Below are 113,438 nucleotides of genomic sequence, written 5' to 3'. Positions count from 1 at the left end.
CGTGTCGACGACGACGACATGGGCGCTCATGCGGTCATGGATGTTGCAGCCCAGCGCGGCCACGCCCGGCTTGTCGAAGACGATGGGCTCGGCCGGCGTGCCGGAGTAGAGCTTGATGTCGATGACCTTGATGGGCGAGAAGGAGTAGACGTGGTGGCGCACCGTGTCGAAGTTCGGGAAGGCGACCGCCGTGCCCGTCTGCACGATGAGCACCTGGGGCGTGAACTGGCGGTTGCGCTGGCCCATCTCGGCCTTGGCCGTGCTGGTGCGGCCCGTGCGCCCCTTGACCTCGACGGCGACCGCCGCGCCCGCCAGCGGCTGGTCGCCGGGGCCGCGCAGTTGGACGGTCACGGGAACGGCTGCGGCCGCGAACGGTGCAAGCAGCAGGGCAGTCAGTGGGCGTGGCGGCATGGCGGAGAGGCTCCCGCCCGGACGATAGCCCAATCGCGTTCAGCGGACCGTGAGAACTGCCCCGGTTTTCCCGCTGGCGGCTTCGGCCAGCATCAATGCGAAGCGGCGCAGCGCGGCCCAGGGGTCGGCCGGCCAGTCCGGATGGCGCAGGCCCTTGACCAGGCCGTCGCAGACCTGGGCCGCCTGCACGAGGCGGCCCGCCTGGGCCGATTCGAGGCGCGGGGCGATGCGTTCCACCAGCCTCTCCTTGGCGCCCCAGACGCGCGCTTCCCGCATCGCCATCGGCAGGGGCTTGCCGGCATCCAGCGCGTTGCGCACCCGGGCCAGCGCGCGGGCGTCCTCCGCCAGCGTCCAGTGCACGAGCACGGCCGCCTCGCCCTCGGCCTCCAGGCCATCGAGCATGCGCAGCAGGCGCGGCACGGCGCCCGACAGCACGGCTTCGCTGAGCTTGAAGACGTCGAAGCGCGCCACGTCCAGCACGGCCGCCTCGATGTCGGCCAGGGTCAGCTCGCCCGGGGGGTGCAGCAGGGCGAGCTTCTGCAGCTCCTGATGGGCGGCGAGCAGGTTGCCCTCGACGCGGTCGGCGAAGAAAGCCAGCGCCTTCTGACCGTCCTCGCCCTCAGGCACCGACTGCCCCTGGGCCTTGAGCCGCTGGGCCAGCCAGGCCGGCAGCGCGCGGCGCTCGACGGGCTCGACGCGCACCGACACGCCGCCCGCATCCAGGGCCGTGAACCAGGCGCTGGACAGCTGGGTCTTGTCCAGGCGCGGCAGCGTCACGAGGGTCAGCACGTCGTCCGGTGCCGCCTCGGCATAACGCTGCAGGGCCTCGGAGCCATCCTTGCCCGGCTTGCCGCTCGGGATGCGGATCTCGATGAACTGGCGCTCGGCGAAGAGGCTCATGGCCTGGGCGGCCGCGAGCACGGGCGCCCAGTCGAAGTAGGCGCCGCTGACCGTGAAGATCTGGCGCTCGCCGAAGCCCTGGGCCTTGGCTGCGGCGCGGATCTGGTCGGCCGCCTCCTGGGCGAGCAGCGGCTCGTCACCATGGACGGTGTAGATGCGGGCCAGGCCCTTGGCGAGGTGAGCCGCGAGTGCTTCGGGGCGGAGCTGCATGTCAACTCCTGCAAAGAACACAGCCACAGAGGCACAGAGACACAGAGAAGGCGGCTTGGTGCTCCCTCTGTGTCTCTGTGCCTCTGTGGCTTTGTTTTGGATTCATTTCAGGCGGGCAACTTCACGGCGGCCAGGCGACGCATCACCTGCGCGATGGCGTCGGACTGCATCGCGCCGTAGAGGTTGGCTGCCTCCTGCTCCTTGGCCAGGGCGGCGGTCTCGGTGTAGTTCATGTCGCGGGCCAGGCGGAGCTCGACCTTGGGCACCAGCAACTCGCCGGCCGGCGTGCGGATGAGGTAGTCGAACTGCAGGCGCAGCTGCCATTCGCGCACCTGGCCGACGCTGGTGGAGGCGACGACGGTGCGGTCGCGGAACTCGCGCAGCACCTCCAGCACGACCTCGGCCCGGTTGGGGTCGTCGACGAGCTGCACCGGCGTGCGCTTGAGCTGGCGCTTCAGGCCCAGGGCCAGCGGCGAGTCCGGCGGGAAGCCGGTCAGCGCCAGGGTCTTGAAGCGCAGCTCGGGCTCGTGGCGCAGCTCGAAGCCGCAGCCGGCGAGGGCCGCAAGGCCGAGCAGTGCGAAGCGGCGGTCCATCGCGTTCAGACCACGATGTTGACGAGGCGGCCCGGCACGATGACGACCTTCTTGGGCGGCTTGCCTTCGCCGAACTTGGCGAACTCCTCGGTCGCCAGGGCCGCAGCCTCGATGGCGGCCTTGTCCGCCGAGGCGGGCACCTTGACGGCACCGCGCAGCTTGCCGTTGACCTGGAGCATCAGCTCGATCTCGTCCTGCACGAGGGCGGCCTCGTCGACCGTGGGCCAGGGCGCGTCGAGCAGGTCGCCGAGTTCAGCCGCGAAGCCGAGGTCCTGCCAGAGCTGGTGGGCGATGTGGGGCGTGGCCGGGTAGAGCACGCGCAGCAGCACCGAGAAGCCGTCGCGCACCGCCGCGGCCTGGCCTTCCGCCTTGAAGCCTTCGAGTGCATTCAGCAGCTTCATCGCGCCGGAGACGACGGTGTTGTACTGCATGCGCTCGTAGTCGTAGCTGACCTGCTTGAGCACGTTGTGCACCTCGCGGCGCAGGGCCTTGCCGTCGCCGTTCAGCGCGGCGAAGTCGCTGCCGCCGGCCTTGATGGCCTCGGCGTGGCGCACGCCGAAGTTCCATACGCGCTTCAGGAAGCGGTGTGCGCCTTCGACGGCGGCGTCGTTCCACTCCAGCGTCTGCTCGGGCGGCGACGCGAACATCACGAACAGGCGGGCGGTGTCGGCGCCGTACTGGTCGATCAGGGCCTGCGGGTCCACGCCGTTGTTCTTGGACTTGGACATGGTCGTCATCTCGTAGGTCAACGGCGTGCCGTCGGCCTTCAAGGTGCCGCCGATGATCGCGTCGTGCTCGTTGCGGATGACGTCGACCTCGTGCTCCCAGTAGTAGTTCTTGCCGGCGTCTTCAGGCTTGTGGAAGAAGGCGCCCTTGAGCACCATGCCCTGGGTCAGCAGCTTCTGGAACGGCTCGGACACGTCGACCAGCTTCAGGTCGCGCATCACCTTGGTCCAGAAGCGCGCGTACAGCAGGTGCAGGATGGCGTGCTCGATGCCGCCGATGTACTGGTTCATCGGCATCCAGTACTTGGTGCCGGCGCCGACCATGGCCTGGTCGTTGGTCGGGTCGCAGTAGCGCATGAAGTACCAGGACGAATCCACGAAGGTGTCCATGGTGTCCGTCTCGCGTCGCGCGGGCCGGCCGCAGCTCGGGCAGTCGACATTCAGGAAGCCGGCGTGCTTGTTCAGCGGGTTGCCGCTGCCGTCCGGGATCAGGTCCTCGGGCAGCACGACGGGCAGGTCCTTCTCGGGCACGGGCACGACGCCGCAGTCATCGCAATGGATGATCGGAATCGGCGTGCCCCAGTAGCGTTGGCGGCTGATGCCCCAGTCGCGCAGGCGCCAGGTGGTCTTCTTCTCGCCCAGGCCCTCGGCCGCCAGCAGCTCGGCCACCTTGTCGACCGCGTCGGCGTGGGAGAGGCCGTCCAGCACGCCGGAGTTGACGCACACGCCGCGGGTCTTGTCGCCGTACCACTCGGCCCAGGCGTCGGTGGTGAAGGTCTCGCCCTCCACGGCGACGACCTGCTTGATCTCGATGCCGTACTTCTTCGCGAACGCGAAGTCGCGCTCATCATGCGCCGGCACGCCCATCACGGCGCCGTCGCCATAGTTCATCAGCACGTAGTTGCCGACCCAGACCTCGACCTGGGCGCCGGTGAGGGGGTGGATGACGAACAGGCCCGTGGGCACGCCCTTCTTGTCCTGCGTGGCGAGCTCGGCCTCGGTCGTGCCGCCGGCCTTGCATTCCTCGATGAAGGCGGCGACCTCGGGCCTGCTCTTCGCCGCGAAGGCCGCGAGCGGATGCTCGGGAGCGACGGCGCAGAAGGTCACGCCCATGATGGTGTCGGCGCGGGTCGTGAACACCCACAGCCGCCCGCCGCCGTCGATGGTGTGCGGGAAGGCGAAGCGCACGCCCTGGCTCTTGCCGATCCAGTTCTCCTGCATCAGCCGCACGCGCTCGGGCCAGCCGCTGAGGTAGTTGGGGTCCTCCGGGTTGGCCACGGCCGAGAGCAGCTCCTCGGCGTACTGCGTGATCTTGAGGTAGTAGCCGGGGATCTCGCGCTTCTCGACAAGGGCGCCGGAGCGCCAGCCGCGGCCGTCGATGACCTGCTCGTTGGCGAGCACGGTCTGGTCCACCGGGTCCCAGTTGACGACCTGGGTGCGGCGCTCGGCGATGCCGGCCTCCAGCATCTTCAGGAACAGCCACTGGTTCCACTTGTAGTAGCGGGGGTCGCAGGTGGCGACCTCGCGGCTCCAGTCGATGGCCAGGCCCATGGCCTGCATCTGGCCCTTCATGTAGGCGATGTTGGAGTAGGTCCACTGCGCCGGCGGCACCTTGCCCTTCATCGCGGCGTTCTCGGCCGGCAGGCCGAAGGCGTCCCAGCCCATGGGCATCAGGACGTTGTAGCCCTTCATGCGCAGCTGGCGGGCCAGCATGTCGTTGATCGTGTAGTTGCGCACGTGGCCCATGTGCAGCTTGCCGCTCGGATAGGGCAGCATGGAGCAGGCATAGAAGTGCGGCTTGCTGGCGTCTTCGGTGACGCGGTAGGCGTCGCGCTCGGCCCAGTAGGCTCGGGCGGCGGCTTCGATCTCGGTCGGGTTGTAGCTGGGCGCTTCGGTCTTGGCGTTCATGTCAGGGGTGCCCGGCCGCCCGAAACCCCTGACGCACCCCCTTCGGGGGCAGCGAGCAACGGCGAGCGTGGGGGCTGTCTAGTTTGGCCAAATTGTAGGTGGGGCCTCCTGCCCGACCTTTCGCTCAGGGCGCGGATGCCGGTGCCTGCGCGACGAAGGCGATGCGGTTCAGGCCGGCGGCCTGGACCCAGCCGATCAGCTCGGCCACCTGGCCGTAGGGCACGGCGCGGTCGGCGCGCAGCTGCACTTCCATCTGCGCATTGGCGCGGCCCAGCTCAGCGATGCGCTGCTGGAAGGTCTTGGCGTCGAGTTCGTCGTCGCCGAGGTGCAGCTTGCCGTCGGGCGTGATGGCCACGCCGATGAAACTTGGCGCGTCGCTCGGCGTCGCCGCCTCGCTCTTGGGCAGGTCCAGGCGCAGCGAGGCCGTCATCAGCGGTGCCGTGATCATGAAGATGACCAGCAGCACCAGCATCACGTCGATGAGCGGCGTCATGTTGATGTCGCTCATGGGACGAGCGGCATCAGGTCGTTCGAGCCGACCGAAGGCCATCAGTCGTGGTCCAGAAGTTCGCGCAGGTCGTGCGCGAAGCCTTCGAGGTCGGCCTCGCAGGCGGCCACCAGCTTGCCGAAGACGTTGTAGGCCAGCACGGCCGGGATGGCCACGGCCAGGCCCGCGGCCGTCATGATCAGCGCCTCGCCGACCGGGCCCGAGATCTTGTCGATGGTGATGTTGCCGCTGGCCGAGATGCTGACCAGGGCGTGATAGATGCCCCAGACCGTGCCGAAGAGGCCGACAAAGGGGGCCGTCGCGCCGATGGAGGCCAGCAGCACCTGGCCGAACTGCAGCCGGGCCAGCACGGCGTGCAGGGCGTCGCGCAGACGGCGGGTCAGGCGGGACTCGCGCCGGCCGGCGGCGTCCAGCGTGGCGCCGTGGGTCTCGGCGGTGGCGGCGTCCAGCAGCGGCAGCAGCAGGCCCTCGGTGTCGAAGTTCTGCAGCGCGTTGCGGCCCTCGGGCACGTCGGCCGCGGCCCAGAAGGCCGGCACGGCCCGCACCAGCCCGCGGCGGGCGCGGCGCAGCAGCCAGGTCTTCCAGAGGATCAGCGCCCAGGCGCTGACGGACATGGCCAGCAGCAGCAGGGCGACGGCGCGGCCGACGAGGTCGCTCTGGGCCCAGAAGTCCGCAAAACCACCCATATGTCAGCCCCTCGGCCGACGAGTACGTCGGCCGATCCCCCGCGGGGATGCGGGCCGGCTTGGGGCGGCCCGGCGCTCGGCCCGCGTGCGCCCGCTCATGCGGCGAAGCCCAGCACGTCGCTCATGCCGAACAGGCCCTTCGACCTGCTCGCGAGAAAGCGCGCGGCCCGCAGACTGCCCTGGGCGTAGATGGTGCGGTTGCTGGCCTTGTGGCTGATCTCGATGCGCTCGCCGGTGCCGGCGAAGAGCACGGTGTGGTCGCCGATGATGTCGCCGCCGCGCACGGTGGCGAAGCCGATGGTGGAGGGGGCGCGCACGCCGGTGACGCCTTCGCGGCCGTAGACGGCGCAGGCCTTGAGGTCGCGGCCGAGGGCGTCGGCGACGACCTGGCCCATCTGCAGCGCGGTGCCGCTGGGCGCGTCGACCTTGTTGCGGTGGTGGGCCTCGACGATCTCGATGTCGAAGCCCTCGTTCATGGCGCGGGCGGCCATGTCCAGCAGCTTGAGCACCACGTTGACGCCCACGCTCATGTTGGGCGCGAAGACGATGGCGGTGCGCTCGGCGAGCCGGGCGATCTCGGCCTTCTGGGCCGGGTCGAAGCCGGTGGTGCCGACGACGGCCTTGACGCCCAGCTCGGCGCAGACGGCCAGGTGGGCGAGCGTGGCCTCGGGGCGGGTGAAGTCGATGAGCACGTCGGCACCGGCCAGGCTGGCCCGCAGGTCCGACTCGCGGTTCATGGCGGTGTGCAGGGTGCAGTCGTCGGCGGCGTCGACGGCCTCGACCAGCATCTTGCCCATGCGCCCGCCGGCGCCCGCGATGGCGACGCGGATCACGAGCCGGCTCCCGCCTTCGCGTCGAGAGGCGGGTAGACGCGGCCCGGCGCGGGGCCTTCGGCCGCGGCGGTCGGCGCCGCTTCGGCGCTGCGCTTGGGCGGCGGCAGGGCTTCGCGTTCGGCCTCGGTCAGCTGCAGCTTGGGCTCCTTGCTGCTGGGCCGGAAGGTGTTCACCGAGGCGACGAAGTCGACCTCGGAGGGCAGGTCGTCGGGGACCTCCAGCGACTTCAGGCGGTCGCCGTCGAAGAGGGCGACGACCAGGCGCTGCTGGTAGGGCGCGCCCTGGCGGCGGATGGTGAAGGGGTAGTCCCAGCGCGACTCGTGGAAGACGTCGGTCAGCAGGGGCGAGCCGAGCAGGTCCCGCACCTGGGCCTTGGGCATGCCGGGCTTGACGCGCGCCACCATCTCCTTGGTGAGCACATTGCCCTGCACGACCTCGACGCGGTAGGGCGTCATCAACCCCAGCACCTTTTCGCCGGTGATGGAGGGCAGGGAGTCCCAGCGGGGCATGATGGAGCAGCCGCCAAGCAGCGCGAGCAGCGGAAGAGAGGCAAGCAGGGGTCGCATGGGGCGGCTGGAGAAGGGACGGAAGGCGCCTGCCGGCGAACCGGCTGGCTATGATCGGGCGGATTCTAGCGGGGGCTCCTTCAGGCCTGCCGCGCCTCCCGCCATGCCCAGCTCCCCTCCCAAGAACCAGACCAGCGACATCAAGAACAGCGGCCTCAAGGCGACGCTGCCGCGCATCAAGATCCTGGAGATCTTCCAGCGCTCGGTCCAGCGCCACATGACCGCCGAGGATGTCTACAAGGCCCTGCTCGGCGAGGGGGCCGACATCGGTCTGGCCACGGTCTACCGGGTGCTGCAGCAGTTCGAGCAGGCGGGGCTGCTCAGCCGCAACCATTTCGAGACCGGCAAGGCCGTCTACGAGCTCAACGAGGGCCATCACCACGACCACCTCGTCTGCCTGAACTGCGGCAAGGTCGAGGAGTTCTACGACGCCGGCATCGAGGAGCGCCAGCACGCCATTGCGCGTGAGCGCGGCTTCCAGCTGCAGGAACATTCGCTGGCCCTGTACGCCAGCTGCCTCAAGCCCGATTGTCCGAACAAGCTGGGCTGAGGGTCAGCCCAGCGCCGCCCGGGCGCGGATGGCGGCGAAGCTGTCGTCGACGAGCAGCTGGCCGTTCTCGTAGACCGTGCGCATGACCTCGACAGCGCCCTCGGCGCGCGCCTCCTGGTAGCCCGGCACGTCCAGCCTCACGGTGGCGAAGGCCTCGCCGCGACGCAGCAGCGTGAGGCGCCCGGCCTTGCTGCGCTTGGCCGGGTCGGTCACGGGCGCCTTGAAGACGTCTCGCCACTGGCCGTCCACCTGGGCGGCAGAAGCCTTCATCGCAAAGCCCAGCGTGTCGCGGTTGACCTGCTGCAGCAGGGCCCCGCCCTGGCCGAAGGCGACGTTGTCCGCCGAATAGCCGGCCGACTCCAGCGCCCCGAGGATGCTGGCGATGGACGCGCGGGTGATGCCGTCGCCCTGGATGACGCGCACATGCCTGAGCACCTTGAAGCCCTTGGCGTTGACGTCGCTGCCGAAGCTGGCGTCCAGCGCCCGCACGGTGCGCAGCACGACGCTGGTGGGATCGCCGCTGTCCGGCCGGATGACGACGGTGGCGCCGCTGGCGATGACTTCGTCGCGCAGGGCGCCGCCCCAGAGCTGCGTCACCGCGGCGTCCAGGTCATAGGAATCGGACACCACCGCCAGCAGGGCGCCCGGCTGGCCGAACTGACGCAGCATGTTGCGATAGGCCGCCAGCTCGCCATCGCGGCCCCAGGCCGTGATGGTGCTGTGCTCGGCCGCCGGGATGGAGAAGCCGGCCATGGGTTCGCCGTAGTACAGCCGTGCGCCGAGCAGGGCGGTCATGGTGTCGGTGCCCTGGAAGTTCACCAGGTGGGCCATGCCGCCCAGCATGGCCGATTCCAGCGAGGACACGCCGCGGGCGCCGAAGTCGTGCAGCTTGAAGGGCAGGCCGTCGAGGGAGCCGGTGCGCCCGAGCGAGTCGGCGATCAGCCGGCGCGTGGCATGGCTGTGGGTGGCCACGGTCGTCGGGTACCAGACGCGCAGCAGGGCCGTCTCGACATAACTGGTCAGCCACCAGCACGCGGGATCGGTGTTCTCGACCGTCAGCAGCGCATGGTTGACCGGTACGACGCTGCCCTCGGGCACGGCGCGGATGCGCAGCGGCAGCCGGCCGCCGTGGGCCCGCACGATGTGCAGCCAGCCCTCCCGGTTGAACGGCACGCCATGGCCGGCGCAGACCTCGGCCGCCAGGGCCACGTCCTCGGCGGCCACCGGCCGGGTGAAGTACTCCTTCAGCAGGGCCTGCAGGCCGAAGAAGACGGTGTAGGGCAAGCTGCCCCCGCGGGCCTCGATGTAGCTGAAGACGGTCTGCGTGCCCGGGGGGTATTGCAGCCAATGGCTGGTCTTGTAGCTGTCCGTGTTGAGGACGAGCAGGCCGGCGATATCGCTGAAGCGGTGCAACGGCATCAGTCGATGGAGCCGTTGTCGATGGCGCGCTGGTGGCGTTCGACGAATTCCTTGTAGGTGTCGATGCCGCGCAACTGAAGGATGGTGTTGCGCACGGCGGCCTCGACCAGCACGGCCAGGTTGCGGCCGGCGTCCACGGCAATGACGACCTTGCGCACCGGCATGCCCAGCACGTCTTCGTAGAGCGGCTCGTAGGGCAGGCGCTCGAAGTCGCGTTCCATCGTCTCCTTGCGCACCAGGTGGACGATGAGCTTCAGGCGCATCTTGCGGCGGACCGCGGTCTCGCCAAAGATGGCCTTGATGTCGAGCAGGCCGATGCCGCGCACTTCGAGCAGGTTGAGCAGCAGCTCGGGGCAGCGGCCTTCGATGGCGGTCTGGGCGATGCGGAAGAAGTCCACCGCGTCATCGGCCACCAGGCCGTGGCCGCGCGAGATCAGCTCCAGGCCCAGTTCGCTCTTGCCCAGGCCTGATTCGCCCGTCAGCAGCACCCCGAGGCCGAGGATGTCCATGAAGACGCCGTGGCGGGTCGTGCGGTTCGCGAAGAGCTGGGACAGGTAGCCGCGCACCAGGTCGATGACGTGGCCGGCGGATTCGTTGGTGCGGAACAGCGGGATCTCGGCACGGTCGCACATGGCCACCAGCCGCGGCGGCGGCACGCTTTCGTCGGCCACGATGATGACGGGCGGCTCCAGCGTGACGATGCGGGAGATGCGGCGGTCCTGGACCTCGCCGCTCTCCTGGCTGAGGTAGGCCACCTCCCGCCGGCCCACGATCTGCACCCGGTAGGGATGGATGTAGTTGAGATAACCGACCAGGTCGGCGGCGCTCTGCGCGTCGCGCACGGCGGCCTCGTCGAAGCGGCGTTCGGGGTGGGCGTGGCCGGCAATCCACTCCCAGCGCAGGGCCTCGCGGTGCTCTTCGAAGAGGCGCTCGGCGCTGATCGAGGTCGGTTTCAAATTCGACTAGGGTTTACGCGAAGCGCGAAACTGGGGCGTCAGGCGACGGACTTGAGCGGTTCCCAGGCGGCGATCAGCTTGTGCAGCGTGGCGGCCTCGGGTTCGGTCTTGAGTTGCTCGCGCAGTTCGCGGTCGGACAGCATCTCGGCGATCTCGGACAGGATCTCCAGGTGGCGCTGCGTGGCTGCTTCGGGCACCAGCAGGAAGATCAGCAGGCCGACGGGCTCGTCGTCCGGCGCGTCGAAGGCGATGGGCTGCTGCAGGCGCAGCACCGCGGCCAGCGGGTTCTTCAAGCCCTTGACCCGCCCGTGGGGAATGGCCACGCCATGGCCGAGGCCGGTCGACCCCAGGCGCTCACGCGCGAACAGGTTGTCGGTGACCAGGGCGCGCGCCATCTGGTGATGGTTCTCGAACAGCAGGCCGGCATGTTCGAAGGCGCGCTTCTTGCTGGACGCATCCACGTTCACCAACACGTTGTCGGCGGGCAGGATGGCGGCGAGACGGTTCATGGGCAAGGGCCGAGCGTCGGGGGCGCTTGTGGAGCGCGGCCGCAGCCAGGCGGTGGGTCATTCGAGATCACGGATTATGGAACCGTGGGCTGTTTTGGGGTGGTCGCGGGGACCCGCAGGCGTGCAAAACGCCCCTGGCGCCCCTTGAATGCGGGTTTTTGCGGCACTGCAGCAACAACCGATTGCGCATCGCAAAACAAAGGCGGCCCTGGGGCCGCCTCGCAGGAATGGGCGAAATGAGCCGCCGGTCAGCGCGCCGGCACTTCCAGGCGCTTGGCAGATGCGTGGTGGTGGTCCTGCACCTTGTCCTTGTGGCGGCAGACCTGGCGGTCCAGTTTGTCCATCAGTTGATCAATGGCGGCGTACAGGTCCTCGTGGGACTGCTCGACAAAGATGTCGCGGCCTTTCACGTGTAGCGTGACTTCGGCGCGCTGGCGAAGTTCCTTCTCCTTTTGCTTCTCCACGGTCAGCAGGACGTTGATGTCAACGACTTGGTCGAAGTGGCGGGTCACGCGGTCCAGCTTGGTGAGCACGTACTCGCGCAGAGCCGGCGTGACTTCGAGGTGATGGCCACTGATCGTCAGATTCATAAAGCCTCCTTTCAGAGGAATGGTCGGGAAAAAACTAAACCGGAAAACTGAGGAAAGGGAGGAGGAGAGAGAGAGGGGTCTTGTCAGGTAGCGGAGTGGTGGAAGTGGGGAAGTCGACGAGCCCAGTTTGCGCCCGAAGCCCCGGCATGACAAGGGGATGACGGTGAGCTTTTGTCGCCCGTCAGGACTCGTTCTTGCGCCTTCTTTCACGGCTTGCGCCAGTGCAATAATCCTCGGCTATTCCCCTTGACGGAGCGCTTCTTGGACAGCGATCACCCTCGGTGACCGTCCACTCCCGCCGCCCGGCCTGATCCCAGGCCAGCCCGCCCGGAGTGAGACGGTTGACCTGAATCCCGCCACCCGGACGGCGCTCGCCGTCGTCCCCCTCGCCAGCGCTGCTGGAGACGATGCATGCTGAATGTGTTCACGCTGGACAACGGGCGCCTCAAGGGTGGAACCTTGGGCGGCCTGCTGCAGGAAGAAATCGCCACGGCCGAAGACCTGGCCCAGTCGCGCCCGGTCTGGGTCGACCTTGAAAAGCCCAGCGCCGAGGAAAAAGGCTGGATCCGCGACCGCTTCGGCCTGTCCATTCCCGAAGACATCGTCGATGACGACCTGGAGGAGTCGGCGCGCTTCTACGAGGAGGACAACGGCGAACTGCACATCCGCTCGGACTTCCTCATCGTCGGCGACGACGGCCCGGCGGCCAAGCCCGCGCGCAACGTGCGCGTGGCCTTCATCCTCTTCAACAACGTGCTGTTCTCGATCCACGACGAGGACCTGCCGGTCTTCCGGCTGCTGCGCCTGCGCGCGCGCCGCATCCCGGCGCTGATCGAGGATGCCAAGGACGTGCTGCTCAAGCTCTACGACGCCGACGCCGAATACTCCGCCGACGTGCTCGAAGGCATCTACGACAAGCTCGAGGCCGTCAGCATCCGCGTCCTCAAGAGCGACGTGACCGACGCCGAGGCCGGCGAAGTGCTGTCGGCCATCGCCCGCGAGGAGGACTTGAACGGCCGTATCCGCCGCAACGTCATGGACACGCGCCGCGCGGTGAGCTTCATGATGCGCAGCCGCATGCTCAACGCCGAGCAGTTCGAGGAGTCGCGCCAGATCCTGCGCGACATCGACTCCCTCGACTCGCACACGGCCTTCCTCTTCGACAAGATCAACTTCCTGATGGACGCCACGGTCGGCTTCATCAACATCAACCAGAACAAGATCATCAAGATCTTCTCGGTGGCCAGCGTCGCTCTGCTGCCACCCACGCTGATCGCCTCCATCTACGGCATGAACTTCAAGAACATGCCGGAGCTGGAGCACCCGCTGGGCTACCCGTTCGCCCTGGCGCTGATGATCGCCTCCGTCGCGGCGCCCTTCATCTACTTCCGCCGCAAGGGCTGGTTGAAGTAGCTTGCTTCTCGCCGCTGCGGCCAAAGCAAAAAAGGCCCGTGTCGTCTCGACACGGGCCTTGCGCTGTAAAAGCGGCCGCTGAACGCCTCGGAGCCAACGAGGGAGGGAGGGAGGAGGAGGAGAACGGCTCCGAGATTGCTGCTCTGGTCTCAGAGAGGTTGAGCGGCCGAATTCGGTGGGGGAAGGGGCTCCTCTGTCTTCTTGCTCGGGTTTTTACTGTGGATGTAGCCGCTGTGCGGCTTGCCGGAACCCCGCACAGGGGACATGTCCCGCATTCGGGGGACGATTGTTGCCACCCGGGCGGCACGGCCCGCCTGGACGAGCCCGCCAGCGACGCATGACGAACAGTTGCACTAACGTTATATCAAATCGGAGTCCGGCGCAGCCGAGGGCCTTGCGGACCGCTGCCGCGTGAGATGCGGCACCGTCCGACACCGCCCTTTCCTGCGTCCGAAGCCCCGACGCGGCACGAACTTTTAGAATCGCGCGTCTAAACAAGGAACGCCATGCTTTACCCCGAACTGTTCAAGCAACTCGAAGCCGTGCGCTGGAACATGGACCGCGACATTCCGTGGGACAAGTTCGACGCCAGCCTGCTGAGCGACGAACAGGCCCAGACCATCAAGATGAACGCCATCACCGAGTGGTCGGCGCTGCCGGCCACCGAGATGTTCCTGCGCGACAACCGCGAGGACAGTGACTTCTCGGCCTTCATGTCCGTCTGGTTCTTCGAGGAGCAGAAGCACAGCCTCGTGCTGATGGAGTACCTCAGGCGCTTCAGGCCCGACCTCGTACCCACCGAGGCCGAATTGCACGAGGTGCGCTTCGACTTCGACCCCGCGCCCGCGCTGGAGACGCTGATGCTGCATTTCTGCGGCGAGATCCGTCTCAACCACTGGTACCGCCGCGCGGCCGAATGGCACACCGAGCCGGTCATCAAGGCCATCTACGAGACCCTGTCGCGCGATGAGGCCCGCCACGGCGGCGCCTACCTGCGCTACATGAAGCGGGCCATGTCCAAGTTCGGCGACGAGGCCCGCGCCGCCTTCGCCAAGGTCGGCGTGCTGATGGCCAGTGCCCGGCGCACGGCCCAGGCCCTGCACCCCACCAACCTGCACGTCAACGCCAAGCTCTTCCCGCGCGACACCATCCAGAGCCGCCTGCCCGACCCCGAGTGGCTGGAGCGCTGGCTGGACACCCAGATCCAGTTCGACTCCGTCTGGGAGAGCAAGGTCGTGGAGCGCATCCTGCACAACATGAGCCTGCTGATGGAACGCAGCTTCGCCACGGTGCAGGAGCTCAACCGCTTCCGCAAGGAAATGGCGGCACGCCTGGTGCCGCCGTCGGGCGAGGGCCTGGCCGGCAAGCCGGCCTGAGCGGCCCCGGCCTCAACCGCCGCGGCCCCGCTTCACCACCACCAGGGCGAAGCCCGCGGCGGCCACCAGCGCCCAGCCCACGAATTGCACCGACGCCAGTTCGGCGAGCGTGCGGCCGAGGTCCTGCAGCGCCCACGTCCACAGGTTGACGTCCGAGTGCAGAGCCTTCATCAGGCTGTCCGGGTCGTTCACCAGGGTGTGGTTGATGCGCTGGCTCAGGCCGGCCAGGGCCTGCAGCGGCCAGTCGATCTGGTAGGCCTTGTGCAGCACCGTCACCGCGACGCCGCCGCCGATGAGCACCAGCGGCGTGCCCAGGCGCTTCAGCCAGGCTGACGCCGCCATCAGCGTGAAGACCAGCGGCGCGAGCCACAGCACCAGCGGCACCGTGCCGGCGAAGGCGCGGGCCAGCAGCGGCAGCGCGGCCGAGACCACCTCGCCCCAGTGGACCGCCCAGGCCGTGCCCAGGCCCGCCTCGCTGGCCACCACGGAGATCGCGATCGGCAGCCCGAACAGGGCCCCGATGACGGCGCCACCGAGCGGAGCCAGCCAGGCATGGGCGAGCACGGTCGCCGCCACGCTCTCGCTCGGCCGCCCGGGCAGCGACAGCCAGAACTCGATGGAACGGTCCTGCGCGTCGCGCCGAGCCAGGCCCGGCAGCTGGAACAGCGCCACGAGCAGGCTGACGGCGTAGACGGTACCGGCGCTGACGAGCAGCATGCCGACGGACACCAGCTCCCTCTGCTCGGACGGCAGGCCCTGCACCTGGCCGAAGGGCAGCATGGCCAGGAAGAGCAGGGGCGGAGCGAAGGCGGCGATCAGCCAGCCGCGCTTGTGCTGCATCCACTCGCGCAGCAGCAGGGTGGGGATGTGGGAATTCATGGCGTTCTCCTTATCGACAGGCTCAGGCCTGCTTGCCGTTCAGCGCCGGGTTGCGGGTCAGCGCCATGAAGAGGTCGACGAGGCTGGGCCGCACGCGCTGGCCCAGGCTGGCCACGTGCTCCGGCGGCGCGCCGTCGAAGAGCGACGTCGTGCGGCCCTGCTCGCGGTAGCGCAGCAGCGGATGGGCCGCCGCCATGGCCTCGGCCGCGGCCGGGTCGTGGTTCAGGGCGAAGAAGCGGCGGTCGATGTCCTCCAGGCTGATCGCCAGCGCCACGCGGCCCTCGTCCAGCATGATCACGTCCGACAGCAGCGCCTCCACCTCCTCGACCTGGTGGGTGGAGATGAGCACGCTGCGCTCGCCGTCGCACCACTCGTCGATCAGCATCTCGTAGAAGCTCTTGCGCGACACCACGTCCAGCCCGAGCGTCGGCTCGTCCAGGATCATCAGCTTCGCGTCGATGGCGGCGGTCAGCGCCAGGTGGGTCTGCGCCACCATGCCCTTGGACAGGCTCTTGATCTTGTCGCCCTCGTTCACGCTCGTCCGCCTGAGCAGGGTGCGAGCGCGTTCGGCCGAGAACTTGGGCTGCAGGCGGCCCATCAGCGTGATCAGCTCGCCCACGCGCGCCCAGCGCGGCAGCACCGCCACGTCGGGGATGTAGCTCAGCTCGGTCAACAGCCGTTCGCGGTTCTTCGTGGGCTCCAGGCCCAGCACGGCCAGCTCGCCTTGCACCGGCAGCAGGCCCACCAACGCCTTCATCAGCGACGTCTTGCCGGCCCCGTTGTGGCCGAGCAGGCCCACGACGCGGCCCGCCGGCACGCTGATCGAGACGTCGTTCAGGGCCGTCTTCCTGCCATAGCGCAGCGACAGGTTCCTGGCTTCGATGAGGGGGGTGTTGTTGTTCATGTCGACTCCCAGTTCAGGTCCTTGGCGGTCAGCCCCAGGCGCTTGAGCTTGGCCCGCAGGGCCGGCCAGTCCTTCTGAAGGAACTGCTCGCGTTCGTGCTGCAACAGCCGCTCGCGGGCGCCTGCCATGACGAACATGCCCAGGCCGCGGCGCGTCTCGATCAGGCCGTGCTCGGCCAGCGCCTGCAGCGCCCGCGTGACGGTCAGAGGATTGATGACGTACTGGCTGGCCAACTGCCGCACCGAGGGCAGGGCCTGGCCTTCCGGGGGACTGCCGTCCAGCAGCTGCACGGCCAGTCGGTCGGCCAGCTGCTGGTAGATCGGCGCCTGGTCTGTCCAGGTGGGAGTCATGGGCGCTCCGGGTGTGTTGCTGATGTAGCACACCATATCTCCCGGTCGGGTGGCGACCTAGCGGGGCGCGACGGACTGCAGATTCGGGGGGATGAGCTGTATCGAATGTCCTCACACCCAAGCGCCCAACGGTAAGGCTTTCGCGCAGCCGGTTAATGGCGCGAGCCTTGCTCACAACTCGGTACGTTTGCCTCCGCGGGATGCCTAGAGTCGCAGGCTCTTGCTTCCTGAAGGAGTTCATTGATGTCGAGAATCGCTCCCCTGTTCGTCGCGAGCAGCGTCCTGTTGCTGAGCGCCTGCGCCACCCAGGATTTCGTCAAGGAGACCGTCGCTCCGGTGCAGACCAGCGTGGACAGCCTCGGCACCCGGGTGCAGGCGCATGACGACAGCCTCAAGGCCCTGGATGGCCGGCTGCAGGGCAGCGAGGCGCGCATCGCGGCCCTGCAGCAGGAGGCTGCGGAGCGCGCCCAGGCTGCCAAGAACCTGCCCGCGCCGCCCGGCCTGCTGATGAGCACCTTGCTGACCGACGACAAGATCAAGTTCAGCTCGGGCCATGCCGAGCTCACCGAGCAGGGCGGCCGGGAGCTTGATCAGCTCGTCGCCAAGCTCAAGGCCGACAACCAGCCGGTGTTCATCGAAATCCAGGGCCACACCGACGCCACCGGCAGCGACGCGGTCAACCAGCAGCTCGGCCTCAAGCGGGCCGAAGCCGTGCGCATGTACCTGGCCCGCGCCGGTCTGCCGCTGGCACGCATGTCGACGATCAGTTATGGCGAATCCGCGCCCCTGGCCGACAACAAGACCCGCGAAGGCCGCAGCATGAACCGGCGGGTTCAGCTGGTCGTGATGCGCTGAGCCGGCGCGCCGCCACTTGGCGCTCGTCCGGGCTCGGCCGCTGGCCGCGCGGCGCGAAGACCGCGCCTGGCCCGGCCGGAGCCGGACTGGTCGCCTCGGGCGGATCGTGGCGCATCGGCGTCGACGTCAGCGGCCAGCGAGTCGGCGCGGCGGGCAGCGTTCGGTAACGAACATACCGCCCGGGCGTCTCCCGCTAACGTCCGGGTGACTGGCGGTGAAACCGCCCGGGTCGGGTGCGCGGCGCCTGACCGGACCATCGAGCGGGCCGACGGGTCCGGAGACCTACACTCGGCATCACTCTCACCTCAAGCCTCCCCATGGACAGCCAAGAGAGCAGCCGCTTCACGGCTTCTCTTACCCAACGCCTGGCGGAGGACGCGGACGCGCGGCAGGTCGCCGAGGCCGTCGGCGCCATGTGGGCCGATATCGAAGCGTCGCTGCAGCCGGTGCTGGGTCACCGCGGCGTTGCAGCCTTGTTCCGGCGGACCGTGCATGTCGCCGCGGTGCAATACCCCTGGCTCGCGCCTCTCAAGCCGGGCAGTGGCGACGCCACGGCCGACCTGACGGCCTTGATGGCCCTTTTCGCCGCACAGCAGCCCGCCGCCGCGGTCGAGGCGGGCAACCGCCTGTTCACCATCTTTCGCGAACTTCTCACGGCCCTGATCGGCGCTCCGCTGACCGAACGGCTGCTGCAAGCCGCCTGGTCGACTTCCTCACGCGCCGCCTCGGCGCAGGACCCCAAGCCATGACATCCAAAGTGACGATCAACAGCCTGCCAACGGGTGTGCCGGGGCTGGACGACCTGCTGGGTGGAGGGCTGCCGGAGTTCTCGTTCAATCTCATCGCCGGCCAGCCCGGCTGCGGCAAGACGACGCTGGCGCACCAGATCATGTTCGCGCTGGCCACCGAGGAGCGGCCCGCCGTGTATTTCACGGTGCTGGGGGAGCCACCGCTGAAGATGCTCAGGTATCAGCAGCAGTTCGCCTTCTTCGACACGGCGGCCATCAACCGCCGCATCCGCTTCATCAACCTGTGCGAGGAGGCCATGGCGGGCGACCTCGACCACGTGCTGGCGCGCATCACCGAGGAGGTGGCAGCGCACGAGCCGTCGCTGGTGTTCGTCGATTCGTTCCGCTCCGTGGTGCTGGCCACGGACGCCAACGGCCACGCGCACAACCACCTGCAGCGCTTCATGCAGCAGCTCGGCATGCTGATGACCAGTTGGCAGGCCACGACCTTCCTGATCGGCGAGTACTTCTCCGACACCGACGCGAATCCCGTCTTCACCGTGGCCGACGGGCTGATCTGGATGCGCCAGAGCGTGCAGCGCAATGCCATGGTGCGCAAGATGGAGATCATGAAGATGCGCGGCCAACCGTCGCTGCCGGGCCTGCATGCGTTTCGCATCGGCAGCGAGGGCCTGCGCATCTTCGTTCCTACGTCCGCCGCGGCCCCGCGCCTGGGCAACGGCCTCGACGGGGCGCGCGCTTCGATGGGCGTGCCGGGCCTGGACGAGATGATGGACGGCGGCCTGCCGCGCGGCTACTCGCTGTTGCTGGCCGGCCCCTCGGGGTCGGGCAAGAGCATCCTCGCCGCGGCCTTCCTGGAGGCCGGCGTGCGCAACGGCGAGACCGGTGTCATCGCCGCCTTCGAGCGCCAGCCGAGCCGCGTGCACAACAAGGTGCTGGCGCAGGCCATCGAGGACGGCCGCATCGGCGTGGTGGAGACCCACGCGACCGACACCTCCATCGAAGAGGTGATGCAGATGCTGGCCTCGGAGATCCGCCGGCTCAAGGCCCGCCGCGTCGTCATCGACTCGCTCTCCGGCTTCGAGCTCAAGCTCGGGCCGTCGTTCAAGGAGGATTTCCGTGAATCGCTGCTGCGGCTCGTGGCCTCCCTGACGGGCCTGGGCGTGACGGTGCTGATGACGTCGGAACTGGAGGACCGCTACACCGACCTGCGCTTCAGCCCCTACGGCACGGCGTTCATGACGGACGCCATCATCGTCCAGCGTTATGTCGAGATCGACAGCCGGCTTCGCCGGGTGCTGGCGGTGGTCAAGGTGCGGGACAGCGCCCATTCCGACCAACTGCGCGAGTACAGCATCGACGACGACGGCATCCGCATCGGCACGATGCTTGCCGAGCAGGAGGGCATGCTGGGTGGCCACCCGGCAACCCGGCGCCTGGCCGCCGGCAGCCGGCAAGGGTGATCAACGCATTGGCGCCGCGCCCGCGGGCGCCGAGGAGAAGACATGGAGCCTGTGTCTGACCCGCCAGATCCGGCCGTGCTCAAGGCGGAACTCGCGGCACTGCAGGCGCAAACCCGTGCGGCGCGCAAGCATCTCGCCAGCGTGTTGGCGGACCTGAGCGAAGCGCAGGAGCGGCTCGGCAGCCATGCGATGCAGCAATTGCTCGAGGCCAACGAACAACTGGTCCTGGACGCCGTGCGCTCCCGGGAGGTGGCCGACTCCACCGCCGTGCTGCTGGCGGAGCTGACGCGGTCCAGCGAGCTCGATGCGCTGACCAGCCTGCCCAACCGCCTGCTGTTGATCGACCGTTTCTCGCAGGGGCTGACGAATGCCCGGCGGCACGACGGCCGGCTCGCACTGCTGTTCCTCGACCTGGATGGCTTCAAGCAGATCAACGACACGCTGGGGCATCCGGTGGGGGACGAGGTGCTGCGTGCGGTCAGCGCCTGCCTGGTGGGCTGCGTGAGGCAGATCGACACGGTCTGCCGCCTCGGCGGCGACGAGTTCGTCGTGTTGTTGCCCGAGGTGTCCGATGCGGCCGACCCGGGCGTCGTGGCGCAAAAGCTCATGGATGCGCTGGCCATGTTGACCCACGTCGGGAAGGTGCCGGTGAGCGTGCGCGCCAGCATCGGCATCAGCGTCTATCCCGACGATGCCGACAACGTCGAGCAGCTGGTGGACTGCGCCGACCGGGCCATGTACCGGAGCAAGCGCTCGGGCGGCGGCCGCTACAGCTTCTTCTCCTCGGCCTGTGGCGCGCGCCCGGACCCCTAGCGGGCCGGTGCCGTGGCGTCGTCGGCGTAGCGCCGCGGCAGCAGGATGCGGAACGTCGTCCCCACGCCCACCGCGGACTCCAGCTCGGTGGTGGCGTTGAGCAGGTCGCACAGGCGCTTGACGATGGACAGCCCTATCCCTTCGCCGGCCTGCTGCTTCACCGGGCGCAGGTCGTCGGCACGGGGATGCGTTTCGGCCAGGTCCACGTTGACATGCGTGACCTCCCCCGAGGCATGGTCGCTTGCGACCTGGCGCGCCTGGTCGGTCGCCTCCTCGAGGGCGCCGGCAAGTTGCGAGCCCGGGCCGGCATGGAAGCCCGGGCCGGTGTCGCGGACCTCGAACATCCAGCGGTCGAGGTCGCTGCGCGAACCCTCGGCGCAGCTGACCGTGACGCCGCCCGTCTGGGTGTACTTGATCGCGTTGATGACCAGGTTCTGGGCGATGCGCCGGGTCTTGACCGCATCGCCTTCGACGGGCAGGGCCGCGGGGCCGTGGAATCGCAGGTACAGGCCGCGGTCCAGCGCATGGGGCTGCAGGTCTTCGCACAGCGCCCTGAGCAGTTCGGCGGCGTCGATGGGGCAGGCGTTGCGGTGCTCCAGCCCGCCCTGCAGCCGGGCCAGGCTGGTCACGTCATTCAGCAGATGGTTCAAGGCGGCGACGTTGCGGTCGAGCAGCCGCAGGAAGCGCTCGCGCCCCACCTCGGAGGCCCGCGGCGATGCGAGGCCCGCCGTGGCCGCGGCCACGACGCCCAGGTTGCCGCGCAGGTCGTGGGCGGCCTGCTGCCAGAGGTGGGCGCGTTCCTGCTCCAGCTCGCGTAGGGACTGCAGGGCGTGCTCGAGGTCGCGGATGTGGCTGCTGGCTTCGATCTGCTGCAGCTGGAAATACTGCGACACGCTGCCGGTGATGGCGTCGCCGCATTGCCTGGCCCAGATCCGGCGCGCCTGCGCCATGGCCACGGCGCTGAACTCGGGATGCAGGGCTTCATAGGCCTCGAGCTCCACGACGACGCATTCATTGAGGCGTGCGAGTTCGCGGGTCACCTCGGTCAGGTTGAAGCCCTGTTGCCACCGATGCAGCCCATGGGCCGCGGCGTCGCCCTGGCGCGGCTCGCGGTCATCGCCGCCGGGCTCTGCGGCCAGGCGGGCCAGCTCGCGCTCGAAGTCCACCAGCAATGCCGGGATGTGGTCGTGCAGTTGGGCCCGGGGCAGGGCCGCGCCGGTCGTCAGCGCCGGGTCGGACGTCACCGCGTTGCGCCACGCCTGCAGGATGACGCCGCGTCGCCGCTTCAGGTGATCGCTCAAGGCCAAGTGCTCGACGGCTGGCATCGGAGCCCCCTTGTGTCAACGGCAGAGCGCTCGATTTTGGGCTCAAAGGGCCTGCAGCGTGGGACAGCGCCGCGATATCCCGGCCATGTGGGCAACCGCACCGACCGCCCGGGCAAGGCCTCGTCACCCTGCCGGCTCAACAAGGAGTTCCACATGCTCAACAGCATCGGCGATGTCACCCGGGCCCGCGTCAGGGCGGTGGACGGCGACATCGGCCCTGTCGAGGACGTGCTGTTCGACGACCACCGCTGGGTCATCCGCTATCTGGTCGTCGATGCCGGCACGTGGCTGGCCGAACGCGAGGTGCTGATCTCGCCCTATTCCCTCAAGCAGCCGGTGGGCCGGGGTGGGTTGATCGAGGTCGCACTGACGCGCCGCCTCATCCGCACCAGCCCGGCGCTGGACGCCAGCCAGCCGGTCTCGCGCGAGTACGAGCAGGAATTCCAGCGCCACTACCACTATCCCTCCTACCGGGAGGGCGGCGGCCTTTGGGCCCTCGGTGCGATGCCCTATCCCAGCGTGGCGCCGCTGCCGCGCGACGCCGCCGAGGGGGCCGGCACCACCCACCCGGCGGCCACGCAGCTGCGCAGCGCGGAGCAGATGCACGGCTACGAGGTCGTGACCCCCGAAGGCTGCATCGGCCAGGTGCACGACCTGGTCTTCGATGACCAGACTTGGCAGATCCGCTACTTCGTCGTCGACACGGACAAGCCCGCCGGGGGACGCAAGCTGCGGGTCGGCCCGCCCTGGGCCCTGCGCATCGACTGGGCCGCACAGCGTGTTCACTTGGCGCTCACGCCGGAGCAGGGCGAGGGCGGTGCCGCCTACGCCGGCGCCGAGCGCCAGGACTGCTGCGCATGAGCCGGGCGGTGCGATGACTCCCCGCGAGACCTATGTCGAGAACGTGAAGCTCGCGCTCGACGAGTTGAACGACGAGCTCCGGGCCTTCGAGACCCGGGTGACGCACACCCGGCAGGATGAGCGCGAGCGCTACGCCCTGGAACTGGCCAAGCTGCGCGCGCATGCGCGGGTGGCGACGGCGAAGTGGCAGGCGCTGGCGGCCTCCAGTGAAAGGACGTGGCATCAACTGGTGCCCGACGTGGAGCACGCCCGCAACGCCTTCAGCGACGCCTTCCACGAATTCCGGACCCACCTCGGGCGTTGACGGACGCAGGCGCCGGCCGGCCCCGCGGGCGCCTGCTCACGCGCGGCCGGCGGCGGCGTCCGGCGCGAAGCCCATGCCCAGCCGGTAGTTGGCGCGGTCCTGGGCGTAGCAGTTGCAGGCCGCGGCCTCGAGGCCGGCGCGGTCACTGACCGCGACCCAGCCGCGGTGATAACGGATCAGTCCGGCGAGTTGCAGGGCGCTTGCCGCGACGGTGATGCCCACGCGCCGCACGCCCAGCAGCCGGGCCAGGCCCTCCTGGGTCACGGCAAAGCCGTCACCGGCGGCGCGGTCCTGTCCCATCAGCAGCCAGCGCGCCAGCCTGGACTGGACGGTGTGGCAGTGCAGGCAGCCCGCCGCCGTGGCGGACAGCCGCAGCTGCACCTGCAGGTAGCGCAGCAGCAGCCGCCGCAACGCCGGGCTGCCCGGCAGCTGGCGGCGCAGCGACGCGGCCGACAAGCCCCAGGCCCGCCCCGATTCCAGCACCAGCACGCTCACCGGGCTGCGCGCCACCCCCAGCAGGAGCTGGGCATTGAGAACGCCCTCGCGGCCCACCATGCCCACCTGCAGCCGGGCATGGTTGTCCGTGGGTGCGCCCAGGGACACGAAGCCCTGCATGGGGAACAGCAGCGCGCGCACCGGGGCGTCCTGGGCCGCCAGCGGCTCGCCGCCGTGCAGGGGCACCTGCACGCCCTCGGCCAGCAGGCGCCGCAGCTCCGTGGCCGGGAGGTGGTCGAGCAGCCGGTTCTCGGTCATGCCCAAGCCTGGGCGAGGGCGCCGGGTGTGGCTGTGCGCCAGCGCACCTACGGATCAGCGCCCACCCGGCAGCGGCTGGTTCAGCAGCCGGTCGTACTCCTGCTTCACGACCGCATAGCACTCGCAGCTGCGCTTCTCCAGGCCCTCGCGGTCGATGACGGAGATATGCCCGCGGGCATAGTCGATCAGGCCCAGCTTCTGCAGCTTGAGGGCCGCCTCGGTGACGCCTTCCCGGCGCACGCCGAGCATGTTGGCGATCAGTTCCTGCGTCATGACGAGCTGGTCGCCCGTGATGCGGTCCAGGCTGAGCAGCAGCCATCGGCACAGTTGCTGCTCCAGCAGGTGGTGGCGGTTGCACACGGCCGTCTGGGCCATCTGCGTCAGCAGGGCCTGGGTGTAGCGCAGCAGGACGCGCATGCCGACGCCGTAGCGGTGGAACTCGGTCTTGATGTCCGCGGCGCGCAGCCGGAAGCCGCTTCCGGCACTTTGCACCACCGCGCGGCTCGGCGTCGTCTCCCCGCCCATGAACAGCGACACGCCGACGACCCCTTCGTAGCCGACGACCGCGATCTCGGCCGACGCGCCGTCCTCCAGCACGTAGAGCAGCGAGACGATGGCCGTCGTGGGGAAGTAGACGTGGCTCTGCGGCTGACCCGACTCGTACAGCACCTGTCCGAGCTGCAGCGGCACCCATTCGAGCTTGCCGGACCAGCGCTCCCATTCCTCCTCGGGCAGCGCGGCCAACAAGTGGTTGCTGCGGGGCGCCATGGGGTCGAGCGGTGTCGGCGGTTGAGGCATCGGGCGGGCGCGGTCCAAACATTGAATGTAGCCAGCACTGCCGGTCAGCGTGTGTGCGGTAGCGTACACAATTCATAACGCCCGGGTCGCCTGCCTTGACCGGCCATGCCGCCCGCAGCGGCGCCATCCTGGGCGGCCCCCTCGACAGGGGTCTGTGCGCTGGCGCACACGCCGGGGCCGCGACGGCACTGACGGCAGCACTAATGGCCGCACTAATGCCGCACTAACGGCAGCGCAGCATCGGGCCCCTGCCGCGGTGTATGCAGAGATCCGGCCAGTGCGGCTCCTTCACCCCCAGCAGGCGGGCCTCGAGGGCGTTGCTCTCGGTGGCCGCCACCCGTTGGGCGTCGACGGCGTCCGGCCAGCCGGTGGCGCTGCGGTCCAGGGCCATCACCAGCGCCGCCGCCTCGATGGCGCGCGTGGCCGCGCTGCCGTAGTTTTCGGCGTCGATGGCAAAGCGCGCGGCGCGGGTGGCGTCGTCGCAGGCCAGCGGCTCGGTCGGCCACGACTTCGACAGGTCCACCCACGCCGCGGTCTTGGGGTCGGGGGTGACGATGCGGTAGTGCCCGAAGTACGGGCCGGTGCCGGTGGCGAGGCGGACGAACTCGCGTCCTTCGTATCGGGCGGTCAAGGTGTCCATGGGGTTGTCCTGAACGGGATGCCGTCCATCGTCGGGCCCCCGGCCGGCTTCGTCGGTGCGCCTGCGCACGCAAGGCGAATCCGCCCCCCTGGCCGACAACAAGACCCGCGAAGGCCGCAGCATGAACCGGCGGGTTCAGCTGGTCGTGATGCGCTGATTCCGCGCCGGCTCGTTTCCCGTCCTCGGCCCAGGCCGGCCGTCGGCCTTGCGGCCGGTCAGTGCCCCAGCCCCGCCAGCGCCGCGGCCATCTCCCGGCGCAGCGCGGCTGCGGCGGGCGTCTCAGGCAGGGCCTGCAGGCCATCACGCAGCAGCGTGGCGGCCTTGTCGGGGTACTGGAGGTGGGCCAGCGCCCGCGCGTTCACGAGCGTGGCGCGCCGGTCTGGCGTATTTCGGCGGCGGCGCGAATCTGCGGGCCGCGCACCAGCCGGCCGTCATCGAGCGCCAGGGCATGCGCATCGCCCTGCTGGGCTATGAGACATGTTCCCGCGCCAGTTCGAGGCCGGCCCGGACAGCCCCGGCGTCGCCTGGGCCGACGAGGAACAGATCGTGGCCGACATCCGCGCCGCGCGCGCCCGGGCCGACGTGGTGATCCCCTACATGCACTGGGGCCAGGAGCACAGCGAGACCGCGCATGCCCGCCAGCGCGCGCTGGCCCGGCTGATGATCCGCGCCGGCGCCGATGCGGTCGTCGGCACGCACCCTCATGTGCGCCAGGACACCGAAGTGGGGCGCCGACGTCATCTACAACGCCCACGACACGCCGCCGGAATCCACCTTCGCGACGGCCTACGCGGCGGCCGACCCGGTGTTCTCCATCGACGACCCCGCCTACGCCGGCTTCACCATCGTCGGCCTGCCGACCGGCTACTCGGCGCCACCGCCGGCTGCGGCCGTGCCCGAGCCGGCGACGTGGGCGTTGCTGGGCGGCGGCCTCGCGCTGCTGGTGGCCATCGGCCGTCGTCGACGGCCGGCCTAGGGGAAAGGGCATGCACAGCCGATCCTGGAGCGTGCTGTTGCTGCGGCTTGCAGCGGCGCTGCTGCGCTCGGCCTGCCGGCGGGCCGCCAAGGTCCTGTCCGTCGGGGACTGCAACGTCCATTGATCTGGCCGGGCCGCTAGCCCGTCGCGTCCGCGTTGGCCGCGCGCAGCGGCTCGGACACCTCCAGCCAGTCCACGTCGTTTTCCAGCGTGTGGAAGGCGTCGTCGCCGATCTCGCCCGAGCCGCGCAGGGCCAGCAGCGCCTGGCGGGCGGCCTGCAGGGCGGCGCAGTAGTGGGCGTCGTAGTCGGCGCTGAAGGCGGTGAAGGGGTTCTGGCCGTCGTGGAGCTGGCGGCCGAGGTGCATCTTCAGGTTCTTGCGCACCAGGTCGATCACGGCCGAGCCCTGCGCAGGCAGCGTGGCGAAGGCCGCCTCCAGCATGCGCTGGCGCCCGGCCGCCTCTTCGCGGGCGACGGGGTCGCCGTCCCGCAGGTTCATGGCCCGCAGCAGGGGCTTGAGCGTGAAGCCCTGGATCACCAGGGTGCCGAGCACGACCAGGAAGGCGGTCAGCACGATGAGGTCGCGCGACGGGAAGCCCTCGGGCAGGGCGAGGGCGGCGGCCAGCGTCACGATGCCGCGCATGCCGGCCCACGAGATGACCAGGCCACTGCCGACCGTGGGCCTGAGCATGGGGCGGGGCGGGTGGAAGCCGTGGCGGCGGTCGCGCCAGCGCACGGCCGCGTTGAACGCCATGTGCCAGGCGACGCGCACGGCGATCACGGTCGCCAGCACTGCCGTGGCGACGGCCAGGTAGCGCTGCGCCGCGTGCGCCTCCATGCCCGCCAGGATGGGGCGCATCTGCAGGCCGATGAAGATGAAGGCGAAGATGTTCAGCGCGAACACCACGGTCGCCCAGACGGCGTTGGTGGGAATGCGGATGCGCGCCGGGATGCTGGCCGGCGCCATTCGGGCCATCGTCATCGCGAACCCCACCGTCGTGAGCACGCCGGACAGGCCCGCGTGCTCGGCCAGTTGCCAGACCGAGACCGTCCCGACGAACTGCAGCACGATGGCCGTGGGGATGTGCTGCACCCGCACGAAGACGCGCTGCGCCAGCCAGCCCAGTGCCGGTCCGGCCACCAGGCTGCCCAGCACGCCCAGCAGGAAGGTCGGCGCGACGGCCTGGACGGCAAAGCCGCCGGCCGAGACGGCGCCGACGGCCAGGCGGTAGATCAGCAGGGCGCTGGCGTCGTTCAGCAGGCTTTCGCCCTCCAGGATGGCCAGGATGCGGTGGGGCGGATGCAGCGGGCGCAGCACGGCCGTCGCGGCCACGGCGTCGGGCGGCGCCACGATGGCCCCCAGCGCCACGGCCGCCGCCCAGGGCAGGCCGGGCACCAGCGCATGGGCGACGGCGGCCACCGCCGCGGTCGTGAGCACCACGGCCACGACGACGAGGCTGACGAGCGGGGCCCAGTTGTCGCGCAGGTCGCGCAACGAGGCGTCGTAGCCGGCGTCGACGAGGATGGGCGCCACGAACAGGGCCAGCACGAGGTCGGGTGGCAGGCTCAGGCTCGGCGCGCCGGGCACGAAGGCCAGCAGGGCGCCGCCGATGGCCAGGAAGACGGGGTAGGGCGCGCCCACGCGCCGCGCCGCCGCGGCCAGCACGACGGCCGCGATGAAGAGGACGAGGATCTGCTCGATGGCGTGCATCGGCGCAGTATGGCGCGCCGGGCGGCTGCGAGGTTAGGGAACGGTGCGGCCCCGCGCGCCGGCCGGCATTGCGCGTGGCATGCTCGGCCATTTCCCAGCCCGGAGCTGCCCATGCCCATTCGCCACGCCGCCTGCAGCTGCGGCCAGCTCACCGCCCAGGTCGTGGGCGAGCCGGTCCGCGTGTCCATCTGCCACTGCCTGGCCTGCCAGCGCCGCTCGGGCAGCGTGTTCGCCGAGCAGGCGCGCTTCCGCCGCGAAGACGTGACGCCCTCCGGCCGATCGACGGTCTATGAGCGGGCCGGCGACGAGGGCCCGGGTGCGCGCTTTCACTTCTGCCCGGTCTGCGGCGCGACGGTCTACTACGAGCTGGTGGGCATGCCGGAGTTCGTTGCGGTGCCGGTCGGGGCCTTTGCCGAGCCGGGCTTCCCGACGCCCACCGTGTCGGTGTACGAGGAGCGCATGCACGGCTGGGTCGTGCCGCCGCCCGGCGCCGAGCACTACCGCTGAATCCAGCCCGCCACAAGACGAAGGCCGTGGCCCCCGCTCACGCGGTGGCCACGGCCTCGGGTGCCGCCGGGCGGTGCCGGCGGACGGGGCGGGCGTGGGTCAGCCCGCCACGACGCGGACCATCTCCAGCACCTTGTTGGAGTAGCCCCACTCGTTGTCGTACCAGGACACCAGCTTGATGAAGGTGCCATCCAGGGCGATGCCGGCGTCGGCGTCGAAGATGGAGGTGCGGGCGTCGCCGCGGAAGTCGGTGGCGACGACCTTGTCCTCGGTGTAGCCCAGCACGCCCTTGAGCGCGCCCTGGCTCTGGGCCTTCATCTCGGCGCAGATCTCTTCGTAGCTGGCGTCCTTGAGCAGCTCGACGGTCAGGTCGACCACCGAGACGTCGCTCGTCGGCACGCGGAAGCTCATGCCGGTCAACTTCTTGTTCAGCTCGGGGATGACCTTGCCGACGGCCTTGGCGGCGCCGGTGCTGCTCGGGATGATGTTCTCGAGGATGCCGCGGCCGCCGCGCCAGTCCTTGTTGCTCGGGCCGTCCACGGTCTTCTGCGTGGCGGTGGCGGCGTGCACGGTGGTCATCAGGCCGCGCTTGATGCCCCACTTGTCGTTGAGCACCTTGGCCAGCGGGGCCAGGCAGTTGGTGGTGCAGGAGGCGTTGGAGATGATGGCCTCGCCGGCGTACTTGGTGTGGTTGACGCCGAAGACGAACATGGGCGTGTCGTCCTTGGACGGGGCGCTCATGATGACCTTCTTGGCGCCCGCGGTCAGGTGCTTCTCGCCGCCGGCCTTGTCCAGGAACAGGCCCGTGGACTCGACCACGATGTCGGCGCCGACCTCGCCCCACTTCAGCTCGGCGGGGTCCTTCACGGCGGTCAGGCGGATCTTCTTGCCGTTGACCACCAGGGTGTTGCCCTCGACGGCCACGTCGCCCTCGAACTTGCCGTGCACGCTGTCGTACTTGAGCATGTAGGCGAGGTAGTCAGGCTCGAGCAGGTCGTTGATGCCGACAACCTCGATGTCCTTGAAGTTCGCGATGGCGGCACGGAACACCATGCGCCCGATGCGGCCGAAGCCGTTGATGCCGATCTTGATGGTCATGGGAGAGTCTCCAGGGGATGAAAAATTCTGTGCGGGAAGGATTCTCGGCGATCCGGGCTCGGCGCTGGTTTCCGGCCGATTTCAGGTGCTCGGCGCGGTGGCGTCGCCGCCCAGGTTCAGGGTGCCGCAGGGCACGTCGATGATGACGGTCTGGCCAAGCAGTTCCTCGAAGGACCGCTCCTTCAGGTCCATCTGCAGTCCGGCCAGCCAGATGAGGAATTCGGTACGGTTCAGGTCGGGCGTGCCGATCTGGCCAACGCGGTTGTCGAGCGCCGGCTTGCCCAGCGTCCACGCGACCTGGAAAGGACAACCCATGGTGCGCAAGTCGAACCTGGCCTGCATGCCGCGGATGCCCTTGATGCTGGCGAGGAATGTCTTGAGCGGTACGGCGTCCTTGAACACCCTCGCGCCCACCCCATAGGGCCTGAACTGAAAGTGCTGCTGCACCGAGTAGGGCTTGCCGCCCGGGGCCATGCAGGGCAGGCGGTATTGCTGCACGTACTCTGTCACGGCGTCGATCTGGGTCTCGCTGGCGTTGGCGCCGGCATAAGCGACCTTGACGGCGGGAGGCGAATCCGGTGCCGTGAAGGTCAGCTCGACGAACACGTTGGCGATCTCGCGTTGCCAAGAGGTCCCGGCGAACTCGGGCGGCGTCTTGGGCGTGCGCAGGCAGGTCAGCGCCTTGGGGCTGTCTTGCGCCGCGCGGGCCTCCTGCTCGACGACGGCCCGGGGCGCCGTCCAGGTGATGGGGTCGGTCACCCGGGGCTTGAACTCGAACTCCTGAACCGCCAGCACCGTCGCGCCATCCGCCGGCAGGCAGGGCAGGCGATAGCCGCGCACGAACCACCGCACCTGGTCCAGCATGGCTTCGCTGGCCGCGCGGAACAGCACGGTCACCTCCGGCGCCCGGTCCGGCGCCGTGAACTTCAGGCTCAGCCGCAGGTGGCCCGGCGCCCGTATGGCCTCGTCCTGTGCGGGGTAGCGGATCGCCGGCCCGGTCTTCTGCAGGCAGGACAGGGCCTGGGAATCGGGGCGATCGAGTTCAACGATCTGCGCCTGGGCGGCGCGCGAGAAACCGATGGCTACCCACGCGATGAACGTCACGACGACGGCGATGCGCATCCCTACCTCCCTGGTCTTGTTCGATGCAGGCCGGTTTTTAGCGCAGGCGGCGGGTTGCAAGGCAGCAAGGCCGCCGCAGCGGCGCCACCCATCACTTCTTCTTCAGCACCGCCTTCACCGTCGCCGCCACGTTCTCCGGCGTGAAGCCGAAGTGCTTGAACAGCACGCCCGCCGGGGCCGACTCGCCGAAGCTGTCGATGCCGACGACGGCGTCGCAGCCGTACTTCCACCAGAAGTCGCTCACGCCCATCTCGACGGCGACGCGCGGCAGGCCCTTGGGCAGGACGTGCTTCTTGTAGTCCTTGTCCTGGCGGTCGAAGACGGAGGTGGAGGGCATGGACACCACGCGCACCTTGACGCCCTCGTCGGCCAGCAGGGCCTTGGCCTGCATGGCCAGCTGGACCTCCGAGCCGGTGGCGATCAGGACGGCCTCGGCCTTGCTCTTGCCCTTGGCGTTGACGGGGTCGAACAGCACGTAGGCGCCCTTGGCGATCTCGTCGACGTTGGTCTTGGGCGAGTAGGCCAGGTTCTGGCGCGACAGGGCCAGCAGGCTGGGGCGCTGGGCGTTGCCGAGGGCCATGGTCCAGGCCACCACCGTCTCGGTCGTGTCGCCCGGGCGCCAGACGTCCAGGCCGGGGATGAGGCGCAGGCTGGCCACGTGCTCGATGGACTGGTGGGTCGGGCCGTCCTCGCCCAGGCCGATGGAGTCGTGCGTCATCACGTGGATGACGCGGGTCTTCATCAGCGCGGCCATGCGGATGGCGTTGCGGCTGTAGTCGCTGAAGGTCAGGAAGGTGCCGCCGTAGGGGATGAAGCCGCCGTGCAGGGCGATGCCGTTCATGATGGCCGCCATGCCGAACTCGCGAACGCCGTAGTTGATGTGGCGGCCGGCGTTGGGCTTGCCGTCGGCCTCGAAGCGCAGGGCCGGTGTGCTGGAGGTGTTGGTGAGGTTGGAGCCGGTCAGGTCGGCGCTGCCACCGAGCAGCTCGGGCAGGGCCAGGGTGAAGGCCTCCAGCGCGAGCTGGCTGGCCTTGCGGCTGGCGACGGTCTGGGCCTCGGCATGGGCCTTGACGACGGCGTCCACGGCGATCTGCGCGAAGTTCTCGGGCAGCACGCCGGCCATGCGGCGCTGGAACTCGGCGGCCAGCTCGGGGTGGGCCTCGGCATAGGCGTCGAAGCGCTCGTCCCAGGCGGCTTCGGCGGCATCGCCGGCGGCCTTGGCGTCCCAGGCGGCATAGACCTCGGCCGGCACCACGAAGGGCTCGTGCGTCCAGCCCAGGGCCTCGCGGGTCACCTTGATCTCTTCGGCGCCGAGCGGCTCGCCGTGGGCCTTGCTGGTGTTGGCGCGGTTGGGCGAGCCCTTGCCGATGGCGGTGCGGGAGATGATGAGGCTGGGCTTGTCGGCGCTCTTCTTCGCCTGGGCGATGGCGCGGTCGACGGCGTCGACGTCATGGCCGTCCACCGGGCCGATGACGTTCCAGCCATAGGCCTTGAAGCGCTGGGCGGTGTCGTCGCCGAACCAGGGCGCGACCTGGCCGTCGATGGAGATGCCGTTGTCGTCGTACAGGGCAATCAGCTTGTTGAGCTTCCAGGCTGCGGCGAGGGATGCGGCCTCGTGGCTGATGCCCTCCATCAGGCAGCCGTCGCCCAGGAAGACGTAGGTGTGGTGGTCGACGATGGTGTGGCCGTCGCGGTTGAAGTCGCGTGCCAGCAGCTTCTCGGCCAGGGCCAGGCCGACGGCGTTGGTGACGCCCTGTCCGAGCGGGCCGGTCGTCGTCTCGATGCCGGGCGTGATGCCGACTTCGGGGTGGCCGGGCGTCTTGCTGTGCAGCTGGCGGAAGTTGCGCAGCTCCTCGATGGGCAGCTCATAACCCGTCAGGTGCAGCAAGGCGTAGATCAGCATCGAGCCGTGGCCGTTGGACAGCACGAAGCGGTCGCGGTCGGCCCAGTGCGGGTTGGCCGGGTTGTGCCTGAGATGACGCGCCCACAGCGCCACGGCCATGTCGGCCATGCCCATGGGGGCGCCCGGGTGGCCGGAGTTGGCCGCCTGCACCGCGTCCATCGCGAGTGCGCGGATCGCGTTGGCCATGAGGGTGGGGGAGGCGGTCGATGCAGTCATGGCCGGGGCTTTCCTTGGGCTGAGGGGAAAAACCAGGGATTTTACGGGGGGCGCGTGACCGAAGATCCGGTGGAGTTGATCCAGAGCAAGGACCGGCCTGCGATGCCGCGCGACGCTTGCATCATGTCTGTCTCGCCCATGCCACTGGCCGTGCGCGTCATCCGCGCCGAGCACGACGCCCTGGCCGCCATGTTGCGGACCTTGCCGTTGCTGCTGGACGCCCATCGCCGCGCCAGCGCCCTGCCGGACTTCGGCGCGCTGAGGGCCATGCTGTTCTACGTCGACGAGTTCCCGGAGCGGCTGCACCACCGCAAGGAGAGCGAGCTGCTCTTTCCCAAGCTGCGCGCGCGGGCGCCGGCCCTGCGCGATACGCTGGACGACCTGGAGGGCGACCACGCCCAGGGCGAGCGCTCCATCCGCGAGCTGCAGCACAGCCTGCTCGCCTGGGAGCAGATGGGCGAGCCGCGACGCGAGAAGTTCGAGCACCAGCTGCAGCTCTACTCGGCGCGCTACCTGCGCCACATGAGGCGCGAGGAGACCGAGGTGCTGCCGCGCGCGGCGGCCGTGTTCGACGCCGACGACTGGGCCGAGCTGGACGAGGCCTTCGGCAGCCACCAGGACCCGCTCGCCCCGCGACCCGGCCAGGCGGTGGACGAAGCCTACGCACCGCTGCGCCAGCGCATCCTGGCGGCCCTGCCGGCCCCGCTGGGATGGGGGCCGGCGCTGCCGACGATCTGAGGTTCGGGCCGCGCGGCCGCCAGCGCGGCCGTCAGCGCGGCTCGCGCAGCAGCTCGGCCCTGGCCTCGGCCTCCGACTCGAAGATGTGGGGCGCCACGGCGCGGCGGGCCAGCGCGTCGCCGAGCTTGGCGCGCATGAAGGCGCTGGTCGTGAAGCGGGTCACGCCGAGGTAGTAGCGCTCCACCACGTCCCTGACCATGTCGGCATAGGCCTCCTCGACCTCGCGGTCCAGCACGAAGCCCTCGTAGTTGACGATGGCATGGACCTTGTGGCCCAGCGGCTCGCACAGCGCCCGCACGTGCTCGCGCACGGCCTCCACCTGCGCGGCCGACTTCAGCTCCAGCCGCTCGAAGTTCAGGAAGAGCACGTTCAGCCCGGCGTCGTAGAGGAAGCGGGCCTCCAGCGGCAGGCGCAGCACGTCCTCGCGCAGGCCCATGGGGTCGGGTCTGAAGATGCGCTCGTCCATGAGGCGGGGTTGGCGGACGATGGGCGCGAAGTCCATGCGGTCGAGGATGTCGCGCTGGATGTCGATGCCCGGCGCCACCTCGACCAGCTCGACGCCCTCTTGCGTCAGCCGGAAGACGCAGCGCTCGGTCACGTAGAGCACGGGCTTGCCTTCGGCGGCGGCGTGCGGGCCGGAGAAGGTGCGGTGCTCGACCTGGTCGACGAACTTGCGGGCCTGCCCCTCCATCGCGATGGCGAGCCGGCCGTCGGCCACGTCCAGCCTGAGGCCACCGGTGGTGAAGGTGCCGACGAAGACCACCTGCTTGGCGTTCTGGCTGATGTTGATGAAGCCGCCGGCGCCGGCCAGGCGCGGGCCGAACCGGGAGACGTTCAGGTTGCCGTCGCGGTCGGCCTGCGCCAGGCCGAGGAAGGCGATGTCCAGGCCGCCGCCGTCATAGAAGTCGAACTGGTAGGGCTGGTCGATCACCGCCGCGGCGTTGGTGGCGGCGCCGAAGTTCAGGCCGCCCGCCGGCACGCCGCCGATGACGCCGGGTTCGGCCGTCAGCGTCAGCAGGTCGAGGATGCCCTCCTCGTGGGCGACGCTGGCCACGCCCTCGGGCATGCCGATGCCCAGGTTGACGACGGCGTTGGGGCGCAGCTCCATCGCGGCGCGCCGGGCGATGATCTTGCGCTCGCTCATGCGCATGGCCTCGATGGCGCCGGCCGGCACGCGCAGCTCCGAGGCGAAGGCGGCGCTGTAGCCCGTCGCGAAGGTCTGCGGGTGGTGGTGGGGCTGGGCGACGACCACGCAGTCGACCAGGATGCCGGGGATCTTGACCTGGCGCGGGTGCAGGCTGCCGCGCTCGGCGATGCGCTCGACCTGGGCGATGACCAGGCCGCCGGAGTTGCGGGCCGCCATCGCGATGGAGAGCACCTCCAGGGTCAGCGCCTCGCGTTCCATGGTGATGTTGCCGTCGGGGTCGGCCGTGGTGCCGCGCACGATGCCCACGTCGATGGGGAAGGCCCTGTAGAAGAGGTAGTCGCGGCCGTCCAGCGTCATCAGCTCGACGAGGTCCTGCGTGGTGCGCTCGTTGAGCTTGCCGCCGCCGTGGCGCGGGTCGACGAAGGTGCCCAGGCCGACGCGCGACAGGTGGCCGGGCTTGCCGGCGGCGATGTCGCGGAAGAGGTGGGTGATGACGCCCTGCGGCAGGTTGTAGGCCTCGATCTGGTTGCCCACGGCGAGCTGCTGCAGGCCGGGCACCAGGCCCCAGTGGCCGCCGATCACGCGCCGCACCAGCCCGGCATGGGCCAGGTGGTTGAGGCCGCGCGTCTTGCCGTCGCCCTGGCCGGCCGCGTAGACCAGGGTCAGGTTGCGCGGCTTGCCGATGCCCGGCAGCGGCTCGTCCGCGGCGGTGTAGAGCTCCTCGAGGGCGACGGCGATCTCCTCGGCGAAGCCGATGCCGACGAAGCCGCCGGTGGCCACCGTGTCGCCGTCGCGAATGAGGCGCACGGCCTCCGCCGCCGAGACGACCTTGCCCGCCTGGCGGGCCTGGGCGCTGCCCAGCATGTGCCGGTTCTTCATGGACGCTCCCCGGGCGCGCGATGCGCTCAGTTGAAGGGTTCTTCGACGATGCGGCGCTTCTCGTCCTCGACCGGGTCGACCCGGGCCTGCTCGTGGCGGCGCCGGATGGCCGCCATCGTGCCGTCGGCCTGCATGGCGGCGAAGGCGGCCTGCCAGCGGCGCGCCTCGGCCTCCGGCAGGCCGCGCGAGGCCGCCAGGTAGAGGTCGGACACGCGCACGACCTGGCCGAACTGCAGCACGTCCAGGTTGCCGCGCACCTCCCGCACCGCGTGCACGACCATGGCGCGCGGCGCCAGCCAGGCGTCGATGCGCCTGTCCTTCAGGCGCCGCGCGTTCATCCATTCCTCCCGCTGCGGCGACACCTTGGTGAAGCCCAGGCCGCGCACCAGGGCCTCGGCCCCGGAGCTGAGCAGCACGCCCACCGGACGGTCTTTCACCCGCGACAGGTCGGCGACGTCCACGCCCGCCGCGCCGACGAGCACCAGGTCGTCGCTCAGCACCTTGACCATCCAGAGGTAGTGGTCCTCGCGCTCGGGCGAGCGCGTCAGCGCCAGGATGCCGACGTTGGGCTCGGTCCGGGCGATCTCCTGGGCGCGGAACCAGGGCATGTACTCGATGCGGCCTGAATGGCCCACGCGCCGCGCCATCTCGACGACGGCATCGTGCACGATGCCGCGCCCCGGGCCGGGCTGCTCGGAGACCGAGCCCGAAGGCACCTGGTAGGTGTAGGGCGGCAGCTCGGCCGCGAGCAGGCGCAGCTCGCGCTGGGCGCGGGCCGGCAGGGCGGCCAGCAGCGTGGCGGCCAGGAGGAGCAAGGGCAGGCGGCGCATGGCGGGTCCTTTCGGCGCGGGGCGGAGTCAGAACACGCCGACCGTCAGGTACAGGCCCAGCACCAGCAGGCTGGCCGAGAAGGCCGTCAGGCTGCCGACCATGAAGAGGTCGAAGTAGGACTGCCGATGGGTCAGCTTGCAGATGGCCAGCAGGGTGATGACGGCGCCGTTGTGCGGCAGGATGTCCATGGCCGCCGAGCCCATGGCGGCGATGCGGTGCATGATCTCCGGGTTGATGTGGGCCGCCTCGGCCGCCTTGGCGTAGTACTCGCCCATGGCGCCCAGGGCCAGGCTCATGCCGCCCGAGGCGGAGCCGGTCATGGCGGCCAGCACGGTCACCACCAGCCACAGCGAGATGACGGGGTCGGACGCCAGCGACTTGAGCCCCTCGCGCACGATGGCGAAGGCCGCCAGCGCCGCGATGACGGCGCCGTAGCCCACCTCCGAGGCCGTGTTGGCCATGGGCAGCAGGGAGCCCAGCGTGCCGGCGTTGATGGCGCCCGCCAGGTCGGCGATGCGGCGCCGGTTCATCAGCACGATGGCGACGATGGCCGTCGCCATGGCCCCGACGATGGCCCAGATCGCCAGCACCTTCTTGAGGTCGACGTTCTTGAACTTGGCCGTGGCGAGGTAGCTGTGGTCGAAGGCCGGGATGACGAACTTGGACAGCAGGAAGTTCAGCGCGATGACGAGCAGGATGGGGGTCAGCGCGACGGCGAAGCCAGGCAGGTTGCGGGTGTCGACGGCGGGGTGGTCCTCGGCATGATCGCCATAGCCTTCGCCCTGGCGGGCCGCGGCCTGGGCTCGGCGGTTGAGCCAGAACATGCCGCTGGCGAACATGAAGACCGCCGCCACCAGGCCCATGCCGGGCGCGGCGTAGATGCTGGTCTTGAAGAAGGGGATGGGGATGGCGTTCTGGATGGCCGGCGTGCCCGGCAGCGCCACCATGGTGAAGGTGAAGCTGCCCAGGCCGATGGCCGCGGGGATGAGGCGCTTGGGGATGCCGGCCTCGCGGAACAGCGAGGCCGCGATCGGGTAGACCGAGAAGGCGACGACGAAGAGCGACACGCCGCCGTAGGTCAGCAGGGCGCAGGCCAGCACCACGGCGAGAATGGCTCGCTTCGGGCCCACCCAGGCGACGATGCGGTGGGCGATGGCGCGGGCCGAGCCGGATTCGTCCATCAGCTTGCCGAACACCGCACCGAGCAGGAAGAGCGGGAAGTAGGTCGCGAAGTAGGAGCCCAGCGCGGGCATGTAGATCTGGGTGTAGCTGCCGAGCACCGGCAGGTCGCCCCAGTTGAAGAGGATGGCCACCGTGGCGCAGATCGGCGCCACGAAGATGACGTTCCAGCCGCGTTCTGCCAGGTAAATCAGCAGCGCCAGCGAGGCGAAGATGCCGAGGATGCCGACCATGGTTGTCTCCTGTGTCGATGTCGTTTGCGGCCAGGAGCGCAAGGGGCGTGCCAGCGCCGGGGCGCGGGCGGCCACGGGTGCCGGCCGGGCCGGCTTTTCCCGGGAGCGCGGGGTGCGGCGAGGGGCCGACCGTAGAATTTGCCGATGGGCACACGGGACGTCACGTGTCCATGGAACAAGACAGCCGTCCCGCAGCCCGGACACCCATGCCGGGCGCAGGAGGCGGCGTCATGGAGACAGACATGCACCCCAGGCCGGTGAAGCCAGCGCCCTCGGCTGCGGATGCCGAGGGTTCGGCGGCTGCGGTGCGGGCCCTCGCGATGAAGTCCCTCTTCGAGCGCCTCGAGGCCCTCTGCGAGGGCGCGATCGCCGTGGACCGCGACGCCAACATCAGCTGGATGAACGACAAGTACGCCCGGCGCTTCGGCCTGGCGAGCGCGACCGAGGCCGTCGGCCGTCCCATCGAGGACGTCATCCCCGGCAGCCGCATGCCGGAGGTGGTGCGCACCGGTGCCCCCATCGTGCTGGACATCATGGTGCTGGCCGGCCAGCACTGCGTCGTCACCCGCATGCCGCTGGTGGACGAGGCGGGCGTGCTCGTGGGCGCCGTCGGCTTCGTGCTCTACGACCGCGTCGAGGGCCTCAAGCCCCTGCTGGACAAGGTGGCCCAGCTGCAGGTGCGGCTCACGGCCGCCGAGCGCGAGCTGTCGGAAAGCCGGCGCGCCCGCTACAGCCTCGCGGCCTTTCTCGGCGTGTCCGCGGCGGCGGCCGAGGTCAAGCGGCTGGCGCGGCGCGCCGCCTCGCAGGACGCCACCGTGCTGCTGACCGGCGAGACCGGCACCGGCAAGGAACTGCTGGCCCACGCCATCCACAACCTCTCGCCGCGGGCCGAGCGGCCCTTCGTCGGCGTCAACGCCGCGGCCATCCCCGAGGCCCTGCTCGAGGCCGAACTCTTCGGCGCCGCTGCCGGCGCCTACACCGGGGCCGACCGGCGCGGGCGCGACGGCAAGTTCAAGCTGGCCGACGGCGGCACCCTCTTCCTCGACGAAGTCGGCGACATGCCCCTGCCCCTGCAGGCCAAGCTGCTGCGTGTGCTGCAGGAGCGCGAGATCGAGCCGCTGGGCGCCAACCGGCTGCTGCGCATCGACGTGCGCGTCATCGCCGCCACCAGCGTCGACCTGGCGGCCCGCGTGGCCGACGGGCGCTTCCGCGCCGACCTCTACTACCGGCTCAACGTGCTGGAACTGGCCGTGCCGCCGCTGCGCAGCCGGCTCGAAGACCTGCCCGTGCTGGCCGAGCACATCCTCGACGACATCGGCGCGCGCACCGGCCAGCCGCTGGAGCTCGACGACGACGCCCTGCTGCCCCTGCTGCGCCACCGCTGGCCGGGCAATGTGCGCGAACTGCGCAACGTGCTGGAGCGGGCCGTGATGGTGGGCGAGGGCAGCCGCCTGTCGGCCCAGCAGGTGATGCGGGCCCTGCCGGCCGGGCCCGCGCCGGGCCGCGAGGCCGAAGCCCCCTCATCCGGCGAGGTGGCCAGCCTGCGCCGCGTGATCGCCGATGCCGAGCGCGGCGCCATCCAGGCTGCCCTGGCCGCCACCGGCGGCAACAAGCTGGCCGCCGCCCAGGCCCTGGGCATCTCGCGCGCGGCCTTCTATCAAAAGCTCGCCCAGCTCGGCCTGGGCTGAAGCCCGGCGCCCGCCTCAGCCCGCCTTCGCTTGCGCCGCCTGCGAGCTGGCCAGGGTCAGCCGGCCGGTCGCCACCCATTCGTCGAGGCGGCGGCGGGCATCCTGGCGCAGGGCCTCGTCGCTGTCGGCCTCGGCCTCGAGCAGCCCGATCCAGGCATTGCGGCCGACCTCCTTGGCCTCGTACAGCGCCGCATCGGCGAGGTCGATGGCGGCGTGCCAGTCCAGCGCCGCCGGGCGCGCGGGGCAGAGCGGGAAGGCCGAGAAGCCCACGGAGCAGGTCAGCGCCAGGCGGTAGCCGCCCTCCAGGTCGAAGGGCTGGGCCGCCACGGCGTGCCGGGCCCGCTCGGCCAGCTCGGCGGCGCGGCGGCGCGGCGTGCCGCGGGCGACGATGAGGAACTCCTCGCCGCCCCAGCGCACGAGGTAGTCGGTGGCGCGGAAGACCAGGTCCAGCCGGCCGCGCATCTGCTCCAGCACCGCGTCGCCGGCCATGTGGCCGTGGGCGTCGTTGATGCGCTTGAAGTGGTCGATGTCGATCAGGAAGAAGAGCAGGTCCTGCTCGTGGTCCGCATGGCCGGCGGGCGTCTCGTAGTGGCGCAGCGTCAGTGCCACGTCGGCCGGCATCTGGCGGTCCAGGAAGCGGCGGTTGCGCAGGCCCGTCAGCGGGTCGGTCAGGCTGGCCTCCTCCAGCTCCACGGACTTGCGGTGCAGCTCGTCGGTCGCCGCCTCCAGCGCCTCGGTGCGCTCGCGCACGCGGGCCTCCAGCACGCGGCGGTGGCGCAGCAGCAGCCGGGTGCGCATGTTGACGATGCCCATCACGGCCAGGCCGCAGGCGACGACGGCCAGGGCCATGGCCCAGGGCGACTGCCACCAGGCGGCGCGCACGTCCACCTCCAGCAGCAGCTCGTGGGGGCTCCAGGCGCCGTCGCGGTTGCTGCCCTGCACGTGCAGCCTGTAGTGGCCCGGCGAGAGGTTGGTGTAGGTGGCCGTGCGGCTCAGGGCGCCGGCGTTGATCCAGCCGGGGTCCAGGCCTTCGAGCCGGTAGCGGTAGCGGTTGCGGCCCGGCTGGCTGTAGTCCAGCGAGGCGAAGGCGAGGCTGAAGGCCCGCTCGCCGGGCGCGAGCACGAGGGTGTTGGCGCCCGCGGGCAGGGCGCGCTCCTCGCCGTCCACGCGCAGCTCCGAGACGACCAGCGGCGGCTTGAAGCCCCAGGGGGAGAAGCGCTCGGGGTCGATGACGAGCAGGCCGCGGGCGCCGCCGAAGAGCATGCGGCCGTCGTCGAGCCTGGCGTAGGCGCGGAACCAGCCGGTGCCGAGGTCGGCGCCGTCGGCCGCGCCCAGCTCGCGGCGCTCGCCGCTGCCGGGGTCGTACATGTTGCGCTGCGACCAGATGCGGCCCTGCTTGTCGAAAAGCAGGTTGGCGCCGAAGGCCCCGCCCACGTCCGAGGCGGCGACGGCCTCGAAGCGGGCGCGCTTGCCGTCGCTGTCGAGCATGCGGTGCAGGCCGGTGCCGGTGTCCACCCACAGCCGCCCGGCCAGGTCGACGGCCATGCCCAGCACCGTCTGGCCGGTCAGGCCCTGGGACTCCACCCACTGCGCCACCGGCTCGGCCGCCTCGGGGTGGGCGACGCGCAGCAGGCCGGCCGCACCACCGGCCCACAGGCTGCCGTCCGGCAGCAGGGCGAAGGCATTCACCTCGCCGGTGCCGCCGGCGAGGCCGGCCGTCGGGACGGGTCGCATCTGCGGGCGCTCTGGCGTCCAGCGCATGACGCCGTCCAGCGTGGCGATCCAGAGCGCGCCGTCGGCCGTGGCCTGGAAGCGGCGCGGCACGGCATTGCCGCTGCGCAGCGTCTCCTTCCAGCGGCCCTGGGCGTCGAAGCGCAGCAGCTGAGTGTCCACGGCGACCCAGACGGAGCCGTCCCGGGTCTGGCCGAGGGCGTTGACGCGCCCCGGCGGCAGGCCGCCGTTGCCTGGCACGATCTGGCCCAGCGGCTGCAGCTGGCGGTCGCGGCGCTCGATGCCGCCCGAGAGCAGGCCCAGCCACACCTCGCCATTGCTCAGCTGCAGGATGCTGCGCACGTCCAGTACCGCGGGCGCCGCCCCCATGGCCTCGCGCACCATGGACAGGCCGGGCAGCGAGGGCACGTGCCGCATCAGGCCGCCGCCATAACTGCCGGCCCAGATGGTGCCGGACGGATCGCGCATCAGCGCCCGCACGTCGCTGCGCGGGGCGGTGCCGGCACCGGCGCCGTTGGCCGGCAGGCGTTCGATGAGGCTGCCGTCGCTGGCGCGGCGGCGTGACAGGCCCGAGGCGTCGCCGAACCAGAGTTCGTCGGCATCGGGCTGGGCCATGGCCATCACGGGCCACACCCCGGAGGTGGCGCCGGGCAGGGCGCCCGGGCTGAAGGGCAGGACCTGGCCGCTAGGCGAGAGGGCTCGCAACTGGCCCTGGGCCGTGCCGGCGATGATGCGGCCGTCCAGCGTCTCGGCCAGCAACGTGACGAGCTGGTCGGACAGGCCGACGTCCAGCGTCTCGATGGCGCCCTCGGGCGTCTTGCGCGCCAGGCCCCGCCAGGTGCCTATCCACAGCGTGCCCTCGCGGTCGACGAGCAGGGTCTGCACGCGCGGATCGGGCAGGCCATCGTCGCGGCCGCGGTGGTGGGTGAAGCGCTCGCGGGCGACGTCGAAGCGGTCCAGGCCGCCGCTGCCGCCGATCCAGAGCGTGCCGTCCTTCTCCAGCGCCAGGGCGCGCACGGTGTTGGCGGCAGGAGCGGTCTCGTCGGCCGAGCGGCCATCGCGCGCCCAGCGCGACCAGCGGCCGGTGGCGGTGTCCATGCGCACGAGGCCGCTGTTGCCGGCGGCCACCCAGATCCAGCCGCGCGGGTCGGGCAGCATGGCGCGCACGAACTGCTCGGGCAGTAGCTGGCCGTCGGGGCTGCTGAGGGGATAGCGGCGGAAGGCGTAGCCGTCGAAGCGCAGCACGCCCTCGGGCGAGCCGGCCCAGAGCAGGCCACGGGAGTCCTGGGCCAGGGCCGAGACGACGTTGTCGCGCACGGCTCCCGGCTCGCCGATGGACTCGAAGCGCGGCACCACGGCCTGCGCTCCCGTGGCCAGCCCCGCGGCGATCAGCAGGGTTGCGTACCCTTTTGTTATGAGGACCCTCATGCCGGCATTCTCGGGCAGACGCGGTCACCGGCCTGCCGGGTCTTGCCCTCAGGGGATGTGAATCATTCCCTCCCCTGCGCCGCGGCGCCTCACTGGGCCAGCGGCTTGGTGGCGGCGTCGATGCGCTCCAGCACCTCGGGCGTGAGCTTGGGCGTGACGGCCAGGGCGCCGAGGTTGTCCTGCAGCTGCTCCAGCCGGCTGGCGCCCAGGATGACGGTGGAAACGCGCGGGTTGCGGTTGATCCAGGCGATGGCCAGCTGGGCGGTGCTGCATCCCAGTTCGCGCGCAATCCCGGCCAGCTGCTCGACGGCGTCGTTGCGCGCCTTGTCCTGCAGCTGTTCGCGCATCCAGCCCATGTTCTCCAGCGCGCCGCGGCTGCCGGGCGGGATGCCGTGGCGGTACTTGCCCGTCAGCAGGCCCGAGGCCAGCGGGCTCCAGGTGGTCAGGCCCAGGCCGATGTCCTCGTAGAGCCGCGCGTACTCCTGCTCCACCCGGCGGCGGTGGAAGAGGTGGTATTGCGGCTGCTCGACGACGGGCTTGTGCAGGTGGTGGCGTTCGGCGATCTCCCAGGCGGCGCGGATGTCGCCGGCGCTCCATTCGCTGGTGCCCCAGTAGAGGGCCTTGCCCTGGCGGATGATGTCGCTCATCGCCCAGACGGTCTCCTCGATGGGGGTGTTGGGGTCGGCGCGGTGGCAGTAGATCAGGTCCAGGTGCTCGAGCTGCAGGCGCTTGAGCGAGCCGTCCACCGCCTGCATCAGGTATTTGCGGTTGAGGGTGTCCTTGCGGTTGACGGTCGTAACGCCATCCCGAGAACCTTTGCCTTGAAGGCCCCAGAAGAACTTGCTGGAGACGATGTAGTCCAGGCGGTTCCAGCCCAGGGTCTTGAAGGCCTGGCCCATGACGACCTCGCTCTCGCCCTGGGCGTAGACCTCGGCGTTGTCGAAGAAGTTGATGCCGGCGTCGAAGGCCGCGGCCAGCATCTCGGTGGCGGCCTTGGTGTCGACCTGGTTGTGGTAGGTGACCCAGGAGCCGAGCGAGAGTTCGGAGACCTGGAGGCCGGCACGGCCGAGGCGGCGGTATTGCATGGAGCGGTCCTGTGATGAAGCTGGGGAGGCGGAGGCCGGCAGCTTAAGCGCGCCGCGCCGCCCCGGGTATCGTTGGGGTCTGTCCACCGTCTCGTCCCATGAATCTCGCCGTCATCGGCGCCGGCCCCGCGGGGCTGGCCCTCGCCCTCCTGGCCGCCGAGCGCCTGCCTGGCGTCGGCATCCATCTGTTCGACACCCGGCCGCTCGACCGCGACGTCAGCGGCGACGCCCGCACGCTGGCCCTCAACCTCGGCAGCATCCGGTTGCTGCAGCGCCTGGGCGCCTGGCGGCCCGAGGCGGCCCAGGCCATCCAGACGGTGCACGTCAGCCAGGCGCCGCCTTCGCCGGTGGCCGGCGAGGTGTGGCTGCGCGCCACCGAACTGGGCGTGCCGCAGCTGGGTGCCGTGCTGCCCTACGGCGCCCTGGTGGCGCCGCTGCAGCAGCGCTGGCTCGAAGCCGCCACGCGCGAGCCCCAGCGCCTGGCCACGCGCTTCGGCACGGCGGTGCACGCCATCCGCCCGGCGGCCGGCGGGGTCGAACTCGACTGCGGCGAAGGCCCGGTGGTCGAGGGCTTCGACCTGGCGGTGGTGGCCGAGGGCGGCGTCTTCGCCGAGCAGGACCGCAAGGCCCTCACCAGCGACTACCGCCAGAACGCCTGGGTCGGCACGGTGCGCCTCGCGCCGCCGGGCCTGCGTGGCCTGGCCATCGAGCGCTTCACCCGCAATGGCCCGCTCGCGCTGCTGCCCCTGCCCGACGACGCCGACGGCCCGCGCGCGGCCCTGGTGTGGTGCCTGCCGCAGGCGGAGGACGACATCGCCGCGCTCAGCGACGCCCAGCGCCTGGCCGTCATCCAGCAGCAACTGCCCGCCGTGGCCGGCAGGCTGGCCGGCATCTCGCCGCTGAAGTGCTTCGCCCTCGGCCTGAACGCCGAGACGCGGCTGCTGCAGGGCCGGGCGCTGCGCATCGGCAATGCCGCCCAGACGCTGCACCCGGTGGCCGGCCAGGGCCTGAACCTCGGCCTGCGCGACGCCCAGGCCCTGGTGGACGCGCTGCGCGACGCCGCCGAGACCGCCGCGGGCCTGGACGCGGCCCTGGCCCGCATCGACTGGCAGCGCGCGCCCGACCGCTGGCCCATGATCGCCGCCACCGACTTCCTCGCTCGCAGCTTCGCCTGGCGGCTGCCCGGCCTGCCGGCCCTGCGCGGCCTCGCCCTGGCCGGCCTGGAACTGGCCACGCCGGTCAAGCAGGCGCTGGCCCGGCGCATGATGTTCGGTGGTTGAGCTCACTGGACTGCCCGAGAGAAAGAACCCGACGATGCATTCCCTTTGCCGCTCCCTGGCCATGCTGGCGCTGTGCCTCGGCGTGGCCCGGCCCGTGGCCGCGCAGACCGTGCCGCTGATCCCTCCCGGCAAACCCGTCGCCGGCGTGTCGCAGGAGGAGTGGTCCAAGCGCTGGTGGCGCTGGGCCCTGTCCTTCGACGACGAGGACAGCCCCGTGGCCGATCCCGACGGGCGGCTGTGCGCCCATGGCCAGACGGGACCGGTCTGGTTCCTGGCCGGCACCTACGGCACGGCCCGCACGGTGCGCAGTTGCCGCGTGCCGGCCGGCAAGACGCTGTTCTTCCCCCTCGTCAACACCATCACGATGGAGCCGGAGGACGAGGACGAGTCCTGCGCCTCGCTCAAGCAGCGCGCCGCGCAGCTGACACCGGGCACGGCGGCGCTGGTGCTGGAAGTCAACGGCAGGCGCTTCGGCGGCCTGGCCGCACATCGCCAGGCCACGCGTCGCTGCTTCCGCGCCTTCGAGGACGACGAGACCCTGGCCGCGGCCAACGGCTTCTACGTGGCGCTCGGCCCCTTGAAGAAGGGCCGCTACACGCTGAATTTCGGCGGCATCCTGCCCGAGCTGTCCCAGGCCGTGACCTACACGCTGGACGTCGAGTGACGCGAGGCTAGTCTTCCCTCATCTGCGCCGCCTTGGCGATGGGCGCGAGCCGCGCCTTCTCGGCCGCAAGGAACTGGCGGAAGTCCGCGCGGCTGCCGCCCGTGGGGTCGATGGCCAGCGGAATGAGCTTGGCCCGCAGCTCGCTGGACTTGAGCGCCGTGTTCACGGCGGCGTTGAGCTTGTCGAGGATGGCCTCGGGCGTGCCCTTGGGCGCGAACACGCCCGACCAGTGGCCGATGAAGATGTCGGGGAAGCCTTGCTCCTGGGCCGTGGGCACGTCGGGCAGGGCGGCGATGCGGCGGTTCCACGTCGAGGCGATGGCGCGCAGCCGGCCGGCCTTGACCATGGACAGCACGACCGGGCTGGCCTCGGAGGTCGCGTCGACCTGCTTGCCGACCACGGCGGCCATGCCCTCCGAGCCGCTCTTGAAGGGCACGATCTGCAGCTTGGCGCCGGCCCGCAGCTTGAGCATCTCGGCCACGAAATGCGGCGTGCTGCCGGTGCCGGCGGTGGCGAAGTTCAGGCCGTCACCCTTGCGCGAGGCGGCGATCAGGCCCTTGAGGTCCTTGATGGGCGAGTCGGCCGGCACGACGATGACCGAGGGGCTGACGGCCATCATCACGACGGGCACCAGGTCGCCTTCCTCGTAGGGCATGCGCGACTTGATCAGCGCGTTGGTGATGACGCCGGCGGCCGGCGTGAGGAAGGTGTAGCCGTCGGGCGCGGCCTTGGCCACGTAGGCCGAGCCGATGGTGGAGCCGGCGCCCGGCTTGTTCTCGATGACGATGGCCTGGCCGAGCTGGCGCGAGGTGGCCTCGGCGACGGCGCGCGAGACGATGTCGTTGGCGCCGCCGGGCCCGAACGGCACGACGAAGTGGACCGGCTTGTTCGGCCAGGCGTCCTGGGCGAGAGCGGGCCAGGGGGCCAGCGCGCCCAGCCCGGCGCCGAGCAGTTCGCGGCGGCTGAGGGATTCGGGTCCGGTGAAGCCGGCTTGTGCGTTCCGCGAAGACGGGGTCATCTAGACGCTCCCGGCCCGGGATGGCGGGCCTGTGCGGCCGATTGTGGGCGATGGCCCGGGCCGCGCGGTGCCCGCCGCCCTCGGTGAAAATCCGCGCATGTCTCTCACCGCCTACATGGACGACCTCGGCCGCGCCGCCCGCGCCGCCGCCACGCAGATGGCCGCCGCCTCGACGGCGGCCAAGAACGCCGCCCTGCTGGCCCTGGCCCGCCGGCTGCGCGAGGCCGGCCCGTCGCTGGCCGACGCCAATACCCGCGACCTCGCGGGCGCCGCCGAGCTCAGCGGCCCGCTGCGCGACCGCCTCAAGCTCGACGCCAGGACCCTCGCGACCGTGGCCGAAGGCTGCGAGCAGATCGCCGCCATGCCCGACCCGATCGGGGAGATCACCGGCGTGAAGCGTCGCCCGAGCGGCATCAGCGTGGGCCAGATGCGCGTGCCGCTGGGCGTGTTCGGCATGATCTACGAGAGCCGTCCCAACGTGACCATCGAGGCGGCGTCGCTGGCCATCAAGAGCGGCAATGCCTGCATCCTGCGCGGCGGCTCGGAGGCCCTGCACTCCAACCTCGCGCTGGCCGAACTGGTGGCCGCGTCGCTGCAGGAGGCCGGCCTGCCGCGCGCGGCCGTGCAGCTCGTCAACACCACCGACCGCGCCGCCGTGGGCCTGCTCATCAGCTCGCCGCAGTGGGTGGACGTCATCATCCCGCGCGGCGGCAAGGGGCTGATCGAGCGCATCAGCGCCGAGGCGCGAGTGCCCGTCATCAAGCACCTGGACGGCAATTGCCACAGCTATGTGGACGAGTTCGTCGACCTCGAACAGGCGGTCAAGGTGGTGGACAACGCCAAGACGCAGAAGTACAGCCCCTGCAACGCGACCGAGTCCCTGCTCGTGCATGCCGCCCAGGCTGCGGCCTTCCTGCCGCTGATGGCGGAGGTCTTCACGGCCAAGGGGGTCGAGATGCGGGGCTGCGAACGCACCCGTGCCCTGCTGCCGGCGGCGGTGCCCGCCAGCGAGGAGGATTGGTCCACCGAATACCTGGCGCCCGTCATCAGCATCAAGGTGGTGGACTCGCTGGACGAGGCCATTCGCCACATCAACCGCTACGGCTCCCACCACACGGACGCCATCCTGACGACCAACCACCCGAACGCCATGCGCTTCCTGCGCGAGGTGGATTCGGCGAGCGTGATGGTCAACGCGAGCACGAGGTTCGCAGACGGCTTCGAGTACGGGCTGGGCGCCGAGATCGGCATCTCCACCGACAAGTTCCACGCCCGCGGGCCGGTGGGGCTGGAAGGGCTCACGTCGATGAAGTGGGTCGTGTTGGGGCAGGGGGAAGTGCGGAGCTGAAGCGGTCCACCGTTGGGTTGGCTTGCTTTTGCCGAGAGCCTTTGCGACTCGGTGCACCGAGCCGGGAGTCCGCCCCGGCGGGCGCGCCGAATCAACGCCCCTGCCGATACGGCTCATCCTCCGGCACGAAGTCCTGCTCCCGCATCGCGTCCGCCACCCAGTCCTCCACCGCCGGATGGGCCAGCAGCGCGTCGCGATACGCTGCCGCCGCTTCCGAAAGCGGCAGGCCGAAGCGGCTCAGCCGCACCGCCACCGGGGCGAAGAAGGCATCCACCGCGCCAAAGGCGCCGAACAGGAAAGGCCCGCCGCTGGCCGCGACCGCCTCGCTCCAGGCCTGGTCCAGCCGCGCCACGTCGGCCCGCAGGGCCTCGTCCTCGGCCCAGAGCTTGCGGCCGATGTCGGGAAAGAAAACCTCGATGTTCATCGGGCAGACGGTGCGCAGCCGCCCGAAGCCGCCATGCATCTCGGCGCACAGGCTGCGTGCCAACGAGCGTGCGCGCGCATCGCGCGGCCAGATGGCGTGTTCGGGATGGCGCTCGGCCACGTACTCGGCGATCGCCACCGTTTCCCACACGGTGAAGCCGTCGTCCTCCACCAGCACCGGCACACGCCGGGTCGGGCTGATGCCGGCGATGACGCGGTGCCATTCCGAGCCCGGGATGAAGTCGAAGCGCAGCTTGACCTCCTCGAAGGGGATGCCGAAGGCGGTCAGCAGCACACCGCTGCGCATGGACCAGGACGAGTAGTTCTTGTTGCCGATGTAGAGCTTCATGGGGCCTCTCAGGTCAGGGCCCCGCAGCTTAGGCGGCGACGAGGGCGGCAGGGATGAGCAATCCGCAACGGATTAATGCCTGGCTCGCCATGCGTCCAGGCGGGCCACGCCGGTTGCCGCGGCGAGATAGGCCGGCAGCACGGCCTCGAGCGACGCGGCCTTGATGCCGAGCTCGGCCAGGCCGGGAAGCCGGCCGCTGGCGGCGTTGGGCACGCTCAGCGAGGCCAGGTTGTCGCGCGACATCAGCGGCTCGCCGGGCAGGCATTCCAGGGCCAGGGCCTGCAGCCAGGCCAGGCCGGGCGGCAGGGGCAGCACACGGCGCTCGCAGCCGGCCAGGCGCCCGGCACGGCGTACCAGCTCGGCCAACGTCATCACCTCGGGGCCGGCGATCTCGTAGACCTGGCCCACGGCCTGCGGCCGCAAGGCCACCTCGACCAGCGCCCGGGCGAGGTCTTCCACCCACACCGGCTGCAGCCGCGCCTGCGCCCCGCCCAGCGGCATCACCGGGAAAAGCCGTTGCAGCCGCGCGAACAGGTTGACGCTGCGGTCGCCCTCGCCGAAGACCAGGGAGGGCCGCACCAGCGTCAGGTCCAGCCCGCCCGTCTGGGCGGCGACCTGCAGCACGGCCTCGCCGGCCGCCTTGCTGCGCAGGTAGCGCGATGGCGCGTGCTCGGCCACGCCCAGGGCGCTGACGTGCACGACGCGGCGCGCGCCCGAGGCGGCGATGCGCCGCGGCAGCTCCACGTGCACGTGCTCGAAGGCGGCGGCACTGCCCTGCAGGATGGCGATGAGGTTGACCACGATGTCCTGCCCGGCGACGAGGGCCGGCAGGTCGCGGAAGACGTCGGCCTGCAGCACCGTCACGCCCGGCAGGGCCTGCACGCTCTGCCCGTGCGGCAGGCGGCGCGTCGGTACGGTGATGCGCGCAGCGCCGCCGAAGCGGCGGGTCAGCTGTTCGCAGAAGGCGCGGCCGACGAAGCCGCTGCCGCCGAGGACGAGGACGGACGGCGTCATGGCGCGGTGTCCGCCGCGGGAGGCGGAATGTCCGCAGGCTCGGCCGCGCGCGCGCCGGCGGGGCCGATGGTGGCGCCCAGGCGCTCGCGCAGCGAGGTGGTGGGCAGGCCGAGCACCTGGGCGTACACGGTGCCGCCCAGCAGCACCTTGCGGACGTAGTCGCGCGTCTCGTTGAAGGGGATGTTCTCGGCCCAGACGGCGGCGTCGACGACCGGGCCGTCGCGCCAGCGGGCCGGGCGGTTGGGGCCGGCGTTGTAGGCGGCCGCAGCCAGGGCCTGGGCGCCGTCGAAGCGGTCCAGCACCAGCTTGAGGTAGCTGGTGCCGATGCGCAGGTTGAAGTCGCGGTCGTGCATCAGGTCGGGGCTGTAGCTCATGCCCACCTTCCTGGCCGTCCACTTGGCGGTGGCCGGCATCACCTGCATCAGGCCGGCGGCGCCGACGTGGGAGCGCGCGTCCAGCACGAAGCGCGACTCCTGGCGGATCAGTCCGTAGACGTAGGCGGCATCCAGCCCCGCCGCCCTGGCCTCGCGCAGCAGTTCGGTGCGGTGGGGCGTGGGGTAGCGCTGGGTGATGTCGATCTCGGTCTTCGTGCGTTCGCTGGTGTTGATGCAGCGGTCCCAGACTTCGCGGTCGCAGGCCTCCTGGGCGGCGGCGAGCAGGGCGCGGTCGCCCATGCCGCGCAGCGTGAAATTCCATTCCCGCACGCCCTCGCCGCGCAGGCCGAGGTCGATGAGCTGCAGGGCGCGCTGCAGGCCGGGCAGGCTGCGCGCGGCGCGGCGCTCCTCGGCCGTGAGCGGCGCGGGCGCGGGCGGCAGCGGCGTGGGCAGGCCGAGGTCTTCGGCGGCCAGGCGGCCGAAGTAGTTGAGCGGCGTGGCGGCCAGGGCGGCCAGCTGGGCGCGCGCAGCCGGAGCGTCACCCTGCAGACGCGTGGCGCGCGCCTTCCAGTAGGCCCAGGCGGGGTCGCGCTGCTCGGTGGCGCTCATGCGCTCGATGGCCTTGAGGGCCGTCGCCGGCCGGCCGGCACGCAGGGCGGCACGGGCCTGCCAGGCCAGGGCGTCGTCGGTCCAGGCGAAGTCGGGCGCCAGCTTGGCGGCACGGTCGAAGGCGGGGAGGGCGTCGTCCTGCAGTTTCATGGCCGACTGGCGGCCGATCTGCACCCACAGCCAGGCCTGCAGGTCGGGCGGCAGGCGGCTCCACTTGTCCTGCAACACGTCGCCGGCCTGGTCGGGGTCGTTGGCGGCGACGCGGGCCAGGGCCAGCGCGGTCAGCTCGGCCTCGGCGCGCGGGCTGCTGCGCGCCTTGCGGGTCAGGTAGCGGCCGGCGTTGTCCTGCAGTTCGGCGAGCTTCTGCTCCAGCGGCTTGGCGTTGAGGAGCATGACGGCCTGGCGCGCGGCGCGCGGCCGGCCCTGCTCGGTGGCCAGTCGGGCCTTGGCCCACAGGGTGTCGGCCTTGAAGAGGCCGGCGTCGACGAAGGCATAGGCGAGCTGGAAGCAGCCGTCGTCGCCGTCCTTCTGCGCCATCCAGGCGGCGCGGGCGGCGTCGACCGTGACCTTGGTGCCGGCGAGGTGGTCGGCCAGCAGGGCGTAGCAGGCCACCTCGCGGTCGTCGCGCATCTGGTAGGCGGCATGGTCGCGGCGGAAGTTGGCCCAGTCGCGGCGGCGCCCCAGCTCCAGCAGCCAGTCGTTGCGCAGCCGGTCCTCGACGTAGCTGCCGGGGTAGCGGGCGTAGAAGGCGTCGAGGTCGGCCTGGCGCAGCTCGGCCAGGCGGGCGTTGAGGTCGAAGTACTCGACCCAGCCGGCCAGCGGGTGGGCCTGGCCGAGGGCGGCGTCGACGAGCGCGGCCAGGCGCTTGCGGTCGCGCTTGACCCAGGCTTCACGGGCCTGCACGGCGAGGTCCGCGTCGGCGGAGGACGTGGGGGCAGGCGCTGCCTGTGCGCCCGGCGCCCACGCCAGGGCGAGGGCCAGCGTCGTCCGGCCCATCCACTGCAAGACCTGCCCGGCCCACTGATTCGACATGACTGGCACGCAGGGAATTTACCCCAGGGACCCGTCGTCCGCTCGAACAGGGGCGTGTGGCCGGCGGGCTGGCGGAGCGATGCGGGGGCGCAACGGGGCGCGAAAGCCTCGAGTGCTAGCATTTCCTGGTTCCCAGTCCTGCACCAGGGGTCCCATGTCCATCATCAAGCCTTCCAGCCGCGGTCGAGCCGCCGTGCCCGGCGCCGTGAACCTGCCTGAAGGGGTGCTTGCGTACAAGGTTCCCAACGTCGTCGTGGGCGTCGCCAAGCACAAGGCGGTCGCCTACGGGCCCTTGGTCGTGGTGGATGCCGGGCAGCAGGGCCTCACGATGACCGACGTCGCCGAGGCGCGGGTGGCCCGCGAGCTGTCGCCGCTGATCAGCGCCTCGATCGACCGCTCCATCCAGGCCCTGGACGAGGCGGACGCCTTCGTGCAGAACAGCAACCGGACGGTGGACAGCCTGCTCGCCCGCCTGCGTGCCAGCGTTGCCTGACCGATGGGCATCACGGATCTCCTCGGCGCATTCAAGAAAATCGTCGAGCTTGAAGCCTCGATCAAGAAAAGCGCCGAGACCATCAAGACGCAGCAGACCAAGCTGCAGGAGCTGGCCGAGATCAACATCCGGCTCGATGAGCAGCTGAAGGGCGCCCTGCGCCAGGTCGATGAGTTGCACAAGGCCCAGGCCGACATGGAAAGGCGCCTGCGCGAGGTCGAGAACCACGGCGCGCGCGTGGACGGCGCGATGCAGGTCCTGAGCCAGGGCGTGGTGAAGGGCGTCTGGACGCCGCCGCCCGCGCCCGGGCTGGGCCGCGGCTCGGCGCCGCCGATGATCGACGGCGCCTGAGGGCGATCGCTTGCGCCAGAGGCCGGAGGCCTCGAGGCCCGGCCTTGAGTCAAGCTGGGTTCCAATGGGGCATGCCCGTCACCGCACCGCCCCACTTCGTGCCGCCGGCCGAGCGCCCCGAGCTCCGCCGCCGCCTGCTCGCCGCCCGGCGCGCCTTTGCCGCCACCCCGGATTTCCAGGCCGCCGAGCTTGCGGTGCGCCAGGCCCTGTCGCCGCTGCTGGCCCAGCTCGAGCCCGAATTGCTGGGCGTCTACTGGCCGTTGGCCGGTGAGTTCGATCCCGGCCCCCAGCCCTGGCCCCGCGCCCTGCCCAGCGCCCGCCGCACGCCGGCCGAGATGGTGTTCCGCCGCTGGGACGGCGCAACGCCGACGGCGCAGGACGAGTGCGGCATCGCCACCGCCTGCGGCGCCGTGGCTGTGCCGGACGTGGTGCTGGTGCCCTGCGTCGGGTTCACGCGCGAGGGCTACCGCCTGGGCTATGGCGGCGGCTATTTCGACCGCTGGCTGGCGGCGCATCCCGGCGTGACGACCATCGGCCTGGCCTGGTCGGGTGCCGAGGCCCGCTTCGCCGCCGAACCGCACGACCACCCGCTGACCCTCGTCCTCACCGAGCGAGAACTCATCGCGCCCGAATGACATGCACGACGGCATGACGCTGATCTCGACGCTGGCCGCCGCCTTCGGCCTGGCGCTGGTGCTGGGCCTGCTGGCGCAGTGGGCGCGCTTGCCGGCCCTGGTGGGCTATCTGGTGGCAGGGGTGCTGATCGGGCCGCACACGCCGGGCTTCGTGGGCGACGTGCACCTGGCGCAGCAGCTGTCGGAGGTGGGGGTCATGCTGCTGATGTTCGGCGTCGGGCTGCATTTCTCGGTGCACGACCTGGTGTCGGTCAAGGGCATCGCCCTGCCGGGCGCCCTGGTGCAGATGGCCGCGGCCACCGGCATGGGGGCGGCGCTGGCCCATCTCTGGTGGGGGTGGGACCTCGCCGCCGCGCTGGTCTTCGGCCTGGCGCTGTCGGTGGCCAGCACCGTGGTGCTGCTGAGGGCGCTGGAGTCGCGCGAGCTGCTGCACACCGGCAATGGCCGCATCGCCATCGGCTGGCTGGTGGTGGAAGACCTGGCCATGGTGCTGGCCCTGGTGCTGATGCCGGTGCTTTCCGGCAAGGGCGAGGCCGCGGGCGGCGGCCTGGCGCTCACCATCGCCAAGACGCTGCTCGCCGTGGCCGCCTTCGTCGCCCTCATGCTGGTGGCCGGCCGGCGCCTGCTGCCCTGGCTGCTGTGGCAGGTCAACCGCACCGGCTCGCGCGAGCTGTTCACGCTGGCCACGGTGGCGGCGGCCGTCGGCCTGGCGGTGGCCGCGGCGGCCCTCTTCGGCGTGAGCGTGGCGCTCGGGGCTTTCTTCGCCGGGCTGGTGCTGCGCGAGTCGGCCTTCAGCGAGCGGGCCGCCCACGAAAGCCTGCCGCTGCGCGACGCTTTCGCGGTGCTTTTCTTCGTTGCCGTCGGCATGCTGTTCGACCCGGGCGTGCTGGTCGAGCAGCCCCTGGCCGTGCTGGCGACGGTGGCCGTCATCCTGCTGGGCAAGACGCTGGCGGCGGGCGCCCTGGTGCTGTTGCTGCGCTACCCCTTGAGCACGGCGCTGACGGTGGCGGTGAGCCTGGCGCAGATCGGCGAGTTCAGCTTCATCCTGCTCGGCCTGGGCCAGAGCCTCGGCCTCGTGCCGCCCGAGGCGACCAGCCTGGTGGTGGCTGGCGCCATCGTCTCCATCGCGCTCAATCCGCTGCTGTTCTCGGGCGTGGAGCCGCTGCGCCGCTGGGTGCTGCCGCGCTCGGCCTGGGCGCGCCGCCTGGAGGCCCGCGACGACCCCCTGGCGGAGCTGCCGGCCGACACGCCGGCCACGTCGCTGGCCGGCCAGATCGTGCTGGTGGGCCACGGCCCGCTGGGCGCAGCCCTGCGCGAGCGGCTCGCCGGCCGGCCGGTCGTCGTCATCGACCGCGACCGCGAGGTCGTCGAGGCCCTGCGCGCCGGCGGCCAGCCGGCCGTGCTGGGCGAGGCCGCCGAGGCCATGACGCTGGTGCAGGCCCACATCGCGCAGGCAGCCTGGCTGGTCGTCGCCCTGGCCGACGTGCGCGACGTGCCGGCGATGCTGGCTCTGGCCCGGCAGCTCAACCCGGAGCTGCGCTGCGCCGCCCTCGCCCACACGGACGAGGAGCAGCGCTGGCTGGGCGAGGCCGGGGTCAGCCACGTACTGCGGTCGCAGCGGGCGCTGGCCGAAGCCTTTGCACGGCTCGTCGCAGCCTCCTAGGTTTTCTGACGGGTGCCGCCGAAGGCGGCATAGCAGCCCAGCGCCAGGTAGACCAGGGCCGAGATGTAACGGCCGTGGCCGGCCGCGCCGCGCAGCAGTGGCGCGAGGCTGCCGGCCAGCAGCGCGTAGAGGCTGTCCGTCACGGCCGCGATGGCCACGAACAGCACGCTCAAGGCCAGGGCCTGCACGGCCTGGGAGCCGTCGGGATGCAGGAACTGCGGGATGAAGGCGGCGAAGAAGAGGGTCGTCTTGGGGTTGAGCAGGGCGACGAAGAAGCCGTCGCGGAACAGCCGCCGCGGCTCGGTGCGGGGCAGGACGGCGCCGTCGGCCGCGGCCGCGGCGGGCCGACGCAGCGCCTGCAGCCCCAGCCACACCAGGTAGGCGGCGCCGGCCCAGCGCACCACCGTGAACGCCAGCGACGAGGCCGCGAACAGGGCGGCCAGGCCGATGGACGCACCGACCGCATTCGCCAGGTTTCCCAGGGCCACGCCGCCCACGGAGGCCAGCCCCGCCGTGCGGCCTTGGGCCAGCGTGCGCGTGACGATGAAGACGACGCCGGGCCCAGGTGTCAGCGCCAGCACGAGGGTGGCGATGAGGAAGGCATAGAGGGCGGCGCCGGTGGGCAGCAGGTCCATGGTGGGGCTCCTTCGCAGGCGCAGCCGGCAGGATGCGGCGCGCCGCCCGAGTCTAGGACCTGCTCACACGCCGGCCAGCGCGTCGCGCGTGAGGGCGGCCTGGGCGCGCACCCAGTCGGCGAACTGCTGGACCTCGGGCCGCCGCGCGGCGCCAGGGCCCAGGATGAGCCAGTAGCCGAAGGGGCTGCCCAGGCGGCCGGCCTTGCCGAAGGGTTCCACCAGCTCGCCGCGCTGCAGGTGCTCGTGCACCAGCGGCAGGCGTGCAAGCGCCACGCCCTGGCCGGTCAATGCCGCCTGGACTTGCTGGTAGGTGAAGTTCAGGTAGAGCCAGCGGCGCGGCTGCAGGTCCGGCTCCCCCTGCTCCGTCAGCCAGCGCCGCCAGCTCAGGTATTCGGCGCTGGGGCGCGGGTCGTCCTCCTCGGCCAGGGCGTGGCGGGCCAGGTCGGCCGGGCGCTTCAGCGGGGCGGGCGGGTTCTGCAGATACCAGGGGCTGACGCAGGGCGACAGCAGCTCCTCGAAGAGCTGGTCGGCGTCGGGCGGCACGGAAGGGCGGTCGTCGTAGCGCAGGGCGAGGTCGCTCTCGCCGTCCTCGAGGTCCACTTTGCGGTCGTAGGCGGAGACCCGGATGTCGATGTCGGCGTGCTCGCGCTGGAAGGCCTCCATGCGCGGGATGAGCCACAGCGAGGCGAAGGACGCGAACGTGCTCACGTTGACGACGCGCCGGCCGCGGGAGCGGCGGATCTGCCGCACCGTCTGGTCCAGCCGCGACAGCACGGCCACGGCGGTGGGCAGCAGCACGGCGCCGTCGGTGGAGAGCTCGACCTTGCGCGTGCCGCGCAGGAAGAGGGTGCAGCCGATCTCCTCCTCCAGGGCCTGGATCTGCCGGCTGACGGCCGATTGCGTGAGGCTCAGTTCCTCGGCCGCGGCGCGGAAGGACAGCAGCCGGGCCACGGCCTCGAAGGCGCGCAGCGGACCGACGGAAAGCGGGCGTTGCCGGATCGGCTGATTCATGAGCGGATGGTATCAATCCGCGCTGCAGATTCATTGGACCGCCCTGGGTGGACTCCGGAAAATCCCTGACATCAACCCAGGAGAGACATCATGAGCGATGCGCAATCCATCTGGCACCTGGACGGTGGCCGGGCCCTGACCCTGGCGGGGGGCGCCGAGGCGCGCCGCCTGTCCGTGGCGCGGGGCCGCGTGTGGCTGACCGTCTCGGGCACGGCCGACGAGCCCGCCGAGGACCATTGGCTGCAGGCCGGCGAGGCCGTTGCCCTGGCGCCGGGCCAGACGGCCGTGCTGGAGGGCTGGCCGGTGGCCGACTTCGAAGTGCTGGTGCCGCCCGCCTCAGCCCCGGCGCGCCGCGGCCTTCTTGGCCGGCGCCTTCTTGGCCGCTGACGACTTGCCCGCGGCGGCCCGCTTGGGCGCAGCCGCCTTCTTCGCCTTCGTATTGGCGGCGCGCAAGGCCGCCTCGAAGGCCAGCCGCGCCCAGGGCAGCATCAGCGGCGGCGATTCCAACGCCTCCTCCGGGGGGCGGCGGTAGCTGGTCACCACCGGCTCGCCGGCCTTGTTCGGGAAGGTGAAGGGCAGGCAGCCCGCCGCGTCGAAGCGGTCGCGCGTGGCCTCGTCGCTCTTCAGGAAGAGCTGGCCGTCGTCGATGATGGCCATGAAGAGGCCGTCCACGTACAGCCCCTGGCCGCCGAACATGCGGCGCACCCGCACGGGACCGAGGGGCGAGAGCATCTCGACGCAGAGTTCGGTGAAGGCATCCATGCCGCGTCATCCCTTCCAGGTGAACGGAAAGTGCAACTGGCGCACGAAACCGTCGGGGACGTAGTCGCCCAGCACGCCATAGCGCTCAGGCCATTTGCGCTCCGACTGCACGGCGGTGCCGAAGACGTGGTCGAGGAAGGCGAAGTGGGCCGCGTAGTTCCTGTCCAGGGCCTCGCGGTCCTGCGAATGGTGCCAGTGGTGGAAGTTGGGCGTCACGACCAGGTAGCGCAGCGGCCCGAGGCGCACGCTGACGTTGGCGTGGTTGAACACCGCCTGGAAGCCGACGATGACGATGTAGGCATCGATGACCTCCTTGCTGAAGCCCAGCACGAAGATGGGCGCCAGCACCAGGGTGCGAGTGAGGATGAGCTCCAGGATGTGCTGGCGCGAGCCGGCCAGCCAGTCCATGCTCTTCACGCTGTGGTGCACCGCGTGCAGGCGCCACAGCAGCGGCACCTCGTGGTAGGCCCGATGCGTCCAGTACTGCACCAGGTCGGCCACCAGGATGATGAGGAAGAGGGCCACGCCGAAGGGCAGGTCGTGCACCCAGGCCTGGATGCCGTCCCTGGCCGCCCAGCCGAAGAGGCGATGCACCAGCAGGTTGGTGGCGAGCATCACGAAGCCCACCGCCAGGTGGTTGACGATGAAGTGGTGGAAGTCGGTCTGCCACTCCGGGCGGAACACCGGCTGGTCGCGGCGCAGCGCGAACAGCTTCTCGATGAAGACGAAGATCAGCGTCGAGCCCAGCAGGTCCAGGATGAACCAGTCCAGTCCGATGTAGGGCGTGTGGTCCGGGAAGTCGGGGTTGACCTCGACCTTGTGTCCGCCCAAGGCCAGAGCCAGGCCCAGCAGCACGAAGGTCCACAGGGCCAGCCAGCGCTGGCGGCTGAAGACGATGTTGAAGAGGGCCAGGGCACCCGAGAGCACCAGGCTCCAGTACAGCAGCCGGCGCATCACCTCGACGTCGTAGGCCTTGCGCAACTGCGGCGTGGTCAGGTACTCGGGGAAATGGAAGGCCAGCACGCCGAGGAAGCAGAGGATGGCGAGCGTCATCGCGATGACGCCGCTGACCAGGCCATGTCCCGGCTTGAGCGGGCCGCTCGACGCGCTGAGCTGGTTGATCTTGTTGAGCATGCCTGTGTCTCCCTGCTTGGCTGTGGCGACGCGACTCTAGCGACGCCGGGGCATGGACCACAATGGCCACATTCACCGTCACAGGTCCGCAAGGAATCAACCACCTTGGATGCGAACGACCGCGCCGCCGTCCGGCACAAGTTGATCGAACAACGCCTGGCCCTGCCTGACCGGCTCGCGCGCGCGGCCGACCTGCAGGAGGTGCTGCGGGTGTGGCTGCTGCGACGGCGGGAGACCACGATCGGCGCCTATTGGCCCATCAAGGGCGAATTCGACCCCTTGCCGGCCCTCTACCGCTGGAGCGAGGATCACCCCGAGCGGCGCATCGGCCTGCCGGTGGTCGACAAGGAGCACCGCACGCTGCGCTTCCACGTCTGGTATCCCGGCTGCCCGATGGAGGAAGACGCCTTCCACATCCCCAAACCCAAGGGCACCGAGGAGTTCCGGCCGCAGCTGATGCTCGTGCCCTGCCTGGGCTTCGGCCCCTGCGGCCTGCGCCTGGGCTACGGCGGCGGCTTCATGGACAAGACCCTCTCGGAGATGCAGCCCCGGCCGGCGGCGGTGGGCATCGGCTATGCGCATGGCTTCCTGCCGCTGTTGAAGCCGAGCCCGCTGGATGTGGCGCTGGATGCGATGTTGACGGAGGAGGGGGTGGTTTGGGATCGGGAGGGGTAAGGGCGGAGCTTTTGCTACTCGGTAGCGGCGTGTGTGTGGTCGGGTTGCTTTTGCATGGAGCCTTTCGACTCGGTACACCGCCGCGGGAATCCGCCCCGCGAGGGCGGGTAACTTTTCTCTGTCGGCGCCAGAGAAAAGTCACCAAAAGAGAGGCGCTTCAAAGCGAGCCCTCTGGCGCGCTTGAGGCTCAGCCCGGGCAACAGGCGACCCGCTTCGCTCTCGCCGCTGTCCTTGTGACGAGCCCGATGCCTCCACCGTCCGTGCGCCCAACGTCGGCTGCACGCCGAACTCACGAGTTGAACGCAAGCGCCGCTCGGGCGGCGCGTCGTGGGGTGCGGTGCCTTCATTGGTGAGCCCGGCGTGCAGCCGGCGTTAACCGGCGTGAAGGTCCGATCTGTGGTGACCTGGACAGGGACAGCAGCGAGAGCGAAGCGGGTCGCCTCGTGGCACTTCTTGGCGTTCAACGCACGAGGGCGCCAGATTTAGAGCGCCTCTTCTTTGGTGACTTTCTTCTGGCGCGACAGAAGAAAGTTACCCGCCCTCGCGGGGCGGATTCCCGCGGCGGTGCACCGAGTCGAAAGGCTCGATGCAAAAGCTACCAACCCAACAAGGCACAGAGTCGCGCCGCGAAGCACGCAGAATCCCCCCATGCCTCCCTTCCAGACCTACCTCGTCGGCGGCGCCGTCCGCGACCGCCTGCTCGGGCTGCCGGTGCAGGACCGGGACTGGGTCGTCGTCGGTGCGAGCCCGGAGGCGCTCGCGGCTGCGGGCTACCTGCCGGTGGGCAAGGACTTTCCCGTCTTCCTGCACCCCGAGACCCGCGAGGAAGTCGCGCTGGCGCGCACCGAGCGCAAGACCGCCGCGGGCTACCACGGCTTCGCCTTCCGTGCCGCGCCCGACGTCACGCTGGAACAAGACCTGGCCCGCCGCGACCTGACCATCAATGCCATGGCCGAAGACGACGCGGGCCGGGTGATCGACCCCTACGGCGGCCAGCGCGACATCGCCGCCAAGCTGCTCCGCCACGTCTCGCCCGCCTTTGCCGAGGACCCGGTGCGCATCCTGCGGCTGGCCCGCTTCGCGGCACGCTTCGCTGATTTCACGGTCGCTCCCGAGACCGTCGAGCTGATGCGCGCCATGGTGGCCGCCGGCGAGGTGGATGCCCTCGTGCCCGAGCGCGTCTGGCAGGAGCTCTCGCGCGGGCTGATGGAGGGCAAGCCTTCCCGCATGCTCGAAGTGCTGCGCCAGGCCGGCGCCTTGCAGAAGCTGCTGCCCGAGGTCGAGGCCCTGTTCGGCGTGCCCCAGCCCGAAGCCCACCACCCCGAGGTCGACACCGGCATCCATCTGCTGATGGTGCTGGACCAGTGCGCCGCCAGCGGCGCGCCGCTGACCGTGCGCTACGCCTGCCTCTGCCACGACCTCGGCAAGGGCACGACGCGCAAGGAGGAACTGCCCCGCCACATCGCCCACGAGACGCGCAGCGAGAAGCTGGCCCGCCAGGTGAGCGCACGCTGGAAGGTGCCGACCGACTGCCGGGAATTGGCGGAGCTGGTGGCGCGCGAGCACACCCACGTGCACCAGAGTACCGGCTTCGGCCCCGAAGCCCGGCTGCGCCTGCTGGAGCGCTGCGACGCCTGGCGCCGCCCCGACCGCTTCGCCGAACTGCTCTGGGCCTGCGAGTGCGACGCCCGCGGACGCCTGGGCCTGGAACGGCGCGACTACCCGCAACGCGAGCGCCTGCTGGCCGACCTGCGCGCCACCCAGGACGTGGATCTGGCCGCCGTCAGCGCGGCAGCCGTCGCGCGCGGCGCCAAGGGGCCGGAGATCGGCGCGGCCATCAAGGCTGCGCGGCTTGGGGTTTTGCGTTCCTTCACCGAATCGTTAGATAGCTAACGGTTACAGTCGGCGACTTTGCCGGCATCGGGCCGGCCGGAACAGTGGTGGAAAGGGCTCGCAGCATGGCGGCATGGAGTGGGTTGGTGCGGGGAATCGCCGGGGCCGGGGCGCTGGCGATGGCACTGGGCGGCTGCGGGCAGTCGACGACCGGTGCCGCTCCGGCCGCGCCACCCCCGCCCGAGGTGGGCGTCGTCACCGTGACGCCGGGCCGCGCCGACCTCGCCGCCGAGCTTCCGGGCCGCCTGGAGGCCTACCGCGTCGCCCAGGTGCGTGCGCGTGCCGCCGGCATCCTGCAAAGGCGCCTTTTCAACGAGGGCAGCGACGTGAAGGCCGGCCAGCCCCTCTTCGAGATCGACCCCGCACCCTACCGCGCCGCGCTGGCCAGTGCCCAGGCGCAGCTGGCGCGCGCCGAGGCCAACCTGCTGCAAGCGCAAGCCCTGGCGGACCGCTACGCGCCGCTGGCCAAGAGCCAGGCCGTGAGCCAGCAGGAAGCCCTGAACGCCCAGGCCGCCGCCCAGCAGGCCAGGGCCGACGTGGCCGCCGGCAAGGCCGCCGTGCAGACGGCCCAGATCAACCTCGGCTATGCGAGCGTCACCTCGCCCATCGCCGGCCGCATCGGCCGCGCCCTGGTGACCGAGGGCGCCCTGGTCGGCCAGGGCGAGGCCACGCCGCTGGCCATCGTCCAGCAGGTCGACCGCCTCTATGTCAACTTCACGCAGTCGGCCTCCGAGGTCATGCGGCTGCGCCAGGCCCTGGCCGACGGCAAGCTGCAGAGCGCGGGCAAGGACGCCGCGAAGGTGGAGGTGCTGCTGGAAGACGGCAGCATCTATGCCCAGCCCGGCAAGCTGCTGTTCTCCGACCTCAGCGTGGACGCCAACACCGGCCAGATCACCCTGCGCGCCGAGTTGCCCAATCCCCAGGGCCTGCTGCTGCCGGGCCTGTACGTGCGCGTGCGCCTGGCCCAGGCCGAGGTCAGCGACGCCGTCTGGCTGCCCCAGCAGGCCGTGGCCCGCGGCGCCACCGGCGAGAGCGTGCTCGTCGTGGCCGACGACGGCAGCGTCAGCGCCCGGCCGGTCAAGCTCGGCCCGGCACGCAGCGGCAACGCCCTGGTGCTGAGCGGCCTGAAGGCGGGCGAGAAGGTCATCGTCGACGGCCTGCAGAAGGCCAAGGCCGGCGGCAAGGCACGCCCGGTGCCCTGGCAGCCCGCGGCCTCGGGCGCGGCGGCCTCGGCGGCGGCTTCGGCCCCCGCGCCGGCCGCCTCCCGCTGAACCCGAGGGCTGAGCAGACATGGCGCAGTTCTTCATCAACCGGCCCATCTTCGCGTGGGTCATCGCCCTCTTCATCCTCGTGCTCGGCGGCACGGCGGTCACGCAACTGCCCATCGCCCAGTACCCGCCGGTGGCGCCACCGTCCATCGTGCTGTCGGTGTCCTACCCGGGCGCCTCGGCGCAGACGCTGGAAGACTCGGTCATCAGCGTCATCGAGCGCGAGATGAACGGCTCGCCCGGCCTCATCTACATGGAGGCCGTGGCCCAGGCCGACGGCACCGGTTCCATCACGCTGAGCTTCGACCCGTCCACCAACCCGGACCTGGCCCAGGTGGACGTGCAGAACCGCTATGCCCGCGCGCAGCCGCGGCTGCCGCAGGCCGTCATCCAGCAGGGCGTGCGCGTCGACAAGGCCAATCCCAACTTCCTGCTCTTCATCATCCTGTCGAGCAGCAACCCGGACTTCAACCCCATCGCGCTGGGCGACTACGCCTCGCGCACCGTGCTGCCCGAGATCCAGCGCGTGCCCGGCGTCGGCCAGGGACTGCTGTTCGGCACCGAGCGCGCCATGCGCATCTGGCTGGACCCGGCCAAGCTCGTCGGCTACAAGCTCGCGCCGGCGGACGTCAACGCCGCCATCCAGGCCCAGAACGCCCAGGTCAGCTCCGGCTCCATCGGCGACCTGCCCAACGTGCCCGGCCAGCCGGTGGCGGCCACGGTCGTCGTGCGCGGCCAGCTCACCAGCGTCGAGCAGTTCGGCGCCATCGTGCTGCGCGCCAACCCTGACGGCTCCACCGTGCGGCTGCGCGACGTGGCCCGCATCGAACTCGGCGCCGACAACTACACCGGCCGCTCGACGCGGTTGAACGGCAAGCCCTCGGTCGGCGTCGGCGTGCAGCTCGCGCCCTCGGCCAACGCCCTGCAGACGGCCAAGCTCATCAAGCAGCGCCTCAAGCAGCTGCAGCCCTACTTCCCGGCCGGGGTGAAGGCCGACATCCCCTACGACAGCTCGCTGTTCATCGACATCTCCATCTCCCAGGTCGTCGAGACCCTGCTCGAAGCCGTGGCCCTGGTGTTCCTCGTGATGTTCCTGTTCCTGCAGAACATCCGCTACACCATCATCCCGACGCTGGTGGTGCCCATCGCCCTGCTGGGCAGCTTCGCCACGCTGCTGGCCCTGGGCTTCTCGATCAACGTGCTGACGATGTTCGGCATGGTGCTGGTCATCGGCATCGTCGTGGACGACGCCATCGTGGTGGTCGAGAACGTCGAGCGGGTGATGAGCGAGGAGGGCCTGTCGCCGCTCAAGGCCACGCGCAAGGCCATGGGGCAGATCTCCGGCGCCATCGTCGGCGTGACGGTGGTGCTGATCTCGGTGTTCGTGCCGCTGGCCTTTTTCAGCGGCTCCATCGGCAACATCTACCGCCAGTTCTCGGCGGTGATGGTGAGCTCCATCGCCTTCTCGGCCTTCCTCGCGCTGTCGCTGACGCCGGCGCTGTGCGCCACGCTGCTCAAGCCGGTCGAGGCCGGCCACCACATCGAGAAGCGCGGCTTCTTCGGCTGGTTCAACCGCGGCTTTGCACGCACGGCCAAGGGCTACGAGGGCTGGGTGGCGCGCTTCATCCACCGCAGCGTGCGCATGGCGTTCGTCTACGCGGCCGTCATCGCCGCGGCGGCGCTGCTGTTCCAGAAGCTCCCGACGTCCTTCGTGCCCAACGAGGACCAGGGCAACATCCTCGTCAACGTGCAGCTGCCGCCGGGCGCGACCCAGGCGCGCACGCTGGAGGTCATGAAGCAGACCGAGGCCTACATGCTCAAGCAGCCGGAGGTCGAGAGCATGGTCAGCGTCGTCGGCTTCAGCTTCGCCGGCTCCGGCCAGAACGCCGGCCTGGGCTTCATCACCCTCAAGCCCTGGGACGAGCGCCACGGCGCCGAACACTCGGCCCAGGGCCTGGTGGCCCGGGCCTTCCCGGCGCTGGCCAAGATCCGCGACGCCATCATCTTTCCGGTCAGCCCGCCGCCCATCCGCGACCTCGGCCGCGCCAACGGCTTCGCCTTCCGGCTGCAGGACCGCAGCGGGCACACGCGCGCCGAACTGCTGGCCGCGCGCAACCAGCTGCTGGGAGCCGCGGCCAAGAACCCGCTGCTGGCGGCCGTGCGGCCCGACGGCCTGGAAGACGCCGCCCAGCTCCAGCTCGACATCGACCGCGAGCGCGCCATGGCCCTGGGCGTGAACATCGGCGCCGTCAATGCGGTGCTGGGCACGTCGCTGGGCTCCAGCTACGTCAACGACTTCCCCAACGCCGGCCGGCTGCAGCGCGTCATCGTGCAGGCCGACGCGCCGGCCCGCATGCAGCCCGAGGACCTGTTGCGGCTGAACGTGCTCAACGGCGCGGGCCAGCCCGTGCCGCTCGCGGCCTTCGCCACCAGCAAGTGGATCACCGGCCCGATGCAGACCGTGCGCTACAACGGTTATGCCGCGATGCGCATCCTCGGCGAGCCGGCCAAGGGCGTGTCCACCGGCACGGCCATGGCCGAGATGGAGAAGCTCGCCGCCCAGCTGCCCGACGGCTTCGGCTACGAGTGGACGGGGCAGTCCCGCGAGGAGAAGCTCTCGGGCTCGACGGCCTTCATCCTGTTCGGCTTCTCGCTGCTGGCCGTCTTCCTGTGCCTGGCTGCGCTGTACGAGAGCTGGAGCATCCCGCTGGCCGTGCTGCTGGTGGTGCCGCTGGGCGTGCTCGGCGTGGTGCTGGGCGCCAACTTCCGCGGCCTGGAGAACGACGTCTACTTCAAGGTCGGCATGATCACCATCATCGGCCTGTCGGCCAAGAACGCCGTGCTCATCATCGAGTTCGCCAAGGACCTGCAGGCCCACGGCCGCAGCGTGTTCGACGCCGTGCGCGAGGCTGCCCACCTGCGCTTCCGGCCCATCGTCATGACCTCGCTGGCCTTCATCCTCGGCGTGCTGCCGCTGGTGCTGGCCAGCGGCGCCGGCTCGGCCAGCCAGCGCGCCATCGGCACCGGCGTGATGGGCGGCATGCTGTCGGCCACGGCCCTGGCCGTGTTCTTCGTGCCGGTGTTCTTCGTCGTCGTGCGCCGCTTCTTCCCGGGCAGCGAGCGCCAGCGGCGGCGCGATGCCCACGAGGACGAAGAGTCGGGGAGCCAGGCATGAAGCGCGCCCTTTCGCTGATCGCCACGGCCGCCCTGCTCGCCGCCTGCGCCGGCCCCGAGCCGAAGAAGCCCACGGCCGCCGAAGCCGCCCAGGCCGCGCTGCCGGCCGCCGCCTTCCCGACGCCGGGCGGCGGCGGCACGACGGCGGCCGCCGCACTGCCCTGGGCCCAGGCCTTCCAGGGCGCGCGGCTGCAGCGCCTCATCCCGCTGGCCCTGGCCAACAACCGCGACCTGCGCGTGGCCGCCGCCAACATCGAGAGCGCCCGCGCCACGGCCGCCGCGCGCGATGCCGACCTCTGGCCCACGGTCAACGTCGGCGTCAGCGGCTCGCGCGCGACGGCGGCCAACGGCGGCATCAACAGCAGCTACCAGGCCGGCCTGCAGGTCGCGGCCTATGAGCTCGACCTCTTCGGCCGCCTGCGCAGCCTGGACGCCGCCGCCCAGGCCGCCCTGCTCGGCGCCGAGGCCAACCAGCAGGCCGTGCGCATCGCGCTGGTCGCTGGCGTCGCCACCGCCGAGATCGCCCTGCAGGCGGACGAGGCCCTGCTCAGGATCACCCGCGACACGCTGGCCAGCCGCGAGCAGTCACTGCAGCTGATCCGCCAGCGCTTCGAGGGCGGCATCACCAGCGAGATCGACCTGCGCGCGGCCGAGTCGGCCCTGCAGGCGGCGCGCGTGGCCCTGGCCCAGACCCAGCGCCAGCGCGCCCTCGACGAGAACGCCCTGGTGCTGCTGCTGGGCTCGGCCCTGCCGGCCGACCTGCCCGCACCCAGCGGCGCCCTGGCCGACTTCGAGCCCCTGGCCGAACTGCCCGCCGGCCTGCCGAGCGAAGTGCTGACGCGCCGGCCCGATGTGCGCCAGGCCGAGCAGCAGCTCGCCGCGGCCGACGCCAACATCGACGCGGCGCGCGCGGCCTTCTTCCCGCGCATCACCCTGACCGGCAGCTTAGGCACCGCCAGCAACCAGCTCTCGGGCCTGTTCAAGAACTCGGCCTGGAGCTTCGCGCCGTCGCTGGTGCAGCCCCTCTTCGACGCCGGCCGCAACCGCGCCAACCTCGCCCAGGCCCGCGCCCAGCGCGACATCGCCACGGCCCAGTACGAGAAGGCCATCCAGTCGGCCTTCCGCGACGTCGCCGACGCCCTCGCCGGCCGGGCGACCCTGGCCGAGCAGCGCAGCGCCCAGGCCGCCCAGGTGGACGCCGAGTCGCGCCGCCTGGCCCTGGCCGAGGAGCGCTACCGTGCGGGCATCGCCAGCTCGCTGGACGTGCTGGACGCGCAGCGCTCCCTCTTCGCCGCCCAGCAGGCGCTCGTGCAGGTGCAGAGCCAGCGCGCACAGAACCTGGTGGCGGTGTACCGCACCCTCGGCGGAGGAGCCTGACCATGCGCCGCCTGGCCATCGCACTGGGCCTCGTCTTGCTGCTGCCGGCGGCCCAGGCGCAGGAGACGCTGCGGGACCGCATCAAGGCCCGCATCGAGCAGCGCCGGGCCGAGCGCGGGCAGGACGCACCGGCCACCGGCGGCCTGCAGGAACTGCAGGTGCAGGGCCGCAAGGTCCTCGTCCACCTGCCGACGGGTTATGACGGCAGCCGGCCGGCGCCCCTGGTGCTGGCCTTCCATGGCGGCGGCGGCCATGCCGAATACATGGCCGACGACAGCCACTACGGGCTGCAGAAGAAGGCCGACGAGGCCGGCTTCGTCGTCGCCTTCCCCAACGGCTACAGCAAGCTGCAGGGCGGCCGCTTCGCCACCTGGAATGCCGGCGGCTGCTGCGGCGATGCCCGCGACCGCAGCAGCGACGACGTCGGCTTCGCCCGCGCCGTGGTGGCGGCGCTGAAGGCCCGCTACCGCATCGACGCGGCGCGGGTCTTCGCCACCGGCATGTCCAACGGCGGCATGCTCAGCCACCGCCTGGCCTGCGAGGCGGCCGACGTCTTCCGGGCCGTCGCCTCGGTGGCGGGCACGGACGCGACGGCGAGCTGCACGCCCAGCCGTCCGATCTCGGTGCTGCACATCCACGCCCGCGACGACGACCACGTGCTCTTCGACGGCGGGGCGGGCGCCGGCGCCTTCCGCGACGAGAGCAAGGTGATGAGCTTCGTCTCGGTGCCCGACACCATCGCCCGCTGGGTGCAGCGCGACCGCTGCACGGCGCCCGCGCGGCGCACGCTCGAGCGGCCCGGGGCCTACTGCGAGGTCCATGAAGGCTGCGCCGGCGGCGTGAGCGTGCAGCTCTGCGTCACCGACAGCGGCGGGCACTCCTGGCCCGGCGCGCAGCGCGTGCGGCGCGGCAAGGAGGAGGCCTCCCAGGCGCTGGACGCGGACGACCTGATCTGGCGCTTCTTCGAGCAGACGCCGCCCGGGCCATCCCAGTGATGCGGCGGGGCGCGACGGCCATCACACATGAAACCGTGGGTGGCGCGAGGCCCAGGAACACAGCCACAGAGACACCGAGGCACAGAGGCAGCGGGATGAAGGGCCCTCTGTGTCTCTGTGCCTCTGTGGCTGTGTTTGGTTTCCACTGGGGCGAAGGAGTCTGACTTCGGCATCCACAGGCGCTTGACAACGCTGTCTATTACCGCCAACATTGGCGCGAGAAAGCGCTTTCAAAGCACTTCTAACCGCTTGTTCTTACGGCCGATAGCAGAATCACCGCCATGCGTTCCCTCACCGCCTCCCTGCTCCTCACCGCCGCCCTGTCCGCCCACGCTGGCCCGGCGCCGATCTACGACGAAGGCGCCGATGCCAAGGCCGCCGTGCGCTCGACGCTGGCCGAGGCCGAGAAGGCCAGCCTGCCCGTGCTCGTCGTCTTCGGCGCCAACTGGTGCGGCGACTGCCGCATGCTGGACGCCACCTTCAAGCACGGCCCGAGCGCGCCGCTGATCGCCCAGCACTTCAAGGTGGTCAAGGTCGACGTCGGCCGCTTCGACCGCAATGTCGACATCGCCGAGACCTACCACGTGCCGCTCAAGAAGGGCATCCCCGCCGTCGCCGTGCTCTCGCCCCAGGGCAAGCTGCTCTACGCGACCGAGGGCGGCGAGCTGGCCGACGCCCGCAAGATGGGCGACCAGGGCGTCTACGACTTCTTCAGCCGCATCACCGCCAACGCCAAGTGACCTCGGTCGTCGGCGCCTCGCGCGCGCTGCGCGCGCAGTTCTTCGTGCTCGGCGTCATGTTCGCGACCTGGGGCGTCCACGTCCCGACGGTCAAGGGCCATTACGGCCTGGGTGAACAGGCTCTGGCCATCGCCATGCTGGCCAGCGGCGTGGGTGCCCTGCTGGCCCTGGCGCAGGCCGGCCGTGTCGTCGGACGCTGGGGGCCGCGAGCCGTGTCCGCCGCCATGGGCGTGCTGTGCTGCGCATCGGTGGCCTGCCTGCTGGCCTGGCCGGCCTATGCGGCGCTGCTGGCCGTGATGCTGGTCTTCGGCGTCACGGGCAGCCTGCTGGACGTGGCCATCAACACCGAGGCGACCGAGATCGAGCGCCTCGCCGCCCGGCCGCTGATGAGCGGCTTCCACGGCATGTTCAGCCTCGGCGGCATGGCTGGCGCCAGCCTGGGCAGCGCAGCCCCCGCCCTGGGCCTCTCGCCGCAGGCCCACCTGCTGGTCGCCACGGGGCTGGGCGCGGCGGTGGTGCTGGTGGCCAGCCGGGCCATGCTGCCCGTGCCCGAGCACAACGCCGAGGAGAAACACCCCCTGAGCCTGCCGCGCGGCCCGCTGCTGCTGCTGGGCGTGCTGGCCTCCATGGGCCTGATCGCCGAGGGCGCGATGTACGACTGGAGCGTGCTCTTCATGAAGCAGGAGCGCGCCAGCAGCCCGAGCACCGCCGCCCTGGCCTACGCCAGCTTCAGCGGTGCGATGGCGGCCGGCCGCTTCGGCGGCGACTGGGTGCGTTCGCGCGTCTCGCCCGCGCGGCTGATGCGGGCCAGTGGCGCGCTGGCCGCGGCCGGCATGACGCTGGCGCTGGCCGTGCCTTCGCCCTGGGTGGCCCTGCTGGGCTTCGCGGGCGTGGGTCTGGGGCTGTCCAACGTGGTGCCGGTGCTGTTCAGCGCGGCCTCGCAGGCGCCGGGCGTGTCGCCGGCCCACGGCATCGCGGCGGTCTCGGGCGTGGGCTACCTCGGCATGATGGCCGGCCCGCCGCTGATCGGCCTGATCGCCGAGCACGCGTCGCTGGCCGCGGGCCTGCTCGTCGTCGTGATGTTCGCCGTCTTCATGGCGGTCTCCGCCCGGCGGGCGATGCGCGCCTGAGGGGCGCCCCTGCCGCCTAGGATGGCGGCCTGATGCAAGTCGACGACCACCGCGTTCGCCATCCGCTCGGCGAGCTGTTCGCCCGCAGTTGGACCCCGCCGGGGCCGGCCGCGGGTGCGCCCATCGTGCTGCTGCACGACTCGCTGGGCTGCGTCGAACTCTGGCGGGACTTCCCCCCGGCCCTGGCCCAGGCCACCGGCCGGCGCGTCGTGGCCTATGACCGGCTGGGCTTCGGCCGGTCCCAGGCGCGCACGGACCGGCTGGCGCCGGATTTCATCGCCGAGGAGGCCCGCCGCTTCTTCCCCGTGGTGCTGGAGCGCCTGGGCATCGAGGGTTTCGTCGCCTTCGGCCACAGCGTCGGCGGAGGCATGGCGGTGAACTGCGCGGCCGAATGGAGCGGGCGCTGCGAGGCCCTGGTCACGGAGTCGGCGCAGGCCTTCGTCGAGGACCGGACGGTGCAGGGCCTGCGGGCGGCCAGGCGGGACTTCCAGCAGCCCGGCCAGTTGGAGCGGCTGGCCCGCTACCACGGCGACCAGGCGGCCTGGGTGCTGGAGGCTTGGCTCGGTACCTGGCTGAGCCCGGCCTTCGCCGGCTGGTCGCTGGCCGAGGCCTTGCCCCGCGTGCGCTGCCCGGTGCTGGCCCTGCACGGCGCCGACGATGAGTACGGATCTGCGCGCCACCCGGAGGCCATCGGCCGCCTCGCCGCCGGCCCCACGCGCATCGAGTTGCTGCCGCAGACGGGCCATGTGCCGCATCGGGAACGGCCGGCCGAGGTGCTCGGGCGCGTGGCGGGCTGGCTTGCCGCGGCGGCGGCAGATTCCTAGCGGGCGCCGGGCCTTCAGGCTGCGAGCGAAGCCTTGACCGCCTGCAGCAGCGGCGCCAGCAGGCGGCAGACTTCAGCCAGCAGCGGCTCGGCGACGGCAGCGCCCGCATTGCTGGCGCAGGCCGCTTCCAGCGCTGCCGCGGCCCGTTGCAAGGCCGGCATGCCGAGGGTGCCGGCCACGGTCTTGAGATCGTGGGCATGGCGGGTCGCCGCGGCGGTGTCGCCGCGCGCCCAGGCCTGGCGCAGGCGCGGCTCGAAGTCGGCCTCGCGCTCGCTGAACATGGTGAGCAGCCGGCGGTACAGGGCCTCGTCGCCGTTGACGGCCGCCAGCGCGGCCTTCATGTCCAGCTCCGTCGCCACCGCCGAGGCCGCCGGCGCCTGGGGGCGTATCCAGCGCGCCAGCGTGACGAACAGATCCTCGACACGGAAGGGCTTGGCGATGTGGTCGTTCATGCCCGCCGCCAGCACCTTGTCGCGGTCTCCCGCCATGGCGTTGGCGGTCATGGCGATGACGGGCAGGTCGCGCAGCTCGGGGCGCCGGCGCAGCGCCCGCGTCGCCTCGTAGCCGTCCATGACGGGCATCTGGCAGTCCATCAGCACGGCGTCGAAGCGCTCCTGCTCCAGCGCCGCGAGCGCCTCGCGCCCGTCGGCGGCGACACGCACGGCGATGCCGGCGCGTTCGAGCAGTTCGCAGGCCAGCTCCTGGTTGATGGGGTTGTCCTCGACGAGCAGGATGCGAGCGCCCGCGAGACTGGCCTGCTGGGCGTGCAGCCTTTCCTGTCGCTGCTCGCTGCGCCGCGGCTGCGTGGCCGGCAGGCCGAGGGCGGTCATGCAGGCGTCGAGCAGGGCCGAGGGCGTCACCGGCTTGGGCAGCAGGGCCGCCACCTGCAGGCCGCGCGACTGGAGCTGCACCTCGGCCTGGTCACGGCTGAAGGCGGTCACCATCAGCACCGTCGGCGGCGCATGCCGGATGTCGAGCTGGCCCAGCCGGGCCAGGCACTCCACGCCGTCCATGCCCGGCATGCGCCAGTCGAGCAGCACGACCTTGAAGGGCCGGCCGGCGGCGTCCGCCATGGCCACGGCCGCCACGGCGGCCTCGCCGTCGGCGGCCATCTCGGGCTGCAGTCCCCACGAGGTCACCAGTCCGCACAGCAGCTCGCGCGCGGCCGGATGGTCGTCGACGATGAGCAGCCGGGTGCCGCTCAGTTCGCCGCGTTCGGGGGCGGCCGACAGCCCCTGCTGCAGCCCGAACTCCAAGGTGAAGTGGAAGCGGCTGCCATGGCCGGGCTGGCTGTCCACGCCGATGCTGCCGCCCATGCGTTCGACGAGATGCCGGCTGATGGCCAGCCCCAGGCCCGTGCCGCCGAAGCGCCGGCTGGTGGAGGCGTCGGCCTGGGTGAAGGGCTGGAAAAGCCGCTCGCAGGCCTGCGGGCTCAGCCCGATGCCGGTGTCCCTCACCTCGAAGCACAGCTTGGCGTGGGTCGCCGAACGCTCGACGAGCGAGATGGCCACGGTGATCTCGCCGCGCTCGGTGAACTTGACGGCGTTGTTGCTGAGGTTGAGCAGGACCTGCCCCAGCCGCGAGGGGTCGCCGATCAGATGGGTCGGCAGGTCGGGCGGCAGCACGAACAGCAGCTCCAGTCCTTTCTGCTCGGCCGGCATGCCCACCAGGCTGGCGAGCTGGTCGAGGACGTCGCCGAGCTGGAAGGGGATGGATTCGACTTCCAGCTTGCCAGCCTCGATCTTCGAGAAGTCGAGGATGTCGTTGATGATGCCCAGCAGCGATTCGGCCGCGCGGTGCACCTTCTCGACATAGTTGCGCTGCCGGTTGTCCAGGCCGCTGCGCAGGGCGAGGAGCGACATGCCGAGGATGGCGTTCATCGGCGTGCGGATCTCGTGGCTCATGTTGGCGAGGAATTCGCTCTTGGCGCGCGTGGCCGCCTCTGCGGCGAGCTGGGCGCGTTCCAGCTGCCCGGTGCGTTCGTGCACACGCTGCTCCAGCGTGTCCGCCAGCCGGCGCACTTCAGCGCGGGAGCGGCGCAACCGCACCAGGAAGAAGACGGTGCCGACCAGTGCCAGCAGACTGCCGGCCAGCACGGTCCACAGCCAGCGCTGCTGCAGCTCCCGGGCCCGCAGCTCGGCGGCCTGCTGCTCGCCGCGGCGCTGGAGCTCGGCCAGCTCGCGCTGGCGCGCCTCGTTGCGCCTTCGCTCGACCGCCTCGAGCAGGCGTTCCGCGCTGCGCTCGGTGTTGACGCGCGTCTGCATGTCGGCAGCCTCCAGCGCCATGCGATAGGCCCGCGGGAGATCGCCGTCCGCCGCCGTCAGCTCGGCCAGGCGCCGCGCGGCGCTGGCCTGGTAGAGGGGCTGGCCGAGGGCGATGGACTGGGTGTAGGCGACCTCGGCCTCGGCGAGGGCGGCTTCCGGCTTGCCCAGGGCCTGGAAGATGCGGCTGCGCAGCTGGGCGCTGTGGAAGGCCCCCGTCCTGAGTTCGGTGGACTTCAGGATGGCGACGGCGTGATCGCTCTCGGCCAGGGCCTCTTGCGGCCGGCCCGCGGCCAGCAGCTGGTCGGCATGGTTGTGAACGGCGTTGGCCAGGTTCACCGGCGTTCCCACGGCGACGAAGATGGCGATGGCCTCGCCGACGAGCCGCTCGCCTTCGGCCCGGTCGCCGCGCCGATGCGCCTCGTTGGACAGGCCGAGCAAGGCGAAGGCCTCCTGCAGCCTGGAGCCGCCGGACTGGGCCTGGCGGCGCATCTGCTCCAGCTGCGCAAGTGCCTCGGCATGGCGGTTGCTCTGCAGGTAGGACACCGCCAGGCCGTGGTGAGCATAGGCCAGCGCCAGCGGGTCGCCCGAACGCTGCGCCGCGTCCATGGCCTGCACGGCCATGTTGGCGGCCTCCTCGAGGCGCCCGATGCGGCGCGACACCAAGGCGCCGCGGAACAGCGCCTCGGCGCGCAGGTCGGGCCGCTCGACCCCTTCCAGCACAGCCAGGCTGTGCGAGGTGACCTCGATGAGGCGCTCGACGTTGTTGAGGTTGACCGCGCCGAGCGAGAGGTTCATGTCGGCCTCGGCCTGGCCGGCGCGGTCGCCCGCGGCCGTCGCCTCGCTCAGGGCCTCCTCGGCGTGGGTGATGGCGTCGCGCGAGCGGCCGAGGTGGATCTCGATGCGCGCCAGCAGGTTGATCGCCCGCACGCGGTCGGCGGCGGCGGCCTCGGCCGGCAAGCCGGTCAGCAGGGTCCGGGCCTGGGCATAGGCGGCCGGGGCGTCGTTGTCGGCCAGCTTGCGCACGGCCGCCGCGCGCTGCCGCCAGTCGTCGAGCGCCATGCCGAGCGCCGGCAGCGCGAGCAGCCAGGCGCAAAGGGCCACGGCCGCGCCGCGGGCGGCAAAGGCCCTCATGTGCGCAGGCTCAGGCTGGTGCCGATCTGGCGGTCGTTGACCCAGGCGTTCTGCGGGCGGGTCTCGACGCCGAAGTAGGAGCGGCGCAGCGTGCCCTGCAGGTTGCCGCCGTCGAGCGACCAGGTCAGCCGGTCGTTGATGCGCCAGCGCAGGGACGCGTCCAGCCAGCCGTAGGCCCGCGTGCTCGTCTGCAGGGCGCCGATGCCGACGACGCTGGCCGTGCCGCTCGGGAAGCTGCTGCGCCAGTTCCAGGCCAGGCGGGCCGACCACGGCCCCCACTCGTAGAGGCCAACCAGATTGAAGCTGCGGCGGGACAGGCTCTGCAGCGGCAGGTTGGCGCGCAGCACGCGGTCGTAGGCCTCGCTGTGGACGAAGGTGGCATTGGCCTGCAGGCCCAGGCCCCGCCAGGCGCCCGGCAGGAAGTCGAGGAAGCGCTGGTAGGCCAGCTCCGCGCCCCGCAGGTGGCCGGCATCGGCGTTGTAGGGGCGGCTCACCTGGTAGAGCTGGCCATCGTGCGTCTCGGCCTGGCTCAGGGAGGCGACGAAGCCGTCGACGCGCTTCCAGAACAGGGTCAGCGCCGCGGCGTGGCCGGCGCCGAAATCGGCCTCGGCGGCCAGGTCGGCATTCGTGGCCCGCATCGGGCGCAGCGCCGGATTGCCTGCCGTTCCCTGGTTGAGCTGGGGGTTGACGCTGTTGGGCGTCAGCGTGACGGAGGGCGACATCAGGTTGAAGTCGGGCCGCGTGATGCTGCGCGAGGCCGCGACGCGCCATTGCCAGGGCCCGCCGGGCCGCCAGCGCAGGCTGGCGCTGGGAAGCCAGTCCCGGGTCCGCGCGTCGACCTCCAAGGGCGCGATGCTGCCGCTGGAGGGCACGCTCTGGTTGCCGCCCAGCGCGGAGCGGGTCTGCACCAGGCGAACGCCGGCCAGGCCGTCCAGACCGAGGGCCGGAAGCCGCCAATGCCCTTGCGCATAGAGCGCGTCGGTGACTTCGCGGATCCGCCACACGCCCAGGGGCCCGCCCGCCGTGGGCAGCGGGGTGCTGATGCCGAAGTCCTGCCGCAGCTGCACGGGGTCGCGCGCGTCGACCAGCGTGTCGGTGAGATAACCCGTGATGCTCGGCGCACGCCCGTCGAGGAAGGGCGCGTAGGGATAGAGGGCGGTGCGAGCGGGCAGGGCGGTGGCCGGCGTGCCGGGCAGCGGCACGTCGCCGAAGATCAGGTTGTCCGCGTTGTCGGCCTCCCGCCGCGAACGGCGCCATCCGACGGACAACTGGTCCAGCGCCGCCTGGTCGAACAGCCATTCGGCGTCCAGGCGTCCGGCCGACAGGCTGCCGCGCAGCGGCCTGACCCGATAGGCCAGCGAGACATAGCGCAGCTGCGACGGCGCGCCCAGGTCCGTGCCCTCGACCGCCGTCGCGGGTGCGACGCCGCCGGCATCCTGGGTGAAGCGTGCCGCCTTGCCGGCCAGCGTCGGGCCGGAGAAGTACAGGCGGTTGAGGCTGCGGGTGTGGCTGAGGTCGGCGCTCAAGTGCAGGCTTTCCCCGGTCCAGGAGCCACCGGCCGCGAGCTGGCGCGTGCGGTCGACGGTGTCCCTCACGAAGCCGAGGATGGAGACGGGCGCGTCGGTCCAGGTGATGCGCTGCACGTCGTGAGAACCGGCGAAGAAGGTGACGCTGGCGGGGTCGAAGCCGCTGCCCGCCGCGAAGTTGGGCCCGACGTTGACCTGCTGCGTCTGCTGGCGCGTGGACAGTTCCGCCAGGTGGGCCTCCGCGTAGAGGTCGACCGCGGCCGATGGCCGCCAGCCCAGCATGACGGTGGCCAGGCCGCGGCGGCGGCGGCCGAGGCTGGTGCTTTCGCTGGTGCTGCTCGACACCACGCTGTCCTGCCCGGGCGCGAGGTCGAGCCGGCAGCCGGAGCTGGCCCGGGCGCTGCACAGCATCGGCGCGCCGCTGCCCTTCAGGTCCTCCCGGTAGGCGCGGTCCTGGAGCACGAGGTTGACCAGGCCGGCGACCTCGCCGACGCCCGCCGGCGCGCGGCCGCCGAGCAGCACGGAGAGCTGGCCGGCGCCCTTGCCGGCGAGATCGCCGTGGAGATAGCGCGCCGTTGCCGCCAACGCGGGCTGGCGGAAGTCGAAAGGATGGCGGGTGCGCAGATCCACGCTCCCGCCGAGGCCGCCCTCGATGCGCGCGGCGGCGGCGGTCTTGTAGACGTCGATGCCGGCCAGCATCTCGCTGGGCAGGTCGGCGTAGTCCAGCGCGCGGCCGAAGCCGGCGGTGAACACCTCGCGGCCATTGAGCGTGGTCTCGACCTGCGTCAGTCCGCGCACCGACAGAACCGAGGCCTCGCCCCGGTCGCGGGTGATCTGCACGCCGCTGATGCGCTGCACGGCATCGGCCACGTTGAGGTCGGGCAGGCGGGCGATGTCCTCGGCGACAACGCTGTCGACGACGTCGTCCGCGCGGCGTTTGCGGGCCGCCGCCGACTCGATGCTGGAGCGCACTCCCGTGACGATGACCGTGTCGAGTTTCTGCGCCAACGACGTGGCGGGCGCCAGCAGGGTGGCGCTGGCGGCCAGGACGGTCAAGCCGAGCTGCTTCATGGTGTTCATCCAAGCGGAGGGTTCACGCAGGCCCCACAAGGCGCCTGCCCTCGTTTTTATGCCTAATCCGCTCAATCAGGCGGTGACTTTTGAGCGTTTCCGCCAGATGTGGCGGGCGGGCATCGTTTGCTGGAGGCGGCGCCGGAGAAACCGCCGGTCCTTGTAGTCCTATCCCTAACGTGTTGGCAGGCTTCCTGACCCCGGATTCGGCCGCGACCGATGGTCGGCCTCGTGCCGCCATCGCATCCTTGCTCCCCGCCAAGGCACTCCGCGGAGATCGCATGATTAGATTACTGCTGGCGGACGACCATGCCGCGGTCCGGGAGGGCCTGCGGCAGCTGTTCGCCTACGCGCCTGACATGCTGCTGGAGGGTGAGTTCGCCAGCGGCGAAGAGGTCATCCGACGCCTGTCGACCGACAGCTCGCGCGTCGACCTGCTGCTGCTCGACCTGTGCATGCCGGGGGTTTCCGGCGTCGAGCTGCTGCAGCGGCTTTGCCAGCAGTTCCCCTGGCTGCCGGTGCTGGTGCTGACCATGCACAACGAAGCCTCCATCGCCCAGCGTGCGATGGAGGCCGGCGCGGCGGGCTTCCTCAGCAAGGACAGCGACCCCGAGGACTTGCTCGACGCCGTGCGGCGGGTGGCGGCGACCGGGCGGCTGCCGCTGGCGGCGCAGGGCGGGAGGGCCTGAACGTGAACCCGGCGCCTCCCGTTCATCGTCGGCCTGGACGCCTGGCCTGGTTCCTGGCCGTGACCCTGCCGCTGCCGGTGGCCTGGTCCATCGGCGCGCCGCCCTTCGTCAAGGCCGGCTGGCATCGCTGCCTTGCCGCTTCAGGCCGCTGGCTGGGGGGCGATGCGGAACTGGTGTTGGCCGCCGCCGGTGTGGCGATGCTGGGCGCGGCGGGGCTGAGGCTGGCCCGGTGGCCGGGCCGGCGCGCGCCCGCGCTGCTGATGGCGGGGGGGCTTGCCGCCTTGTCGGTGCTGTGCCTCCCCTCCGACCCCGTGGCGCTCGCGTCGCCGCTGTATGCGGCGCTGGCCTGGTGTGTGGCCTGGCCGGCCCTGCGGCGCGCCCGAGCGTCCCGCCAGCCCCCGCTGCGCCGGCCCGGCGAGGCTGCGCCGCAGGCCGTGCTCGACGCATCGCCGTGGCCGCATGCGAGCGACCGCGTCGGCAGCGCCGGGCTGCACTGCGTGCGCGGCCTGCTGGACTCCAGCCTGGAACCCATGCTGGCCCTCGCTCCGGACGGCTGGGTGATGGACCTCAACGCCGCGGCCGCCCGGCTGGCCGGCCGCGGCCCCCAGCAACTGGTGGGGCGTGAATGCGCGGCCTTCTTCGCGGCCCCCGAGGCCCTGCGCGGCAGCCTGCGGGAGGTCCTGGCCGGCGGGCCGCCGCAGTCCCTCGTCCAGGTCCTGCGCCGTGCCGACGGCGAGCCGACGGATGTGGCCTGCAGCATCGCCGCCTGCCGCAACGGGCTGGGCGAGCTGCAGTGCGTGTTCGTGACCCTGCGTGACCTCCGCGATCTGCGGACCTGCCAGGTCCATCCGGCCCTTGACGCGAGCTGCGACGCCCTGACCGCCTTGCCCAACCGGGGGCAGTTCCGCGCCGACGTGCAGGAGGCGCTGAACCGCAGCCGTCGCACGGGGCAGCTCGGCGCGGTCATGTTCATCGACCTCGACAACTTCAAGGATGTCAACGACACCCTGGGGCACCAACTGGGCGACGAGCTTCTCAAGGTGATGGCCACCCGTCTGGCGGGCTGCATGCAGGACTGCGGTGTCGTCGCCCGCATCGGCGGCGATGAGTTCGCCGTACTGGTCGAGCCGTTGGCCGCAGCGGACGACGCACGGCGGCTGGCCGACCGGGTGCTCGCGGCGGTGGCCGAGCCCGTGCACATCGGCAGCACCGAGCTGGTCGTGGCCTGCAGCGTCGGCATCACGGTGTTTCCCCACGACGTCGGCGGGGTCGACACCCTGCTGCGCAACGCGGACACCGCGCTGTTCCGCGCCAAGGACGCCGGCAAGAACAACAGCCAGTTCTTCACCTACGAGATGAACCGCGCGGTACGGCGGCGGGTGGAGATCGCGTCGCAGCTCCGCAATGCCATCAGGCAGGGCGAGTTCAGCGTCGTGTACCAGCCGCGGATGGACCTGATCCGCGATCAGCTGGTGGGCGTCGAGGCCTTGCTGAGATGGAACAACGCCGAGCTGGGCATCGTGTCGCCGCAGGAGTTCATCCCCGTCGCCGAAGAGACGGGGCTGATCGTGCCCATCGGCGAATGGGTGTTGCGCGAGGCCTGCCGGCAGGCGGTGCGCCTGCACCAGAGCTCGGGCTGCGACGTGGCCGTCGCGGTCAACATTTCGGCGCGGCAGTTCCGCGGCACCGACATCGTCAAGACCGTCGAGGACGCCTTGGCGGAAACCGGGCTGGCCAGCCGCCTGCTCGAACTGGAGCTGACGGAGAGCGTGCTCATGCGCGACACCGCACGGGCGGCAGAGACGCTGCAGCGGCTGGTCGAGGTCGGCGTGGGCGTGGCGCTGGACGACTTCGGCACCGGCTATTCGTCGCTGGGCTACCTGAAGCGCTTTCCCCTCGATTCATTGAAGGTGGACCGGTCCTTCGTGGCGGACATCACCCGCGACCCGCACGACGAAGCCATCGTCACGACCATCGTGGCCCTCGCCCACGGCCTGGGCATGCGCGTCGTGGCCGAGGGAGTCGAGACCCGGGAACAGCTGGCGCTGCTGCGGCGGCTGCAATGCGACGAGGTGCAAGGTTATCTGCTCGGGCGTCCGATGTCCGCCGAGCAGCTGCTTGCGTTGCTGCTTGCCGCCGAGCCGGGCGAGTTCAGGAATTCCTCGTATTCATGGACGCTCCAGCCTTGATGCCGACCCTGCTCCTGGCCGGCGCTGTGCTCCTGGCCGGCATGGCGCTCGGCTGGGCTGCCAGGCGGCGGGCCGGCGCCCTCACGCCCGCCGAGACGGCGGCGGCGCGGGGCACGGACTATCTGCGCCAGATCTTCGAACACGCCACCGACGGGCTTTTCCTCATCGAGGTGCTGGGAGAGGCGCGCTTTCGCAACCTGGCCATCAACCCGGCCCTGCTGCAGTCCATGGGCATGCGCGCCTCCGAGCTGGTGGGCCGCATGGTGCACGAGACCGCCGTCCCGTCGGTCGCCGCCCTGTTCATCCAGCGCTACCAGCGCTGCGTCACGAGCGCGGTGGTGCAGCGCGAACAGTTCGTGATGCTGCTGCCCTCCGGCCGCAGGACCGTCGAGATGACGCTGGTGCCCTTGCGCGACGAGTCGGGCCGCGTGCGCCAGCTGGTGGGCATCGTCCACGACATGACCGAAAGGGTGGCCCTGGAAGCCGCCCTGGTGACGCGCGAGCGCGAGTTCAGGACCCTGGTCGAGAACTGCCCGGACTTGATCGTGCGCTATGACCGCGACGGTCGCCGCGTGTACGTCAACCCGGCCTTCACGCGGATGCGCCAGCAATCGGCCGAGCCGCTGCTGGGCCAGAGCCCGGCCGACGACCCCGCATTTGCCGACGGCGAAGCCGAACGGATGATGACGGCCATTCGCGCCGTCGTGTCGACGGGCAAGGCCCAGCGGCTGACCAGCATCTTCCGCAAGGCCGGGCAGGACTGGCGGGAGGGCGACCTGCTGCTCGTGCCCGAGGTCGACGACGGAGGGCAGGTGCGGACGGTGCTCGGGCTGGGACGGGACATGACCGTGCAGCGGCAGCAGGAGGCCGAGCTGCGTCAGGCGCGGGCGCAGCTGCGCTCGCTGATGGCCAGCCGCGTCAGCCGCGAACTGCAGGAAGAGCTCGGCCAGGTGCTGACGGCCTTGCGGCTCAGCGCCGGCATGCTGCGCGTGCAATACGCCGACTCGCTGCCGCCGCTGCTGGCGGCCTCGAACACCATGACCGGCCTGGTGGACCGGGCGATCGCGACCATGCGCGAACTGCTGCGCGGCCTGCGGCCCGCTTCGCTCGACGAAGGCCTGGCCCCGGCCCTCGACGCCTTGTCCCGGGACCTGTGCCGCCGGCATGGGTTCGAGTGCCGCCTCGACCTCGGAGGGGTGCCCGAGCTGAGCGAGGAGTCCGCGGCGGCCTTGTTCGGCATCGTCCAGGAAGCCCTGGAGAACGCGGCACGGCATGCCGGCGTCGCGGAGGCGGACCTGTCGATCCGGCGCCTCGGCGACGAGTGGGAACTGGTGGTGCGGGATGCGGGCCGCGGCTTCCAGCCGGACAGCGTCGGCGGGCAGGCCTACGGCCTGCAGGTCATGAAGGCGCGCGCCAGCCTGCTCGGCGGCGAACTGCTGATCGACAGCCGCGCCGGACAGGGGACCGCCGTCATGCTGAATTTCCCGGCCGCGCCCGCGAATCCCAATCCGTCCGACCCCTCGAGGCTGGCCGGACGCCCCTTTGACAACTAGAAAGGACGAATCATCGTGAACTTCAGCAGGCTCGGCATCCGCGCCCGTCTTGCGGCGGCATTCGGATCGGTGCTCCTGATCGTCGTGATGCTGGCCGCGGTCGGCGTCTGGCAACTCGAGAAACTCAAGGAGGCCGGCCACAAGGTGGCGACGACGGAGATGGCGAGGAAAAGCCAGGCCCAGGGCTGGGTGGCGGCCATCGAGTTGAACTGGGTGCGCACCGGCGCGGCCCTGCGCAGCGGCGACGCCGGGCAGTTCGACGCCTTGAAGAAGGCCATGGACGAAACTTCCCGGCATGTGAGCCAACTGCAAAAGCAGGTGGAGGACGGCGTTCAGGACGACGACCGGGCCCGGGCCCTGTTGAGCGACATCGCTGCCGCACGCGAACGCTACCGGGGGCCGCGCGCGGCGCTGATGAAGAAACGGGAGGCGGGCGGCGACGTCGCCGCGGCCATCGACACGGAGCTCAAGCCGCTGGCGGAGGCTTATCTCGCGGCGCTGGCGAAACTCGACGCCCACATGACGAAGGAACTGGCCGATGACCAGCTCGCCGCCGAGGACTCGGCGCGCCAGAGCCAATGGCTGCTGGCGGGAGGCGCGGCGCTGGCCGTGGCCCTGGCGCTCGGGCTGTCGGTGCTGACCGCGCGCGCCATCGTCATCCCCTTGCGGCATGCGGCCAGCGCCGCGAATTCCATCGCCTTGGGTGACCTGACCGTGCCCATCGTCGCTGCGGGCAACGACGAGTCGGGCCAGGTGCTGCAGTCGCTGCGCGCCATGCGGGACAACCTCGCCGACATCGTCGACGGCGTGCGCCAGGCGGCCGACGGCGTGGCCACGGCCAGTGCCGAGATCGCCTCGGGCAATCACGACCTCAGCGGCCGCACGGAAGACCAGGCCAGCGCGCTGCAGCGCACGGCGGCCTCGACGGAACAGCTGGATGCCACCGTCAGGCAGAACGCCGAGCACGCGCTGCGGGCCAGCCAGCTCGCGGCCCAGGCCTCCCGGGTGGCGATCGAGGGCGGCGATACTGTCGGCCGCGTCGTGGACACGATGCATGGCATCAACGAATCCTCCCGGCATATCGCAGAGATCGTTGCGGTGATCGACGGCATTGCCTTCCAGACGAACATCCTGGCGCTGAACGCGGCCGTCGAGGCGGCGCGCGCGGGCGAGCAGGGCCGTGGCTTCGCCGTCGTGGCGGCCGAGGTGCGCAGCCTTGCCGGGCGCTCCGCCGAGGCCGCCAAGGAGATCCGCAAGCTGATCGACACCAGCGTGGAGCGGGTCGGCTTGGGGACGGATCTGGTCGACCAGGCGGGCCGCACCATGAAGGAGGTCGTCGAGGCGATCCGGCAGGTGGCCGGCGTGGTCGGCGAGATCAGCACCGCCAGCGCCGAGCAGTCCACCGGCGTCAGCCATGTCGGGCAGACCGTCCAGCAGATGGACCGCACCACCCAGCAGAACGCCGCCCTCGTCGAGCAGGTGGCTGCGGCGGCAACCAGCCTGAGCCAGCAGGCCCAGGCCCTGGTCGAGGCGGTGTCGGTGTTCAGGCTCGACGGCAGGCGCGGGGACGTGGGTGCTTAGAAGGGTGGGCCGTCGCCTCGTCAGGCTGCTGCTGGTCGGCAGCCTGGCGGCAGCGGTGTTGGGGGCCCAGGCCCAGCAGCGGGCCTTTCATTACCTCCGGCAGGAGCAGGGCCTCGAGAACCTCGCCGTGACGGCGCTGGCGCAGGGCGCCGGAGGCGAGGTGTGGATAGGGACCGAGAACGGGCTCTACCACTTCGACGGCACCCGCATCCGCGGCTACGGCGTCGCCCAGGGCCTGGCGGACCCGCGCGTCAACAGCCTGCACGTCGACGCCGCGGGGCTGCTCTGGGTGGGCACGGAGACCATGCTTTTCCACCAGGCGCGCGAGGGCTTCCAGCAGGTCACGCGGGACGGGCGGCCCATCGCCCCGCAGCCGGGTCAGAGCCTGACTTCCTCGCGGGAGGCCTTGATCGTCAACGCGCGTGACGGCCTGTACCGGGTGCAGCGCGGCCCGTCGGGCTGGGTGATTGGCAAGATATTCGAAGCGCGCGACCGCGAGCACCAGCCCGAACTGAAAGACATCTGGTCGGTGCTGGCCGAGCCGGGCGGCGATCTCTGGTTCGGCTGCGGGCTGGCCTTGTGCCGCTGGTCCGACGGCCGGCTGCGCCTGTACGGCGCGGCGGGGCGCGGCTCGACCGCCCCCCTGGGCAGCCTGATGCGCACGGCGGACGGCGAGCTCTGGATGCGCAGCCGCGACCGTCTCTGGCAGCTGCCCTTGGGTGCGGAAAAGCTGCTCGGCGTCGACCTGCCCGCCACCGCCGCCGCGCCTGCGCCGATGTCGCCGCCGCTCATCGTCGACGGGCAGGGCCGGCTGCTGACGCAGTGGGGCGTCGGCGTCGCGCGCTGGGACGGCAACGCCTGGGAGGCCGTCGGCGTGGGCGAGGGCCTGAGGGCCGGGGGCGGCGTCAGCGCGCTGCTGCTGACTCGCGACGGCGGCATCTGGCTGGGCACGGCAGGCGCCGGCCTGGCCCATTGGCTGGGCTACCGGCACGCACAGAGCTGGGGGTTGACGGAAGGGCTGCCCAGCGAGGACTCGTGGGCCTTCCTGCGCAGCGCCGCCGGGGCGCTCTACTTCGGCACCGGGGCCGGGCTGGCGGTGCGGGCCAACGACCACGCCACCAAGGCCACGTTGGTCGGCGATCCGAGGGAGCCTCCGGACGTCGCGTCCAGCCTGGCGGAGGACTCCCGGGGGCGGATCTGGGTGGGCTCCTTCGAAGGGGCGCTGCGCGTCTTCGACCCGCGCACCGGCAAGTACAGGCATGTGGCCCGGTTGCCGCGCATCACCAGCCTGCTGGTGGACTTGACCGGCCAGCTCTGGATCACGACGCACGGCGGCGTGTACGTGGTGGCCGAGCCGGTGCGGGACGCCCTGCCGCGCCGCATCGACAAGGACAATGCCGGACGCCGCCTGCCGCAGGTTCATGGGGCCTGCATCGCCGCCGACGGCCAGGTGTGGTTCCACACGCAGGCGGGGCTGTTCCGCAGCGACGGGCAGCGCGTCGTGGAGATCCGGCTGGTGGGCGATGCGACGCAGTTGCCGGAGAGCCGGGACTTCGCGGCCTTGGCCTGCGGCCAGGACCGGATCTGGCTCGGCGGCGGGATGGCGGGTCTGTGGGAGGGGCGGCTGCAGGCCGACGGCACTGCCCGGCTCGCGACCGTCGATGCGCCTTTGCTGCAGGGGCGTTCCATCGTCGGGCTGCACCTGGACCGGCGCGGCTGGCTGTGGGCCGCCACCGACTACGGCGTGGCGGTTTGGAACATGAAGCGCTGGCGCTTCGTCCGCGATGGCGACGGCCTGCCCTGGAACGACTGCAACCAGGGCGCCATCTACGAAGACCGCGACGGCTCCATGTGGATAGGCACCAGCCGGGGCGCGGCGCATTTCGACGAACTCGAAGCGCTCTTCGCGGAGCCGCGTCTGGACGTGAGGCTCCGCGTGGCCGGCCACGACGTGCCGGCGGCCGGCGATGGCAACCCGGGCCTGGTCCTGCCCTGGCAGAAGCAGGGCGTGGTGCTCCACCTCACGAGCAGCGCGCTGGAGAGCCGCGGCGCCCTGCGCTTCGAGTACCGCATGGCCGGGCTCGAGGAAGAGTGGCGCAGCGGCACCGAAACCCAGCTGGCCTATCCCGGCCTGGCGCCGGGCCAGTACCGCTTCGAAGTCCGCGCCCGCAACCTGGACCTGCAGGCCGAGTCGGCCCTGCAGACGCTGGACCTGGAGATCCTGCCGCCCTGGTGGCGAACCAACGGGTTCTACATGACCCTGGCCGCGATGGCGGCGCTGCTGGTCTGGGCGGCCTACGACTGGCGGCTGCGCACCATCCTCCGGCACCAGCGCCACCTGGAGCGCCTGGTCGCCGAGCGGACGCGGGAGATCGAGGCCTCGCATGCGCAGATGCGCGAGCTGGCGCTGAAGGACGGCCTGACGGGCGTGTTGAACCGGCGGGCCCTCGGCGAGGCCCTGGCGGCCGACGTGTCGCGGGCCAGCCGCAGCCGGCAGCCGCTGGCCCTGGTTCTCGTGGATGCCGACCGCTTCAAGCTGGTCAACGACCGGCATGGCCACCAGGCGGGCGACGCGGTGCTGGTGGCCATCGCCCAGCGGCTGCAGGGGCTGACGCGCGCCTACGACCATCTCGGCCGCTATGGCGGCGAGGAGTTCGTGCTCGTGCTGCCCGACCTGGACATCAGCCGGCCCGAGGGCCGCGCGCGCATCGAGGCCTTCCACCGCAGCATCTGCGCTTCTCCGGTGGCCGTGCCGGGCGGCGCCCTGCTCGACGTCACCTGCAGCTTCGGCGTGGCAAGCCTGGCCTTCGGGCGGCTGGAGTCCGCCGAGGAACTCATCTCGCGGGCCGACGCCGCGCTCTACCGGGCCAAGGCCAACGGCCGCAACCGCGTCGAGTACGCGGACCCCGGCGCGTCGGATTAGCCCTACACCGATTTCGGAATGAGCCGATGGCGGCCGGCCGAGGCACTGGAGATGCTCGGGGCTCGATGAGAGAGGAATCGACCGACCATGATGCATCGCCGCACAAGAACAGCGATCTGTCCGACGCGCTCACGCCGGCGGCAGGAGGCAGCCCTCGCGCCCACCGCGATGGCTCGTGACTGAGCGCACAAGCACGCCGCCGCTGCGGCGCCTGAGGCTGCCTGCCGAGCTGACCTGCCGAACCACGGCCGAGCAGCGCGACCGACTGCTGGCGCCGCTGAGCGAAGGTTGCGACATCGAGGTCGACCTGGCGACGGTCCAGTGCATCGACGCGGTAGGGTTGCAACTGCTCCTCACCTGCCGTCTGCACGCACTGGCCACAGGGCGGAGGATGCGCACGACGGGCCAGAGCGCGGCAGTGCGCGAGCTTGTCCAGCGGCTGGGTGGCGCCGACTACTTCGGCTAGGCCGCCGCGGCCTCGCGGTGTGACGCATCTGGCAATCGCACGGCGCATCCCCGGGGCTCGGGGCTTCGCAGGGCCTGAGGTCTTCGGTATCAATACGGGTTGCCCGCGGGCAGGTGGGGCGACCCCGCGCAACGGGCCGGCGGTGACGAACAACGATGAGCATGGCATGAAGAAGGCGACAGCCAGAAGGCAAGCAGTGGAAGTGTCGGGGGACGGCCCGGCCGCTGCGCGCCATGACAGCGTTATCACTCCTGTCCCGCCCAGCCTCTCGGCGCTGGGGGCCTGATGCGCGCCGTCCTCGCCATCCTGCTGCTCCTGCCGGTACTGATGGTTGCGGCAGGCCCGGCCGTGGCCGAGCCGGACCTTGAACGCTGGCGGGCCGGGGTGGGCCAGGTACGCGAACTGGCCGAGCGCGACGTTCCCGCAGCCTACGAAGGCGCCCGGCGGCTGCAGGCCGAACTCGGCGATGCCGGCACGGCGGCCGACCGCGCGTTGGTGCTGAACCTGCTGGCGCGCGTCGAGTCCTACCGGGCCGAGGCTCGGCTGGCCGATGCGCATGCCCGCCAGGCCCTGGCGTTGGCCATCCCTGCAGCGGACCGTGTCGGGCAGGCCGAGGCCTACCTGAACATCGCCCTCAACGCCGTCAACCTGGCGAACATCCAGGCGCTGACCGAGGCCACGCAGCAGGGCGTGGCGGTCCTGGATGGCGTCGACCGTCCGGACCTGCTGGGCGAGGCCTTGCTGCGGATGGTGGCGATGCACCGGCGATTCGGCCAGTTCGACCTGTCGGTGACGACGGCCATGCACGCCATGGAGATTGCCAAGCGCAGCGGCAACCCGCGCGCGCTGGCCTTCGCCCACCAGGGCATGGCCATTTCCTACGACCAGACCAACCGCAGCCGCGAAGCCGTCGACGAGCTCAAGCAGATGCTCGAGCAGGCGAAGAGGGCCAGGTCGACCATCCTGGCGGCCGAAGCGACGCTGTCCCTGGGCAACAGCTGGACGAGCCACGGCGATGCCGCCGAAGGCGAGCGGCTGATCCGGCAGGCCATCAGCCTGTACCGCGCGGCCAACGTGCCCTTCGGTGCCGCGCGGGCCACCTATTCGCTGGCCGACTTCTTCCGCCGGGCCGGACGCTACGCGGAAGCCCGGTTGCTCTTCGACGAGTCGCTGAACCTGTACAAGGCCCTGCCCAACAAGATCGCGGAGTGGTGGGTGCTGGATTCGCGCAGCAGGAACTGGCAGGCCATGGGCGACCTGGATGCGGCCTGGGCCGATGCCGAGCAGTCCCATGCGCTGGCGACCCAGATCGGGCTGGATCTCTATCTGCACGGCAGCCTGATCCGCATGGCGTCCATCCTGAATGCCAGGGGCGACTACCGACGCGCCTACGAGCTGACCAACCAGGCCATGGAGAACTCGGCCAAGGCCGCGCGGGACCTCGCCGGCACGCGCATGAACGACCTGGCCGCGCGCTACGAGGCGGAGAGCCGCAACCGCGAGATCAAGGACCTGCGGGTCCGCAGCGAGCAGCAGGCCTTGCTGCAGCGCGGCCTGTGGGCCCTCGTGGCCATCACCCTGCTCCTGCTTACGGTGTCGGCAGCCTTCCTGGTCCGCCAGCGCCGCGGCAACCAGTTGCTCAGCAGCGCGAACGCGCGCCTGCGGCAGTCCCAGAACGACCAGCAGGCCGTGCTCGATGCCGTGCCCGACCTGCTGTTGGAACTCGGCGCCGATGGCGAATACCTGAGCGTGCACTGCTCGCGGCCGGAACTGCTCGTGGCGCCCGTCACCGAGCTGATCGGCAAGCGCGTGTGCGACGTCTTGCCAGCCGACGCCATGCGGGCCAGCGAGACGGCGCTTGCGGAAGCGGCCGCGAAGGGGCGCTCGTCGGCGCAGCAGTATTCCCTCGACCTGCCCGTCGGGCGCCTGTGGTTCGAGATGTGGGCGGCGCGAAAGTCCATGGGCGAGGGCGAAGCGCCGCGCTTCGTGGTTCTGGTCCGCGACATCACCGAACACAAGCGCATCCAGGTCAAGGAGGCGGTGCGTCTGCGCATCTTCGAGCGCCTGGCGCATGGCGCGCCGCTGAACGAGGTGCTGGAGGACGTCATCCACTACGTCGAAGCGGCGCTGCCCAACGCCAAGGGCTGCATCATGCTGGCCGATGCGGACGGCAAGCGCCTGCAACTGGCCGCCGGGGCGCATCTGCCCGTGCCGTTGCGAGCCGCGCTCGTCGCCTGCGGCGAAGCCGGACAGACCTGCGGCCGGCGCGTCTTCGGCGGCCACACCGAAATCCTGCCCGATCTCGAGTCGCCCGCCGCCGATACGCAGCTGTGCGTCGTCGCTCGCGACGAGGGCATCCGGGCCAGCTGGACCGAGCCCATCCGCGACGCCGCGGGGCGGGTCCTGGGGACGTTCGGCGTCTACCGGAGCGCCGTGGGAGGGCCGGACGAGGCCCAGCTCGACCTGCTGCGGCGCGCCATCCAGCTGGCGGCCATCGCCATCGAGAAGTACCGCATCGAGGAGGCGCTGCGCACCAGCGAAAGCCGCTACCGGGAGGTCTTCGACAACGTCTCCGATTCGCTGGTGCTGCTCGAGGTGACACCCGAGAGCGAACTCAAGGTGCTGGAGATGAACCCGACCTTCGAGCGCGCGACCGGCATCCGCCGCCTCGATGTGCTGGGCCGGCCGGTGCAGGAGGTGCTGCCCGTGCCCGTGGCCCGGATCGTCGAACGGTATTGCCGGGCCTGCCTGGACTCCGGCGAGGCGCTGGAGGAGGACGTCGTCTACGACCTGCCCAGGGGCCGCCGCACCTTCAACACGACGCTGATCCCGGTTCGGGGAGCGTCGGGCGCCTTCGTCCGCATCGTGGGCATAGGCCGGGACGTGACGCTGCGGGAGCAGCATGCCGAGCTCGACCGTCGCCTGACGCATTTCGCCTCGCTGGCGCCTGGCGGTGTCTTCGTCTTACGGGTCGACGCGGAGGGCATGCAGCGCTACCTGTACGCCAGCCCCGGCGTGGAGACGGTGCTCGGCCTGAGTGCCGAGGCGCTGCTGGGCGATGCCTCGCTGTTCTTCAGTCGAACGAAGCCGGATGAGCGGGCGCGCGTCTGCAGAATACTCGACGACGCGGGGGCCTCGCTCACCCCCTGTGTCATCGAATTTGCCATTGACCATCCGGTGCGTGGCGAGGCCTGGGTCGAGCTGCGCTCGCAACCGGAATGCGAAGGCGACGGTGGTCTGCTCTGGCACGGTTATGTCAACGACATCTCGGAACGCAAACGCGCCGAGCGGCGACTGCAGGAGTCGGTCATGCTGCTGCGCGCCTTGACCTCTCGTCGCGAGACCGCCCGCGAGGAGGAGCGCAAGCGCATCGCCCGCGAGATCCATGACGAACTGGGCCAGATGCTCAGCGCGCTGCGGCTGGACCTGTCGGTGCTGCGCCTGCGCTACGAGGGCAGCCAGCCCGACCTGCCGGGGCGGATCAAGACGCTGCTGAAGACGGTCGACGCCATGATCCAGGTGGTGCGCAACGTCGCCACCTCGCTGCGCCCCTCGGCCCTGGACATGGGGCTGGTGCCGGCACTGGAATGGCTGACCAGCGAGTTCACGCGATACACCGGCATCCCCTGCCGCCTGGACCTGATGACCGGGCCGCTGGACCTGGACGACTCTCAGGCGGTGAGCCTGTTCCGGGTCGTGCAGGAGTCGCTGACCAACGTCGGCCGCCATGCCGAGGCGAACAGCGTGGACGTGCGGCTCGATAGAATCGATGACACCTACACGCTGGAGATCCGGGACGACGGCAAGGGCTTCGATCCGAATGCGCCGCGGCCACGATCCTTCGGGCTGATGGGCATGCGCGAACGTGGCCTGGCCATCGGCGGTGAAGTCGTGTTCATCAGCGAGCCGGGACGCGGCACCACCGTCAGGACCACCTTCCCCGCCCACGCACCCGCACTGGACTTCGTGTCCACAACGACATGATCCGACTCCTGATCTGCGATGACCATGCCATCGTCCGCAAAGGGCTGCGGCAGCTGTTCAGCCTGGTCGACGACATCGAGGTCGTCGGCGAGGCCAACAACGGCGGCGATGTCCTGGACACGCTGCGCAAGATGCCTGTCGACATCCTGCTGATGGACATGACCATGCCGGGCATCAGCGGCGAGGACCTCATCGCGCGCATCCGCGCCCACCACCCCACCCAGGCCATCCTGGTGCTGAGCATGCACGACGAAGCCCAGGTGGCCCAACGCGCGCTGCGCGCCGGCGCCGCGGGCTACCTGACCAAGGACAGCGAGCCCGAGGTACTGCTGGCGGCCATCAGGCGCGTGGTGCAGGGCGGCAACTTCATCGACCCCGGCATCGCCGAGCAGCTGGTGTTCCAGGCCAGCGGCCAGCAGGCGGCGCCCTGCCATGGCGCTCTCTCGAGCCGCGAGTACCAGGTTTTGTGCCTGCTCGCGCGCGGGCGCAGCGTCAACGACATCGCCGAGGAGCTGTCGATCAGCAACAAGACCGTCAGCACCCACAAGGCGCGGCTGATGGAGAAGATGGGGTTCGCCAGCAATGCGGCATTGATCCGCTACGCGGTGACCCACGGCCTCGTCGAGTGAGAAGCGCGCCGGGCCGCCTGCGGCTTGAGGGGTCAGGGAATGCCTAGCTGACGAGGCTTTTGTCAGGCATGCCTGACGGGCCGAATCAGGAATCCCTGGCCGCTCTTGAAAGCGATCCCTATAGGCCGGATGCCCCTGAGAGGTGCATCGTTGCACTCGTGCAGGCTCTCGCTTCAACCTCCTCCACCTCCCCCGTTTGGCGCTTCGTCGCCGCGGTGACGCCGACGCTCGCTTCCCTGCTGGCCGGCGTCCTGTGCGTCGTCGACGGGTCGCCATGGTTGCGCTGGCCGGCCGCCCTGCTGCTGCTGGCGGTGGCGCTGGGCCTGGCCTGGCGCAACCACGCGCAGGCATCGCCGCCAATTACCGATGGCACGGGACTCGACGCCCTGTGCGAGCAGCTGCTGCCGGTCTGGAGCGCGCAGCTCGAATCGTCGCGCGCGCAGACCGAAGCCGCCATCGTCGGCCTCAGCGAGCGCTTCTCGCTGATCTGCCAGCGCCTGGCCTCGACGGTGGACGTGTCGCGGCAGGCCACCGGCGAGCAGGGCGCGGTGTCGATGCTCGAAGCCAGCCGCCATGCCTTGAGCGACCTGGTGGCCGAGCTGCGGGTGGGTACCGACAGCAAGGGCGAGGTGCTGGAGACCATCCGCCGCCTCGCCGGCGTCACCCACGAACTCAGGGAGATGGCGGGCGACGTCGCCGCCATCGCCCACCAGACCAATCTGCTCGCGATCAACGCCGCCATCGAGGCCGCGCGAGCGGGCGAGGCCGGCCGCGGCTTCGCCGTCGTCGCGCAGGAGGTGCGCGTGCTGTCCAACCGGTCCGCCGCCACGGGGCGCCAGATCGGCTCGCGCATCGAGTCGGTCGACGCGGCGATGACCGCCATCCTCAAGGCCGTCGAAGGCTATGTCGCCCATGACGCTGAGCTGGTCTGCCAGTCGGAGCGGTCGATCGCCGAGGTGCTGGGCGAGTTCGAGCGCGTGGCCGGCGGCCTGGGCGACAGCGCCAAGCTGCTGCAAAGCGAAGGCGACACCCTGCAGGCCGAGATCGGCCAGGTGCTGGTGGACCTGCAGTTCCAGGACCGCGTCAGCCAGATCCTGCGCCAGGTGATCGAGGACGCCGATCGGCTGCATGCGGCCGTCCTCGACGCCTCGCATCGCCTGCAGGCCGGCGAGCCGGTCGAGCCCCTGGACGCCGACGCCTGGCTGGAAACGCTGCGCGCGACCTACACGACGCCCGAGCAGCAGCTGCTGCACCAGGGCGGCCAGGCGGCGGCGCCGAGTACCGAAGTGACCTTCTTCTGACCCCACAACGACAAGGACTCCCGATGGCCAAGACCATCCTCATCGTCGACGACTCGGCCAGCGTGCGCCAGGTCGTGTCCATCTCGCTCAGGCAGGCCGGCTACGACGTGATCGATGCGGTCGACGGCGAGGACGCGCTGGCCAAGCTCGACGGCCGCAAGCTGCACCTCGTCATCAGCGACGTCAACATGCCGCGGCTCGACGGCATCGGCCTGCTGACGAAGATGAAGGCGATACCCGCCTACCGGTTCACGCCGGTCATCATGCTCACCACGGAAGCGGGCGACGCCAAGAAGCAGCAGGGCCGCGAGGCCGGCGCCAAGGCCTGGGTCGTCAAGCCCTTCCAGCCTGCCCAACTGCTGGCCGCCGTGGCCAAGCTCATCCTGCCCTGAGAGCGCGCCCGATGGACATCGACATCGACGATCGTGGCGGGCTGCGTCGCCTGCGCCTGTCCGGCGAACTGACGATCTATGCCGCGGCGCAAGTGCAGTCGGCCATGATGGCCGCATGGGCCGGCGCGGCCGAGTTCGAGATCGAACTGGCCGGCGTCACCGAGATCGACACGGCCGGCCTGCAGCTGCTGATGGCGGCCAAGCGTGATGCCAACGCCGCCGGGGTGCCGCTGCGCCTGACGGGCCACAGCGCGCCGGTGGTGGAGCTGCTGGATCTGTTCGACCTCGCAGGCTGGTTCGGCGACCCGATGCTGCTTCCCGCGCGGGAGGAAAGGACGACGGCGTGTTGAACCTGAACGAGGCCTTGCAGACCTTCTTCGCGGAAAGCCGCGCGCTATTGCACGACATGGAGGATGCGCTGCTGCGCCTGGAAGAGGAGCCGGGAGACGCCGACGCCCTGAACGCCGTGTTCCGCGCGGCCCACACCATCAAGGGGTCGGCCGGCTTGTTCGGGCTCTCGGCCATCGTCGAGTTCACGCACGAGGCCGAAAGCGTGCTGGACCTGGCGCGCGACGGCCGGCTGGACGTGGACGATGCGCTTTGCGGCCTGCTGCTGCAGTGCAAGGACCACATCGAGGCCCTGCTGCGGCAGGCCGAGGACGGCGGTCCGCTGGACGAGCAGGCCCGCGCCACGGGCGGCTCGCTGACGGCGCGGTTGCTGGCATTGAACGGCCACGCGGCCTCGGCAGGCGCCGCGCTGGACCTCCCCGCAGGCGCCACCGCCCAGCCGCTGCCGCCGGGCGACCTCGACATCGACCAGGGCGACTGCTGGCACATCTCCCTGCGGTTCGGCCCCGACGTGCTGCGCCAGGGCATGGACCCGGCGTCCTTCATCCGCTACCTCGGCACCTTCGGCCAGCTGGTCCGGGTGGCGACGGTGCCGGCGAGCCTGCCCGGCCTGGCCGCCCTCGATGCCGAGCGCTGCTACCTGGGCTTCGAGATCCGCTACCGCAGCGACTGCGACAAGCAGGCCATCGAGTCCGCGTTCGAGTTCGTGCGCGAGGACTGCCAGCTGCGCATCCTCCCGCCGGGCAGCCGCGTGGCCGACTTCGTCAACCTGATCCGCCAACTGCCCGAGGACAAGCTGCGGCTGGGCGACCTGCTGGTGTCCTGCGGCGCGGTCACGCAGTCCGAACTCGACGCCGCGCTGAAGGGCCAGGAGCTGCACGCCGAGCTGCGCCCGCCGCTGGGCCAGATCCTGGTCGACGAGCAGGTCGTGCGGCCCGAGGTCGTCAATGCCGCGCTGAGCAAGCAGAACGAGGTGCGGGCGCGCCAGTCGCAGGAGGCGATGTACATCCGCGTGCTGGCGGACAAGCTCGACGCCCTGATCAACCAGGTCGGCGAACTCGTCATCGCCGGGGCCGGCGTCAGCCTGCTGGCCCAGCGCAACCGCGACGCGGCGCTGCAGGAGGCGATGTCGTCGATGTCCCGCCTGATCGAGGAGGTCCGCGACGGCGCCATGCGGCTGCGCATGGTGCAGATCGGCGAGACCTTCGGCCGCTTCCGGCGCGTCGTGAGGGACGTGTCCAAGGAACTCGGCAAGGACATCGAACTCCAGATCCACGGCGGCGAGACCGAGCTCGACAAGTCCATCGTCGAGCGCCTGGGCGATCCGCTGACCCATCTCGTCCGCAATGCCATGGACCATGGCATCGAACCGCCGGAGGTACGCGTCGCGCGCGGCAAGCCGGCGCGGGCGACCATCGAGCTGCGGGCCTACCACGATGCCGGCAGCATCGTCACGGAAGTGCGCGACGACGGCGGCGGCCTGGACCGCGAACGCATCCTGGCCAAGGCCATCGAACGCGGCCTGGCCACGCCGGGGCAGGAACTGAGCGACGCCGAGGTCTGGAACCTCGTCTTCGAGCCGGGCTTCTCGACGGCGGCCCAGGTCAGCAACCTCTCGGGCCGGGGCGTCGGCATGGACGTGGTCAGGAGCGGCATCGAGGCCCTGCGCGGCAGCGTCGAGATCGAGAGCACCGCCGGCCAGGGGTCGACCATCCGCATCCGGCTGCCGCTGACGCTGGCCATCATCGACGGCTTCCTGATGCGGGTCGCCGACGTGCACCTCGTCGTGCCGCTGGACATGGTGCTGGAGTGCGTCGAGCTCGCCCCCGAGCACGCGGCCGGCATGAACTACTGCGACCTGCGCGGCGAGGTGCTGCCCCTGCTGCGCCTGCGCGAGCACTTCGCCCTGACGGGCCCGCGGGGCCGGCGCCAGAACATCGTGGTCGTCAGGACGCATGGCGGCAAGGCCGGCCTGGTGGTCGACGAACTCAAGGGCGAGCTGCAGGCGGTGATGAAGCCGCTGGGCGACCTGTTCGCCGCCGTGCGCGGCGTGACCGGCTCGACCATCCTGGGCTCCGGCGAAGTGGCCCTGGCGCTGGACGTGCCCAGCCTGCTCGAACAGGCCTGCGTGCGCCGCCCCGCTGCCGCCGCGACGGCTCCATGACGGCGGCCTGACCTCGCCCCCGCCGCAAGGCCGCTCCGACGGCCACAACGAATCAACGACTGAGGAATAGCCATGACCATGACCATCGCCAGGAGGATGCTTCTTCTGGTGCTCTCGGCTTTGCTGGGCATTGGCCTGCTCGCAGGTACAGGGCAGCACCAGATCGACGCGGTCTTCCAGAAGACCAACTTCGCCAACGTCAACGTGGTGCCCAGCCTGCTGCAGCTGGACGCCATCCACCAGCGATTCAGCGACTTGCGCGCCCTGGTGCTGCAGCACGTGATCAGCACCGACGCCCAGCAGATGCGCGATTTCGAGGCGCTCATGGCGACTGCGCGCTCGCAGATGGACGATGGCCTCAAGGCCTATTCGGTCGATGCCTGCCTGGGGGTGAGCTGCGTCGCCGACGACAAGGAGAGGCAGATGCTGGAAGCCGTCAAGGCGGCCTCCACCAGCTACGGCGCCATCCGGGACAAGGTGATCGAACTGTCGCGCGCCTTGAAGAGCGAGGAAGCGCTGCGCCTCATCCGCTCCGAGCTCACGCCCGCGGCCAAACGGCTCAACGATGCCATCTCGGAGCAGCGCGCCTACAACGCCGAACTCGGCCGCAAGAGCGCCGAGGAGGCGGTCGCCGCCAAGACTTCGGCGGTGCGGATCTCGCTGGCCGTGTCGCTGGCGACGGTCGCCCTCATCGGCGGGATGGGTTTCCTCATCACGCGCTCGCTGCTGCGGCAACTGGGCGGCGAGCCGGACTACGCCGCCGACGTCGTCGGCCGCATCGCCGCGGGCGACCTGACGGTCGAGGTGCGCACCAAGGAGGGCGACGACAGCAGCATGCTCGCAGCCATCGCCGACATGCGGGGCAAGCTCGGCCAGATCATCGGCGAGGTGCGCTCGGCGGCCGACGCGCTGGGCTCGGCGTCGGAGGAGGTGAGCGCGACGGCGCAGTCGCTCAGCCAGGGCGCCAGCGAACAGGCCGCGGGCGTGGAGCAGACCTCGGCGTCGATCGAGCAGATGAGCGCCTCCATCACGCAGAACACCGAGAACGCCAAGGTCACCGACGGCATGGCCACCAAGGCGGCCCGCGAGGCGGGCGACGGCGGCGAGGCCGTGAAGCAGACGGTTATCGCGATGAAGAGCATCGCCGCCAAGATCGGCATCATCGACGACATCGCCTACCAGACCAACCTGCTGGCACTGAACGCGGCCATCGAGGCCGCGCGGGCCGGCGAGCACGGCAAGGGCTTCGCCGTCGTCGCGGCCGAGGTCAGGAAGCTGGCCGAGCGCAGCCAGGTGGCGGCGGCCGAGATCAGCGAGCTGGCCGGCGGTTCGGTGGAGCAGGCCGAGCGCGCCGGGCAGCTGCTGGAGGCCATGGTGCCCAACATCCAGAAGACCTCGGAGCTGGTGCAGGAGATCGCGGCGGCCTCGCAGGAACAGGCCGGCGGCGTGGGCCAGATCAACGCGGCGATGAACCAGCTGAGCCAGACGACGCAGCAGGGGGCCTCGGCCTCCGAGCAGCTGGCCGCGACCGCCGAGGAGATGAGCAGCCAAGCCGAGCAACTGCAGCAGCTGATGGAGTTCTTCAAGATGGCCGGCGGCAATGCGCCCCGCGCGGCGGCCACCAAGGCGCAGCGCAGCGCGCCGCAGGTCCACGTCCAGCCCGCCGCGGCCGGACACGGCGAATTCGTGCGCTTCTGAATGATGGGCCGCCGATCAATCGAGCCGGGCCCCGCCTTGCGGCGTGCCGCTGCGGCACTGGCGCTGTGCGCGGGCGGCATGTCCGTCCAGGCCAGTGACGGCGTGAGCCCGACGCCGTACCGGCCCACCGTATCGAACCCGGCCGAGCTGCCGCAGCCCGGCTGGATCGAGTGGGAACTCGGCCTGGACCGCCAGCACGACGGCGCGCTGCGGCGTCATGCATTGCCGTATGCGGCGAAGCTGGCCTTCGACGAGAACTGGGGCGTGATCGTCGGCGGGGACCTGCAGGTGCGCGAATCGGTGGAGGGCCGCGGCAAGACGTCCGGTGGCGACACGACACTGATGCTGAAGCACCGCCTCGCGACTGGCGATCCGGACCGGAATTTCGGCGTCGAGTTGGGCTTCAAGGCGCCCACGGCCGGTGCCGGCCTGGGCAGCGGGCGCACCGATTGGACGATCAACAGCGTTCTCAGCCAGGACTTCGCCGGCAGCTGGAGGCTGGACGCCAACCTGGGCGCGACGCGGCTGGGGGGCTCGGAGACAGGGCAGGGCCGGACGCTGACGCAATGGGCCGCATCGCTTTCGCGTGTGGCCGGCGAATGGACGCTGGCCGGCGAGATTTCCGGCCAGCGTCAGGGTGGCGTGCGGGCCGGCGCTCAATGGCTGGTGGCGGCGTCCTATGCCTTGTCGCCGCACTGCATGGTGGATGCCGGGTTCAGACGCGGCTTGCAGGGCTGGCGTGGCCAGCATGCGCTGTTCGTTGGCGGCACCTGGTTGGTCGGCCGTCTGTTTTGACACATTGAATCGAACACAAAGCAAAGGGGAAATGGAATGTCCATGCTGGCGAACATGAGAGTAAGTGTGCGGCTCGGTCTGAGCTTTGGCGCCGTGGTGCTGCTGCTGGTGGTGACCATCGTGCTGGCGCTGAGCAACATGGCGTCCATGAACGAGAGGACGACCGACATCACCGAGGATCGCTATCCGAAGGTCGACGTCGCCGGCAACATGCAGGTGGCGACGCTCGCCATCGGGCGCAACCTGCGCAACGTGCTGCTGATCGGCACCGACGAGGAAACCGAGAAGATCAAGGCCGAGGTGCTGAAGCTGCGCGGCACGGTGAACGACGGCCTGGCCCAGCTCGACAAGACCATCAACACGCCCAAGGGGCGCGAGATGTTCGAAGCCATGCGCAAGCGCAGCGGCGAACTGGCGCCGAAGTACGACCAGTTCTTCGCGCTGGCCAAGGCCGACAAGGCCCGGGCCACCGAGTTCCTCCTCAAGGACTTCGCAGCGACGAACACCGCCTTCGTCGACGTGCTCGAGGCCTTCCAGAACGTCGTCGGCGAGCAGATGAAGGCCGCCGGCAAGCAGGCGGCCGAGAGCTACCAGTCGGCGCGCAGCTGGATGCTGGGCATCGGCGTGGCGGCGGTGGTGGTCGCGATTGCGCTGGCGGTGCTGATCACTCGTGCCCTGCTCAAGCAACTGGGCGGCGAGCCGGCCTACGCGGCCGACGTGGTCAGCCGGGTGGCGGCAGGCGACCTGAGCGTGGACGTGGACATCAAGGCCGGCGACACGACGAGCATGCTGGCGGCGATCGCGGGCATGCGCGGGCGGCTGGCGCAGATCATCGGCGAGGTGCGCTCGGCGGCCGACGCGCTGGGCTCGGCCTCGGAGGAGGTGAGCGCGACGGCGCAGTCGCTGAGCCAGGGCGCCAGCGAGCAGGCTGCGGGCGTGGAGGAGACCTCCGCCTCGATGGAGCAGATGAGTGCCTCCGTCACGCAGAACACCGAGAACGCCAAGGTCACCGACGGCATGGCCACCAAGGCGGCCCGCGAGGCGGGCGACGGCGGCGAGGCCGTGAAGCAGACGGTCATCGCGATGAAGAGCATCGCCGCCAAGATCGGCATCATCGACGACATCGCCTACCAGACCAACCTGCTGGCACTGAACGCGGCCATCGAGGCCGCGCGGGCCGGCGAGCACGGCAAGGGCTTCGCCGTCGTCGCGGCCGAGGTCAGGAAGCTGGCCGAGCGCAGCCAGGTGGCGGCGGCCGAGATCGGCGAGCTGGCCGGCGGCTCGGTGGAGCAGGCCGAGCGCGCCGGGCAGCTGCTGGAGGCCATGGTGCCCAACATCCAGAAGACCTCGGAGCTGGTGCAGGAGATCGCGGCGGCCTCGCAGGAGCAGGCCGGCGGCGTGGGCCAGATCAACGCGGCGATGAACCAGCTGAGCCAGACGACGCAGCAGAGCGCATCGGCGTCGGAAGAGCTGGCGGCCACGGCCGAGGAGATGAGCAGCCAGGCCGAGCAGCTGCAGCAACTGATGGAGTTCTTCAAGCTCGACGGGGCCGCAGCGGCGGGCCGGCGGCCGGCCGCCAAGGCGGCACCGGCGCGCCGCGCCCCGCTGCTGCGCGCCGAGCCAGCGGTGCCGGGCACCGGTGAATACGTGCGGTTCTGAACAGGAGATCGAAGATGACTGGTCAGTCGCTGGTCAAGGTCCAGCACAGCATGTCCGCGGCGCAGGCGCAGCATGGCAGTACGCAGTACCTCACCTTCACGCTCGGCGCCGAGATGTTCGCGATCGGCATCCTGCACATCAAGGAGATCATCGAGTACGGCACCCTGACGGCGGTGCCGATGATGCCGGGCTTCGTGCGCGGGGTGATCAACCTGCGCGGCGCCGTCGTGCCGGTGATCGACCTGTCCAGCCGCTTCGGCGGTGCGGCCAGCGAGATCACGCGCCGGACCTGCATCGTCATCGTCGAACTGCAGGGCGCCGTGGGCGAGACGCGGGTGCTGGGCGCCATCGTCGACATGGTCAGCGCGGTGCTCGAGATCGATGGCGCCGACATCGAGCCGGCGCCGAGCTTCGGCACGCGCGTGCGTCACGACTTCATCGCCGGCATGGCCAAGGTCGACGGCCGCTTCGTGATCCTGCTGGACGTGGAGCAGGTGCTGTCCCTGCACGAGATGGCCGCCCTGGCCGGCGCCCAGGAGACCATGGCCGTCGCCGCGCTGGCCGCGGCCTGACCGAAGACCGAGGTCCACTTACCTTTGCGCCCGAGCGATGCACGGCACCCCACTGTCCGACCCCGAGTTCGCCAGCTTCCAGCGCCTGATCCGCGAGCACGCGGGCATCAGCCTGGCGCCGTCCAAGAAGGCCCTGGTCGCGGGCCGCCTGTCCAAGCGGCTGCGCCATCACGGCCTGAGCAGCTTCGCCGAGTACTACCGCCTGGTGGGGCAGCGCGAGGACGAGCGGCAGATGGCGGTCGACCTGCTGACGACCAACGAGACCTACTTCTTCCGCGAGCCCAGGCATTTCGACTTCCTGCGCGAAAGGGTCCTGCCGCGGCATCCGCGCGAGCGCAGCCTGCGCATCTGGAGCGCGGCCTGCTCCAGCGGCGAGGAGCCCTACAGCATCGCCATGCTGCTGGCCGAGCAGTTCAGCGGCAGGGCCTGGGAGATCCTCGCATCGGACATCAGCACCCGCATGCTCGCCAGGGCCCGCCAGGGCGTCTACGCACTGGACGGCCTGCGCGGGCTTTCCACCCAGGCCCTGCACACCCACTGCCTGCGCGGCACCGGCACGCAGGAGGGCTACTTCGCCGTCGATCCGGCACTGCGGCAGCGGGTGGGCTTCGCACAGATCAACCTGAACGGCCCGCTGCCCGAGGTCGGCGAGTTCGACGTGATCTTCCTGCGCAACGTGCTCATCTACTTCGACCCCGAGACCAAGCGCCAGGTCGTCGCGCGGCTGCAGTCGCGGCTGCGGCCCGGCGGCCATCTCTTCATCGGCCACTCGGAAAGCCTCAACGGCCTGGTCTCGGGCCTGCAGATGGTGATGCCGGCCGTGTACCGCGCCGAATGATGGCGCCGCCAGACCGGGGAGGCATGGCTTGAAGCCCGTGCGCGTGATGATCGTCGACGACTCCGCGACGGTGCGGCAGGTCATGGCCGGCATGCTCGCCCAGGCCCCGGGCATCGAAGTCGCTGCCGTGGCCTCGGACCCGCTGTTCGCGCTGGAGAAGATGCAGCGCGACTGGCCCGACGTCCTGGTGCTCGACGTCGAGATGCCGCGCATGGACGGCATCACCTTCCTGAAAAAGATCATGGCGATGCGGCCGACGCCGGTCGTCATCTGCTCGACGCTGACCCAGGCCGGCACCGCGACGGCGATGGAGGCGCTGGCGGCGGGCGCCGTCGGCATCGTGACCAAGCCCAGCCTGGGCCTGCGCCAGTTCCTGCTCGACAGCGGCGAAGACATCATCGGCGCCATCCGCGCCGCCGCGCAGGCGCGCGTGCGCCGCCCGCCGGGCGCACAGGCGCCGGCGCCGCAGGCCGTCCCCGAGGTGGCTCCCGGCGCGATGCTGGAGACCACCGAAAAGGTCGTGGCGCTGGGCGCCTCGACGGGCGGCACGCAGGCCCTGGAGGCGGTGCTGAAGGCCTTGCCGCAGGTATGCCCCGGCATCGTCGTGGTGCAGCACATGCCGGAGAAGTTCACGGCGGCCTTCGCCGACCGGCTCAACAGCGTCTGCGCCGTGGAGGTGCGCGAAGCGCGCCAGGGCGACCGGGTCCTGCCCGGCCGGGTGCTGATCGCGCCCGGCGGGCGCCACATGCAGCTCTCGCGCAGCGGCGCGCAATACCAGGTGAGCGTCTCCGACGGCCCGCCGGTGAACCGCCACCGGCCCTCGGTCGACGTGCTGCTGCGCTCCGTGGCCCGCTGCGCCGGCTCCAACGCGCTGGGCGTGTTGATGACCGGCATGGGCGACGATGGCGCGAGGGGCCTGCTGGCGATGCGCGAGGCGGGCGCATTGACGCTGGCCCAGGACGAAGCCAGCTGCGTCGTCTACGGCATGCCCAAGGAGGCGGTCAAGCTGGGCGCGGCGGAGAGGAGCATTCCGCTGGCGTCGATCGCGGCGGAGATCGTGAGGTATGCGGGGCGGCGGGGGCGCTGACAGGCCGATGGACCGCGCCGGATGCCCCGCAAGCGAGGCCCTGGCCCGCTGATTCAGCTCACCGCTTCGGCTGCCGGCGGCGCGCTGCGCTCGTGCCCGGCGCACAGCATGGCCGCCAACTGCTCGGCCACGTCGCAGTCGAAACTCATCAGCAGTTCTGGCGGCTGGCTGGCGGCCGTCGCGCGCAGGACTTCGGCCACGCAAGCCTTCTGTGCGTCGGTCGCCGCATGCTGCAGCTTGGCCTCCAGCAGCGCCACGGTCTGGTCGCGCAGGCGGTCCGACCTCAGGACATGCCAGGCGTAGTCGACCTCATACCGCTCCACCGCGTCCTTCAGCGTCTCGCCGTCCAGCCGGGACTCCTGGGCAAACAGGTCCAGTGAGCGGGTGCAAAGGCTCTTGGCGACGGCCGCAAGGAGTTCGGAATGCACGAGGGGGTTGGCAACGGCCATGGGCGGGTCCTTGATCCATCAATCGACCCACGAGGTTTGGGGCTGTCGAGGGCCCATGGGCGGACCCTCGAACACCGGCACGGGGCCGCGGCCAAGAAAGCAAAAACCCCTGATTCCGGTAGAAATCAGGGGCCTGCATCTGGTGGCCAAGGGCGGAATCTCAAAGTCTTCCGAAGACGGCGCCAACGCTCATCCAGCACAAGTCGATCAACGTCATTGGTACACCGGCGGGTACACCAGACCGGGCGACGAATGTGGATTCCAACCAACCACGACGCCGCGCCAAGTGATTATGGTCTAGAAGCCTCAATCAATCCACATCCCGCCGCAGGCTGGCGCTAAAACTCCGCGCCCGGCTGCCTCCCAGCCTCCGCGCCAGCCCTGGTCTGTGGGTCTTCCGTAACCCGCCTGCGCTCGGTGGCGGTCCAGGCGGATCGCGCGGATCGGAGGGCTTTATTGATAGACCAAGAATTCCGAAGGGCGTATATAACAAACTCCGTGTGACTCTTAGAGCGATGACGCTCCGAGCCTTGAACGGATCGCCGGTGCCACATACTATTACTACGGAATACACACCACCAAAAGCCTGGAATGTTCTTGGGGTTATTCAATACACCAAATACAATGTTCCCGCCGAATCAAGTTGCGCCGGGGCCAATGCCGAAGTCTACGTCGTGGACGCAATTCCGGCCTGTAATTTCACAAAGACCACGCTTAAGACTGACTTTGTTTCGCAAACTCAGGTCAATGGAACGGGCAAGTCCGCAAGCTATGGTCTTATTCAGTCGGGAGCAGCAGTAAATCTCATCTCTCGCTGTGCGGGCAAAGTTCCAGGGGGCGCGACCTCTACTAATTCATTCCTGAAAGTTACCGCAGTCGTTGGCGCTTGCCGCGTGCCACTAGTTGCCGACTTGTCCATTGCGACTTACGAGAGTATGTCAACGGCCAATTGCGGGATGACCGTTGCTCTTGTTGATAGAACTACCAAGGCAACCTTTCAGTCGAATCGACGCAGGGATGACCACTGTCCGGCATGCAGTAGTTTCCCAAATGGGACGGACGGGCATATCGACTCGTTTTCAAGCGCTGAAAGCTGCTCGACCAACGTAGGCAATCTCGGAAATTACTGGACCGCGAGGACGAATTAAATGCAAAACATTCTTTTAGTTGCACTCATTACCGCACCGCTGCTAGCGTTTTCAAGTGAGCAAGTGCTGGTACCAGCGATGGTTGACTCAACCGCTGTGCCGATGCAGGGCTCCGTTCCCTTTGAGCTCGCAGGCGGAAAGAGAAATGTTATCCGCCTCGCTCAGTCAAGCACCGGTCCGTCTACAGAATTTTCGGTACCCACCACGGTTGCGAACATCACTTCCGTGTGGAAATTGGGGGAGCTCGTAATCGCCCTTGGCGAGGTGGTGCCGAGCAGGGGGTATCAAGAGATTGATATATTCGACTCAAGGACTGGTCAGTTACTCGATGCGTTCTGGGGATACAACATGTCCGTGTCGCCAGATCGGACGAAAGTCGCGTTCGTTCGTCCCTTTCCGATCACGGGGGTTGAAGGCGTTGAAAGCCAGTACATGCTCTTTAATCTGGCGAAACCGCGTCGCGACCAGCGAGAACTGGATGACCGTAGAATGAATGCCGGAGAGCAGATTTATCCAAGCGTCGTACGGCCAAATGTCAACGTATCTCCGTTAGAGGCGCACACTTTGGCGTCGACGCTGAAGTGGAGCCCGGATGGACAGGAGCTCGTCTTCCTGGATGTTGTTAGTAGCCAAGTCTATTTAACAATGATCTCCCCTTTTAGTTCCTCACGAGGCAAAAATATTACGAGCCGCCGCCTGATCCCTGAACTGAATAAGCTGTGTATGGTGAATGCATCAAATGACTGTATCAATTCGCCCCCAAACCAAATTGATCTATCGTTTCGTTCGCAGGAGATTCAAATCGCGGCCGCTTCGCGAGATCAGACCAGGAACTTTTCCGTGAACCGTGCAGCCTTATCGCCGACTTCAGATTGAAAATGACATATAGCGTAATTAATGTCGTGGAACGATTGGAGCGGTTCCCATCTAGCTCTACATCTAGGATATTTTCCTTCGCAAAATGACAGATGCACATGCGGCTAAATATCACGGGTAACTAGACCGAAGGAGAATTCCGCGTCGAACTGAACGGAGAGGGCGGTGTAGGCGACGACCTCTCGGGCCACCTCGGCTGGCTTCGAGGTGTGCGTGTCGGAGCTAGCCTCCTGCGGCGGGACCGACGTAAAGTTCATGGGATATTCTTGGGTGCTCTCATTGGAGAATTGTTCAATCGACCCAGCAACGCGGTTCTCAGGCCTCGCTCTCCGAAGGCAGGGGTTGTTGGTTCGATCCCAACCGGGCGCGCCAGACATAGGCCATGCAAGTCTTTGACGTGCATTGGCAAGTTCAACCATAACGCGTGCGGAAGGCACGCTTTTGCTTGACGTCGAGTTTCCTCGGCAATTGCTTGAACCCGGCCCCACGCGCAGCCCCCGGGCGGCTGCTCAATGGGAAGATGACGCGCAACGCCGATCGGCATTGGGCGTCCTCACTTAGGGTGCTTTCGCTAGACGCACCACTCCCTTCGGGCGCTCGCTTGGACGCCTCTACACGAAATGTTGCCTGATGCGTGCGGCGCTTTCGTCCAGCATCTTGGTGAGCTCTGCGCTATACAGCGGCGCCCGTGTGGGAAGCTGAACTCCTGCGTGGCCAAGGCGAACGCGAATGCATGCAAGTGCTTCGGCCTTAAGGCTGGATGGCATCCACTTTTCGCCCGATTCGATCTTGGCGTTGAGCAGCGACGGCGTTTTCTGCTGCCCCAGCAGTTTGACGACCATTTGCTCTGCTTCTTGTACGGCCCGGAGCCGCCGATCGGTATCCTGCCGCGTGCGCGAGGCGCGAGCTTGATCAACAACCTGTCGATAGAGTTCTTCGTGCTGCCTGATCGAGCAGTAGGAAACCTTGAGGTCGCGGGCAACGGTAGCTGCGTCCTCCCCAGATTCCAACGCCTGCCTCAGCCGCCTCGCCACTGCGGCGTGGTCGACGGGCGGAAGGGTTCTCCTGGGCGTGCGAGGTCTACGATCCGCGGGGCCGAGACCGGGCACGATGTGACCACTTAGAAGCTTAAGCGGGTCCAATTGCTGAGTCAGTGCAATATCTAGTCGGCCCTGAAGAACCCTCACAACCCGCATGAACACTTGGCTTGCGGGCGATTGCCGATGGTGGAGATTGCAGGATTGCGGCCCAATGGATATCGATTCCTTGCAAACTGAATCGAGGTTGGGATGGGCCCGAAGCCGGTGGATGAGCGCAGCGACCACGACCTGTTCCGCGCGGAGTTGGTCAACCTGATCGACCAGCGCCACGAGCTGGCCAGGCTGGCCGAATTGATCGACTGGCCCGCCTTTGCGCAGCAATGGGGCTCGCAGTTCGAGTCCACCACTGGCCGCCCGGCGCTGCCCACCCGACTGATGGCCGCGCTGCTCTACCTCAAGCACGTCTACGCGCTCAGCGATGAGGACGTCGTCGAGCGCTGGGTCGAGAACCCTTACTGGCAGCACTTCAGCGGTGAGCGTTACTTCCGCCACGAACTGCCGTGCGACCCGTCCAGCCTTGTGCGCTGGCGCAGGCGCATTGGCGAGGCCGGCTGCGAATGGCTGCTGGCCCACAGCATCGAGGCGGCCCGCCGTGCCGGCGTGATCAAGCGCAGCAGCCTGCAGACGGTGGTGCTGGACACCACCGTGCAACCCAAGGCGATTGCGCACCCGACCGACAGTCGCTTACTCAACCGCGCCCGCGAGCAACTGGTGGCTGCAGCCCAGAAGGAAGGCCTGGCGCTGCGCCAGAGCTACGTGCGAGTGGGCAAGGCTGCTGAGTCGGCCCTGAACAACTCGTTTTCAGCGGCGCGTCGCGGTGCTCTGCCGTCCCGCGCAGATGCCGAGAGGCAATGATGGGGTGAGCAGTTGCCAGAGCAGCGAGGCCGCCATACCGACGGCGCCGAGGACGACGCAATAAAGCACCCGCAGGTGCCGCAGGATCATCCGCAGGTTGTGCCCGGCGCCGCACAGCAGCGCATGCAAGGCGTCGCCTTCCGTGCCCTTGAGCCAGTTCCTGCCCAGCAGCCCGTCGGCCTTCATGTGTCCGATCATGGGCTCCACCACCTGGCGCCGCTTGAGCAGTTTCTTCAGCCGCTTGGGCAGCCGCCGCGTGTGACTGATCAGCAGCCGCGCGCCGCTCGTGGGCTCGACGCCGCGGTAGCCGCGGTCGGCCAGTGCGATCTTGGGCGCCTCGCCGGTCAGGATCTCGACCTGTTCGAGTTGGCTGTCCACCGTGTGGCCGTCGTACGGGTTGCCGGGCATGGAGCGCATGCCCACCACCAACCCCTCCTTGGCCGTGACGGCCACCGACACCTTCACGCCGAACTCGTAGGGCGTCCTGGCCTTGCCCTTGGCCAGGCATTCGACCTCTGGCGCGTGCAGGGCGTAGAGCTTGTTCTTGCTGTCGCGCTGCTGGGCGTGCAGGCGCTGGGCGCTGTCGAGCTTGGCTTTGAGCGCAGCCGTCACCTCGCCGCCCTTGCGCTGCACGTCCCGGATGACCCGGCCCAGCCAGGTACGCAGCTTCCTGATCTCGCGACGCATGCGGTTGAACTGCTTGGCGTGCGCGTAGCGGCCGGCCTGTGTCTCGGCGGCCTTGCCCACTCGGGCGTAGCTCTGGCGCAGCGCCAGACCTTCCTTCTGAGCGGCGGCCACCAGTTGCACGCGGGCGCGATTAAGCAGGCGGCTGTCGGTCGGGTGCGCGATCGCCTTGGGTTGCACCGTGGTGTCCAGCACCACCGTCTGCAGGCTGCTGCGCTTGATTACGCCGGCCCGGCGGGCGGCCTCGATGCTGTGGGCCAACAGCCATTCGCAGCCCGCCTCGCCGATGCGCTTGCGCCATCGCACGAGACTGGACGGGTCGCAGGGCAACTCGTGGCGGAAGTAGCGCTCACCGCTGAAGTGCTGCCAGTAGGGGTTCTCAACCCAGCGCTCGACGACGTCCTCGTCACTGACCGCGAAGACGTGCTTGAGGTAGAGCAGCGCCGCCATCAACCGCGTCGGCAGCGCCGGGCGGCCGGTGGTGGACTCGAATTGCGCGCCCCACTGCTGGGCAAAGGCAGGCCAGTCGATCAGGTCAGCCAGCCGAGCCAACCCGTGGCGCTGGTCGATCAGGTTGACCAGTTCAGTGCGGAACAGGTCGTGGTCGCTGCGCTCATCCACCGGCTTCGGGCCCATCCAAACCTCGATTCAGTTTGCAAGGAATCGATATCCATTGGGCTGCAATCTTGCGATTTTCACCATCGGCAATCGCCCGCAAGCCCAGCGTTCATGCGGGTTGCGAGGGTTCTTCAGGGCCGACTGCTGAGACACAGGCCGGCCGCTACGCGCACGCCAAGCAGTTCAACCGCATGCGTCGCGAGATCAGGAAGCTGCGGACCTGGCTGGGCCGGGTCATCCGGGACGTGCAGCGAAAAGGTGGTGAGGTGACGAGCGTTCGTTCATTCAGAAACGGTGGCGGTAGCTACCGCCACCATGAGCCTTTCGACCGGCGCTCCGTCACTATAACGCCGTTCGACGATCTTGCCGTCCTCCATGATAAGGATCTGGTCGGCGATATGGAAATAGCGGTCGTCATGACTAACCACAACGACAGCCTTTCCCCGTGCCCTCAGCTCGGGCAATATATTCATATAGAAAACACGCTTGAACTCTGGATCCTGGTCTGCAGCCCATTCATCGAGAAGGTAAAGCTCTTTATCATCGATGAAGGCAACCACCAAGGCCAACCGCTTACGCTGCCCGTCAGACAGATCTGTGGTGGAGAATATCCCACCCTCGATCTGCACTTTATGATCTATTGCTAATGCCTGCAAGTAATGGCGAGCAAGAACCAATTTTTCGTCATTAATCGGGCCAAGAAGTCGATCGAACAAGAAATAATCAGAAAAAACTGTGGCTATATTCTGCCGATAATCTTCGATACACTCCGTATCCACAATCTTGCCATCAAACCTGACGTCCCCTGCTGAGGGCGGATAGTGCAGCGACAGCATTTTGCAAAGAGTTGATTTTCCAGAACCATTACCGCCGACGATGAAAGTAATTTCGCCTTTACGAATAGTGAAATCAAGCGGCCCAACGAAAAACCCATCCTGCGTTTTGCCACCGGAATGGCGGTAGCTTGCTCCCACAAAATTGATAGTATCCCAGGCGCGATGACAGGTGGGGCGCTCCACATCAATCCGCTCTGGCAATTCACCCAAAGTACTCTTAACTTTCCTCAGCGAAACAATGGCCATTGATATCTTTGGCAGGGAATTGATGATTAGAGCAATCGGAGCGGTAATATAGAGCAAAACCATTACCACTGCCGTCAAGTCAGTAGCGGACACCTGATGATAGTTGACAAATATAAATGCAATGACACCAATGACCATGAAGAACAGTAGGTCCCCATAACTATTTGCAGCCGAAATTGTGCTTATCGCTCGCTTCTCGACTTTTAACAATTCTCGCTCGCAAGGGCTCAATATTTTATCAAAATATTCGTTTCGCTTTTGTTGGTCCAGTTGGAGCTCCTTGACACCAAGGATCAAACCATTTACACCCTTCTGAAGGGTGTCGTACAAATCGCGCGCGCGACGGAAGTAATTGGTAGCAAACAGCATAGGAACGTGGAAAGTCAATACACCAAAAACCACGGCCTCAAGCACAAATATAAAAACGTGAGCATTGATATACCAAAGAAATCCCAGCAGGCTAATTAACATTACCGTGTTGATCATCAACTGCGGGACCGCTTCTGCGCCGCCAATAATTCGTCTTACGTCATCAGTTACCGCGACCATGAGCCTTGCTTGGCCGATTTCCTCAAGACGTGGATATGAAGACTGCACAATACCCTTGCACAGCCTCTGCCTCAGATTAGAGGACAATTCGAGTGAAATTCGCGCCGCCAGAATGGCGGACGCGGCGCGAGTGATTAAAATAACAAGACAAAACAATGCAAAAAAGGCAGCCAAGGGCCCCTGATTTATCTTGAAACCAAGAAAATACCCCACATTTCCATCCAAATAGCTTAAGCCACCACTTGGAGGATTTATTGCATCGAGGATTAGGGGTATGGCTAACGCATATAAACCTCCGGAGAGCATGCCGGCCAGCATTGCGAAAAATACTCGATTCGGCGCAAAGCGCCCAAATTCAGACATCAGACCGACGCGGCGAGTCGGAGGTTTCGGGGAAGTTTTCAAAGAACCAGTGCGCTGACTCACTTCAGTCCTCCCGCGTTCAGTGAGTAATAGTCTCCGACTGTGAAAGATTTGACCATGTCATCGTAGTGAGGACTCATCCAGTTCCCGGACTGGCCAGTCGAATTCATGTATTGGTGGGCCACTCGATGGTGCCCTATTGCGATGATCTGGCGTGAAGTGGCACCAAAATGACCGATATAGCCCTCTGTCTCATCGACGGAGAACCCAGTAACGTTGATGCTGTCTGGCCCACCTCCAACGTTCTGGATACGGCGCTCGAACAGTTTTGACAACCCTCGAACACCACTGAACGGCTGATGTGCATATAGGACTTGGTGGAGGTCACCCCAGCGCCAATGAGCTTGATCGTTGCCGAGTCGCCGGGTCAATTCGGCTAGCGCTCTGCCGAGGCTTTCGCGCAGCAATCGTTCACAAGATCGATCAGCGCTTTCGACGGCACGTCGGTTGCACCAAGTCGACGTCGTGTCAGTTAATGCTCGCTCTATCTGCTCAATAGTTGGCTGACTTAATACAGTCCGAACGAATTGTTGCTGTTCCCGGTGGATCCAGTCCTCATTGAGCGCGTCGCTGAATAAAACCTCGGAGAGATGGCGCATCCATACATTAAACAAGGCTGCCTGACTACTTGAGGCGACCATATCGCCCTGCCATCCTTTAAGGGAAACAAGTGCTTTGCTCTCCGCTTCGTTATTTGGCTTGATCGCTGTCAATACCGGCACAAGATGGCGCGCCGATAAGCTACGCTCATCGATTTGAATAGTTCGCATATCCGCCAATGTCAATTTGCGACCAGCGGAAACAGACTGCGTGATTAAGTCCCTTATGCGCTCAGCGCGAGCCGAAGATGCCCAATTGTTTGAGATGAAGTAAGGATAGCTATCGTCTACAGGGCGGTTATTAGCAGAAACAATGTAGCCCTCTGGAGGATTATAGAGAGATGGCATCGCGTCCGGAGGTATTTGTCCTTGCCAACCATATTGCCGATCCCACCCCGGCACAGGCGCCGAACCATCACCCTTAAGCCGAATAGGTATCGCACCGACACCAACATAACCGATATTCCCGTCGCGATCTGCATACAGCATATTTAAGGCTGGGGCCACGAAATTCCTGAAAGACGCCCTGAATGTCGCCCAATTGTTCGAATAGCTCACGGCATACCAGCTCTCATAACTGCGATCACCTCGCTGCAACGCGGTCCAACGTAAGGACATAGGCTGATCCACTTTTTGCGCTAACGAGCTGCTAACAATCGGTCCGTTTCGCGTTTCACGAACTTCGATTCGGACTGGCTTAAATGCCTGATGCAGTAGTGATGGAAAGTCTCTGGCAACTTCAATAGTTTCCGTGCGACGTTCGAAAGGCATCCATGCGCCATCGGCCAGGTATCGATTAGCATCCGCCGGATCAAGACGCTCCACCATGAAATCCTGCACATCCGCCATCATGCTGGTGCCTCCCCATGCGATCTTGCCGTTTTGGCCGAAAATAACAGGTGGTAGCCCCACCAAGCTCATTCCTTGGGCACGGAGGTTTTTTCCGTGTTGCACGACCGGATACCATGTTGACGGAAGCTGTAAGCCTAGATGGGGATCATTTGCGAGTAGGGCACTGCCATCTAAGGTGTGACGCCCTGCAATGACCCAAGCGTTGCTACCAACCTCGCGACCACCGATCTGCCAATCCCGACGAAGCGTCTCAAGAAAAGTCACAAGCGAAGCTAAAGACCCGCTGGCTATTTGTCCTTCATCGGTTGCGATTAAATCATCGTTGCCTGGAAAGAAGAAGTGCAACTGCTGTGCACTCAGATATCGAGCTGCTACAACCTTGCCAAGCTCTTGATTGGAATTTCCGGCGAGATTTAATGCGAAGACCTTGCTCCAAGAAAGCGAATCTAGCTCGGTCCAGGGCTCAGGGCGTACAGCCAATAGAGTGAACTCGAACGGCAGCGCATGCTCTTCGCATAGCCAAGCATTTACACCAGCTGCGTATGCAGTTAGCGAGCGCTGCGCTTGGGCGCTTAAGGATGCGTACGCGCTTTCAGCGGAACGGCGCAGTCCTAGCGTTCGTATCCAACTGTCATGATCCAACAAGGTCTTTCCGAAAATCTCGCTTAGACGGCCGGCAGCGAATCGCCGCTGCATCTCCATCTGCCACAAACGATCTTGCGCATGCACATATCCCATGGCGAAATAGATGTCTTCGTCTTTATCCGCCGTCAACTTCGGTACCCCGTGTTCATCACGTTCGATATTGACAAGTCCGCCACCAGGCACCTGCACAACTTGTCGCTGAGGTGGGAGCCCCCGGCTTGCGGAAGCGAATACCCAGGCCAAGAGGAGCAATAGCGGCAGAACTATTGCTATCGCAAACCGCTTGAGAATTGGAAATTTATTATTCACAAGATTTTAATTGCAAATTTATAGAAATTAATTGACGCGTTGTGGGCTTGTTCTCGGAGGTTTACGGACGGACGGCTTTGCGCACGCGGCCGGCAATCGTTTATGGTGGGCATTACCAGCCACAGCCTGAACAATTCGCAAGCATCCCCAGTTTTAGAGAAGCGCATACCGCATTTGATAAAGACTTCTGAAGAATGCGACGCGCATCGAACTAGTCTAAAGTCCGATGCGCGCAATCTCGACGGCCGCGCGTGGCGCCGATTACCGGCGCAACCCTCTCTGCCTACGGGCGTTCGATTTGGACAATACGAGCGGGACGGAAGCCTCCACTCTGGACTCTCAATCTTGGAGACAAATGTTGCCAAATCTTGTCCACCAACTGGCCAACATGCGGCTCGCTCAGCATAGTCATATGATTACCCGGCGCGGTATATAAGTGAATTTTTTCAACAAGAGTGGTCCAGTTGTTTTCATGCGGCGAGCTTCCACTCTCGTCACCAGCGTTGACCAAATGGATTGCCCCATTAAATTTGTCTCGCGGCATATAGCTAGTGTTCAAATTCGCTTGCATTACTTGAACCACACATTTCAGCAGACTGGACGACACACTCGCAGGAAATATGCGCGCGCGAACCAAATGACTCAGGAGGTGATTAATCTGCTCGTCTTCATCACGATCATCAAAATGATGCCTTTTAATAGGCAAAGGATGAATGAGGCGCATATTGTAGATGTCAATGAGCTGCATCAGAGTATCGATGCGATCAGCTACTTTGCGGATTACTAGTCGATCCGGAGCTTCTGAGTCTAAGATGATTAAATCGGCGACGCTCTCACCTTGTCTTTGCAGTTGCAAAGCAATTTCGAATGCGATCCAACCGCCGAACGAGTGTCCCAGCAGATGGTATGGGCCTGAAGGCTGAACTTGGCGGATGGCTTGTACACATATGCGTGCCGCGCCCTCTACGCTAATAGCGGGACGGTCCTGCTCATTTGTCAATCCACGTGCTTGTAGGGCATAGATGGGAAGCGAAGCTGGGAAAGCTAGCGCCAACTCCAGGAAGCTGGTGCCATGTGCGCCCGCACCAGGAATACAGAACAGTGGGGCCGATGATTTGGACCCTGTCTGGATGGTAACTTTAGGGTCATATGGAGTCGCCGGCGTAAGGTCATCTATCATGAGATCGACGACGTGGCTTAGAAGTGGCGGTCGCATGAGTGACCAATGTGTTCCTCCAATTTTATGAACCTTAGATTGAGGGCCAACATACCCTTTCCAACCGCGCCAAGGATTTTCATCAGCATTCTCATCTGAGGTATATAAGGTTATATCCACAGAGGATGAGGATGGAATATAGCGCCTTCCCAAACGAATGATGAAATTACTATCAGCTACGCGAAGAAGAACATCGTCCTTTGTCACATCCGCAGGCAACCAACCTTGTTGGAAACAGTAGTCAAGCAACTCGTCCTCATTCTGAAAATGCTCAAACGAGGCGGACTCAGGTAGCCCCCCTCTATCACGGCTTTTCTGTAGATAGTCAATCACCCGATCTATCAACCTTTCAGTAGGTTCGGAGGTTTCTACATGGCTATTTCTGTAGGTGTCGATCATGCCGAGCGAAGCAATCCGTTCTCCGCTCTGATGCAACTGCTGAGCCATCTCATAGGCGATATTTCCTCCAATGGACCATCCAGCTAAATGATATGGACCATGAGCCTGCACACGGCGGATTGCCGCTATATGTTGAGAAGCCAATTCTTCAAGTGAGCCCGGCGGGTTTGGCATTTTATTAATGCCTTGTGCTTGCAGAACGTAGGCAGGTTGATCCGGCGGGAGTAGGGCGGTCATTTGGGCATAGACCAATGGATCCCCTGAGCTTTCATGTATTAAAAACAAGGGAGGCTTATGCCCGTGGCTGTTTATAGGTACCGGATTGGCATCAAAAGGTGAGCATGATGATTGATCCGATTGACGAATAGCTTTAGCCAGATCACGCAAAATGGGGTTAGAAAGCAGCGTCATTAGCGACACTTGCATATTTTTTTCGCGCATACGATTTAGTAGGCGAATGGCGAGCAACGAGTGCCCGCCCAGCTCAAAGAAGTGGTCATGCCGACCCACGCGCTCCACACCCAGCAGCTCTTGCCAAATCTGCGCCAAGGCCTGCTCGACCTCACCCAGCGGCTCCACGTAACCA

The 113,438-nt window shown here is 69.2% G+C and carries 94 protein-coding genes and 2 pseudogenes (1 of these 96 running past the window's edge); 51 read left to right on the top strand and 45 right to left on the bottom strand.

Going from position 1 to position 113,438, the window contains the following annotated elements; genetic code table 11:
- The 8 genes from LXT12_RS17305 to LXT12_RS17270 all read right to left on the bottom strand — a co-directional run.
- Positions 1–411, bottom strand: partial view of a methylamine utilization protein gene (locus LXT12_RS17305; protein WP_233393534.1) — the 5' portion only. The gene continues 168 nt to the left of window position 1, outside the view; the window shows 411 of its 579 coding nt (coding positions 1–411); it begins with the start codon at positions 409–411; the stop codon falls past the left edge of the window.
- Between the two features lie 39 nt (positions 412–450).
- Positions 451–1,521, bottom strand: a complete 1,071-nt coding sequence (holA, locus tag LXT12_RS17300) for a DNA polymerase III subunit delta (protein ID WP_233393533.1) — start codon at positions 1,519–1,521, stop codon at positions 451–453.
- Between the two features lie 107 nt (positions 1,522–1,628).
- The gene (locus LXT12_RS17295) at positions 1,629–2,114 is read right to left on the bottom strand and encodes an LPS-assembly lipoprotein LptE (RefSeq protein ID WP_233393532.1); all 486 of its coding nucleotides are present in this window, start codon (positions 2,112–2,114) and stop codon (positions 1,629–1,631) included.
- A gap of 5 nt (positions 2,115–2,119) precedes the next feature.
- Positions 2,120–4,747, bottom strand: a complete 2,628-nt coding sequence (gene leuS / locus LXT12_RS17290) for a leucine--tRNA ligase (RefSeq protein ID WP_233393531.1) — start codon at positions 4,745–4,747, stop codon at positions 2,120–2,122.
- A 124-nt stretch (positions 4,748–4,871) separates the two neighbouring features.
- Positions 4,872–5,297, bottom strand: coding sequence for an ExbD/TolR family protein (locus LXT12_RS17285; protein WP_233393530.1), 426 nt, complete (start codon positions 5,295–5,297; stop codon positions 4,872–4,874).
- A complete protein-coding gene (locus tag LXT12_RS17280) occupies positions 5,297–5,941 on the bottom strand; it encodes a MotA/TolQ/ExbB proton channel family protein (protein WP_233393529.1) in 645 nt (214 codons plus the stop codon). Before LXT12_RS17280 ends, LXT12_RS17285 begins: the two co-directional genes overlap by 1 nt.
- Before the next feature lie 95 nt (positions 5,942–6,036).
- A complete protein-coding gene (gene dapB / locus LXT12_RS17275) occupies positions 6,037–6,774 on the bottom strand; it encodes a 4-hydroxy-tetrahydrodipicolinate reductase (protein ID WP_349255034.1) in 738 nt (245 codons plus the stop codon).
- Complete coding sequence (locus LXT12_RS17270) at positions 6,771–7,340, bottom strand: outer membrane protein assembly factor BamE (RefSeq protein WP_233393528.1); 570 nt, start codon at positions 7,338–7,340, stop codon at positions 6,771–6,773. Before LXT12_RS17270 ends, dapB begins: the two co-directional genes overlap by 4 nt.
- A gap of 103 nt (positions 7,341–7,443) precedes the next feature.
- Between LXT12_RS17270 and fur the strand changes: the two genes are divergently transcribed.
- Positions 7,444–7,890 (top strand): ferric iron uptake transcriptional regulator, encoded by a 447-nt coding sequence (gene fur / locus LXT12_RS17265; protein WP_233393527.1) that lies wholly within the window; start codon positions 7,444–7,446, stop codon positions 7,888–7,890.
- A 3-nt stretch (positions 7,891–7,893) separates the two neighbouring features.
- Here the strand turns inward: fur and LXT12_RS17260 are convergent, their stop codons facing one another.
- From LXT12_RS17260 to hpf, 4 genes are all read right to left on the bottom strand, one after another.
- Positions 7,894–9,309 carry a nicotinate phosphoribosyltransferase gene (locus LXT12_RS17260; protein ID WP_233393526.1) on the bottom strand — a complete coding sequence of 472 codons (1,416 nt, stop codon included), beginning with the start codon at positions 9,307–9,309 and terminating at the stop codon, positions 7,894–7,896.
- Positions 9,309–10,265 carry an HPr(Ser) kinase/phosphatase gene (gene hprK, locus LXT12_RS17255; RefSeq protein ID WP_233393525.1) on the bottom strand — a complete coding sequence of 319 codons (957 nt, stop codon included), beginning with the start codon at positions 10,263–10,265 and terminating at the stop codon, positions 9,309–9,311. The genes LXT12_RS17260 and hprK overlap by 1 nt, the downstream gene beginning before the upstream one ends.
- Positions 10,266–10,303: 38 nt before the next feature.
- Positions 10,304–10,774, bottom strand: a complete 471-nt coding sequence (gene ptsN, locus LXT12_RS17250) for a PTS IIA-like nitrogen regulatory protein PtsN (RefSeq protein WP_233393524.1) — start codon at positions 10,772–10,774, stop codon at positions 10,304–10,306.
- Between the two features lie 248 nt (positions 10,775–11,022).
- On the bottom strand, positions 11,023–11,364 hold the full coding sequence (hpf, locus tag LXT12_RS17245; RefSeq protein WP_233393523.1) for a ribosome hibernation-promoting factor, HPF/YfiA family: 342 nt from the start codon (positions 11,362–11,364) through the stop codon (positions 11,023–11,025).
- A gap of 411 nt (positions 11,365–11,775) precedes the next feature.
- Between hpf and corA the strand changes: the two genes are divergently transcribed.
- Positions 11,776–12,777, top strand: a complete 1,002-nt coding sequence (gene corA, locus LXT12_RS17240) for a magnesium/cobalt transporter CorA (RefSeq protein WP_233393522.1) — start codon at positions 11,776–11,778, stop codon at positions 12,775–12,777.
- Between the two features lie 506 nt (positions 12,778–13,283).
- Positions 13,284–14,153: a ferritin family protein gene (locus tag LXT12_RS17235; protein WP_233393521.1), complete on the top strand. Its 870-nt coding sequence runs from the start codon at positions 13,284–13,286 to the stop codon at positions 14,151–14,153.
- Between the two features lie 12 nt (positions 14,154–14,165).
- Here LXT12_RS17235 and LXT12_RS17230 read toward each other — a convergent pair whose 3' ends face one another.
- From LXT12_RS17230 to LXT12_RS17220, 3 genes are read right to left on the bottom strand one after another with little or no spacing between them, the layout of a single operon-like run.
- A complete protein-coding gene (locus LXT12_RS17230; RefSeq protein WP_233393520.1) occupies positions 14,166–15,032 on the bottom strand; it encodes a hypothetical protein in 867 nt (288 codons plus the stop codon).
- 22 nt (positions 15,033–15,054) lie between these two features.
- Complete coding sequence (locus LXT12_RS17225) at positions 15,055–15,936, bottom strand: ABC transporter ATP-binding protein (RefSeq protein WP_233393519.1); 882 nt, start codon at positions 15,934–15,936, stop codon at positions 15,055–15,057.
- The gene (locus LXT12_RS17220) at positions 15,933–16,286 is read right to left on the bottom strand and encodes a GntR family transcriptional regulator (protein WP_233393518.1); all 354 of its coding nucleotides are present in this window, start codon (positions 16,284–16,286) and stop codon (positions 15,933–15,935) included. Before LXT12_RS17220 ends, LXT12_RS17225 begins: the two co-directional genes overlap by 4 nt.
- 243 nt (positions 16,287–16,529) lie before the next feature.
- On the opposite strand from LXT12_RS17220, the gene LXT12_RS17215 reads away from it, so the two are divergent.
- The 4 genes from LXT12_RS17215 (at position 16,530) to LXT12_RS17200 (ending at position 20,166) form a co-directional block, all read left to right on the top strand.
- A complete protein-coding gene (locus tag LXT12_RS17215; RefSeq protein ID WP_233393517.1) occupies positions 16,530–17,141 on the top strand; it encodes an OmpA family protein in 612 nt (203 codons plus the stop codon).
- Between the two features lie 317 nt (positions 17,142–17,458).
- Positions 17,459–17,890 carry a hypothetical protein gene (locus LXT12_RS17210; protein ID WP_233393516.1) on the top strand — a complete coding sequence of 144 codons (432 nt, stop codon included), beginning with the start codon at positions 17,459–17,461 and terminating at the stop codon, positions 17,888–17,890.
- Positions 17,887–19,353, top strand: coding sequence for a DUF7125 family protein (locus LXT12_RS17205; RefSeq protein ID WP_233393515.1), 1,467 nt, complete (start codon positions 17,887–17,889; stop codon positions 19,351–19,353). Before LXT12_RS17210 ends, LXT12_RS17205 begins: the two co-directional genes overlap by 4 nt.
- Before the next feature lie 42 nt (positions 19,354–19,395).
- Complete coding sequence (locus LXT12_RS17200; RefSeq protein WP_233393514.1) at positions 19,396–20,166, top strand: GGDEF domain-containing protein; 771 nt, start codon at positions 19,396–19,398, stop codon at positions 20,164–20,166.
- Here the strand turns inward: LXT12_RS17200 and LXT12_RS17195 are convergent.
- Positions 20,163–21,467, bottom strand: coding sequence for a sensor histidine kinase (locus tag LXT12_RS17195; RefSeq protein WP_233393513.1), 1,305 nt, complete (start codon positions 21,465–21,467; stop codon positions 20,163–20,165). The genes LXT12_RS17200 and LXT12_RS17195 overlap by 4 nt on opposite strands.
- A gap of 111 nt (positions 21,468–21,578) precedes the next feature.
- Here LXT12_RS17195 and LXT12_RS17190 point away from each other — a divergent pair, with 111 nt between their 5' ends.
- On the top strand, positions 21,579–22,352 hold the full coding sequence (locus LXT12_RS17190) for a PRC-barrel domain-containing protein (protein ID WP_233393512.1): 774 nt from the start codon (positions 21,579–21,581) through the stop codon (positions 22,350–22,352).
- Positions 22,353–22,365: 13 nt separating this feature from the next.
- Complete coding sequence (locus LXT12_RS17185; RefSeq protein WP_233393511.1) at positions 22,366–22,656, top strand: sll1863 family stress response protein; 291 nt, start codon at positions 22,366–22,368, stop codon at positions 22,654–22,656.
- A 36-nt stretch (positions 22,657–22,692) separates the two neighbouring features.
- On the opposite strand, the gene LXT12_RS17180 is transcribed toward LXT12_RS17185, so the two are convergent.
- The 4 genes from LXT12_RS17180 to LXT12_RS17165 form a co-directional block, all read right to left on the bottom strand.
- Positions 22,693–23,409 carry a Crp/Fnr family transcriptional regulator gene (locus LXT12_RS17180; RefSeq protein ID WP_233393510.1) on the bottom strand — a complete coding sequence of 239 codons (717 nt, stop codon included), beginning with the start codon at positions 23,407–23,409 and terminating at the stop codon, positions 22,693–22,695.
- A 54-nt stretch (positions 23,410–23,463) separates the two neighbouring features.
- Entirely contained in the window at positions 23,464–24,177 is a 714-nt protein-coding gene (locus tag LXT12_RS17175; protein ID WP_233393509.1) for a Crp/Fnr family transcriptional regulator, read from the bottom strand.
- A gap of 253 nt (positions 24,178–24,430) precedes the next feature.
- Complete coding sequence (locus LXT12_RS17170) at positions 24,431–24,847, bottom strand: hypothetical protein (protein WP_233393508.1); 417 nt, start codon at positions 24,845–24,847, stop codon at positions 24,431–24,433.
- 215 nt (positions 24,848–25,062) lie between these two features.
- Positions 25,063–25,209, bottom strand: a complete 147-nt coding sequence (locus LXT12_RS17165; protein WP_233393507.1) for a hypothetical protein — start codon at positions 25,207–25,209, stop codon at positions 25,063–25,065.
- Between the two features lie 115 nt (positions 25,210–25,324).
- Between LXT12_RS17165 and LXT12_RS27060 the strand changes: the two are divergent.
- Together LXT12_RS27060 and LXT12_RS17155 are read left to right on the top strand one after the other, a co-directional pair.
- A pseudogene (locus tag LXT12_RS27060) lies at positions 25,325–25,522 on the top strand (CapA family protein); the annotation flags it as partial.
- 28 nt (positions 25,523–25,550) lie between these two features.
- The gene (locus LXT12_RS17155; protein WP_233393506.1) at positions 25,551–25,823 is read left to right on the top strand and encodes a PEP-CTERM sorting domain-containing protein; all 273 of its coding nucleotides are present in this window, start codon (positions 25,551–25,553) and stop codon (positions 25,821–25,823) included.
- 137 nt (positions 25,824–25,960) lie between these two features.
- Here the strand turns inward: LXT12_RS17155 and LXT12_RS17150 are convergent, their stop codons facing one another.
- Positions 25,961–27,532, bottom strand: a complete 1,572-nt coding sequence (locus tag LXT12_RS17150) for a cation:proton antiporter (protein WP_233393505.1) — start codon at positions 27,530–27,532, stop codon at positions 25,961–25,963.
- Between the two features lie 111 nt (positions 27,533–27,643).
- Here LXT12_RS17150 and LXT12_RS17145 point away from each other — a divergent pair, with 111 nt between their 5' ends.
- Entirely contained in the window at positions 27,644–28,039 is a 396-nt protein-coding gene (locus LXT12_RS17145) for a GFA family protein (protein ID WP_233393694.1), read from the top strand.
- A 99-nt stretch (positions 28,040–28,138) separates the two neighbouring features.
- On the opposite strand, the gene gap is transcribed toward LXT12_RS17145, so the two are convergent.
- The 3 genes from gap to tkt all read right to left on the bottom strand — a co-directional run bounded on the left by gap (position 28,139) and on the right by tkt (position 32,378).
- Positions 28,139–29,137, bottom strand: a complete 999-nt coding sequence (gap, locus tag LXT12_RS17140) for a type I glyceraldehyde-3-phosphate dehydrogenase (RefSeq protein ID WP_233393504.1) — start codon at positions 29,135–29,137, stop codon at positions 28,139–28,141.
- Positions 29,138–29,218: 81 nt separating this feature from the next.
- Positions 29,219–30,259 (bottom strand): hypothetical protein, encoded by a 1,041-nt coding sequence (locus tag LXT12_RS17135; RefSeq protein ID WP_233393503.1) that lies wholly within the window; start codon positions 30,257–30,259, stop codon positions 29,219–29,221.
- A gap of 91 nt (positions 30,260–30,350) precedes the next feature.
- Entirely contained in the window at positions 30,351–32,378 is a 2,028-nt protein-coding gene (tkt, locus tag LXT12_RS17130) for a transketolase (protein WP_233393502.1), read from the bottom strand.
- Positions 32,379–32,501: 123 nt separating this feature from the next.
- On the opposite strand from tkt, the gene LXT12_RS17125 reads away from it, so the two are divergent.
- On the top strand, positions 32,502–33,116 hold the full coding sequence (locus LXT12_RS17125) for a hemerythrin domain-containing protein (RefSeq protein ID WP_233393501.1): 615 nt from the start codon (positions 32,502–32,504) through the stop codon (positions 33,114–33,116).
- Between the two features lie 31 nt (positions 33,117–33,147).
- Here the strand turns inward: LXT12_RS17125 and LXT12_RS17120 are convergent, their stop codons facing one another.
- Genes LXT12_RS17120 through LXT12_RS17110 form a run of 3 tightly spaced genes read right to left on the bottom strand, consistent with a single transcriptional unit; the run spans position 33,148 to position 37,385 of the window.
- A complete protein-coding gene (locus LXT12_RS17120; protein ID WP_233393500.1) occupies positions 33,148–35,142 on the bottom strand; it encodes an acyl CoA:acetate/3-ketoacid CoA transferase in 1,995 nt (664 codons plus the stop codon).
- Positions 35,143–35,168: 26 nt separating this feature from the next.
- Positions 35,169–35,972, bottom strand: coding sequence for a substrate-binding periplasmic protein (locus LXT12_RS17115; RefSeq protein ID WP_233393499.1), 804 nt, complete (start codon positions 35,970–35,972; stop codon positions 35,169–35,171).
- 27 nt (positions 35,973–35,999) lie between these two features.
- A complete protein-coding gene (locus tag LXT12_RS17110; protein ID WP_233393498.1) occupies positions 36,000–37,385 on the bottom strand; it encodes a GntP family permease in 1,386 nt (461 codons plus the stop codon).
- A 242-nt stretch (positions 37,386–37,627) separates the two neighbouring features.
- Between LXT12_RS17110 and LXT12_RS17105 the strand changes: the two genes are divergently transcribed.
- Positions 37,628–39,073, top strand: coding sequence for a sigma-54 interaction domain-containing protein (locus LXT12_RS17105; protein ID WP_304622769.1), 1,446 nt, complete (start codon positions 37,628–37,630; stop codon positions 39,071–39,073).
- Positions 39,074–39,088: 15 nt separating this feature from the next.
- Here the strand turns inward: LXT12_RS17105 and LXT12_RS17100 are convergent, their stop codons facing one another.
- Together LXT12_RS17100 and LXT12_RS17095 are read right to left on the bottom strand one after the other, a co-directional pair.
- A complete protein-coding gene (locus LXT12_RS17100) occupies positions 39,089–42,232 on the bottom strand; it encodes a ligand-binding sensor domain-containing diguanylate cyclase (protein WP_233393497.1) in 3,144 nt (1,047 codons plus the stop codon).
- An 89-nt stretch (positions 42,233–42,321) separates the two neighbouring features.
- Complete coding sequence (locus LXT12_RS17095) at positions 42,322–43,317, bottom strand: potassium channel beta subunit family protein (RefSeq protein ID WP_233393496.1); 996 nt, start codon at positions 43,315–43,317, stop codon at positions 42,322–42,324.
- A gap of 98 nt (positions 43,318–43,415) precedes the next feature.
- Between LXT12_RS17095 and LXT12_RS17090 the strand changes: the two genes are divergently transcribed.
- The gene (locus tag LXT12_RS17090) at positions 43,416–44,597 is read left to right on the top strand and encodes an FAD-dependent monooxygenase (protein WP_233393495.1); all 1,182 of its coding nucleotides are present in this window, start codon (positions 43,416–43,418) and stop codon (positions 44,595–44,597) included.
- A 34-nt stretch (positions 44,598–44,631) separates the two neighbouring features.
- Positions 44,632–45,261, top strand: coding sequence for a hypothetical protein (locus LXT12_RS17085; protein WP_233393494.1), 630 nt, complete (start codon positions 44,632–44,634; stop codon positions 45,259–45,261).
- A 7-nt stretch (positions 45,262–45,268) separates the two neighbouring features.
- Here the strand turns inward: LXT12_RS17085 and LXT12_RS17080 are convergent, their stop codons facing one another.
- Complete coding sequence (locus LXT12_RS17080; RefSeq protein WP_233393493.1) at positions 45,269–46,279, bottom strand: tripartite tricarboxylate transporter substrate binding protein; 1,011 nt, start codon at positions 46,277–46,279, stop codon at positions 45,269–45,271.
- A 97-nt stretch (positions 46,280–46,376) separates the two neighbouring features.
- Here LXT12_RS17080 and LXT12_RS17075 point away from each other — a divergent pair, with 97 nt between their 5' ends.
- Complete coding sequence (locus LXT12_RS17075; protein ID WP_233393492.1) at positions 46,377–47,627, top strand: glutamate-5-semialdehyde dehydrogenase; 1,251 nt, start codon at positions 46,377–46,379, stop codon at positions 47,625–47,627.
- A gap of 91 nt (positions 47,628–47,718) precedes the next feature.
- Here LXT12_RS17075 and LXT12_RS17070 read toward each other — a convergent pair whose 3' ends face one another.
- From LXT12_RS17070 to LXT12_RS17060, 3 genes are all read right to left on the bottom strand, one after another.
- The gene (locus LXT12_RS17070) at positions 47,719–48,399 is read right to left on the bottom strand and encodes a glutathione S-transferase family protein (RefSeq protein ID WP_233393491.1); all 681 of its coding nucleotides are present in this window, start codon (positions 48,397–48,399) and stop codon (positions 47,719–47,721) included.
- A gap of 72 nt (positions 48,400–48,471) precedes the next feature.
- Entirely contained in the window at positions 48,472–49,413 is a 942-nt protein-coding gene (locus LXT12_RS17065) for a complex I NDUFA9 subunit family protein (protein WP_233393490.1), read from the bottom strand.
- A complete protein-coding gene (locus LXT12_RS17060; protein WP_233393489.1) occupies positions 49,410–51,428 on the bottom strand; it encodes a lytic transglycosylase domain-containing protein in 2,019 nt (672 codons plus the stop codon). Before LXT12_RS17060 ends, LXT12_RS17065 begins: the two co-directional genes overlap by 4 nt.
- 154 nt (positions 51,429–51,582) lie before the next feature.
- Between LXT12_RS17060 and LXT12_RS17055 the strand changes: the two genes are divergently transcribed.
- The 4 genes from LXT12_RS17055 (at position 51,583) to LXT12_RS17040 (ending at position 54,570) form a co-directional block, all read left to right on the top strand.
- The gene (locus LXT12_RS17055; RefSeq protein ID WP_233393488.1) at positions 51,583–51,921 is read left to right on the top strand and encodes a hypothetical protein; all 339 of its coding nucleotides are present in this window, start codon (positions 51,583–51,585) and stop codon (positions 51,919–51,921) included.
- 3 nt (positions 51,922–51,924) lie between these two features.
- Entirely contained in the window at positions 51,925–52,272 is a 348-nt protein-coding gene (locus LXT12_RS17050) for a hypothetical protein (protein ID WP_233393487.1), read from the top strand.
- Between the two features lie 71 nt (positions 52,273–52,343).
- The gene (locus tag LXT12_RS17045; RefSeq protein ID WP_233393486.1) at positions 52,344–52,907 is read left to right on the top strand and encodes a 5-formyltetrahydrofolate cyclo-ligase; all 564 of its coding nucleotides are present in this window, start codon (positions 52,344–52,346) and stop codon (positions 52,905–52,907) included.
- Between the two features lies 1 nt (position 52,908).
- Complete coding sequence (locus LXT12_RS17040; RefSeq protein ID WP_233393485.1) at positions 52,909–54,570, top strand: cation:proton antiporter domain-containing protein; 1,662 nt, start codon at positions 52,909–52,911, stop codon at positions 54,568–54,570.
- On the opposite strand, the gene LXT12_RS17035 is transcribed toward LXT12_RS17040, so the two are convergent.
- On the bottom strand, positions 54,567–55,205 hold the full coding sequence (locus LXT12_RS17035; RefSeq protein ID WP_233393484.1) for a LysE family translocator: 639 nt from the start codon (positions 55,203–55,205) through the stop codon (positions 54,567–54,569). The two genes, LXT12_RS17040 and LXT12_RS17035, sit on opposite strands and share 4 nt — an antisense overlap.
- 63 nt (positions 55,206–55,268) lie before the next feature.
- Positions 55,269–56,216 carry a LysR substrate-binding domain-containing protein gene (locus LXT12_RS17030; protein WP_233393483.1) on the bottom strand — a complete coding sequence of 316 codons (948 nt, stop codon included), beginning with the start codon at positions 56,214–56,216 and terminating at the stop codon, positions 55,269–55,271.
- Positions 56,217–56,306: 90 nt separating this feature from the next.
- Between LXT12_RS17030 and LXT12_RS17025 the strand changes: the two genes are divergently transcribed.
- Entirely contained in the window at positions 56,307–56,603 is a 297-nt protein-coding gene (locus LXT12_RS17025) for a DUF2917 domain-containing protein (RefSeq protein WP_233393482.1), read from the top strand.
- Here LXT12_RS17025 and LXT12_RS17020 read toward each other — a convergent pair.
- Both LXT12_RS17020 and LXT12_RS17015 read right to left on the bottom strand, forming a co-directional pair.
- Positions 56,553–56,978 (bottom strand): TfoX/Sxy family protein, encoded by a 426-nt coding sequence (locus tag LXT12_RS17020; RefSeq protein ID WP_233393481.1) that lies wholly within the window; start codon positions 56,976–56,978, stop codon positions 56,553–56,555. The two genes, LXT12_RS17025 and LXT12_RS17020, sit on opposite strands and share 51 nt — an antisense overlap.
- A gap of 6 nt (positions 56,979–56,984) precedes the next feature.
- Positions 56,985–58,112 (bottom strand): sterol desaturase family protein, encoded by a 1,128-nt coding sequence (locus tag LXT12_RS17015; protein ID WP_233393480.1) that lies wholly within the window; start codon positions 58,110–58,112, stop codon positions 56,985–56,987.
- A gap of 105 nt (positions 58,113–58,217) precedes the next feature.
- Here LXT12_RS17015 and LXT12_RS17010 point away from each other — a divergent pair, with 105 nt between their 5' ends.
- The 9 genes from LXT12_RS17010 (at position 58,218) to LXT12_RS16970 (ending at position 70,188) form a co-directional block, all read left to right on the top strand.
- Positions 58,218–58,787 (top strand): 5-formyltetrahydrofolate cyclo-ligase, encoded by a 570-nt coding sequence (locus LXT12_RS17010; RefSeq protein ID WP_233393479.1) that lies wholly within the window; start codon positions 58,218–58,220, stop codon positions 58,785–58,787.
- Between the two features lie 648 nt (positions 58,788–59,435).
- Positions 59,436–60,680 (top strand): multifunctional CCA addition/repair protein, encoded by a 1,245-nt coding sequence (locus LXT12_RS17005; RefSeq protein ID WP_233393478.1) that lies wholly within the window; start codon positions 59,436–59,438, stop codon positions 60,678–60,680.
- Between the two features lie 65 nt (positions 60,681–60,745).
- Positions 60,746–61,951 (top strand): efflux RND transporter periplasmic adaptor subunit, encoded by a 1,206-nt coding sequence (locus LXT12_RS17000; protein ID WP_419964783.1) that lies wholly within the window; start codon positions 60,746–60,748, stop codon positions 61,949–61,951.
- Positions 61,952–61,970: 19 nt separating this feature from the next.
- Positions 61,971–65,123 carry an efflux RND transporter permease subunit gene (locus tag LXT12_RS16995; protein WP_233393477.1) on the top strand — a complete coding sequence of 1,051 codons (3,153 nt, stop codon included), beginning with the start codon at positions 61,971–61,973 and terminating at the stop codon, positions 65,121–65,123.
- A complete protein-coding gene (locus LXT12_RS16990) occupies positions 65,120–66,499 on the top strand; it encodes an efflux transporter outer membrane subunit (protein WP_233393476.1) in 1,380 nt (459 codons plus the stop codon). Before LXT12_RS16995 ends, LXT12_RS16990 begins: the two co-directional genes overlap by 4 nt.
- 2 nt (positions 66,500–66,501) lie before the next feature.
- Complete coding sequence (locus LXT12_RS16985; RefSeq protein ID WP_233393475.1) at positions 66,502–67,494, top strand: extracellular catalytic domain type 1 short-chain-length polyhydroxyalkanoate depolymerase; 993 nt, start codon at positions 66,502–66,504, stop codon at positions 67,492–67,494.
- 281 nt (positions 67,495–67,775) lie between these two features.
- Positions 67,776–68,234 (top strand): thioredoxin family protein, encoded by a 459-nt coding sequence (locus LXT12_RS16980; protein ID WP_233393474.1) that lies wholly within the window; start codon positions 67,776–67,778, stop codon positions 68,232–68,234.
- Positions 68,231–69,364, top strand: a complete 1,134-nt coding sequence (locus LXT12_RS16975) for an MFS transporter (protein WP_233393473.1) — start codon at positions 68,231–68,233, stop codon at positions 69,362–69,364. The genes LXT12_RS16980 and LXT12_RS16975 overlap by 4 nt, the downstream gene beginning before the upstream one ends.
- Positions 69,365–69,396: 32 nt before the next feature.
- Entirely contained in the window at positions 69,397–70,188 is a 792-nt protein-coding gene (locus LXT12_RS16970) for an alpha/beta fold hydrolase (RefSeq protein WP_233393472.1), read from the top strand.
- 14 nt (positions 70,189–70,202) lie between these two features.
- On the opposite strand, the gene LXT12_RS16965 is transcribed toward LXT12_RS16970, so the two are convergent.
- Positions 70,203–73,583, bottom strand: a complete 3,381-nt coding sequence (locus LXT12_RS16965) for a response regulator (protein ID WP_233393471.1) — start codon at positions 73,581–73,583, stop codon at positions 70,203–70,205.
- A complete protein-coding gene (locus LXT12_RS16960; protein WP_233393470.1) occupies positions 73,580–76,189 on the bottom strand; it encodes a TonB-dependent receptor in 2,610 nt (869 codons plus the stop codon). Before LXT12_RS16960 ends, LXT12_RS16965 begins: the two co-directional genes overlap by 4 nt.
- A gap of 272 nt (positions 76,190–76,461) precedes the next feature.
- On the opposite strand from LXT12_RS16960, the gene LXT12_RS16955 reads away from it, so the two are divergent.
- From LXT12_RS16955 to LXT12_RS16870, 18 genes are all read left to right on the top strand, one after another.
- Positions 76,462–76,869, top strand: a complete 408-nt coding sequence (locus LXT12_RS16955; RefSeq protein WP_233393469.1) for a response regulator — start codon at positions 76,462–76,464, stop codon at positions 76,867–76,869.
- 59 nt (positions 76,870–76,928) lie between these two features.
- The gene (locus LXT12_RS16950; protein WP_233393468.1) at positions 76,929–79,058 is read left to right on the top strand and encodes a putative bifunctional diguanylate cyclase/phosphodiesterase; all 2,130 of its coding nucleotides are present in this window, start codon (positions 76,929–76,931) and stop codon (positions 79,056–79,058) included.
- Positions 79,058–80,611: a PAS domain-containing sensor histidine kinase gene (locus LXT12_RS16945; protein ID WP_233393467.1), complete on the top strand. Its 1,554-nt coding sequence runs from the start codon at positions 79,058–79,060 to the stop codon at positions 80,609–80,611. The genes LXT12_RS16950 and LXT12_RS16945 overlap by 1 nt, the downstream gene beginning before the upstream one ends.
- 15 nt (positions 80,612–80,626) lie before the next feature.
- Positions 80,627–82,192, top strand: coding sequence for a methyl-accepting chemotaxis protein (locus tag LXT12_RS16940; RefSeq protein ID WP_349255033.1), 1,566 nt, complete (start codon positions 80,627–80,629; stop codon positions 82,190–82,192).
- Between the two features lie 4 nt (positions 82,193–82,196).
- Positions 82,197–85,115 carry a ligand-binding sensor domain-containing diguanylate cyclase gene (locus LXT12_RS27055; protein ID WP_233393466.1) on the top strand — a complete coding sequence of 973 codons (2,919 nt, stop codon included), beginning with the start codon at positions 82,197–82,199 and terminating at the stop codon, positions 85,113–85,115.
- A 175-nt stretch (positions 85,116–85,290) separates the two neighbouring features.
- Positions 85,291–85,581, top strand: a complete 291-nt coding sequence (locus LXT12_RS16930; protein ID WP_233393465.1) for an STAS domain-containing protein — start codon at positions 85,291–85,293, stop codon at positions 85,579–85,581.
- Between the two features lie 285 nt (positions 85,582–85,866).
- Entirely contained in the window at positions 85,867–89,565 is a 3,699-nt protein-coding gene (locus LXT12_RS16925; RefSeq protein WP_233393464.1) for a PAS domain-containing protein, read from the top strand.
- Complete coding sequence (locus LXT12_RS16920) at positions 89,562–90,194, top strand: response regulator (protein ID WP_233393463.1); 633 nt, start codon at positions 89,562–89,564, stop codon at positions 90,192–90,194. Before LXT12_RS16925 ends, LXT12_RS16920 begins: the two co-directional genes overlap by 4 nt.
- Positions 90,195–90,409: 215 nt before the next feature.
- On the top strand, positions 90,410–91,495 hold the full coding sequence (locus LXT12_RS16915) for a methyl-accepting chemotaxis protein (RefSeq protein ID WP_233393462.1): 1,086 nt from the start codon (positions 90,410–90,412) through the stop codon (positions 91,493–91,495).
- Positions 91,496–91,518: 23 nt separating this feature from the next.
- Entirely contained in the window at positions 91,519–91,887 is a 369-nt protein-coding gene (locus LXT12_RS16910) for a response regulator (RefSeq protein ID WP_233393461.1), read from the top strand.
- 11 nt (positions 91,888–91,898) lie between these two features.
- Positions 91,899–92,237, top strand: coding sequence for an STAS domain-containing protein (locus LXT12_RS16905; protein ID WP_233393460.1), 339 nt, complete (start codon positions 91,899–91,901; stop codon positions 92,235–92,237).
- Complete coding sequence (locus LXT12_RS16900) at positions 92,231–94,399, top strand: chemotaxis protein CheA (RefSeq protein ID WP_349255032.1); 2,169 nt, start codon at positions 92,231–92,233, stop codon at positions 94,397–94,399. The genes LXT12_RS16905 and LXT12_RS16900 overlap by 7 nt, the downstream gene beginning before the upstream one ends.
- Before the next feature lie 72 nt (positions 94,400–94,471).
- On the top strand, positions 94,472–96,097 hold the full coding sequence (locus LXT12_RS16895) for a methyl-accepting chemotaxis protein (RefSeq protein ID WP_233393459.1): 1,626 nt from the start codon (positions 94,472–94,474) through the stop codon (positions 96,095–96,097).
- Positions 96,098–96,892 (top strand): transporter, encoded by a 795-nt coding sequence (locus LXT12_RS16890; RefSeq protein ID WP_233393458.1) that lies wholly within the window; start codon positions 96,098–96,100, stop codon positions 96,890–96,892.
- 54 nt (positions 96,893–96,946) lie between these two features.
- A complete protein-coding gene (locus tag LXT12_RS16885) occupies positions 96,947–98,551 on the top strand; it encodes a methyl-accepting chemotaxis protein (protein ID WP_233393457.1) in 1,605 nt (534 codons plus the stop codon).
- A gap of 14 nt (positions 98,552–98,565) precedes the next feature.
- Positions 98,566–99,123, top strand: coding sequence for a chemotaxis protein CheW (locus LXT12_RS16880; RefSeq protein ID WP_233393456.1), 558 nt, complete (start codon positions 98,566–98,568; stop codon positions 99,121–99,123).
- Positions 99,124–99,160: 37 nt separating this feature from the next.
- Positions 99,161–99,961: a CheR family methyltransferase gene (locus tag LXT12_RS16875; RefSeq protein ID WP_233393455.1), complete on the top strand. Its 801-nt coding sequence runs from the start codon at positions 99,161–99,163 to the stop codon at positions 99,959–99,961.
- Positions 99,962–99,989: 28 nt separating this feature from the next.
- Entirely contained in the window at positions 99,990–101,048 is a 1,059-nt protein-coding gene (locus LXT12_RS16870; RefSeq protein ID WP_233393454.1) for a protein-glutamate methylesterase/protein-glutamine glutaminase, read from the top strand.
- Positions 101,049–101,101: 53 nt separating this feature from the next.
- On the opposite strand, the gene LXT12_RS16865 is transcribed toward LXT12_RS16870, so the two are convergent.
- On the bottom strand, positions 101,102–101,497 hold the full coding sequence (locus LXT12_RS16865; RefSeq protein ID WP_233393453.1) for a hypothetical protein: 396 nt from the start codon (positions 101,495–101,497) through the stop codon (positions 101,102–101,104).
- A gap of 1,148 nt (positions 101,498–102,645) precedes the next feature.
- Between LXT12_RS16865 and LXT12_RS16860 the strand changes: the two genes are divergently transcribed.
- Positions 102,646–103,521: a hypothetical protein gene (locus LXT12_RS16860; protein ID WP_233393452.1), complete on the top strand. Its 876-nt coding sequence runs from the start codon at positions 102,646–102,648 to the stop codon at positions 103,519–103,521.
- 611 nt (positions 103,522–104,132) lie between these two features.
- Here LXT12_RS16860 and LXT12_RS16855 read toward each other — a convergent pair.
- Entirely contained in the window at positions 104,133–104,363 is a 231-nt protein-coding gene (locus LXT12_RS16855; RefSeq protein WP_233393451.1) for a hypothetical protein, read from the bottom strand.
- 447 nt (positions 104,364–104,810) lie between these two features.
- On the opposite strand from LXT12_RS16855, the pseudogene LXT12_RS16850 reads away from it, so the two are divergent.
- A pseudogene (locus LXT12_RS16850) lies at positions 104,811–105,383 on the top strand (transposase); the annotation flags it as partial.
- 39 nt (positions 105,384–105,422) lie between these two features.
- On the opposite strand, the gene LXT12_RS16845 reads toward LXT12_RS16850, so the two are convergent.
- The 4 genes from LXT12_RS16845 to LXT12_RS16825 form a co-directional block, all read right to left on the bottom strand.
- Positions 105,423–106,796, bottom strand: coding sequence for an IS5 family transposase (locus LXT12_RS16845; RefSeq protein ID WP_233393450.1), 1,374 nt, complete (start codon positions 106,794–106,796; stop codon positions 105,423–105,425).
- A 263-nt stretch (positions 106,797–107,059) separates the two neighbouring features.
- Positions 107,060–108,835 carry a cyclic peptide export ABC transporter gene (locus LXT12_RS16835; protein WP_233393449.1) on the bottom strand — a complete coding sequence of 592 codons (1,776 nt, stop codon included), beginning with the start codon at positions 108,833–108,835 and terminating at the stop codon, positions 107,060–107,062.
- Positions 108,832–111,237 (bottom strand): penicillin acylase family protein, encoded by a 2,406-nt coding sequence (locus tag LXT12_RS16830; protein ID WP_233393448.1) that lies wholly within the window; start codon positions 111,235–111,237, stop codon positions 108,832–108,834. Before LXT12_RS16830 ends, LXT12_RS16835 begins: the two co-directional genes overlap by 4 nt.
- Positions 111,238–111,520: 283 nt before the next feature.
- Positions 111,521–113,438 (bottom strand): thioesterase domain-containing protein (locus LXT12_RS16825; protein WP_233393447.1); only part of this gene is annotated, 1,918 nt, incomplete at its 5' end.

Source organism: Pelomonas caseinilytica, from assembly GCF_021353235.1.
Lineage (GTDB): Bacteria > Pseudomonadota > Gammaproteobacteria > Burkholderiales > Burkholderiaceae_C > Pelomonas > Pelomonas caseinilytica.
The sequence above is the reverse complement of the archived record's forward strand: the minus strand, read 5'-3'. Positions and strand labels throughout refer to the sequence as shown.

What these genes read in the sequence shown, in the direction of transcription:
- LXT12_RS17260 (WP_233393526.1), bottom strand. Translation starts at nt 9,309, where the DNA reads ATGCCGTTGCACCGCTTCAGCGATATCGCCGGCCTGCTCGTCCTCAAC.
- LXT12_RS16960 (WP_233393470.1), bottom strand. Translation starts at nt 76,189, where the DNA reads ATGAACACCATGAAGCAGCTCGGCTTGACCGTCCTGGCCGCCAGCGCC.
- LXT12_RS17035 (WP_233393484.1), bottom strand. Translation starts at nt 55,205, where the DNA reads ATGGACCTGCTGCCCACCGGCGCCGCCCTCTATGCCTTCCTCATCGCC.
- LXT12_RS16875 (WP_233393455.1), top strand. Translation starts at nt 99,161, where the DNA reads ATGCACGGCACCCCACTGTCCGACCCCGAGTTCGCCAGCTTCCAGCGC.
- LXT12_RS17200 (WP_233393514.1), top strand. Translation starts at nt 19,396, where the DNA reads ATGGAGCCTGTGTCTGACCCGCCAGATCCGGCCGTGCTCAAGGCGGAA.
- LXT12_RS17070 (WP_233393491.1), bottom strand. Translation starts at nt 48,399, where the DNA reads ATGAAGCTCTACATCGGCAACAAGAACTACTCGTCCTGGTCCATGCGC.
- LXT12_RS17135 (WP_233393503.1), bottom strand. Translation starts at nt 30,259, where the DNA reads ATGCGCATCGCCGTCGTCGTGACGTTCATCGCGTGGGTAGCCATCGGT.
- holA (WP_233393533.1), bottom strand. Translation starts at nt 1,521, where the DNA reads ATGCAGCTCCGCCCCGAAGCACTCGCGGCTCACCTCGCCAAGGGCCTG.
- LXT12_RS17215 (WP_233393517.1), top strand. Translation starts at nt 16,530, where the DNA reads ATGTCGAGAATCGCTCCCCTGTTCGTCGCGAGCAGCGTCCTGTTGCTG.
- LXT12_RS16955 (WP_233393469.1), top strand. Translation starts at nt 76,462, where the DNA reads ATGATTAGATTACTGCTGGCGGACGACCATGCCGCGGTCCGGGAGGGC.
- LXT12_RS16920 (WP_233393463.1), top strand. Translation starts at nt 89,562, where the DNA reads ATGATCCGACTCCTGATCTGCGATGACCATGCCATCGTCCGCAAAGGG.
- LXT12_RS17115 (WP_233393499.1), bottom strand. Translation starts at nt 35,972, where the DNA reads ATGCGCCGCCTGCCCTTGCTCCTCCTGGCCGCCACGCTGCTGGCCGCC.
- fur (WP_233393527.1), top strand. Translation starts at nt 7,444, where the DNA reads ATGCCCAGCTCCCCTCCCAAGAACCAGACCAGCGACATCAAGAACAGC.
- LXT12_RS16885 (WP_233393457.1), top strand. Translation starts at nt 96,947, where the DNA reads ATGAGAGTAAGTGTGCGGCTCGGTCTGAGCTTTGGCGCCGTGGTGCTG.
- LXT12_RS17150 (WP_233393505.1), bottom strand. Translation starts at nt 27,532, where the DNA reads ATGCACGCCATCGAGCAGATCCTCGTCCTCTTCATCGCGGCCGTCGTG.
- LXT12_RS17155 (WP_233393506.1), top strand. Translation starts at nt 25,551, where the DNA reads ATGTGCGCCAGGACACCGAAGTGGGGCGCCGACGTCATCTACAACGCC.
- LXT12_RS17045 (WP_233393486.1), top strand. Translation starts at nt 52,344, where the DNA reads ATGCCCGTCACCGCACCGCCCCACTTCGTGCCGCCGGCCGAGCGCCCC.
- LXT12_RS17230 (WP_233393520.1), bottom strand. Translation starts at nt 15,032, where the DNA reads ATGAATTCCCACATCCCCACCCTGCTGCTGCGCGAGTGGATGCAGCAC.
- LXT12_RS17040 (WP_233393485.1), top strand. Translation starts at nt 52,909, where the DNA reads ATGCACGACGGCATGACGCTGATCTCGACGCTGGCCGCCGCCTTCGGC.
- LXT12_RS17015 (WP_233393480.1), bottom strand. Translation starts at nt 58,112, where the DNA reads ATGCTCAACAAGATCAACCAGCTCAGCGCGTCGAGCGGCCCGCTCAAG.
- LXT12_RS17235 (WP_233393521.1), top strand. Translation starts at nt 13,284, where the DNA reads ATGCTTTACCCCGAACTGTTCAAGCAACTCGAAGCCGTGCGCTGGAAC.
- LXT12_RS17210 (WP_233393516.1), top strand. Translation starts at nt 17,459, where the DNA reads ATGGACAGCCAAGAGAGCAGCCGCTTCACGGCTTCTCTTACCCAACGC.
- LXT12_RS17075 (WP_233393492.1), top strand. Translation starts at nt 46,377, where the DNA reads ATGTCTCTCACCGCCTACATGGACGACCTCGGCCGCGCCGCCCGCGCC.
- LXT12_RS17185 (WP_233393511.1), top strand. Translation starts at nt 22,366, where the DNA reads ATGACTCCCCGCGAGACCTATGTCGAGAACGTGAAGCTCGCGCTCGAC.
- LXT12_RS16895 (WP_233393459.1), top strand. Translation starts at nt 94,472, where the DNA reads ATGACCATGACCATCGCCAGGAGGATGCTTCTTCTGGTGCTCTCGGCT.
- LXT12_RS16995 (WP_233393477.1), top strand. Translation starts at nt 61,971, where the DNA reads ATGGCGCAGTTCTTCATCAACCGGCCCATCTTCGCGTGGGTCATCGCC.
- LXT12_RS17225 (WP_233393519.1), bottom strand. Translation starts at nt 15,936, where the DNA reads ATGAACAACAACACCCCCCTCATCGAAGCCAGGAACCTGTCGCTGCGC.
- ptsN (WP_233393524.1), bottom strand. Translation starts at nt 10,774, where the DNA reads ATGAACCGTCTCGCCGCCATCCTGCCCGCCGACAACGTGTTGGTGAAC.
- LXT12_RS17170 (WP_233393508.1), bottom strand. Translation starts at nt 24,847, where the DNA reads ATGGACACCTTGACCGCCCGATACGAAGGACGCGAGTTCGTCCGCCTC.
- LXT12_RS16860 (WP_233393452.1), top strand. Translation starts at nt 102,646, where the DNA reads ATGCAAAACATTCTTTTAGTTGCACTCATTACCGCACCGCTGCTAGCG.
- LXT12_RS17280 (WP_233393529.1), bottom strand. Translation starts at nt 5,941, where the DNA reads ATGGGTGGTTTTGCGGACTTCTGGGCCCAGAGCGACCTCGTCGGCCGC.
- LXT12_RS16865 (WP_233393453.1), bottom strand. Translation starts at nt 101,497, where the DNA reads ATGGCCGTTGCCAACCCCCTCGTGCATTCCGAACTCCTTGCGGCCGTC.
- LXT12_RS16890 (WP_233393458.1), top strand. Translation starts at nt 96,098, where the DNA reads ATGATGGGCCGCCGATCAATCGAGCCGGGCCCCGCCTTGCGGCGTGCC.
- LXT12_RS16985 (WP_233393475.1), top strand. Translation starts at nt 66,502, where the DNA reads ATGCGCCGCCTGGCCATCGCACTGGGCCTCGTCTTGCTGCTGCCGGCG.
- corA (WP_233393522.1), top strand. Translation starts at nt 11,776, where the DNA reads ATGCTGAATGTGTTCACGCTGGACAACGGGCGCCTCAAGGGTGGAACC.
- LXT12_RS17005 (WP_233393478.1), top strand. Translation starts at nt 59,436, where the DNA reads ATGCCTCCCTTCCAGACCTACCTCGTCGGCGGCGCCGTCCGCGACCGC.
- LXT12_RS17025 (WP_233393482.1), top strand. Translation starts at nt 56,307, where the DNA reads ATGAGCGATGCGCAATCCATCTGGCACCTGGACGGTGGCCGGGCCCTG.
- LXT12_RS16980 (WP_233393474.1), top strand. Translation starts at nt 67,776, where the DNA reads ATGCGTTCCCTCACCGCCTCCCTGCTCCTCACCGCCGCCCTGTCCGCC.
- LXT12_RS17000 (WP_419964783.1), top strand. Translation starts at nt 60,746, where the DNA reads ATGGCGGCATGGAGTGGGTTGGTGCGGGGAATCGCCGGGGCCGGGGCG.
- LXT12_RS17100 (WP_233393497.1), bottom strand. Translation starts at nt 42,232, where the DNA reads ATGAGGGTCCTCATAACAAAAGGGTACGCAACCCTGCTGATCGCCGCG.
- LXT12_RS16855 (WP_233393451.1), bottom strand. Translation starts at nt 104,363, where the DNA reads ATGGTCGTCAAACTGCTGGGGCAGCAGAAAACGCCGTCGCTGCTCAAC.
- LXT12_RS17295 (WP_233393532.1), bottom strand. Translation starts at nt 2,114, where the DNA reads ATGGACCGCCGCTTCGCACTGCTCGGCCTTGCGGCCCTCGCCGGCTGC.
- LXT12_RS17220 (WP_233393518.1), bottom strand. Translation starts at nt 16,286, where the DNA reads ATGACTCCCACCTGGACAGACCAGGCGCCGATCTACCAGCAGCTGGCC.
- LXT12_RS17030 (WP_233393483.1), bottom strand. Translation starts at nt 56,216, where the DNA reads ATGAATCAGCCGATCCGGCAACGCCCGCTTTCCGTCGGTCCGCTGCGC.
- LXT12_RS16990 (WP_233393476.1), top strand. Translation starts at nt 65,120, where the DNA reads ATGAAGCGCGCCCTTTCGCTGATCGCCACGGCCGCCCTGCTCGCCGCC.
- LXT12_RS17285 (WP_233393530.1), bottom strand. Translation starts at nt 5,297, where the DNA reads ATGGCCTTCGGTCGGCTCGAACGACCTGATGCCGCTCGTCCCATGAGC.
- LXT12_RS17175 (WP_233393509.1), bottom strand. Translation starts at nt 24,177, where the DNA reads ATGGCGCCCCGCAGCAACCACTTGTTGGCCGCGCTGCCCGAGGAGGAA.
- tkt (WP_233393502.1), bottom strand. Translation starts at nt 32,378, where the DNA reads ATGACTGCATCGACCGCCTCCCCCACCCTCATGGCCAACGCGATCCGC.
- LXT12_RS17065 (WP_233393490.1), bottom strand. Translation starts at nt 49,413, where the DNA reads ATGACGCCGTCCGTCCTCGTCCTCGGCGGCAGCGGCTTCGTCGGCCGC.
- LXT12_RS17060 (WP_233393489.1), bottom strand. Translation starts at nt 51,428, where the DNA reads ATGTCGAATCAGTGGGCCGGGCAGGTCTTGCAGTGGATGGGCCGGACG.
- LXT12_RS17055 (WP_233393488.1), top strand. Translation starts at nt 51,583, where the DNA reads ATGTCCATCATCAAGCCTTCCAGCCGCGGTCGAGCCGCCGTGCCCGGC.
- LXT12_RS17110 (WP_233393498.1), bottom strand. Translation starts at nt 37,385, where the DNA reads ATGGTCGGCATCCTCGGCATCTTCGCCTCGCTGGCGCTGCTGATTTAC.
- LXT12_RS17090 (WP_233393495.1), top strand. Translation starts at nt 43,416, where the DNA reads ATGAATCTCGCCGTCATCGGCGCCGGCCCCGCGGGGCTGGCCCTCGCC.
- gap (WP_233393504.1), bottom strand. Translation starts at nt 29,137, where the DNA reads ATGACCATCAAGATCGGCATCAACGGCTTCGGCCGCATCGGGCGCATG.
- LXT12_RS17120 (WP_233393500.1), bottom strand. Translation starts at nt 35,142, where the DNA reads ATGAAGAACCGGCACATGCTGGGCAGCGCCCAGGCCCGCCAGGCGGGC.
- leuS (WP_233393531.1), bottom strand. Translation starts at nt 4,747, where the DNA reads ATGAACGCCAAGACCGAAGCGCCCAGCTACAACCCGACCGAGATCGAA.
- LXT12_RS16905 (WP_233393460.1), top strand. Translation starts at nt 91,899, where the DNA reads ATGGACATCGACATCGACGATCGTGGCGGGCTGCGTCGCCTGCGCCTG.
- LXT12_RS17125 (WP_233393501.1), top strand. Translation starts at nt 32,502, where the DNA reads ATGTCTGTCTCGCCCATGCCACTGGCCGTGCGCGTCATCCGCGCCGAG.
- LXT12_RS17085 (WP_233393494.1), top strand. Translation starts at nt 44,632, where the DNA reads ATGCATTCCCTTTGCCGCTCCCTGGCCATGCTGGCGCTGTGCCTCGGC.
- LXT12_RS16965 (WP_233393471.1), bottom strand. Translation starts at nt 73,583, where the DNA reads ATGAGGGCCTTTGCCGCCCGCGGCGCGGCCGTGGCCCTTTGCGCCTGG.
- LXT12_RS17105 (WP_304622769.1), top strand. Translation starts at nt 37,628, where the DNA reads ATGCACCCCAGGCCGGTGAAGCCAGCGCCCTCGGCTGCGGATGCCGAG.
- LXT12_RS16880 (WP_233393456.1), top strand. Translation starts at nt 98,566, where the DNA reads ATGACTGGTCAGTCGCTGGTCAAGGTCCAGCACAGCATGTCCGCGGCG.
- LXT12_RS17145 (WP_233393694.1), top strand. Translation starts at nt 27,644, where the DNA reads ATGCCCATTCGCCACGCCGCCTGCAGCTGCGGCCAGCTCACCGCCCAG.
- LXT12_RS17270 (WP_233393528.1), bottom strand. Translation starts at nt 7,340, where the DNA reads ATGCGACCCCTGCTTGCCTCTCTTCCGCTGCTCGCGCTGCTTGGCGGC.
- LXT12_RS17095 (WP_233393496.1), bottom strand. Translation starts at nt 43,317, where the DNA reads ATGCAATACCGCCGCCTCGGCCGTGCCGGCCTCCAGGTCTCCGAACTC.
- LXT12_RS17205 (WP_233393515.1), top strand. Translation starts at nt 17,887, where the DNA reads ATGACATCCAAAGTGACGATCAACAGCCTGCCAACGGGTGTGCCGGGG.
- LXT12_RS17050 (WP_233393487.1), top strand. Translation starts at nt 51,925, where the DNA reads ATGGGCATCACGGATCTCCTCGGCGCATTCAAGAAAATCGTCGAGCTT.
- LXT12_RS17020 (WP_233393481.1), bottom strand. Translation starts at nt 56,978, where the DNA reads ATGGATGCCTTCACCGAACTCTGCGTCGAGATGCTCTCGCCCCTCGGT.
- hpf (WP_233393523.1), bottom strand. Translation starts at nt 11,364, where the DNA reads ATGAATCTGACGATCAGTGGCCATCACCTCGAAGTCACGCCGGCTCTG.
- LXT12_RS16910 (WP_233393461.1), top strand. Translation starts at nt 91,519, where the DNA reads ATGGCCAAGACCATCCTCATCGTCGACGACTCGGCCAGCGTGCGCCAG.
- LXT12_RS17180 (WP_233393510.1), bottom strand. Translation starts at nt 23,409, where the DNA reads ATGACCGAGAACCGGCTGCTCGACCACCTCCCGGCCACGGAGCTGCGG.
- LXT12_RS16925 (WP_233393464.1), top strand. Translation starts at nt 85,867, where the DNA reads ATGCGCGCCGTCCTCGCCATCCTGCTGCTCCTGCCGGTACTGATGGTT.
- LXT12_RS16970 (WP_233393472.1), top strand. Translation starts at nt 69,397, where the DNA reads ATGCAAGTCGACGACCACCGCGTTCGCCATCCGCTCGGCGAGCTGTTC.
- LXT12_RS16945 (WP_233393467.1), top strand. Translation starts at nt 79,058, where the DNA reads ATGCCGACCCTGCTCCTGGCCGGCGCTGTGCTCCTGGCCGGCATGGCG.
- LXT12_RS16845 (WP_233393450.1), bottom strand. Translation starts at nt 106,796, where the DNA reads ATGGGCCCGAAGCCGGTGGATGAGCGCAGCGACCACGACCTGTTCCGC.
- LXT12_RS17080 (WP_233393493.1), bottom strand. Translation starts at nt 46,279, where the DNA reads ATGACCCCGTCTTCGCGGAACGCACAAGCCGGCTTCACCGGACCCGAA.